Annotated in this window: 100 protein-coding genes and 3 pseudogenes (2 of these 103 only partly in view); 31 read left to right on the top strand and 72 right to left on the bottom strand. The window is 60.4% G+C overall.

Features of this window, described 5'->3' with window-relative positions:
* Positions 1-581, bottom strand: the 5' portion of a protein-coding gene (locus IVA81_RS03825; RefSeq protein ID WP_247312451.1) for a GntR family transcriptional regulator. It extends 322 nt beyond the left edge of the window; the window shows 581 of its 903 coding nt (coding positions 1-581); it begins with the start codon at positions 579-581; the stop codon falls past the left edge of the window.
* Positions 582-926: 345 nt separating this feature from the next.
* Here IVA81_RS03825 and IVA81_RS03820 point away from each other — a divergent pair, with 345 nt between their 5' ends.
* Positions 927-1,871: a dihydrodipicolinate synthase family protein gene (locus IVA81_RS03820; protein ID WP_247312448.1), complete on the top strand. Its 945-nt coding sequence runs from the start codon at positions 927-929 to the stop codon at positions 1,869-1,871.
* A 113-nt stretch (positions 1,872-1,984) separates the two neighbouring features.
* Positions 1,985-2,770 (top strand): SDR family oxidoreductase, encoded by a 786-nt coding sequence (locus IVA81_RS03815; RefSeq protein WP_247312445.1) that lies wholly within the window; start codon positions 1,985-1,987, stop codon positions 2,768-2,770.
* A 372-nt stretch (positions 2,771-3,142) separates the two neighbouring features.
* Here IVA81_RS03815 and IVA81_RS03810 read toward each other — a convergent pair whose 3' ends face one another.
* From IVA81_RS03810 to IVA81_RS03790, 6 genes are all read right to left on the bottom strand, one after another.
* Complete coding sequence (locus tag IVA81_RS03810) at positions 3,143-3,934, bottom strand: class II aldolase/adducin family protein (protein WP_247312442.1); 792 nt, start codon at positions 3,932-3,934, stop codon at positions 3,143-3,145.
* Between the two features lie 295 nt (positions 3,935-4,229).
* A complete protein-coding gene (locus IVA81_RS40445) occupies positions 4,230-4,358 on the bottom strand; it encodes a hypothetical protein (protein WP_256469295.1) in 129 nt (42 codons plus the stop codon).
* A gap of 114 nt (positions 4,359-4,472) precedes the next feature.
* Positions 4,473-5,822, bottom strand: a complete 1,350-nt coding sequence (gene fahA / locus IVA81_RS03805; protein ID WP_247312439.1) for a fumarylacetoacetase — start codon at positions 5,820-5,822, stop codon at positions 4,473-4,475.
* A complete protein-coding gene (gene actP / locus IVA81_RS03800) occupies positions 5,819-7,513 on the bottom strand; it encodes a cation/acetate symporter ActP (RefSeq protein ID WP_247313320.1) in 1,695 nt (564 codons plus the stop codon). The genes fahA and actP overlap by 4 nt, the downstream gene beginning before the upstream one ends.
* A 358-nt stretch (positions 7,514-7,871) precedes the next feature.
* Positions 7,872-9,164, bottom strand: a complete 1,293-nt coding sequence (locus IVA81_RS03795) for a CaiB/BaiF CoA-transferase family protein (protein ID WP_247312436.1) — start codon at positions 9,162-9,164, stop codon at positions 7,872-7,874.
* A gap of 11 nt (positions 9,165-9,175) precedes the next feature.
* Complete coding sequence (locus IVA81_RS03790) at positions 9,176-9,952, bottom strand: enoyl-CoA hydratase/isomerase family protein (RefSeq protein WP_247312433.1); 777 nt, start codon at positions 9,950-9,952, stop codon at positions 9,176-9,178.
* Positions 9,953-10,089: 137 nt separating this feature from the next.
* Between IVA81_RS03790 and IVA81_RS03785 the strand changes: the two genes are divergently transcribed.
* A complete protein-coding gene (locus IVA81_RS03785; protein WP_247312430.1) occupies positions 10,090-10,761 on the top strand; it encodes a GntR family transcriptional regulator in 672 nt (223 codons plus the stop codon).
* A 45-nt stretch (positions 10,762-10,806) separates the two neighbouring features.
* Here IVA81_RS03785 and IVA81_RS03780 read toward each other — a convergent pair whose 3' ends face one another.
* Both IVA81_RS03780 and IVA81_RS03775 read right to left on the bottom strand, forming a co-directional pair.
* Positions 10,807-12,369, bottom strand: a complete 1,563-nt coding sequence (locus tag IVA81_RS03780) for a fatty acid--CoA ligase (protein WP_247312426.1) — start codon at positions 12,367-12,369, stop codon at positions 10,807-10,809.
* Between the two features lie 166 nt (positions 12,370-12,535).
* Complete coding sequence (locus IVA81_RS03775) at positions 12,536-13,483, bottom strand: LysR family transcriptional regulator (protein ID WP_247312424.1); 948 nt, start codon at positions 13,481-13,483, stop codon at positions 12,536-12,538.
* A 196-nt stretch (positions 13,484-13,679) separates the two neighbouring features.
* Between IVA81_RS03775 and IVA81_RS03770 the strand changes: the two genes are divergently transcribed.
* The gene (locus IVA81_RS03770) at positions 13,680-14,138 is read left to right on the top strand and encodes a MaoC family dehydratase (RefSeq protein WP_247312421.1); all 459 of its coding nucleotides are present in this window, start codon (positions 13,680-13,682) and stop codon (positions 14,136-14,138) included.
* Between the two features lie 61 nt (positions 14,139-14,199).
* On the opposite strand, the gene IVA81_RS03765 is transcribed toward IVA81_RS03770, so the two are convergent.
* The 8 genes from IVA81_RS03765 to IVA81_RS03730 form a co-directional block, all read right to left on the bottom strand.
* Entirely contained in the window at positions 14,200-14,991 is a 792-nt protein-coding gene (locus tag IVA81_RS03765; protein WP_247312418.1) for an SDR family oxidoreductase, read from the bottom strand.
* 52 nt (positions 14,992-15,043) lie between these two features.
* Positions 15,044-15,835: a crotonase/enoyl-CoA hydratase family protein gene (locus IVA81_RS03760; RefSeq protein WP_247313318.1), complete on the bottom strand. Its 792-nt coding sequence runs from the start codon at positions 15,833-15,835 to the stop codon at positions 15,044-15,046.
* 177 nt (positions 15,836-16,012) lie between these two features.
* Complete coding sequence (locus tag IVA81_RS03755) at positions 16,013-17,113, bottom strand: NADH:flavin oxidoreductase (RefSeq protein ID WP_247312416.1); 1,101 nt, start codon at positions 17,111-17,113, stop codon at positions 16,013-16,015.
* A gap of 69 nt (positions 17,114-17,182) precedes the next feature.
* On the bottom strand, positions 17,183-18,367 hold the full coding sequence (locus tag IVA81_RS03750; RefSeq protein ID WP_247313315.1) for an ABC transporter substrate-binding protein: 1,185 nt from the start codon (positions 18,365-18,367) through the stop codon (positions 17,183-17,185).
* A gap of 108 nt (positions 18,368-18,475) precedes the next feature.
* Positions 18,476-20,071 (bottom strand): AMP-binding protein, encoded by a 1,596-nt coding sequence (locus IVA81_RS03745; RefSeq protein WP_247312413.1) that lies wholly within the window; start codon positions 20,069-20,071, stop codon positions 18,476-18,478.
* Between the two features lie 223 nt (positions 20,072-20,294).
* Complete coding sequence (locus IVA81_RS03740; protein ID WP_247312410.1) at positions 20,295-21,074, bottom strand: SDR family oxidoreductase; 780 nt, start codon at positions 21,072-21,074, stop codon at positions 20,295-20,297.
* 27 nt (positions 21,075-21,101) lie between these two features.
* Complete coding sequence (locus tag IVA81_RS03735; RefSeq protein ID WP_247312407.1) at positions 21,102-22,106, bottom strand: NADP-dependent oxidoreductase; 1,005 nt, start codon at positions 22,104-22,106, stop codon at positions 21,102-21,104.
* Between the two features lie 34 nt (positions 22,107-22,140).
* Positions 22,141-23,004 (bottom strand): alpha/beta hydrolase, encoded by an 864-nt coding sequence (locus IVA81_RS03730; RefSeq protein WP_247312404.1) that lies wholly within the window; start codon positions 23,002-23,004, stop codon positions 22,141-22,143.
* 267 nt (positions 23,005-23,271) lie between these two features.
* Here IVA81_RS03730 and IVA81_RS03725 point away from each other — a divergent pair, with 267 nt between their 5' ends.
* The gene (locus IVA81_RS03725; protein WP_247312402.1) at positions 23,272-23,703 is read left to right on the top strand and encodes a helix-turn-helix domain-containing protein; all 432 of its coding nucleotides are present in this window, start codon (positions 23,272-23,274) and stop codon (positions 23,701-23,703) included.
* A gap of 42 nt (positions 23,704-23,745) precedes the next feature.
* Here the strand turns inward: IVA81_RS03725 and IVA81_RS03720 are convergent, their stop codons facing one another.
* The 4 genes from IVA81_RS03720 to IVA81_RS03705 form a co-directional block, all read right to left on the bottom strand.
* A complete protein-coding gene (locus tag IVA81_RS03720) occupies positions 23,746-24,567 on the bottom strand; it encodes an enoyl-CoA hydratase-related protein (protein WP_247312399.1) in 822 nt (273 codons plus the stop codon).
* Positions 24,568-24,647: 80 nt separating this feature from the next.
* Positions 24,648-25,352 (bottom strand): SDR family NAD(P)-dependent oxidoreductase, encoded by a 705-nt coding sequence (locus tag IVA81_RS03715; RefSeq protein ID WP_247312396.1) that lies wholly within the window; start codon positions 25,350-25,352, stop codon positions 24,648-24,650.
* A 17-nt stretch (positions 25,353-25,369) separates the two neighbouring features.
* Positions 25,370-27,691 carry a molybdopterin-dependent oxidoreductase gene (locus tag IVA81_RS03710; protein ID WP_247312394.1) on the bottom strand — a complete coding sequence of 774 codons (2,322 nt, stop codon included), beginning with the start codon at positions 27,689-27,691 and terminating at the stop codon, positions 25,370-25,372.
* 10 nt (positions 27,692-27,701) lie between these two features.
* Positions 27,702-28,322, bottom strand: a complete 621-nt coding sequence (locus IVA81_RS03705; RefSeq protein ID WP_247312390.1) for a TetR/AcrR family transcriptional regulator — start codon at positions 28,320-28,322, stop codon at positions 27,702-27,704.
* A gap of 168 nt (positions 28,323-28,490) precedes the next feature.
* Between IVA81_RS03705 and IVA81_RS03700 the strand changes: the two are divergent.
* Together IVA81_RS03700 and IVA81_RS03695 are read left to right on the top strand one after the other, a co-directional pair.
* Positions 28,491-29,686: pseudogene (locus IVA81_RS03700) on the top strand (acetyl-CoA C-acyltransferase).
* Between the two features lie 96 nt (positions 29,687-29,782).
* Positions 29,783-30,985 (top strand): multidrug effflux MFS transporter, encoded by a 1,203-nt coding sequence (locus IVA81_RS03695; protein ID WP_247312385.1) that lies wholly within the window; start codon positions 29,783-29,785, stop codon positions 30,983-30,985.
* A gap of 37 nt (positions 30,986-31,022) precedes the next feature.
* Here IVA81_RS03695 and IVA81_RS03690 read toward each other — a convergent pair whose 3' ends face one another.
* From IVA81_RS03690 to IVA81_RS03680, 3 genes are all read right to left on the bottom strand, one after another.
* Positions 31,023-31,676, bottom strand: a complete 654-nt coding sequence (locus IVA81_RS03690) for a flavin reductase family protein (protein ID WP_247313313.1) — start codon at positions 31,674-31,676, stop codon at positions 31,023-31,025.
* A gap of 77 nt (positions 31,677-31,753) precedes the next feature.
* Positions 31,754-32,491, bottom strand: a complete 738-nt coding sequence (locus IVA81_RS03685) for an SDR family oxidoreductase (RefSeq protein WP_247312382.1) — start codon at positions 32,489-32,491, stop codon at positions 31,754-31,756.
* A gap of 18 nt (positions 32,492-32,509) precedes the next feature.
* Positions 32,510-34,114 (bottom strand): AMP-binding protein, encoded by a 1,605-nt coding sequence (locus IVA81_RS03680; protein WP_247312379.1) that lies wholly within the window; start codon positions 34,112-34,114, stop codon positions 32,510-32,512.
* A gap of 231 nt (positions 34,115-34,345) precedes the next feature.
* Between IVA81_RS03680 and IVA81_RS03675 the strand changes: the two genes are divergently transcribed.
* Both IVA81_RS03675 and IVA81_RS03670 read left to right on the top strand, forming a co-directional pair.
* The gene (locus IVA81_RS03675; RefSeq protein WP_247312376.1) at positions 34,346-35,089 is read left to right on the top strand and encodes an SDR family NAD(P)-dependent oxidoreductase; all 744 of its coding nucleotides are present in this window, start codon (positions 34,346-34,348) and stop codon (positions 35,087-35,089) included.
* Between the two features lies 1 nt (position 35,090).
* A complete protein-coding gene (locus IVA81_RS03670) occupies positions 35,091-35,768 on the top strand; it encodes a glutathione S-transferase family protein (RefSeq protein WP_247312373.1) in 678 nt (225 codons plus the stop codon).
* A 26-nt stretch (positions 35,769-35,794) separates the two neighbouring features.
* Here IVA81_RS03670 and IVA81_RS03665 read toward each other — a convergent pair whose 3' ends face one another.
* Positions 35,795-36,994, bottom strand: coding sequence for a CaiB/BaiF CoA-transferase family protein (locus IVA81_RS03665; RefSeq protein ID WP_247312370.1), 1,200 nt, complete (start codon positions 36,992-36,994; stop codon positions 35,795-35,797).
* A gap of 98 nt (positions 36,995-37,092) precedes the next feature.
* On the bottom strand, positions 37,093-37,725 hold the full coding sequence (locus IVA81_RS03660) for a 2-hydroxychromene-2-carboxylate isomerase (protein WP_247312367.1): 633 nt from the start codon (positions 37,723-37,725) through the stop codon (positions 37,093-37,095).
* Positions 37,726-37,959: 234 nt separating this feature from the next.
* Here IVA81_RS03660 and IVA81_RS03655 point away from each other — a divergent pair, with 234 nt between their 5' ends.
* Together IVA81_RS03655 and IVA81_RS40600 are read left to right on the top strand one after the other, a co-directional pair.
* Positions 37,960-38,475, top strand: a complete 516-nt coding sequence (locus IVA81_RS03655; protein ID WP_247312364.1) for a helix-turn-helix domain-containing protein — start codon at positions 37,960-37,962, stop codon at positions 38,473-38,475.
* 596 nt (positions 38,476-39,071) lie between these two features.
* A complete protein-coding gene (locus tag IVA81_RS40600; protein ID WP_346659362.1) occupies positions 39,072-39,179 on the top strand; it encodes a hypothetical protein in 108 nt (35 codons plus the stop codon).
* Positions 39,180-39,545: 366 nt separating this feature from the next.
* Here IVA81_RS40600 and IVA81_RS03650 read toward each other — a convergent pair whose 3' ends face one another.
* The gene (locus tag IVA81_RS03650; protein WP_247312362.1) at positions 39,546-40,040 is read right to left on the bottom strand and encodes a helix-turn-helix domain-containing protein; all 495 of its coding nucleotides are present in this window, start codon (positions 40,038-40,040) and stop codon (positions 39,546-39,548) included.
* 128 nt (positions 40,041-40,168) lie between these two features.
* Here IVA81_RS03650 and IVA81_RS03645 point away from each other — a divergent pair, with 128 nt between their 5' ends.
* From IVA81_RS03645 to IVA81_RS03630, 4 genes are read left to right on the top strand one after another with little or no spacing between them, the layout of a single operon-like run.
* Positions 40,169-40,885: a hypothetical protein gene (locus tag IVA81_RS03645; protein WP_247312359.1), complete on the top strand. Its 717-nt coding sequence runs from the start codon at positions 40,169-40,171 to the stop codon at positions 40,883-40,885.
* 10 nt (positions 40,886-40,895) lie between these two features.
* Positions 40,896-41,387, top strand: a complete 492-nt coding sequence (locus tag IVA81_RS03640) for a (2Fe-2S)-binding protein (RefSeq protein ID WP_247312354.1) — start codon at positions 40,896-40,898, stop codon at positions 41,385-41,387.
* A complete protein-coding gene (locus IVA81_RS03635) occupies positions 41,384-43,756 on the top strand; it encodes a xanthine dehydrogenase family protein molybdopterin-binding subunit (protein WP_247312351.1) in 2,373 nt (790 codons plus the stop codon). Before IVA81_RS03640 ends, IVA81_RS03635 begins: the two co-directional genes overlap by 4 nt.
* Positions 43,753-44,607: a xanthine dehydrogenase family protein subunit M gene (locus tag IVA81_RS03630; RefSeq protein WP_247312349.1), complete on the top strand. Its 855-nt coding sequence runs from the start codon at positions 43,753-43,755 to the stop codon at positions 44,605-44,607. The genes IVA81_RS03635 and IVA81_RS03630 overlap by 4 nt, the downstream gene beginning before the upstream one ends.
* On the opposite strand, the gene IVA81_RS03625 is transcribed toward IVA81_RS03630, so the two are convergent.
* From IVA81_RS03625 to IVA81_RS03525, 21 genes are all read right to left on the bottom strand, one after another.
* Complete coding sequence (locus tag IVA81_RS03625) at positions 44,587-45,090, bottom strand: helix-turn-helix domain-containing protein (protein WP_247312347.1); 504 nt, start codon at positions 45,088-45,090, stop codon at positions 44,587-44,589. The genes IVA81_RS03630 and IVA81_RS03625 overlap by 21 nt on opposite strands.
* A gap of 156 nt (positions 45,091-45,246) precedes the next feature.
* The gene (locus IVA81_RS03620) at positions 45,247-46,347 is read right to left on the bottom strand and encodes a tripartite tricarboxylate transporter substrate binding protein (protein ID WP_247312344.1); all 1,101 of its coding nucleotides are present in this window, start codon (positions 46,345-46,347) and stop codon (positions 45,247-45,249) included.
* 316 nt (positions 46,348-46,663) lie between these two features.
* Positions 46,664-47,899 carry a CoA transferase gene (locus tag IVA81_RS03615; protein WP_247312341.1) on the bottom strand — a complete coding sequence of 412 codons (1,236 nt, stop codon included), beginning with the start codon at positions 47,897-47,899 and terminating at the stop codon, positions 46,664-46,666.
* Position 47,900: 1 nt separating this feature from the next.
* Positions 47,901-48,698 (bottom strand): enoyl-CoA hydratase/isomerase family protein, encoded by a 798-nt coding sequence (locus tag IVA81_RS03610; RefSeq protein ID WP_247312337.1) that lies wholly within the window; start codon positions 48,696-48,698, stop codon positions 47,901-47,903.
* A 103-nt stretch (positions 48,699-48,801) separates the two neighbouring features.
* On the bottom strand, positions 48,802-49,791 hold the full coding sequence (locus IVA81_RS03605) for a fumarylacetoacetate hydrolase family protein (protein WP_247312334.1): 990 nt from the start codon (positions 49,789-49,791) through the stop codon (positions 48,802-48,804).
* Between the two features lie 641 nt (positions 49,792-50,432).
* Positions 50,433-50,672 carry a LysR family transcriptional regulator gene (locus IVA81_RS03600; RefSeq protein ID WP_346659361.1) on the bottom strand — a complete coding sequence of 80 codons (240 nt, stop codon included), beginning with the start codon at positions 50,670-50,672 and terminating at the stop codon, positions 50,433-50,435.
* 361 nt (positions 50,673-51,033) lie between these two features.
* A complete protein-coding gene (locus tag IVA81_RS03595) occupies positions 51,034-51,387 on the bottom strand; it encodes an FAD-linked oxidase C-terminal domain-containing protein (RefSeq protein WP_247312331.1) in 354 nt (117 codons plus the stop codon).
* Positions 51,388-51,625: 238 nt separating this feature from the next.
* Entirely contained in the window at positions 51,626-51,808 is a 183-nt protein-coding gene (locus IVA81_RS03590; RefSeq protein WP_247312329.1) for a hypothetical protein, read from the bottom strand.
* A 52-nt stretch (positions 51,809-51,860) separates the two neighbouring features.
* The gene (locus IVA81_RS03585) at positions 51,861-52,976 is read right to left on the bottom strand and encodes a WD40 repeat domain-containing protein (protein WP_247312326.1); all 1,116 of its coding nucleotides are present in this window, start codon (positions 52,974-52,976) and stop codon (positions 51,861-51,863) included.
* A 25-nt stretch (positions 52,977-53,001) separates the two neighbouring features.
* Positions 53,002-53,310: a hypothetical protein gene (locus IVA81_RS03580; RefSeq protein ID WP_247312323.1), complete on the bottom strand. Its 309-nt coding sequence runs from the start codon at positions 53,308-53,310 to the stop codon at positions 53,002-53,004.
* Entirely contained in the window at positions 53,307-53,753 is a 447-nt protein-coding gene (locus tag IVA81_RS03575; protein WP_247312320.1) for a hypothetical protein, read from the bottom strand. The genes IVA81_RS03580 and IVA81_RS03575 overlap by 4 nt, the downstream gene beginning before the upstream one ends.
* A 14-nt stretch (positions 53,754-53,767) precedes the next feature.
* Positions 53,768-55,810 carry a sigma 54-interacting transcriptional regulator gene (locus tag IVA81_RS03570; RefSeq protein WP_247312317.1) on the bottom strand — a complete coding sequence of 681 codons (2,043 nt, stop codon included), beginning with the start codon at positions 55,808-55,810 and terminating at the stop codon, positions 53,768-53,770.
* A 117-nt stretch (positions 55,811-55,927) separates the two neighbouring features.
* The gene (locus IVA81_RS03565) at positions 55,928-56,422 is read right to left on the bottom strand and encodes a hypothetical protein (protein ID WP_247312314.1); all 495 of its coding nucleotides are present in this window, start codon (positions 56,420-56,422) and stop codon (positions 55,928-55,930) included.
* A gap of 226 nt (positions 56,423-56,648) precedes the next feature.
* Positions 56,649-58,280 carry a molecular chaperone GroEL gene (locus IVA81_RS03560; RefSeq protein WP_247312311.1) on the bottom strand — a complete coding sequence of 544 codons (1,632 nt, stop codon included), beginning with the start codon at positions 58,278-58,280 and terminating at the stop codon, positions 56,649-56,651.
* An 84-nt stretch (positions 58,281-58,364) separates the two neighbouring features.
* A complete protein-coding gene (locus IVA81_RS03555; protein WP_247312308.1) occupies positions 58,365-59,201 on the bottom strand; it encodes an iron-sulfur cluster assembly protein in 837 nt (278 codons plus the stop codon).
* 5 nt (positions 59,202-59,206) lie between these two features.
* Positions 59,207-60,229, bottom strand: coding sequence for an amidohydrolase family protein (locus tag IVA81_RS03550; RefSeq protein ID WP_247312305.1), 1,023 nt, complete (start codon positions 60,227-60,229; stop codon positions 59,207-59,209).
* A gap of 131 nt (positions 60,230-60,360) precedes the next feature.
* Positions 60,361-60,732 (bottom strand): MmoB/DmpM family protein, encoded by a 372-nt coding sequence (locus tag IVA81_RS03545; protein WP_027550986.1) that lies wholly within the window; start codon positions 60,730-60,732, stop codon positions 60,361-60,363.
* Between the two features lie 6 nt (positions 60,733-60,738).
* Positions 60,739-61,809: an aromatic/alkene monooxygenase hydroxylase subunit beta gene (locus IVA81_RS03540; protein ID WP_247312303.1), complete on the bottom strand. Its 1,071-nt coding sequence runs from the start codon at positions 61,807-61,809 to the stop codon at positions 60,739-60,741.
* Positions 61,810-61,865: 56 nt separating this feature from the next.
* Positions 61,866-62,906 carry a 2Fe-2S iron-sulfur cluster-binding protein gene (locus tag IVA81_RS03535; protein WP_247312301.1) on the bottom strand — a complete coding sequence of 347 codons (1,041 nt, stop codon included), beginning with the start codon at positions 62,904-62,906 and terminating at the stop codon, positions 61,866-61,868.
* 83 nt (positions 62,907-62,989) lie between these two features.
* Positions 62,990-64,660: an aromatic/alkene/methane monooxygenase hydroxylase/oxygenase subunit alpha gene (locus IVA81_RS03530; protein WP_247312296.1), complete on the bottom strand. Its 1,671-nt coding sequence runs from the start codon at positions 64,658-64,660 to the stop codon at positions 62,990-62,992.
* A 1,608-nt stretch (positions 64,661-66,268) separates the two neighbouring features.
* Positions 66,269-67,321 (bottom strand): NAD(P)-dependent alcohol dehydrogenase, encoded by a 1,053-nt coding sequence (locus IVA81_RS03525; protein ID WP_247312293.1) that lies wholly within the window; start codon positions 67,319-67,321, stop codon positions 66,269-66,271.
* 878 nt (positions 67,322-68,199) lie between these two features.
* Between IVA81_RS03525 and IVA81_RS40440 the strand changes: the two genes are divergently transcribed.
* Positions 68,200-68,322 carry a hypothetical protein gene (locus IVA81_RS40440; protein ID WP_256469294.1) on the top strand — a complete coding sequence of 41 codons (123 nt, stop codon included), beginning with the start codon at positions 68,200-68,202 and terminating at the stop codon, positions 68,320-68,322.
* Positions 68,323-68,349: 27 nt separating this feature from the next.
* Here the strand turns inward: IVA81_RS40440 and IVA81_RS03520 are convergent, their stop codons facing one another.
* The 10 genes from IVA81_RS03520 to IVA81_RS03475 all read right to left on the bottom strand — a co-directional run bounded on the left by IVA81_RS03520 (position 68,350) and on the right by IVA81_RS03475 (position 77,546).
* On the bottom strand, positions 68,350-69,345 hold the full coding sequence (locus IVA81_RS03520) for a formate dehydrogenase subunit gamma (RefSeq protein WP_247312289.1): 996 nt from the start codon (positions 69,343-69,345) through the stop codon (positions 68,350-68,352).
* A gap of 39 nt (positions 69,346-69,384) precedes the next feature.
* Complete coding sequence (fdh3B, locus tag IVA81_RS03515; protein ID WP_247312286.1) at positions 69,385-69,981, bottom strand: formate dehydrogenase FDH3 subunit beta; 597 nt, start codon at positions 69,979-69,981, stop codon at positions 69,385-69,387.
* 12 nt (positions 69,982-69,993) lie between these two features.
* Positions 69,994-72,939 carry a formate dehydrogenase subunit alpha gene (locus IVA81_RS03510; protein WP_247312283.1) on the bottom strand — a complete coding sequence of 982 codons (2,946 nt, stop codon included), beginning with the start codon at positions 72,937-72,939 and terminating at the stop codon, positions 69,994-69,996.
* 15 nt (positions 72,940-72,954) lie between these two features.
* Positions 72,955-73,170 carry a twin-arginine translocation signal domain-containing protein gene (locus IVA81_RS03505; RefSeq protein ID WP_247312280.1) on the bottom strand — a complete coding sequence of 72 codons (216 nt, stop codon included), beginning with the start codon at positions 73,168-73,170 and terminating at the stop codon, positions 72,955-72,957.
* Between the two features lie 29 nt (positions 73,171-73,199).
* Positions 73,200-73,976, bottom strand: coding sequence for a Cro/CI family transcriptional regulator (locus IVA81_RS03500; RefSeq protein ID WP_247312277.1), 777 nt, complete (start codon positions 73,974-73,976; stop codon positions 73,200-73,202).
* 133 nt (positions 73,977-74,109) lie between these two features.
* On the bottom strand, positions 74,110-74,730 hold the full coding sequence (locus IVA81_RS03495) for a DUF3306 domain-containing protein (protein ID WP_247312274.1): 621 nt from the start codon (positions 74,728-74,730) through the stop codon (positions 74,110-74,112).
* The gene (locus tag IVA81_RS03490) at positions 74,727-75,242 is read right to left on the bottom strand and encodes a DUF3305 domain-containing protein (protein WP_247312271.1); all 516 of its coding nucleotides are present in this window, start codon (positions 75,240-75,242) and stop codon (positions 74,727-74,729) included. Before IVA81_RS03490 ends, IVA81_RS03495 begins: the two co-directional genes overlap by 4 nt.
* Positions 75,239-76,258: a DUF6352 family protein gene (locus IVA81_RS03485; protein WP_247312268.1), complete on the bottom strand. Its 1,020-nt coding sequence runs from the start codon at positions 76,256-76,258 to the stop codon at positions 75,239-75,241. Before IVA81_RS03485 ends, IVA81_RS03490 begins: the two co-directional genes overlap by 4 nt.
* Positions 76,255-76,794, bottom strand: coding sequence for a DUF6505 family protein (locus IVA81_RS03480; RefSeq protein WP_247312265.1), 540 nt, complete (start codon positions 76,792-76,794; stop codon positions 76,255-76,257). Before IVA81_RS03480 ends, IVA81_RS03485 begins: the two co-directional genes overlap by 4 nt.
* Positions 76,791-77,546, bottom strand: coding sequence for a biotin/lipoate--protein ligase family protein (locus tag IVA81_RS03475; RefSeq protein ID WP_247312262.1), 756 nt, complete (start codon positions 77,544-77,546; stop codon positions 76,791-76,793). The genes IVA81_RS03480 and IVA81_RS03475 overlap by 4 nt, the downstream gene beginning before the upstream one ends.
* Before the next feature lie 148 nt (positions 77,547-77,694).
* Between IVA81_RS03475 and IVA81_RS03470 the strand changes: the two genes are divergently transcribed.
* Positions 77,695-79,665, top strand: a complete 1,971-nt coding sequence (locus tag IVA81_RS03470) for a 4Fe-4S binding protein (protein WP_247312260.1) — start codon at positions 77,695-77,697, stop codon at positions 79,663-79,665.
* Between the two features lie 12 nt (positions 79,666-79,677).
* Here IVA81_RS03470 and IVA81_RS03465 read toward each other — a convergent pair whose 3' ends face one another.
* Both IVA81_RS03465 and IVA81_RS03460 read right to left on the bottom strand, forming a co-directional pair.
* Positions 79,678-80,967 carry a c-type cytochrome gene (locus IVA81_RS03465; RefSeq protein WP_247312258.1) on the bottom strand — a complete coding sequence of 430 codons (1,290 nt, stop codon included), beginning with the start codon at positions 80,965-80,967 and terminating at the stop codon, positions 79,678-79,680.
* Positions 80,968-81,039: 72 nt separating this feature from the next.
* A complete protein-coding gene (locus tag IVA81_RS03460; RefSeq protein WP_247312255.1) occupies positions 81,040-81,315 on the bottom strand; it encodes a hypothetical protein in 276 nt (91 codons plus the stop codon).
* Between the two features lie 134 nt (positions 81,316-81,449).
* Between IVA81_RS03460 and IVA81_RS03455 the strand changes: the two genes are divergently transcribed.
* The gene (locus IVA81_RS03455) at positions 81,450-81,698 is read left to right on the top strand and encodes a hypothetical protein (protein WP_247312252.1); all 249 of its coding nucleotides are present in this window, start codon (positions 81,450-81,452) and stop codon (positions 81,696-81,698) included.
* 58 nt (positions 81,699-81,756) lie between these two features.
* Here the strand turns inward: IVA81_RS03455 and IVA81_RS03450 are convergent, their stop codons facing one another.
* Entirely contained in the window at positions 81,757-81,978 is a 222-nt protein-coding gene (locus IVA81_RS03450) for a hypothetical protein (RefSeq protein ID WP_247312249.1), read from the bottom strand.
* Positions 81,979-82,369: 391 nt separating this feature from the next.
* Positions 82,370-86,638: a LuxR C-terminal-related transcriptional regulator gene (locus tag IVA81_RS03445; protein WP_247312246.1), complete on the bottom strand. Its 4,269-nt coding sequence runs from the start codon at positions 86,636-86,638 to the stop codon at positions 82,370-82,372.
* A 151-nt stretch (positions 86,639-86,789) separates the two neighbouring features.
* Here IVA81_RS03445 and IVA81_RS03440 point away from each other — a divergent pair, with 151 nt between their 5' ends.
* Positions 86,790-87,116: a nuclear transport factor 2 family protein gene (locus IVA81_RS03440; RefSeq protein WP_247312243.1), complete on the top strand. Its 327-nt coding sequence runs from the start codon at positions 86,790-86,792 to the stop codon at positions 87,114-87,116.
* Between the two features lie 587 nt (positions 87,117-87,703).
* Complete coding sequence (locus tag IVA81_RS03435) at positions 87,704-88,495, top strand: Crp/Fnr family transcriptional regulator (RefSeq protein WP_247313311.1); 792 nt, start codon at positions 87,704-87,706, stop codon at positions 88,493-88,495.
* Between the two features lie 829 nt (positions 88,496-89,324).
* On the opposite strand, the pseudogene IVA81_RS03430 reads toward IVA81_RS03435, so the two are convergent.
* Together IVA81_RS03430 and IVA81_RS03420 are read right to left on the bottom strand one after the other, a co-directional pair.
* A pseudogene (locus IVA81_RS03430) lies at positions 89,325-89,663 on the bottom strand (hypothetical protein); the annotation flags it as partial.
* Between the two features lie 548 nt (positions 89,664-90,211).
* Positions 90,212-90,901 (bottom strand): response regulator transcription factor, encoded by a 690-nt coding sequence (locus tag IVA81_RS03420; RefSeq protein ID WP_247312240.1) that lies wholly within the window; start codon positions 90,899-90,901, stop codon positions 90,212-90,214.
* A gap of 460 nt (positions 90,902-91,361) precedes the next feature.
* Here IVA81_RS03420 and IVA81_RS03415 point away from each other — a divergent pair, with 460 nt between their 5' ends.
* Positions 91,362-91,532, top strand: coding sequence for a hypothetical protein (locus IVA81_RS03415; RefSeq protein WP_247312239.1), 171 nt, complete (start codon positions 91,362-91,364; stop codon positions 91,530-91,532).
* A gap of 318 nt (positions 91,533-91,850) precedes the next feature.
* Positions 91,851-92,195: an H-NS histone family protein gene (locus tag IVA81_RS03410; RefSeq protein ID WP_247312234.1), complete on the top strand. Its 345-nt coding sequence runs from the start codon at positions 91,851-91,853 to the stop codon at positions 92,193-92,195.
* A 38-nt stretch (positions 92,196-92,233) separates the two neighbouring features.
* Here the strand turns inward: IVA81_RS03410 and IVA81_RS03405 are convergent, their stop codons facing one another.
* Complete coding sequence (locus IVA81_RS03405) at positions 92,234-92,455, bottom strand: hypothetical protein (RefSeq protein WP_247312232.1); 222 nt, start codon at positions 92,453-92,455, stop codon at positions 92,234-92,236.
* A gap of 1,619 nt (positions 92,456-94,074) precedes the next feature.
* On the opposite strand from IVA81_RS03405, the gene IVA81_RS03400 reads away from it, so the two are divergent.
* From IVA81_RS03400 to IVA81_RS03385, 4 genes and pseudogenes are all read left to right on the top strand, one after another.
* Positions 94,075-94,935, top strand: a complete 861-nt coding sequence (locus IVA81_RS03400; RefSeq protein WP_247312229.1) for a YqaJ viral recombinase family protein — start codon at positions 94,075-94,077, stop codon at positions 94,933-94,935.
* A pseudogene (locus tag IVA81_RS03395) lies at positions 94,919-96,078 on the top strand (ERF family protein). The gene IVA81_RS03400 and the pseudogene IVA81_RS03395 overlap by 17 nt, the downstream one beginning before the upstream one ends.
* Before the next feature lie 216 nt (positions 96,079-96,294).
* Positions 96,295-96,648, top strand: a complete 354-nt coding sequence (locus IVA81_RS03390; protein WP_247312226.1) for a hypothetical protein — start codon at positions 96,295-96,297, stop codon at positions 96,646-96,648.
* A gap of 801 nt (positions 96,649-97,449) precedes the next feature.
* Entirely contained in the window at positions 97,450-98,535 is a 1,086-nt protein-coding gene (locus IVA81_RS03385; RefSeq protein WP_247312223.1) for a hypothetical protein, read from the top strand.
* Positions 98,536-98,765: 230 nt separating this feature from the next.
* Here the strand turns inward: IVA81_RS03385 and IVA81_RS03380 are convergent, their stop codons facing one another.
* The gene (locus IVA81_RS03380) at positions 98,766-99,377 is read right to left on the bottom strand and encodes a GNAT family protein (RefSeq protein WP_247312220.1); all 612 of its coding nucleotides are present in this window, start codon (positions 99,375-99,377) and stop codon (positions 98,766-98,768) included.
* A 140-nt stretch (positions 99,378-99,517) separates the two neighbouring features.
* Between IVA81_RS03380 and IVA81_RS03375 the strand changes: the two genes are divergently transcribed.
* The 4 genes from IVA81_RS03375 (at position 99,518) to IVA81_RS03360 (ending at position 107,689) form a co-directional block, all read left to right on the top strand.
* Complete coding sequence (locus IVA81_RS03375; RefSeq protein ID WP_247312217.1) at positions 99,518-101,392, top strand: HAD-IIIC family phosphatase; 1,875 nt, start codon at positions 99,518-99,520, stop codon at positions 101,390-101,392.
* Entirely contained in the window at positions 101,379-101,621 is a 243-nt protein-coding gene (locus IVA81_RS03370) for an acyl carrier protein (RefSeq protein WP_247312214.1), read from the top strand. Before IVA81_RS03375 ends, IVA81_RS03370 begins: the two co-directional genes overlap by 14 nt.
* A gap of 370 nt (positions 101,622-101,991) precedes the next feature.
* Entirely contained in the window at positions 101,992-106,635 is a 4,644-nt protein-coding gene (locus IVA81_RS03365; RefSeq protein WP_247312211.1) for a DUF4082 domain-containing protein, read from the top strand.
* Between the two features lie 73 nt (positions 106,636-106,708).
* Entirely contained in the window at positions 106,709-107,689 is a 981-nt protein-coding gene (locus tag IVA81_RS03360) for a hypothetical protein (RefSeq protein ID WP_247312208.1), read from the top strand.
* Between the two features lie 101 nt (positions 107,690-107,790).
* Here the strand turns inward: IVA81_RS03360 and IVA81_RS03355 are convergent, their stop codons facing one another.
* Both IVA81_RS03355 and IVA81_RS03350 read right to left on the bottom strand, forming a co-directional pair.
* Positions 107,791-108,489: a methyltransferase domain-containing protein gene (locus tag IVA81_RS03355; RefSeq protein ID WP_247312205.1), complete on the bottom strand. Its 699-nt coding sequence runs from the start codon at positions 108,487-108,489 to the stop codon at positions 107,791-107,793.
* Between the two features lie 225 nt (positions 108,490-108,714).
* Entirely contained in the window at positions 108,715-109,323 is a 609-nt protein-coding gene (locus IVA81_RS03350) for a transglutaminase-like cysteine peptidase (protein WP_247312202.1), read from the bottom strand.
* A 340-nt stretch (positions 109,324-109,663) separates the two neighbouring features.
* On the opposite strand from IVA81_RS03350, the gene IVA81_RS03345 reads away from it, so the two are divergent.
* Positions 109,664-110,056 (top strand): hypothetical protein, encoded by a 393-nt coding sequence (locus IVA81_RS03345; RefSeq protein ID WP_247312200.1) that lies wholly within the window; start codon positions 109,664-109,666, stop codon positions 110,054-110,056.
* A gap of 346 nt (positions 110,057-110,402) precedes the next feature.
* On the opposite strand, the gene IVA81_RS03340 is transcribed toward IVA81_RS03345, so the two are convergent.
* From IVA81_RS03340 to IVA81_RS03325, 4 genes are all read right to left on the bottom strand, one after another.
* The gene (locus tag IVA81_RS03340) at positions 110,403-110,999 is read right to left on the bottom strand and encodes a 2OG-Fe(II) oxygenase family protein (protein ID WP_247312198.1); all 597 of its coding nucleotides are present in this window, start codon (positions 110,997-110,999) and stop codon (positions 110,403-110,405) included.
* A 101-nt stretch (positions 111,000-111,100) separates the two neighbouring features.
* A complete protein-coding gene (locus IVA81_RS03335; RefSeq protein ID WP_247312195.1) occupies positions 111,101-112,414 on the bottom strand; it encodes an HlyD family type I secretion periplasmic adaptor subunit in 1,314 nt (437 codons plus the stop codon).
* Positions 112,411-114,114 (bottom strand): type I secretion system permease/ATPase, encoded by a 1,704-nt coding sequence (locus IVA81_RS03330; RefSeq protein ID WP_247312191.1) that lies wholly within the window; start codon positions 114,112-114,114, stop codon positions 112,411-112,413. Before IVA81_RS03330 ends, IVA81_RS03335 begins: the two co-directional genes overlap by 4 nt.
* A gap of 324 nt (positions 114,115-114,438) precedes the next feature.
* Positions 114,439-115,343 carry the end of an Ig-like domain-containing protein gene (locus IVA81_RS03325; RefSeq protein ID WP_247312189.1) on the bottom strand. Its footprint extends 1,501 nt past the window's final position, so the window shows 905 of its 2,406 coding nt (coding positions 1,502-2,406); its start codon lies beyond the right edge, outside the window; it ends in the stop codon at positions 114,439-114,441.

The following is a 115,343-nucleotide window of genomic DNA, read 5'->3' as shown; positions in this document are numbered from 1 at the left end:
GTCTCCAGAAAAAGATGCTGGCGTCGGGCCTTCTCGAGCGCAGCGCTATCGAATTGAAACGTGTCGAGCAGGATTCCAGCGGGTTCAATCGTCTTACGGAAATCGTAGCTATTGCGCAATGCGATCTGGGAATCGATGGCCGGCTGGAAGGTCCAACCTCGACCACTGTTTCGCGACAGCAATCCATCGTTGACCAACTGGGCGAGCGTCTTCTGAAGCAGAACACGATCGACGTCGTATCGCCGTGCGATCTCGGATTGAGTAAAGGTCTCGCCCAGTTTCCCCGAAAGGCGCTCATCGACGATTTTGGTGTAGAGATCCTGTTCCGCCGTGGCCGGGACCTCCATGTCGATTGCATGTAGCTCTTGAGGCCCCGCCTTCAGAAAAAAGCCTTGGTTCTTGCGAGATTCCAGGATCCCTCGCTCTTCCAGCAAGCTGAGTGCCGCACGCGCTGGCGTCCGCGATACGCCGAGCAGTTCGCTGATGTGTTGTTCCCGCAGATGGTGCCCAGGCCCAAAGCGGGCGTCCCGGATGAAATCGAGGATCTGATTGGCGAGCCGATAGCGGCTGGGACGAGACATCAGCTTGAGCCTCGCTTGTACGACTGCAATCGTTCCACACAATTCTCGTCCATACCCTGCTCGCTCGGCGCCCCCCGCTAGGCCTTCGTTTGTCGATCGCTCTCTTGGAAAATGAATCGATCATTTTGCTTGTAAGCCGCTTTTGGCGAAAAAACGAGTGGCACGGAGAGCCTGAACCGAGAAATGTTGAGCAAAGCTCTTCTCGGGATGCCTTTTCACCGCGGGAGCTCCGGGGCAAGACAAACTGATGGTGTCTTGACCACGGCTTAATCTAATTGTACTATTTATATTAATTAAAACAATATCACCGTTGCTTTTGCGCTCGGGATTTTCAGGAGAAATGCAATGAAACTCGAAGTCAGCGCCAAGGGCGTCTATCCGATTGCGCCGACGCCGTTCCACGAGGATGGCCGTATCGACTTCAATTCGATCGATCGGTTAAGCGACTTCTATCTTGAATCCGGTGCAACGGGCATGACAGTGCTTGGCGTGCTCGGCGAGGCACCGAAGCTCGACGCCAAGGAAGCACTGGACGTCGCATCGCGCTTCATCAAACGCGCGCCCAAGCTTCCTGTCATCGTAGGAGTTTCGGCGGCAGGTTTTGCATCTATGCGGACGCTTTCGTCTGCCGCGATGGATGCTGGCGCGGCAGGCGTGATGATCGCGCCGCCGAGTACGCTGCGGACCGATGATCAGATCGTCACTTACTATGCTCAAGCTGCAGAAGCGATTGGCTCCGAAACCCCATTTTGCATCCAGGATTACCCGCTGAATTACTCCGTCGTGATGGCGCCCGGCGTTCTGAAGCGCATCATCACCGACAATCCGTCCTGTGTGATGGTGAAGCACGAGGATTGGCCGGGCCTCGAGAAGATCTCGACGCTGCGCAAATGGGAAGCAGAAGGTTCACTCCGGCACGTTTCCATTCTGTGCGGCAACAACGGGCTTTTTCTCGACTTCGAGACCGAGCGTGGTGCAGACGGTGCCATGACCGGCTATCCCTTCGCCGACATGTTGGTCGAACTCGTCCGGCTTGCACAATCGGGCCAGCGCGACGCCGCGCACGATCTGTTCGATCTTCACTTGCCGCTTTTGCGCTACGAGCAGCAGCCTGGCGTCGGCTTGAGTGCCCGCAAATACATCCTGGCGCGGCGCGGCCTGATCTCCTCGCCTGCTCAACGCAAGCCAGCCGGCGCATTCACGGCCGCGGCCCGCTCCGAGGTCGATTATCTGCTTTCGCGGATCGCGCGGGTCGATCAGCGCGCAGCCTGCAAGCCGCTCGCCGCTTGATCACCGGTGTGGGATGCCAAGCGTCCAGGGGCGGCGGAGGGCCGCGCCCTTGGGCACGAGGCCGGACTCGCACGGTCAGACGGGACGAACTCACCACATAGCAGGACTGAATTATGGACCTTGGAGTTTCCGGAAAGACGGCACTCGTACTTGGCGCCGGAGGCGGACTTGGCAGCGCGATTGCTTCAGCACTGGCGCGCGAGGGCGCACGCATCGCGCTGGGCGATATCGATCCAGCCGCGGTTGACCGTACGGCAGAAGCAATCAGGGGCGGTGGTCACACCGCCCTCCCCTTGGTCTGGGATTTTGCCGATCTCTCGGTCACAGAAGCTCGTGTCGGGCAGATCGAGGCTGAACTCGGCCCGGTCGACATCCTCGTCAACAATACGGGCGGTCCACCGCCAACGCAGGCCTCTGGCCAGCCGAGCGACCTCTGGGCCAAGCACTTCCAGTCGATGGTGCTGTCAGTTATCGCTCTTACGGATCGGGTGCTGCCCGGCATGCGGGCGCGCAAATGGGGGCGGATTATCACCTCGACCTCGTCGGGCGTGGTAGCGCCGATCCCCAATCTAGGCATCTCGAATGCACTCAGACTCTCGCTGGTCGGTTGGTCGAAAACCCTTGCGCGCGAGGTCGGTGGTGACGGCGTGACAACCAACATTGTGCTGCCCGGGCGGATCGCGACGGCACGCATCAGCTTCCTGGACGAGCAAAAGGCCAAGCGCGAAAAACGTAGCGTCGAAGCCGTTGCGGCCGAGAGCACGGGATCTATCCCCCTCGGTCGCTATGGGAGGCCGGAGGAGTACGGAGATGTCGTCGCCTTCCTGGCGAGCGAACGGGCGTCCTACCTCACGGGGAGTGTCATTCGCATCGACGGTGGCTTGATCGCCAGCATTTGACAATCGAGGTGGCGTCGCGAAAATTCTCGACTACGGCCGCGCGCAAGAATGAGTTGGTCTAAGCTTTCACCAATGCACCGCCTCTCCCCAGACGTTCATCGACCTCCACTGCCGTCTCTCCGACAATGGAATTCACTTCCGCGGAGCTGAATCTATCCTGCTTCGCCTATCTCGCATTGTCCGGCTCCACAAATCGAAGGCAACAGAGTCCGCCAAGCAATGCGACACCCGGAGACGTTCCGCCAGGGTGTGAGTTGGCATCGCCCAGAGCCGTCCTCTCGCGCGGGAACTCGCGGGCATGCCGGATGATGACTGTCCGATCTTGCGGTGCGAGAGGCTGGCCGCAGCCAGCGAACCGCGCCGGTACCGCTCTTAGTCCCTGTAACGAGAACCCTTTGCGTCCAATGCGCGCCGATAAGCTTCGAACGAATCTTGCCCAAAGGCGGTCTTTTCGTCGAAGCCCTTTGCAACCTCGCTCTGCATCTGACGCGTCGTACGGCGCAGAATCTCTTCGGGCAAAGGCCGCCAGCCTTTCCCGAACGTTGCAGCTGCGAGCTGCACCTCGCATGCGCGTTGCAAGACCGTCATGCGGAACAGCGCCTCCGCGGCAGTCCTTCCGCAGGTCAGAAGCCCATGATGTCTCAGGATCATGTAGTTCTTGTTGCCGAGCGATTTGACGAGGCGCTCGCGCTCGCCGAGATCCGTCGAAATGCCCTCGAAATCGTGATACGCGATTTGGTCGTAAAGCATCGCGCCGTAGAAGCTGTGATGCGAGAGCCCCTCATCCGTGCAAGCAACGGCCACTCCAGCAGTCGTGTGCGTGTGGGCGATGAAATGGGCGTCATCGCGCGCGGCATGAACCGAAGAGTGGATCGTGAACCCCGGCGCGTTGACGCGACCCGGAACGTCCACAACTTTATTCCCATCAAGATCGATCTTGATGAGATTGGAAGCCGTGACTTCGTTGTACGCCAGCCCGAACGAATTGATCAGAAAGTGCTTCTCGGGACCCGGGACGCGAGCCGTGATGTGATTGTAGATGTGTTCGCACCAGCCTAGATCAAAAAACACATGATACAGCGCAGCGAGGTCCTCACGGACCAGCCGCTCGTCGGCGGCCCGAGCGTTCTGGCTGACTTTTCCAAGGGAAGTTTGGGCGTTCATGCGATACCTCCGAACAAGATTATTGGTTGGCCGGCACCTCAGTTGAGCAGATCCGGCTGTTCTTTTACGATCTTCGAATACAGGGTCTGGAATTGAAACCACCCTGCTTAGGCGGGAAGTTCGTTGACTTACGGGACTATAATCGTCTCGCCGATCCATTCCTGATGGTCGGAATAAACCAGGCAAGCACAGGCTTTGCTTCGGTATCGCCCCGCGGGCCGCAATTTATCCTCCTACACTCGCTCGCCGAGTTTTGCGTGAGCCCCGCGGCGATATCGACCGCATCATGAGGGGCTCAGAAGACAAACGCAGCCAAGCGGCCCACCACGGCGACCGATAAGGCCACGAGAACGACGAGAAGTTGCCCAAACTGGACGTCTTCCATGTCGATGTCCGGCATCGTGATCATGGCGTATGCGATCATGTGGCAATTTTCCATGGCAGTTCCTCTCCTAGCCATTGTTCTGTCGTCCGGGCAGTACCAACCCGCTGAGAGCGGATCGCTCGAGGGCGCGACTCTTCGCTTAACACGCGCGGATCAGGCCGCCCTGCTTTCAAGCGCCGTTTGATGAGGTGCCGCAATCGTCCCGACGCACACTCCGAAGCCGATGGATGCAAAACCCTCACGAGTGCAGCGCCCCTCAAATCGGATCTCGTCACCGTCGTGTAGAAAGCCGCGACGCTCTCCGTTGGGAAGCGTAATGGGGCGGGTTCCGGCAGAAGTGAATTCGAGCATGCTGCTCAATTCAGCGTCGGTGGGTCCGGAGATCGTACCGGTGCCGATCAGGTCCCCCGGTAGAAGGTTGCATCCATTGATCGTGTGGTGCGCAACCATTTGCGCCGGAGTCCAATATAGATACTTGGCGTTCGAACTGAGAATTTCGGCTGGAACGTCCCTTGCGGCCCGCATCTTTTCGGTCGTGAGAAACACTCTCAGACGGATGTCGAGCCCGCCAATTCTTTGATCGTCGTCGTCGAGCAGATATTTCAACGGCTGGGGGTCCCCGTGAGGACGAGCCATCGCCGGAATGCGGAACGGAGCCAATGCGTCCGCGGTGATGACCCACGGCGAGACGGATGTCGCGAAACTCTTGCTGAGGAATGGGCCGAGTGGGTACATCTCCCAGCGCTGGACGTCCCTCGCCGACCAGTCGTTGAGAAGTGAATAGCCGACAATCTGTTCGCTTGCGCGTGCAACCGGGATTGGACTTCCGAGCTCATTGCCGCCGCTGAGGTAGAACCCCATCTCCAATTCGAAATCGAGCCGGTCGCACGGACCAAAGCCAGGACTGCCTCCGTCGACCGATGGCGTCCACTGTCCAACGGGTCGGCGAACAACGCCCTGCCCGACTTGCACCGAAGAAGCCCGTCCGTGATAGGCAATCGGCACCCACTTATAGTTGGCAGGCAGCGGGTTTTCAGGCGTGAGAAGCGCACCCGCCGCCTTCGCGTGATGTATGCCGGCATAAAAATCCGTGTAGTTCGGCACCGCGGTCGGACGATACATCGTGCAGGCGCGCATTGGGGCCAGCAGGTCCGACGCACGGCGGCGCGCAGCCTCACTACTTGAGCTGGCGTCAAGCGCGGCACTGATTGCCTTCCGTAAGGCCCGCAACGAACGAGGCCCCAAGGCAAACAGCGAGTTGAGCGAGGAGTCTGCAACGGTCCACTCGGGAATTTCTGCCGGCAGGAGACCGGCCCTGTGCGCCGCATGAAGATCGAGGATCTGATCGCCGATCCCAATCCCCGCGGATAGTTTTCCGTCCTTGCCACGACTGAAGACGCCGAGCGGCAGATTCTGGATGGGGAAGTCGCCGGAAGGGTCGTTGGCGGCCGATACAAAACTGCGGCGCGCAGGATCGTGGGTCTCGTCGATCGTGGCGCTCATCGTGCAACTCCTGCCAGCGCGTTGTTGCCTTCAGAGAGCCCGATTCCGATCTCCGATTGTACGAACTGAGCATCAAACGCGCGCCGCTCCGCCGTGGCACGGGCCGTTCGGTCACTAAGCGAACCGAGCCAAATCACCAGAAATGCCAGGGGCATCGAGAAGAGCGCCGGATTGTCGTAGGGAAACAACGGCCCCGCAAAATGGAACACCGCGACCCAGACCGTCTTGCTAAGCACGACGAACAGGAGAGAGCTGAACAGGCCGACCAGGCCGCCGGCAACCGCGCCGCGCGTCGTGGTACCGCGCCAAAAGATCGCCATCGCCAGCACCGGAAAATTGCAGCTTGCCGCGACCGAGAGCGCTAGTCCCGCCATGAACGCGACATTCTGGTTCTCGAAGATGATGGCGAGGCCCACCGCGACGATGCCGGTCGCCACCGCGGCAATCTTAGCAACCATCACCTCACGTGCCTCCGGCGCGTTACCCTTCGCAATCACCTGCCCATAAATGTCGTGGCTCACCGCGGAGGCGCCGGCGAGCGTCAATCCGGCCACCACGGCGAGAATGGTGGCAAACGCGACGGCCGAGATAAACCCAAGCAGGATTGGTCCGCCGAGAGCCCCCGCCAGGTGCACCGCCGCCATATTGGGACCGCCGATCAGATCGGTAATCTTGTTGAACTGACCGCCCGCGCCGACGTTGAAGAAACTCGCGTCCGGCATAAGGACCACCATCGCGGCAAAGCCGAACAGCGGGATGACCAGGCAGAAATAGGCCACGCAGGTCGTCGCATAGAAAACCGACTTCCGTGCGCCTGCCGAATCGCTGACGGTGAAGAACCGCATCAGGATATGCGGCAATCCAGCGGTCCCGAACACCAGCGCGAGTCCAAGCGAGATCGCGGAAACCGGCTCAGCGAACAGCCCGCCGGGAGAGAGAATTGCCGCACCCTTGGGGTGGACCCGGCTCGCCTCGGCGAAAAGGTGTCCAAGGCTGAAATCGAAGCGCCACAACACCACCAGAGCCATCAAGGTTCCGCCGATCAGCAGCAGCAATGCCTTGGTGATTTGAACCCAGGTGGTTGCCTGCATGCCGCCGACAGCCACATAGACGATCATCAGAAGTCCGACGCCGGCGACTGCGAACAGATAGTTCACGCCGAACAGAAGCTGAATAACCTTGCCGGCGCCGATCATCTGCGCGATCAGGTAGAACAGCACGACCACGAGACTACCGGTGGCGGCGACCAAACGGACCGAGGTCCGATCAAGGCGAAACGACGCTGCGTCGGCGAACGTGTAACTGCCGAGGTTGCGCAAACGCTCCGACATCATGAACAGCACGATCGGCCAGCCCGTCAAGAAGCCAAGCGCGTAGATGAGGCCATCGAAGCCGGTCGCATAGATCAACGCCGAAATACCGAGGAAAGCCGCGGCGGAAAGAAAATCCCCCGCAATGGCAAGGCCGTTCTGGAGCGGTGTGATCTCATGGCCCGCGGTATAAAAGTCCGCCTTTGATTTGGTTCGACCAGCCGATCGATAGGTGATGAGGAGCGTGACGGCGACGATCAACAGGAACATGCCGATCGCAACCCAGTTGAGATCGCGCCCCGCCACGACAGGCGTCGCCTGCGCATGCGCGGAAAAGGAAACTGTCGCCGCGATGGCCGCCAGTAGAATACGCATGATCATCGGCCACACTCCCGGCGAACGAGCTGCGTCAGGCCGTCGAAGTAGGTGTTCGAACGGCGCACATAGTAACCGGTCAAGGCAACGACCAGGGCGATCATACCAAGCGCGATCGCCATGCCTAACGGAACGGCTCCCCCTGCCATGCTCTTCCCGAGCGCTGAGGACGCCGCCGAGATCAGGCCGATGAAGCCGAAGAACATCAGCAACGTGACGATCGAGAGCCCCCACCGCAACCGCGCCCGTGCGGCGGTCAGCTCCCGAAAAGACGGATTAGACAGAATTTTTTGCGTCTGTTCCGAAGACAGCAACAACGACATGATTTCCCTCCCGCATTTTTGTTTAGTTGGCTTCAACGCAGCTAGGACGCCTGCTTCAGGACATCGTCACTATCGGGCGGCGCGGATGTTTCTGTCGACGGCGAGGGCCGCGGCGGAATGTTCGTCAGCAGCACGCCCGAATTGGTAAGGGCAGCAATCTCCTGATCGGAGTAGCCGTACTCCTTCATCACTTCGACGTTGTGTTCGCCGCGAAAGGCGGCTTCGCGCGCAGCGGCCAGCGGCGTCTTTGAGAAGTGCCAGGGCTTGCCGGGGATCCTGACCGCCTTGCCGCGGCGGTCGGTAACCTCTTCTATCGCGCCCCACCATTTGACCCAGTCCGAACCGGCGAAGTCCTTGACCGAGCGGACCACGCCGAACGCCAGCTTTACTTCGTCGAGCTGGGCATCGAGTTCTCCAGCTGTGGCAAAGGAGAGAATCCACTGCTGGATGATCTGGTAAAGCGCGTTGAGATTCTTCCTGCGCGCCGCCGGCGTGGCGAATCTGGGATCCGAAGCGAGATCGGGGCGGCGCATTGCCGCGATGTAGTTCGGAAACGTCAGACTGCTGACGACACTGGTCGCGATTGTGATGACGTCACCGTAGCTTGTCTTGAAAAACGGCGAGTCAGCAGGTCCGAGCGCCGCCGGTTCGGCGCCGAGATCCGCGTCGGAGAGATCGGCGTGAACCCGCTCATTGACGGCAAGCATGGTGGCGGCCATCGCAATATCGACATATTGGCCCTCGCCTGTCTGGTCGCGGTGATGCAGCGCTGCCAGAATGCCGATGATCGCTTCGAGGCCCGTATAAATATCGGCATGCGAATAGGCATCGTGCCGCTTGACCGTGAGATCCTCGCCGAGATGGTCGATCATCCCGCCGACAAAGCCGGATTCGGCATGGACGGTCGGCGCGTAGGCGCTGCGGTGTGACAGTGCGCTGCCCTGGCCGTAGCCGCTGATCGAAGCGTAGACGACTTTCGGGTTGCGCGCGGCGACGGATTCATAATCGAGGCCGAAGAATTTCAATGTCCCGGCACGAAAATTCTCAACGATGATGTCGGCGCTGTCGCACATCTTGCGCACGACTTCTCTTCCTTCGGGGAAGTTGAGGTCGATGCTGATGTTCCGCTTCCCGACGTTCTGTTGGATATAGTAATAGGACATGCTCGCGGTTTCGTCGCCAGGCAGTGCGTACCGCGAGATGTCTCCGCGCGGCGGCTCGATCTTGATCACGTCGGCGCCGAGATCCGACAGGGCCCTGGTGCAATGGGGACCGGCAAGGACGCGCGAGAAGTCGACGACCTTGATTCCGGCAAGGGGGGCACGATTTTTCATGACAACGTCCCTCAGCGGCCAGAGAAGATGGCGTGTCCAGGCCCGGACTCGCGGAAGGCCTTGAGGCCGACGACGAGATCGTTGCTCTGGAAGATAGGACGCTGCGCGTCGGACATTGCGCGGTCGGCTTTCACGACGCTCTCGTCCATGTATTCGCGGATCAGTCGTTTGGTGGCGCCATGCGCCACTGTCGGGCCCATCGCAAGCTCGAGCGCGAGGATCCGCGTCATTTCTTCAAGCTGGGCTTCGGGCACGACGCGATTGACGATATTCCAGCGCTCCAGCGTCGCCGCATCATAGCGACGGCCGAACAGAGCCATCTCCTTGGCGCGCGCCACGCCGGCGCGCGATGCCACACGTTGTATGGCGCCCATCAGCGGATGCAGGCCCAGCGTCACTTCGACCATGCCGGCCTTGGAGGAGTCCGCGGCAACGATGATGTCGCAGGCCAGCGCCAGCTCGAATCCGCCACCCAGGGCCAATCCGTGCATGCTCGCGATGATCGGCACCGGGACCTGTTCGAGCGCATCCAGGCAGGCGCACACATCAATTTCGGGCAACCGTTCGCCGCGATTGTCGAATAGTTCTATTTCGGCACCAGCTGAGAAGTGCCGCAACCCGCTGCGCAGGATAATGGCGCGCGCGCCTTCCTTATGCGCCTTCTCAACCGCGTCCAGAAGGGCCGTCAGCAACGGCTTTGCCACGAGATTGTAGGGAGCGAAAGTCATCGTCAGGGTAACGAGATCGCCCTCCCGACTGACGGTAACCAACTCGTTTGGTGTGGTCATTGAATTCCTCCGGATTTTTCCGAGTCAGTCGTTTAGTTCAATAATGGAACGGTATCGGAAAATATCGTATGGTCAATAGAAAAAAGATATTTTTGGATCTAACTTGTATTCGTCCGAATCCTTGTGAAAATGGCGGGATGCCCCAGGACGCGACCAGCCTTACCGTTTCAGCCTATGTTCGACTTCGCTCGGACATCTTGGCCGGCCGCTTGCCGGCCGACGGAAAGCTGAAAATTCAAGATCTGGCTCAATATCTTGGGGTCAGCCCGAGCGTTGTACGGGAGGCCCTTTCGCGTCTCTCTGCCGAGGCACTGGTCGTTGCGGAGCCCCAGCGAGGTTTCCGGGTGGCGCCCATCAATGCCGCCGACGTTTCGGACCTGACGGCCGTGAGAATCGACATCGAACTGAAGTGCATGCACCGCGCGATGAAACTCGGCGGCCTCAAATGGGAGGCCGCTATTGTCGCGGCCGATCATGAACTCTCGCATACGCCCCATGACATTCACGACCTCGGCGACGACTGGATGATCGCGCACGCGAAATTCCATGCCGCCGTGGTGGCGGCTTGCGACAGCCCCTGGCTGCTTCGAATCCGCGATCAACTCTTCGTCCAGGGCGAACGCTATCGTCGTATCAATGTGCGAATGTCGCGCGCGGATCGTGATCTGCGCGTCGAACATTCGGCACTGGCACGCGCCATTCTTGGCCGGGACGTAAAACTCGCCACCGATCTGATGACGGAACATCTGCGCTTGACCGAGGTGCTGACGCTGCAGTCGCTCAAGTTGCAGGACGCAGCGGTCGCCTAGCAAAAAACGTCTCCCCGTCCGACACATTCAGCTCGGCCGATGCACTCAGTTGACCCTGCGCTCGTATCCTTCCCAGTAGCGCTCTCGCAGCAGCCGCTTCAGGATTTTCCCGGATGGATTGCGGGGAAGCTCCTCCACGAATTCGATCGACTTCGGGATCTTGAACCCCGCCAGCCTTTCCCGCGCGAAACGCAGTATGCCCGCCGGGTCCGCCGCACGATCCGGCTTCAACACGATGAGGGCCTTGACCGCTTCACCCCACCGGTCGTCAGGCACGCCGATGACGGCGACGTCGGCGATATCCGCGTGCCCGTACAGGGCACTTTCGATCTCGGCGGGGTAGACGTTCTCTCCGCCGGAGACGATCATGTCTTTCAACCGATCATGAATATACAAATAGCCGTTCTCATCCAGAAACCCGGCATCACCGGTATGCAGCCATCCGTTCCTGAGAGTCCTCGCGGTGTCGTCTGTCCGATTCCAGTATCCCTTCATGTTTTGCGATGAGCGGCTTACGACCTCACCCACCTGTCGGGGCGGCAGCGATTTTCCCAAAGCATCGATGATCCGAAGTTCGACGCCTACGATGGGGCGGCCACACGACCTCAAGAGTTCGCCATCGCCAGCGGCGTGATCTGCGTCTCCCAAAACGGTGATGACGCCGGTCGTTTCGGTAAGACCGTAGACCTGGAAAAATCCCGTATGCCTGAACACGCGGAGCGACTTCCTGAGAAGCTCGAGCGGTATCGGCGACGCCCCGTAAAGAATTTGCCTCAGCGAGGAGAGATCGAATGTCTCGACGTTACGTTCGGCCAGCATCGCCAATAACATCGCCGGAACGAGGAACGTGACCGTTGCCCGATCGCGCTCTATCGTTTCGAGCGCCACCGATGGAACGAACTCACGAAGCACGATCGTCTTGAGGCCGGCGACCAGACCGAACACGCCGGTACCGACCCCAGCGATGTGGAACAACGGCATTGCGAGCAGCATAACATCGTCGGACGACCACGCCTTCCAGTCGTCAACCGGGTGTAGCGGAAAATTTGCGTGAGAAAGCTGCACACCTTTCGGATAGCCGGTCGTGCCACTTGTGTAGAGTTGCAGGCAAACGTCATCCGGGCTGACTGGCAGGCTCGGCTCAGTCGGGGGGTGGACATCGCGCCACTTCAGGTAACGCGAGTCCAGCACAATGATTTGGTGAACAGTGTCCAGCTGATCCTGGATTTCGGTGATGAGTTTCTCGAACGATTCACCGACGAAGAGAATCTCGGTTTTGGCATCGTTGATCGCGAAAACGATCTCGGGAGGTGCCAGCCTTGCATTGATGGGAACCAGGACGGCGCGGGCCTTGACCGCTCCAAGTAGCACTTGAAAAAAGAGATCCGAATTCTTGTCCAGAATCGCAATTCGGCTGGCCGGCCGCACGCCCGCAGCCACGAAGCCGTTGGCGACTTGATTGGATAATTCGTCCAGGACCCGATAGCTTGTCTCGCGCCCCTCGAAGCTCACGGCGACTGCGTCGGGAGTGATCGCCGCGTAACGTCGCGGAATTTCCGCGATCGTCTGGATCGGCGTTGACAGCAAGGCCCTTTCCGATTTGAACATCCATCCCTCCCATTATTATGACTTTTGGGATGGAGGATGACCGGCGCGGCGCCCGGCAAGTATCTAAATTCTGAACTACCGCTATTCAGCGCAGAATGACCACGGCCTGTTCGCGCGTCTTTCCGCGATATTTCCAGACACCGCGATGGCAGCCTGTGAAACGGCCTTAAGCCTTCCGCTTGGTCGCTCTCGCATTTCGGCGGCTGCCCGCGAGCCATTCCCTGGAAGCGGCGAATTCTGCTTCCAGGAATCGTCTGACGTCACGAGTCAATTTTCTCAGGTCGCTCTCGCGCCTGCGGAGCAGCCATACGTTCATCGTAACTGTCTCTTGCGGCAAGACCTGAACCAGTCCCTCGGCCTGCGCGAACGGTACAGCAAGAAGCGCAAGTCCGAGACCGCAACCGGCGGCGGCGAAATGGTTTGCCACCGGGTTGACCCGAACAACGCTGCGAATACCCGCCGCTTCCGAGAAATATTCCAACAAGTGCCTCTGATTAGGCCGAACGTTGCGGAACGAGACAAAATCGGCGGTATGGCCGATGATGTCGTGATCCCTCAGCTCTGGCAATGACCGGGGCGCGGAGCGTCCGGCGAGGTATTGCTCGGAGGCGAATATCCCCATCGGTACGTCCGCGACCCGCTTTCCAATGAGATCGTTCTCGCCGGGATCTCCCATCCTGATGACGTAATCCAGATCGCTCGTTGCGAGGCTCTGCTGATTCACCGTGGAGATGATTTCCAGATAGATCCGGCTATCGCGCCGCCGCAGCTCCGCAACCCGCGGAAGCAGCCAGTGCTTGGTCATGCCTTCGGTCGCCGATATCCTGACCACTGACGATCGCTGCCCGACGCGCGAACGCAGATCGCGATGAAACGACTCGAATGCCAGCATCATATCGCCCGCCGAGCGTTGCAGGTCCTCGCCTTCCCGCGTCAGCTTCACCCCGGACGAGGCGCGAAAGAACAGGGGAGCAGCCACGTAGCGCTCCAGCTCCTTCAAACGCCTGCTCAATGTCGGTTGGCTCATACCCAGTTCGTGCGCGGCGCGGTTGACGCTTCCAGTTCTTGCCACCACGGAAAACAAGCGAAACAAATCCCAACTTGCCTCGGTCATGCTCTCGTCCTTCGCGCAAACGCTTTGGGTTCTTGATCGCCGAGTGCGAACGACGTCGCACGACCCGGAAACGCAAACGATAAAGCCATCAAAGTCAGCCGCTATTCAATATTGCGGTCCCCGTTAAACAAAATCGACATGGCCTTCCTCGCAGTTTGGGGAAATATGCCAAACAGTCGAAACAACGGACACGGCGATGGCAAAGATCAAGCTCGAGGCGATCAGGGATTTCGTGGGCCAGAATCTGGGAACATCCGACTGGATCACCATCGACCAGCCCATGATCGACCAGTTCGCGGCCTGTACTGGAGACAAGCAGTGGATTCATGTGGACGCGGACCGCGCGAGCAGGGAAAGTCCCGCGGGCGGCACCATCGCCCACGGTTTCCTGAGCCTGTCGTTGATCGCACCACTCGGCATGGACCTGGGGCTCGCTCCGGTCGACGCATCTGCCGTCTTCAACTATGGCCTGGACAAGGTCAGGTTCCTGACACCGGTAAGATCGGGTAACCGCGTTCGCCTTCAGCTTTCCATGACCAGTGTCGAACCGAAGGACAACGGGCGTTTGTTGATCAAGGGCAACGCGGTCCTTGAGATCGAGAATAGCCAAACACCGGCTCTGGTTGCCGAGACGCTGACGCTGGTGGTCCCCTAGCCCTCCATCCGCCACGAACGGTATCACCGCAGAAAACCGAGGGCGGCGACATAGAGACCATTCAGGAAGACGATAGCACCGAAGTCAGACCGCCATCCACGGCAAGGATCTGTCCGGTAATGTGCTTGCCGGCATCGCTGGCGAAGAGAACCGCGGCGCCTTTCAGATCGTCCTCGTCGCCGATGCGGCGCAGCGGTGCACCGGCCGCGAGTTTCTCGACACCGACAGCTTCGATCGTGCCCTTCGTCATCCTCGATGGGAAAAATCCGGGCGCCAGAGCATTGGCCGTAATTCCGTAGCGCCCCCAACTCCCAGCCAGCGCCCGCGTGAAGTTGACGACCGCGCCTTTGCTCGTATTGTAGGCGACTGTCTGCATATCCCCGAAACTTCCGAACAGGCCTGCGATCGAAGCCAGGTTGATGATACGGCCATACTTGTTCGGAATCATCGAGTGCTTCGCCACCTGCTGGCTGAGCAGGAACAGCGAGCGGATGTTCAGGTTCATCACCTTGTCCCACGCTTCGATCGGATGATCCTCGGTCGGAGCGCCCCAAGTTGCGCCCGCGTTGTTCACCAGTATGTCCACCCGTCCGAGCTTTTTGATCGTTTCGTCGGCGAGCCGCTTGACGTCTTCGTCCCTAGAATTATCCGCTGCTATCCACTCCGCCTTGATACCGAGTCCGGCCAGATGCGCCTGGGCCTTTTCCAGATCCGGTGCCTTGCGAGAGGAGATCACGACCCGTGCCCCTTGCTCACCTAGCGCCTCGGCGATCTGCAACCCAAGGCCACGGGAGCCTCCCGTAACAAGGGCGTTCCTGCCGGTGAGATCGAATGCCTTCTTGATGCTTCCCATGGTCAAATCCTCTGGCTCGTGAGCGACGTCCAACTGTGCGGTCCGCCGGATTCTATTTCCCGCGGAATACCGCCGAGCGACGTTCCACGAAAGACTGGATGCCTTCTTTCATGTCTTCGCTGCTGAAGACGCGATCCTTGATCTTGGGAATGTAGTCGATCGCAGCGCTCTCGCCGGCCTCGATGTATTTCAACGCGGCCTCCTTCGTCACCTGAATGCCGATCGGCGCGTTCTGGGCGATCAGATTCGCAATCTCCATCGCGCGCGCAATCTGCTGGCCGGGTGCAACGACTTCCTGAACGAAGCCGATCTTGTGAGCCCGGGCTGCGCCAAACTCGTCGCACAGGAACAGGTGATACATCGCGTCTCCCCAGCCCGCCCGCGTCAAATACCGAAAATGGGCACCACCAAGGGGCGCGATCCCGCGTTTGGATTCCATCTGACAGAACCGGGCGTCGTCGGCAGCCACGACGATGTCGCCAGCCAGCATCATTTCGATTCCGATCGTGAAGCAGATCCCCTGAACGGCCGTCACAATCGGCTTGCGACACCGGCTCTTCAGCGCGAACGCATCGATGTTGCCGGGCTTGATCTCGGTATTCTCTGCCTTGGGTCCGAAGAACTTCGGCATATCCAACCCGGCTGTGAAATCCGGGCCCTCGGCGCAGAGTACCCCGACCCAGTACTCGTCGGTGCGGTCGAGAAGCGTCATCGCGTCCGACATCTGCGCCATCATCTGCGGACTGAAGGAGTTTTTCTTCGACACGTTGTCGATGATGATCTTGAACACATGCCCGTGCACCTCGGTGCGGATCTGGCCGAGTTGGGTCTTGGTGTCGCTCATTGCTCGTCTCCGAATTTCTTCCAGGCGACTGCGCAACGACGCGCAGGCTCCTCCCGTCAACCGATCATTCTTGCCAGCCAGCTTGGACCGACCACCGAAGCACCGGCCACCGCAAATCTGGATAGCCCTTATTCAGCAGCGATGCGCCCCCTGCCCCAAACCCTTTCATCGCTCAGCCTAGCTCAGCGCCGCAAACGCGGTTCGTTCGAAAGCCATCAGTTCCTCCGTCCGGCCGTCACGGACCTTCAGCAGCCACTGCGGATCCTGAAGCAGCGCCCGACCGACCGCGACAAGATCGAACTCTTCGCGATCGAGGCGGCGGATCAGCTCATCGAGCGACGCGGGGCGGGAGCTCTCTCCGCCGTATGCGGCAATGAATTCGCCGGTCAGACCGACCGACCCGACCGAGACCGTCGGCACTCCCGTCACCTTTTTGGCCCATCCGGCGAAGTTCAAATCGGAACCATCGAACTCCGGCTCCCAGAAGCGTCGTTGCGAGCAATGCAGAATGTCGACCCCCGCGTCGACCAGAGGTTTGAGCCAGGCTTCCAATGCGCGGGGCGTATCAGCCAGCTTCACTTCGTAGTCCTGCTGCTTCCACTGGCTGATGCGGAGCAATATCGGAAAGTCCGGTCCGACGGACTTGCGAACCGCGTGAATGATATCAGCGGCAAACCGCGCCCGACCCGGCAGGTCCTTGCCACCATAAGCATCCTCCCGGCGATTGGTGCCCGCCCAGAAGAATTGATCGATCAGATAGCCGTGGGCGCCGTGCAATTCGACAGCGTCGAATCCCAGCCGCTTGGCCGCAAGCGCCGCATCGGCGAAAGCACGAATGGCGTCGGCGATGTCCTCTTCGCTCATCGGCTCGCCGAGCTTCTTCTCCGGACGTGACAGGCCGGACGGACTGTCGTAAGCACCGGCAGGGGACCAATTCTGGGCGCGCGTGCGAACGGCCCCAACATGCCATAGCTGGGGCGCCATCAGGCCACCCGCGGCGTGCACCTCGTCAACCACACGCCGCCACCCGGCCAGCTCCTTCTCGCCATGAAAGCGGGGAACATTCGGATCGTTCAGGGACGCCGGACGGTCCACGCCCGTACCCTCCGATATGATGAACCCGACCGCTCCTTCGGCACGGCGGCGGTAATATCGCGCAACGTCTTCGGTCGGGATTCCGCCCGGAGAGAATGAGCGCGTCATCGGCGCCATCACGACCCGGTTCGGCAAGTTCAGCCCTTTCAGCTTGAAAGGCCGGAAAAGAACGTCGCTGGACATCCGTGCTCCATGATTCAGTTGGTCGTTTTGCGGGCTTAGATCATCCGCCGCATGTTTAGAAAGTACAATTCACTTTCCGTCGGCGCTGAGTACGTCGCCGAATTGCTCCCACGTGGTCCCGTTCCAGCGCTGAAGCTGTAGCTGTGTGTACGCCATGCTGCCTTCCGGGCCCGTGTTGATCACGACACCCGGTATGGAAGTGGGAAGAGACAGCCCGCGTATGCTCCGCGATTGCTTGACGATGTTCTCGCGCGAGAGATCGTTGCCGCACTGCTTGAGCACCTGCTCCAGGATCTGTCCCTGCTGGGTACCGAACAGATAATTGTTATCGCCGATATCGGCGCCTGGCAGGTATTTGGCAAAAAAGTCACGGTACCACTTAATGCCCGGATCGTCTGCCCACTTCTTGTCGTTCGGATCTTTGGTGATTGTCGCAGCGACTATGCCTACCGCCTTTTCCGGTCCTGCGGGGACGATGGTCGAAGACACCGAGCTCGAAACGAAGTTGATCAGGAACAGCGGCTTCCAACCGATCTCGTCGACTTTCTTGATGGCCTGCGCTGCGAATTTTGGCGTTCCGGCCACCAAAAAGGCCTCTGCGCCAGACGATTTCAACGACACCACGTGAGAATCAATGGTCGGCTCGGTCACCTCATAGGAGGACACGACGACCTTCTTGTCGAAACCGTCCTTCAGGTAGGCCTTGAATGCATTGACGAAGTCCTTACCCAAATCATCGTTCTGATAGAGTATCGCGATCTTCGCGTCCGGCCGGGTCTGGGTGATGTATTTTGCGTAGATTCGTCCTTCGGTGTCGTAGCTCGGCAATCCCGTCGTGGTCATGGGGAATTCAACGAAATTCGTGAACTTGCTAACCCCACTCACGACAAACAGGTGCGGCACTTTCTTCGCGTTGACGTACTTGATGGTGGCGCTGATGCCGGGCGTACCCAACGGGCCAAACAGGAACGCCACCTCGTCGCTCTCGATGAGTTTCCTGGTCTGCTCCACCGTTTTGGGAGGGCTGTAGCCATCGTCATACGTGATGAGGTTGATCTTCCGCCCGTTGATGCCGCCACGCTCGTTGATCGAATTGACGTAGGCGATCATGCCCTTTCCGGTATTGCTGAGCGGCGAAGCGGGGCCGCTAAACGGGAACGTCGCCCCTATCTTCACCTCGGATTCGGTGACGCCCGGCGTCTGCGCATGCGCGGGGGCACCGGCCGCCACTGCCGCGAGCGCGGCTACCAGCATCGCGTTCCTCAACATTGTCATCTCCCTTCGGCGACAGATCCGTCGCTCACCATTCTTGCTTGATCATGCGAGTTCGATTTCGGACGCCTCTGCCGCTCCTCGCGTCCGTCAGCCGACGGCCGCCGCGTTGGACGTCTCTGAGCTCACTCGCTCGTTCGCCATCTCCCGCAATTTGTGCTTCAATATCTTGCCGGTGGAAGCCGCGGGCAAAGCGTCAAGCACGATCAGTTCGGTCGGACGCTTGTACGATGTGAGCAATTGGGCCGTGTACGCCTTGAGGTCCTCGACGCTGACGCGGGCACCGGGAAGAAGCTGAACGAACGCGACGACCTCCTCGTTGCCATCGACCGATCGTCCCACCACAGCCGATTGGACGACCTGGTCGTGCGCGTTCAGCACCGCCTCCACCTCGGCGGGGTAAACGTTGAAGCCGGAACGAATGATCAGCTCCTTGGTGCGGCCGGCGATATAGAGATGCCCCTTGCCGTTCACCCGCGCGAGATCCCCCGTGTTGAACCATCCCCGATCATCGATCGCCGCCGCCGTCAGGTCGGGCGCGCGATAGTAGCCGAGCATGATGTTCGGACCTCGAACGTGCAATTCGCCCACCTCGCCGGTCGCCACCTTCTTTCCTTGTCCGTCCACGATTCGATGCTCGATGCCGGGAAGAAAGGGCCCGACCGATTCATCCGAGACGGGTTGTTCCGAACGGACGCCCGTGAGTCCCGGTGAGCATTCCGTGATGCCGTAATTGTTCAGCAGCGGGATTCCAAACTCGTCCTCGATCCGCTTCTTGAGATCGAGGTCGAGCGGAGCGCCGGCGACCGCCATGATGCGCAACCTGCCCCGTTCGAGCCCTTGGATGCCCTTGACCGCCTTGTGTTCGAGCAGACGCTGATATGTGGCGGGAACGCCGAACAGGCTTGTAATCCCCTCCTCGGCGATGGCATGAGCCAGCGCAGCGGGATCGGCCTTGGCCACGACATGCAACGTGCCGCCGTGCATCAGCGTCGAGATCAGCAAAATCGCATACCCGACGATGTGCGACATCGGCAGCACGCCGTAGATCCGGTCGCCTGGACTGCTTTGGCGAAGGATTCCCGACGTCCTTGCGGTGAAGAGGAGGTTGCGATGGCTCAGCATGACGCCCTTCGGTGCGCCGGTCGTGCCCGAGGTGTATAAAAGGCCTGCGACCTGGTGGGCGCCATCCTTCTCGACGGGCTCCGCTTCGGCATCCGCATTGAGAGGACCGATGCCGATTCCGCCGAACGGCCCCACGGCGCCGATCTTCGCCCCGAGGCGGGCGGCATGATCGGCCGCTTCCTTCGATAGAGCCGAGTTGAACAGCACGCGTCTTGCGCCGCTGTGCGTCCCGATCAGGTCGATCTCTCTTGGCGAAAGGCGGGGATTGACTGGAATACCCCAGGCATCGAGCTTGCTCGCTGCGAAGAGCATCACGCCGAGGGCCACGCTGTTCTCACTGGCAATCATCACACGATCGCCGGGCCTGATGCCCAAACCAGCCAGGTCTTTTGCCGCGGCATCGACAGCATCCGAGAACTGCCGGTAGCTCCAGGAACGCCTGCCTTCCACGAAGGCCGGGTGATCCGGGATGTCCCGCACGAAAGGCGCGTAGACTTCGTGCACCCTGGACGGCAGGCCGTCCAGCAGTTCGGCCGCGGTGAGCTCGTCCACGCTCCTCATGCCATCCTCCCCTGTGCCTTGTTTTCGGCAGCGTTGCGGCTCCTTCAACCGGGAGGTCCGCACCCTTCCTATTGGCCGGAGGAGTAAAGCGTTCTAAAATAGAACTGTCAAGTCGAGCGAATGTCGAGCGAACTTCAAACGACGACATCTTGGCAAAGGCATAGAATTCCAATTTAGAATTGATCGCCTCTGCGCGATCATCGGAGAGATCAGCTAAGCGCGACTACCATTTCTCGACCCACGGCCGCAGCACGACTTCAAAGGCCCAGGTCGACCGATGCTGATGGTGCAGTTGCAGATAGGTTTCCGCGATATGGGCGGGGTCGGCCATATTGTCATCGACAGTCGTTCCCGCCAGCCGGTGCGCGCGGGTCCCGTCCTCCTGAGTCCACCCGATCGCGGCGTCGATCGGCACATTCGCCACGTGGATTCCCTGCGGCATCAATTCTCTCGCCATGCTTTGCGCGAGTCCGGACTTGGCATGGCACGCCATCGCGAATGCGCCGCTTGATGGAAAGCCCTTGAGCGCCGCGCTGGCGTTCGTGAAAATGATCGTTCCTCTCGCACCATTGGCATCAGGCTCGTTTCCGAGCATGAGCCGAGCGGCCTGTTGACCCACCAGAAACGCGCTGAACGCGGAGTTTCGAAGTGTCTCGAGCGCCATGACCGGATCGGCCTCGATAACGTTCTTGCGGAAAATGCCGGGAACGCGACCGTCGATGTTGTGCACGACAAGCCTCGGCGTCCCGATCTCTTGAACGACGTTCGCGAACAATTGCGCCACGGCCGCCGGTTCGCTTGCATCGCAGGTGTATCGCCGCACCCCATGCGTCTTCTCGAGAGTCTCAAGGACCGCTTTTTGGGGATGCCTGGCTGCGACGCCGACACGCATCCCGTTTTCAGCGAACAGCCTGGCGCAACTCGAGCTGATGCCCGGGCCGCCGCCGACAATGAGAGCTACGTCCTGGTTTGAAGGTTGGGTGTCGTGTTCGGATTGAGTCATGTTACCCCCTCGGATGAGTTTGGCGACCTATTGGTTCACTGCAACGACGACCTTGCCCTTTGCGCGCCCGGTCTCGACATAGGCCAGCGCATCCGCGGTCTTCTCAAACGGAAAAACCTTATCCACGACCGGACGGATTACGCCGGATTCGATCAGGGACGTGATTTCGCGTAGCTGCTGTCCTTGCGCTCGCATGAACAGGAATGAGAAGCGCACACCAAGTTTGCTGGCTTTCTTCCGCACACCATGGCTCAGCAAACGCATCACCAGTTTCAGGAAGAGGTTCATGCCCTGCTCCCTGGCGAATTCGGGGTCGGGCGGCCCGGAGATTGAGATGAGCAAGCCGCCCGGCTTGAGCACGCGCAGAGATTTTTCGAGCGCCTTGGCGTCCTGGCTGTGCAGGACCAGATCGTAGCCCGACAAGACCTTCTCGAAATCCTGCGTCTTGTAATCGATGACCAGGTCCGCGCCGAGACTCTTGACCAGCTCGACATTTTTCGCGCTCGTCGTCGTCGCAACGACCGCACCGAGATGCTTGGCGAGCTGGATGGCGAAAGTCCCCACCCCGCCGGAGCCGGCCTGGATGAAGACCTTCTGGCCAGGCTTCAGCTTGCCCACCTCGACCAGCGCCTGCCAAGCGGTCAGCCCCACTAGCGGGATGGAGGCGGCCTCTTCCATGCTGATATTTTTGGGCCTTAGCGCCACGTCCGCTTCATTGATGGCAATGAATTCGGCGAATGTTCCGACCCGATGATCGCGCGGCCGTGCATAGACCTCGTCGCCTGCCTTGAGCCGCCTGACATTGCGGCCAACCCTGACGACTAGCCCGGCAACATCGTGGCCCAGAATGAAAGGCGGACGATACGGCAGGATGAGTTTGAATTCTCCATCCCTGATCTTGGAGTCCAGAACGTTCACAGCAGTTGCATGAACCCGAACCAGGACATCATCGTCCCGCAACTCCGGTTCTGGCATGGTTGCTAGGCGCAGAGCGCCTTTCTTCTTGTATTTGTCGACAACGAATGCCTTCATGATGTCATCTCCAATTTGAAATTTGGTCGCGGCGTCAGGCGTCGAGGAAGGACAGCGCCTTCGGCACGAAATCGGCATGGTTCTGGAAAATCCCGCCATGCCCGGCATCTTCGTAGATGACCAATTGTGCGCCCGGGATACGCCGTGCCATGTCGGTGCTGTTTGCGGTCGGCACCATGATGTCGTTGTCGCCATTCGCGATCAGGACCGGGATGCGGATGCTGCCGAGATCCTGAGGCGCCTGCTGGCCCCAGCTCTTGATGGCCTTGAGTTGCCGCAACAGGGCCTCTGGCGTGGCTCCTTTGTCCCGATCTGCCTTACGCTCCTTCAGCCTTGCCAGAAAGGCCTTTGCGGCCCGGCGGCCATTGGCCGTGGAGGTGAAGAACAGGTAGAATTTCGGGTCTCGCAAGGTCAGCAAGCCCTTGATCATCAGTGGCCAGGACACCGGCCCAACCTTCTCGATACCTTTGCCGCCTGCCGGGCCCGTGCCGGTCAGAATCAGCTTTCGCACGAGATTAGGCGCCTTCAGCGCGATATCCTGGGCCACGAAACCGCCGAGGGAAAAGCCGAGCAGATCGACTTTTTCAAAGCCCAGCGCGGCGATCAGAGCAATCGTATCTTGCGCCATTTCGCCAACCGTAAGAGGCGCTTTCCCGCTAGAAGCGCCGATACCTCGGTAGTCGATCGCGATGACGCGATGCCTGGTGGCGAGCCCATCGACGATCGGTGGATCGAAATTGTCGAGAACCGCGCCCCAATGGTTGAGAAGGATCAACGGCACGCCCGTGCGCGGACCGATATCGCGATAGGCAAAGGTTATTCCTGCAACACTGATCGAAAGATTTGGCGCGTCGACATAGCGCACAACCGATCCCGGGCGGCTGACATAGTTTGACATCACTTGCTCCATAGTTCGTCTGACACCGGAATCGCTGAGATCAGAGGGACATCGGTCGATTTGGCACGGCCATTCCATTGCGCAACCAGAGATGCACGGCTTGCTGCGCCGCCGCTGGCCCCGACACCAACCCAATGCTGGCTCGGGATCGGCGCAATTTCTGCGTTCTGTCTGCTCGGCTCCGGTCTTCTCAATTTGGTCTGGAATACCGACGCTCGATCTGTTACTATTAATTTAGTATTAAGTCACTACTAAAACGAGACTTACATGAAAAAACTTTCGGATCAGCCCTGCATGATCGCCCGGAGCCTGGCGATTGTCGGGGACGCATGGAGCATGCTGATCATGCGCGATGCCCATGGAGGGCTGACCCGCTTCGACGACTTTCGTAAGAGTCTCGGTATCGCGCCGACGATGCTGACGGGTCGGCTTTCAGCCCTGGTTGACGAGGGATTGCTGGAGAAGCGCCGTTATTCAGAACGTCCGGCACGGGATGAATATGTGCTGACGGAAGCCGGGCGCGACTTCTTGCCGGTCCTCTTTGCGATTGGCGCGTGGGGACGCAAGCATCGTGGCGGAGGCAAGATGATCCGCTTCTTCGACGCCGAGAACGGAACGGAGATTGATGCCCTCACCATCGACCGCGCGACCGGCGCTCCGATCGGAACACGTTCCATTCGTATCGCCGAACCCGAATGAGTTATTCCCATTCCGCCTTCAAGGCAATGAACCCGCCGGGTCTCACCCGTAACTGGGAGAACGCTTCTCAATAAAAGCCCGGACGGCTTCGGCGTGCTGCGCAGTGCCCGCCGCAACGACCATCCTCTCGGCCTCCTGATCCATTGACGTCAGGAAGTCAGCCGACAGCGCAAGATCGAGATTATCCTTGATAGAGGCAAACGCGCTCGCCGGACCGTCCGCCAACGTCCTCGCCACTGCAAATGCTTCGTGCTGCAGTTCAGAATCGGACACCACGCGATTTACCAGCCCCAGCGCTTCGCAGCGGCGTGCATCGATACGTTCGGACAAGAACATCAGTTCGCGGGCACGCGCCGTCCCGGCCAGCCGGGTCAACAGCCACGAGACACCGTAATCGCCGGTGAGTGCAATCCTGGCGTAGCCAGTCGTCATGATGGCGGATTCGGCTGCTATACGAAGGTCGCAGGCGAGCGCGATCGCAAGCCCGGCGCCAGCCGCCGGTCCCGGCAAGGCCGCGATGGTGGGCTTCCGCACCGAGACAAGTACGCCGGTCAGGGTTCGCTGACGTTCCCGCAATCGCGCAACCTTGTCGCTGACTGACATGGCCGGCGCGGCAGAGTTGCCGCCCATCCCCTTGACGTCGCCGCCCGAACAGAAAGCAGTGCCTGCACCTGTTATCAGGAGGGCTCCGACTTCAGGATCATCTCCATTCTGCTTGATCATTCGGCGCAACGCCGGCGTAAGCTGATCGGACAATGAATTTCGGGCTTCAGGTCGGTTCAAGGTCATCACCGCGACGCGATCCCGGATCGCGCAAAGCAGTTCGTCCGTCCCCGTATCAACCGAGATTGATCCATCACTCATGGTTCTGACCTTTCAAGTCCCGCGGATAGCTCTCCAAAGTGACCCAGCGCGCCGTGTCCCCGCTTCTTTTCGTTCGAGCATCACCAATTTTCGCGGAATGGCCGCAGTTCCGTAAGGAATGACCAGGCCGACCGGTCCTGACCGTAAAGATGAAGCAATTCGTCGGCGATCGCGGCAGGCTTGATGAAGAATTCATCCGGTTTGTCGCTCATCCGCGCGCGCATCCGAGGCGTATCGATAACGGCGTCGATGAGAACGTAGGAGACGTGCACGCCGAGAGGTCCCATGTCACGTGCGATCGACTCGGCCAAAATACGCTGCGCCGCCTTTGTCGGAGCGAAGCCGGCGAAATTAGCTTTGCCTCGGATCGAAGACGTGTTTCCGGTCACAAGGATTGCACCCCTGCCGCGATCGATCATGTCAGGCGCCACTTCGCGGGCCAAGTACAATAGGCCCATCACGTTGACTTCGAAGTTGCCCTTCAGCATCTTCGGCTCGATCTCGCGAAAATTCCCCCAGCCCCCTCCGACCGCGTTGTGGATGAGAACGTCAACCGGGCCGAAACGCCGCTTTATGTCACTGATTACGGTCCGCACCTGGCTCTCGTCCGAGACGTCACAGGTCAACGCGTGCACGTCAGGAAGCTCTTGCGCAAGGCGATTGATGAGTTCTTTAGAGCGAGCCAGCGCGATGATGCGGAAACCACCGGCAGAGAAGCGCTTGACGATGGCAGCTCCGGTGCCTGGCCCTACCCCGGTCACGATCGCGATTGGCTTCTCGGTCATTTGATGCTTCCTTTGAGCTATTGTCCGGCCGCTCTCTTGTGAATTCGCTCGGATTGCGACTGATAGGCGGCAGCTTCGTGCCCGGACACCAGGGACAAGCGCACCGGGACGTTCTTGTGGTAGGGCGTGCCCGCAATGGGATCGCGGTTGCCGCTCTCGGTGAGCAGATTGATGCGCGGTCCGTTGATCAGGCGCTCTCCATCCGACGTCGGGTATGCCTGGCCGTAACCGTGCGGCAGCGCCAGCTGGCCCTTGCGCATGGCGTCATCGACTTTGGAGCGGACAACGAGCCGCCCGACCGACGACTCGACGGCGATCCAGTCACCATCCTTTGCGCCCAACTCGCTCAGATCGCTCGAATTGATCAACAGGGCGCCGTCCGGGTCCTCGCGACGCCACGCGGGATCGCGAAATATCTGGTTGGCATTGAACATGCGACGGCCACCAGCCGCCAGCATGAACGGGAACTCTTTTGGCGCGCCCGCCGCTTGAGGATCGAGACGGGCGAGCCATTCCAACATCTGTGGCACCACCAGCCGAACTTTGCGATCCGAATGGCTGATCAATGACCAGACCTCGTCATAGTCGTGCCGGGTAACCGCTGTGCCCTGCCGAGCGGCCACGATAGTGTTGAACAGGAGATTTCCGAGCTGCTGGTCCGCCACCTCGTCGGATGCGCCGATCGCCCGCCGCACTGCTCGCGGCGATCGCTTCGCGCAAGCCAATGCCGCACTCCACATAGGCGCCGCGGCCGCCGTACCGTCCGGAAGCGTCTGCCCCAGCGTATGGTAGAGCACCAGGGCAGGCACTGCCGCAGGGTTTTCAGCGATGAAAGCGCGGAAGGCCGCGGCGAATTCAGGTCGCGAGTGCCGTGCAATTTCGCGCAACGGCGCGAGCACATTGTCACCCGGCAGAAGCCCCAAGGCGATGGCAAGCCGCGTGTAGATCTCGGGCTCCGGCAAGGTACCGGCGAGCGGCGGCAAGACACCGGCACGAACTTGAAAATAGTTTGTCGGGAAGTCGTAGTTGAACAGAGTAAACTCGGTCTTCTCGAATTGCGAGGAGGCCGGGAGAACGTAATGCGCGAGCCGTGCGGTCTCGGTCATAGCAACGTCGACCACGACGCACAGGTCCAGCGACTGCAGCGCGCGTTCTACCGCCTCGGTGTTTGCGGCGGTGTTGGCCGGATTGGAGCTGTCGATCCAGGCGCAATGTAACCGATCCGGATGGTCCTTGAGCACCGCTTCGGGGAAGATGTTGGGCGGCAACAAGCCGCCAATAATAGCATCGCCGGTCGGCGCGAATGTCTGGTTCGGAGAATTTCCCCATAGCGGTTGAAGCCAGCTATGCAACTGGTTGGTGCCTTCACGGCCGAAATTGCCGGAAAGCATGATCAAGAGCTTCTCGAGATAGGAGTTCAGAGTCGAGTTGACGCCTTGCTGGATGCCAAGCTCGACCCGAACCACCATGGCCTTCGCGGCCGCGATCATCGCCGCGCAGCGCTCCAGCTCCGCGATCGAGATATCGGCGGCGGCGGCCCATTCCTCAACGGGAATGTTCAATAGCGCTTGCCTCACTTCCGCGAAGCCGATCGTATGCTCCTCAATGAACGCGTGGTCGATCCGGTCGGAATGGACGAGCGTGGCCAGTAGCGCGCCAAGGAGAAATGCATCGGCGCCGGGACGAACCGCAAGATGCAGATCCGCCATCTCTGCGGTTTCGGTTCGCCGGGGGTCGATGACGATCAGCTTGCGTGCGGGATCTTTGCGAATTTGATTGAGATGGTCGCGCGCATTGGGGAAGCCGTGCGCGATCCAGGGATTTGCACCGATGACAAGCAAGAGATCGCAATGATGCACGTCCTCTGTCGTGTGGCAGGTTTGGCTGCCGAACATGTGGCCATTGACCCAGAAGTCGCCGGTTTTCTCCTGCGAAAGGGCGTTGAAGACGCTGCGCGAACCCAGCGCGCGCAACAGTCCGCTGGCGTAGGCGCCGCCAGCGTGGTTGCCCTGCCCACCGCCGCCATAAAGGGCAATGCTCTTCCCGCCATACCTGTCGACGATGTCTCGCAGCCGCTGCGCGATTTCTGCGATCGCCACGTCCCATTCGATCTCGTCAAAGCCGCCATCGGCGCGACGACGTAGCGGACTCGTGAGCCGATCCCCGTGATGCGCATAATAGGGAATACGGCTCGCCTTGTTGCACAGATAGCCCTGCGACTTCGGGTTCGAACGGTCGCCCCGCACTTTCTCAAGGCGCCCGTCACTCACCAAGACCTCGATACCGCAATTTACGTAACACAGGTTGCAGGCTGTCTTGAGCCACTTGCCGGCCGTCATGGTGACCTCCCTATTTGTCGCGGCGTATCGCTTTTTTTGTTCTGCGCCGGGGCTTCTGACTCCGGCGGCCAGCGGTCATACGACCGGCATCGAGAATGCTATCGGAAAGCTTCCCGGCGCCGACAGCGCGCGACAGCACGATCGATCCAACCATGGTTGCAATGGCGCCCGTCGCGATTTGGCGAGCCTGTTGGGGCGCCTCATCGGGAAGCAGCTCGACAAAGACGTCGATCATATTTTCCAGTTTGGAAGCCAAGGCCCGCCGCTCGCCCGGGCTCGATCGAGCAACATCGGCGGCCAAGGCTGGAAGCGCGCAACCTTGTCTAGGATTTTCGCGATGCCGGGGACTAAGATAATCGGCGATTAACGCATCGATGCGATCCCCGTCGACCTTTCCGTTCACCAGTCGTTTCCACCGCTCGACCATCTGGTCCATTGCAAAGGCGATTGCCTCGCCAACAAGCGCGGCACGTGAATCGAAATGGTTATAGAAGCCGCCGTGCGTCAGGCCGGCGAGCTTCATCAATTCGACAACACTGAGCCCTTCGGCACCGTTTTGGCGCAATCCGTAGGAGGCATGTTCGACGATCCGTTCGTGGGTTTGGCGCCTGTGGTCTTCTACGTAACGCATCACCCCTCCGTGCAACCTCATGGGTGGCCGGCTGTACAAGCCGTTCCCATCCCCTCCCTGCAATTCTGGAACCGCGCTTTTGCAGACCACGGCAACATTTCATTGCAATGCCCACTATCTTATATGACTATCGTCATATAACAACAGCGATCAACAGGAGAATTCGCCATGGCCGCCGCTTCCGATCCCGTCGTCATCCTCTCCGCCGCCCGTACGCCACTCGGCCGCTTCATGGGCGAGCTCTCGCCGTTGAGCGCACACAAGCTCGGCTCTCACGTGATTGGAGCAGCTCTGGAACGGGCCAAGCTGGCGCCCGAGCGGATCGACGAGGTGTTCATGGCAACGTGTTGCCGGCCGGACAGGGACAGGCTCCGGCACGCCAGGCCGCTCGCGGCGCCAAATTGCCGGATGCTACCGGCGCCACCACCATCAACAAGGTCTGCGGCTCCGGTATGAAGGCCACCATGCTCGCTCACGACATCATCAATGCGGGCTCCGCCGAGATCATTCTTTCTGGCGGCATGGAGAGTATGAGCAATGCGCCCTATTTGCTGGCCAAGGCGCGTGGCGGCTATCGCGCTGGCCACGACCGCATCATCGACCACATGCTGATGGACGGGCTGGAAGATGCCTACGAGACCGGACGCTCGATGGGCGACTTTGGCGAGGCTACGGCCGAGGCCTATCAATTCACCCGCAAGGACCAGGACCAGTATGCGATCGAGACCTTGACCCGCGCCCGCAAGGCGGTTGAAGGCGGCGCGTTCAAGGCTGAGATTGCTCCGATCACGCTGACCGAGAAAGCCGGGCCCCGGATCATCTCCAATGACGAACATCCGCTCAAAGTCGATCCCGCCAAAATCCCCGGGCTGAAAGCCGCGTTCCGCGCCAACGGCACCATCACGCCGGCGGCCTCGTCCGCCAATGCTGACGGCGCTGCGGCGCTCATCTTGGCGAAACGCTCGCTGGCCGATCGCGACGGCCTCCCGGTGCTCGCCGAGATCAAGGGCCATGCCACCCACAGCCAGGAGCCACAATGGTTCACCACGGCCCCCATCCCGGCTATTCGCAAGCTTTTGGACAAGGTCGGCTGGAGCGTTGGCGACGTGGATCTGTTCGAGATCAATGAGGCATTCGCCGTCGTAGCGATGGCGGCGCAGAAGGATCTCGGCATCCCCAGAGAGAAGCTGAACGTCAACGGCGGCGCCTGCGCGCTGGGTCATCCCATCGGCGCCACCGGCGCGCGGCTGATCGTGACACTGCTGCACGCGCTCGAAGCGCAGAACCTCAGGCGCGGCGTCGCATCGCTCTGCATCGGCGGCGGCGAAGCCACCGCCATAGCGATCGAGCGCGTCGTCCGCTGACACCACGCCTGGGCGGACAAGAGCGGACTGGGCGAGCGGCGCGAACCGCGTCACTCGTCGTCCTAATCTACCTATCCCGATCACGCGAAAGGTCCCATGGCTGACCTGATCAACACCGCGCCGCGGGACGTTCCCACCTCCGGCGCGCTGCCGATCGCGGTCCTTTCCGTCCTGGCCGCGATGGGCACGCTCGCGACCAACATTCTGCTGCCGTCTCTGCCGCAGATTGCGATCTCATTGAATGTCACGAGTGCGGCGGTCACGTCCGCCATCACCGTCTTTCTCGCCGTGTTCGGGTTGGGCCAGCTCCTGGTCGGACCACTGTCCGATCGCTACGGAAGACGTTGGCCGGTCCTGATCGGATTTGCCGTGTTCTTCGCCGGCAGCGTTTGGTGCGGTCTGGCAAACGATCTGCCAAATCTCCTGGTCGGCCGCGTCGTGCAGGCAGCAGGCGCTTGCGCGACTTCGGTGCTGTCTCGCGCCATCGCCCGCGACATGTTCAGCGGCGCGGCTCTGGCACGCGCAATGGCGCTCATCATGATCGTGATGTCCGCAGCTCCCGGGTTCTCGCCGCTGCTGGGCGGCGCACTCGACCACAGCTTCGGCTGGCGCGCCGAATTCGCGCTCGTCGCCGCCTTTGCCGCAATCGGCGCCGTCGCCTACAGCATTGTGCTCGGCGAAACCCACCATTCGATCCGCACGCCGTTCAATCCGATTGTCATCGGCAGGACCTATGCCGGCCTGATTGGCGACCGGCGCTTCGCTATCCCCGCGGCCACCTCGAGCCTCATCATAGGCGGCTTGTTCTCGATGTTTTCGGCTGCACCGCGCTTGTTCATCGAGGCGCTGCACTTCACGCCGGTTCAGCTCGGCCTCTTCTTCGCCGGCACTGTCTTTATCGTATTCGCGGCTGGCATGCTGGCGACGAGATTGGCGCCACGCTACGGGCTCGATGGTCCGATCCGGGCAGCATTGTTGGCGACAGCGGCCAGCAGCCTTGCGGTTCTGCTCATCTCGATGCTCAACCCGACTTTCTTGCCGTTTCTGGGCGCGATGAGCGTCTATCTCTTCGGCATGGGGATTGTCAGTCCCCTGGCCACCGCACGCGCGCTCTCTCCATTCGGCAACAAGGCCGGCGCGGCTTCGGCGCTGCTGGGCTTCTGGCAGATGATGACCGCAGCGATCGGCGTGTGGCTTGCTGCCACGGTGTCGCATGAAGCGATGCTGGCGCTGGGCGTCGTGTTGAGCGCCTTTTCGCTGCTGGCCCTTGGCCTGTACGCGCGGGGCCCCGGGACTTGATCAGCTCGTGACTCCACACGCGCTCTCCGGCACGGCATCAGGCGCCGTGGAATTCCGGCTTGCTGCTTCCCGCTGGGCGCTTCATCTCGAACATGTTCTCGGTCCGGACCTCGAGGTAGTCTCCACCACGGCCGGCGCGCAGAATGGGACGCGCAAGTGCCGTGTTGTAGACGCCGTCCTCGATCAACGATTTGTCGATGTAGACCGCGACGACCTCGCCAAGCACGAACCATCCTTCGACCTTTTCTCCGCGTGCGTTGGCCAGCTGAGAGACCTCGACGACCTTGCATTCCATGGCGGCCCTGCTCTCGCCCACCCGCGGCACGGCAACGTGGCGTCCGGGTATTGGCGTCAGTCCAGCTGCTTCGAACTCGCTCACGCCGTGATCGAGCGGCGTCGCTGTTACGTTCATGCGCTCGCCGAGATCCATGGTGACCAGGTTCCAGACGAATTCGCGGGTCTCGCTGACGTTCTTGACGGTGTCTTTCCACGAAATCGACGAGAACCCGATGATCGGAGGATCGTAGAGGAACGCATTGAAAAAACTGTACGGCGCGAGGTTCAATTGACCGGCCGCATTCCGCGACGAAATCCAGCCAATCGGACGCGGCGCGACAATCGCGTTGAACGGATTATGTCGGAGGCCGTGGCCCTTTGAAGGCTCATAGTAGTGGAAGTTGGACGGATCCATAAAGTCCCTTTCCCAAGGCCGGCGAAACTCGGCCATCGCTCGCTAGTCGAACTCCATCACACCGCAAGCGGCTCCCGCTACCACTTCTCGCCGAAGGGGCGAATCTCCAGCTCGAAGGTCCAGGCGCTTTTGGGCTGCTGATAAAGCAGCCAGTAGGACTCCGCGACCGATGAGGGCGGCATCAGAAGATCCGGGTCATCGAGCGCATTGGGACCAAGCGCCTCGATCCGCCGCTGGCGGACCCATTCGGTATCAACTCCGGAATCGATGATGAGATGGGCGACGTGGATGTTCTTTGGACCCAGTTCGCGCGCGGTCGCTTGCGCAACGGCGCGCAGGCCGAACTTTGCGCTGGCGAAGGCCGCGTATCCGCTTCCGCCGCGAAGGCTCGCGGTCGCACCGGTGAAGAAGATATTGCCCTTGCCGCGGGGCAGCATCAGGCGGGCTGCCTCACGGCCGGCGAGAAAGCCGGAATAGCAGGCCATCTCCCAGACCTTGCGGAATACGCGTTCGGTCGTATCCAGGATGGGAAAATTGACGTTTGCGCCGATGTTGAAGATACAAACCTCGAGCGGCGCGTGCTTGTCCGCATCGCCAAGAAAGGAGATGATCTCCTCTTCCTTGCGCGCATCGAGGGAGCGTGCGTGAATTTCGCCGCCTGCCGCCTCGATTTCCTTGACGAGCGGCTCGAGCTTGGCTCCGTTGCGGCGCCCGGCGAACACGGTGAAGCCCTCCGAAGCGAACTTCTTGGCGATCTCGCCGCCGATATAGTCACCGGCGCCGATCACGGCCACGGTTGCGTTTCTCTTTTGCAAGGTGTCCTCCCGGTAAAGTTAGATATGTTGCCTGCGGAATTCGGGCGTCTGCACCGCAGGGGTTGCACCACCCTCGCGCAAGGACTCCGCTAGCTTGTGCTTGAGTATCTTGCCGGTCGAGGTCGCCGGCAAGGCATCAAGTATGACGATTTCGGACGGCCGCTTGTAGGAAGTCAACTGAGATCGGACGAAACTCATCAGGGCCTCGGCCGTCGTGCGAGATCCCGGCAGCAATTGCACAAAGGCGACAACCTCCTCATTGCCCTCCGCGGCACGACCGACCACGGCGGATTGCACGACGTCCTTGTGTGAACTGAGAACTGCTTCGACCTCCGCGGGATAGACGTTGAAACCGGAACGAATGATCATTTCCTTGGTGCGGCCGACGACGTACAGACAATCGCCGTCGAAACGCGCGAGATCGCCGGTATTGAACCAGCCCTCGCTGTCAATCACCTTCGCGGTGAGTTCGGGGGCACGATAGTACCCCAGCATCACGTTCCGCCCGCGGACGTGCAGCTCACCGACTTCACCTGATGCCGTCGGAAATCCTTCGATGGTTCGCACCCGCGCCTCCACACCGGGCAGCAGCGTGCCAACCGCCTGATCCGAGCGTGGCCTATCGAAACGTACGCCTGATATTCCCGGCGAGCATTCGGTGATGCCGTATCCGTTCAGCAACGGAAGCCCGAGTTCCTTCTCCACTCGCAACTTCAGATTCAAATCCAGCGGCGCGCCGGCGACGGCAATCAAGCGCAACGCGCCCCGGGCGAGCTGTTCCACGCCTGATACGCTCTTGTACTCCAGCAGGCGCTGATAGGTGGCGGGCACGCCATTGAGGATGGTAACGCCCTCCTGCGCGATCGCCTTTGCGGTCGCGGCCGGATCGAATTTGCTGACCATCCGCACCGTACCGCCGACCATCAGCGTCATGATCAGGAGCGAGATGCCGACGATATGCGAGATCGGCAGCACGAGGTAGATCTTGTCGTCCTCGTTCATCCTGCGGAAATAGGCGGTGGTCCTTGCGCTGATGAGCAAATTGTCATGCGAGAGCATCACGCCCTTCGGGGTCCCCGTCGTGCCCGAGGTGTAGATCAACACCGCAACCTGGTTTGCGGGATCCGCCTCAACGGGCTGGACCGTCGCGCTTTCGTTGAGCGGACCGACACCGATGTCCAGCAGTGCGCCGATCCGCCGATTCTCGGCGCCACAGCGCGAGGCATGAGCAGCGGCCTCTTTCGAAACACCTGCCGTGAAGAACATCCGGCGGGCGCCGCTATGGTCGCGGATCTGGTCCAGTTCGCGCGCCGACAAGCGCGGATTGGCGACGATCGCCCAGGCGTCGAGCCGGCTCGCCGCCAGCAGCAAGGCGGCAAGCGCAATACAGTTCTCACTGACAATGATCAGCCGGTCGCCGGCCCTGATCCCGAGCGAGGAAAGAACGCCCGCAACCTCGTTAACGCGCCGCTCGAGGTCTCCGTAAGTCCAGGAAGCTCCGTCTTCAACCAGCGCAATTCGGCTAGGCGCTTTGGCCACCTGGCTTGCCGCTACTTCATGGATGCGGCCCGGCAAGCCGACAGCAATCTCGTCGAGACTGATCGCCTCTGAACGCTCCACCATCGACTGACCTCCCGATCGAACCCTGCCGACGTTCCGATGCGGCGCCTTTAACTTAACGTTCTATTTTAGAACTCGTCAATCGGGAATTCACCGTCGGAGTTCGCTGCGGCGTTCGAATGTGCAATCCGGCTCGGTTCATTTGACCTCTCAGTATGAAAGCCGCCGTTTACAACGCGGTACCCGACAGGCTAGTGTTAGAGTATCAAATAAGAACTACGAGGGAGAACGAATATGGCGGCGAGCCGCGGTGTAGCGATACTTGTGGGCGCAGGCGACGCCATCGGGGCGGCGGTCGCCCGTCGTTTTGCCGAGGGCGGCTATACGGTTTGCATCTGCAGGCGTGATGCATCCAAATCGCAGGGGCTTGTGGGCGAGTTGAGGGCTCAAGGGCATGACATTCACGCGTTCAGCGTCGATGCGCGCCAGGAAGCAGACGTCCAAGGCATATTCGCGCGGGTGGAGAAAGAGCTCGGGCCCATCGAGGTCTGCCTCTACAATGCCGGCTCCAACGTCAACAAGCCTCTGCTCGACACCACGGAGAAGCTGTTCTTCAAAGCCTGGGAACTGGCCTGCTACGGCGGCTTCCTGGTTGGACGCGAGGCTGCCCGCGTGATGCTGCCGCGTGGACGCGGCACCATCTTCTTCACCGGAGCGACCGCCAGTGTGCGCGGCAGCAAGGGATTTGCCGCGTTTTCGTCGGCGAAGTTCGGACTGCGAGCAGTTGCCCAGGCGATGGCGCGCGAGCTTGGACCGAAGAACATTCACGTCGTACACCTCTTGATCGACGCCGGCGTGGATAGCGAGGCGATTCACCAGCGCATGAAGGCAGCGAAAGGAATCGAAGCAAGCGACATTCCGCCGGATAGCCTGACCAAGACGTCCTCCATTGCCGAAGCCTATTGGTTCACCCACCAGCAAAGCAGAGACGGCTGGACCCACGAACTCGATCTACGCCCGTCCGTGGAGAAGTGGTAACATGAGCGCGACACCAAACCTGACGCTGTGGGGCGTTGGAACAAGCCGCACCATTCGTCCGCATTGGGCCATGCACGAGCTGGGCCTGGTCTACGAGACAAAGCCCATTGGGCCGCGAACCGGCGAAACCAAGACCGCAGAATACTCGAAGCTCAATCCGCGCCAGAAGATCCCGCTGCTTCAGGATGGCGACTTCTGCATCGGCGAGAGCGCGGCGATCGTTGCCTACCTGTCGCGAACGTACTCCACGACGGAACGCTCGCTGATTCCGGAAGCCACCCGCGAGTATGCCGCCTGGCTGGAATGGTGTTTCTTTATCGTCGCGGAGCTGGATTCCACCAGCCTCTACGTGATGCGCCGCCATCGGGCCGACGCGCTCGGCCCGATCTACGGCATTGCGCCCGAGGTCGTTGCCCAGGCCGGCGAGTATTTCCGCCAGCAGTTGCGCCATGTCGAAGTCGCGCTCGCAGACGGCCGGCAATTTCTGATGGGCGACCGGTTTACCAGCGCAGACATCCTGCTCACGACCTGCCTTGAGTGGGCCATCGTCTATGGCGTGCCCATTTGCGACAACGCTCAGCCCTATCTCGATCGCATCAGGAGAAGGGAAGCATTTCAGCGAGCCCTCGCGGCGAATGTTGCGATGGCCCCGATCACGCCGGTGCCAGCGAAGGTCTAGAAGACGGCTGCCGACGGGCTTCGCGGTTAGACCGCGACGCGTACGCTGCGCTCGGCGACCATCCTGTCAATGGCGCTGTCGTCGTAACCCAGTTCGTGCAACACGTCGCGGGAGTGCTCGCCGACCCTGGGAGCAGGTCCACCGATCGCGGCCTCGTTGATCGCAAAGCGGGCAGCGGGCTTGGGTTGACGCACCCGGCCGACCTTGGGTTGATCGAACTCCGCGATGATCTCGCGCGCGACCACCTGCTCATTGTGGATGATCTCGCCGCGTCGCAGGATCGGCGAGCAAGGGACGTCGGCGGCATCTAGACGTTCCAGCCATTCAGCGGTGGTGTGCTGGCTGATATACTCCGCCATCTTGTTGATGCGCGCCGTGGCGTTGACCGAGCGCGCCGCCGGCGTCGCAAAGCGGGGATCTTTGGCAAGCTCTGGATCGCCGGAGGCCTGACAAAAACCCTGCCATTCGGAATCGGAAATGGTACCGGCGGTGATGTAGCCGTCGCTGGTCTTGAACACGAGATCGGGCCGATCGTTGGGATCGGCAGCAGCGGCCTCTGCACCCACCACCGTGTACTGCATCATGCCCTCGGGCCACAAGTATGAGATCATCGCATCCAGCATAGCGACCTGAATGTGATCACCCTCCCCTGTCTTCTCGCGGGCGTAGAGCGCCGCTGCCACCGCCTGCGCGGTGAACACGGCGGTGGTCTTGTCACATACGATGGTCCGGATCATCTGCGGACGGTTCGTGACCGGCTGCGACTGGATATCGGCAAAGCCCGATAGGCCCTGAATGATCGGGTCGTAAACGCGCTTTTTCACATAGGGTCCGGTGTCACCAACACCGCTGATGGAAACATAGATCAGGCGCGGATGACGCTGGCGCAACTCTTCGACGCCGAGACCGAGGCGCTCCATGGTCCCCGGCCGGAAATTCTGCACCAGCACATCCGCCTGCGCGACCAATTTGGCAAGAACCTCACGGCCGGTCGCGCTCTTGACATCGATCGACAACGAACGCTTGCCGCGGTTTGACGAAATGAACAGTGCAGAGAACTCGCCATCCTTGTCGATGGTGGCGCGGCTACGCCGGGTAATGTCGCCGCCGATCGGCTCGATCTTCAGGACGTCGGCGCCCTGATCCGCCAGAAACATGGTCGCGAACGGGCCCGACACCACACCTGTCAGATCGAGGACACGGACGCCGTTGAGTGGACCGGGCATGACATTCTCCCTGAATGATTTTATTATGAGCCGACTGAGTTTTCGCGATGCAAGCGCCGGGACATCTGCCCGGCTCTGCAAGGCTTCAGGTTTTGACCTCAGGCCGTCCTTGAAACGGGCCGGCCGATCTGCTCGACGATCGACTCCTCCACATCGCGAAGCTGGTCCTTGCCGAAGAACATTTCACTTCCAACGAAGAAGGTCGGCGAGCCGAATGCGCCGCGGTTGACGGCGTCGGTGGTGCGATCGATCAACCCCTTCTTGACGTCATCCTGCTGCGCACGCGCAAGCAACTGATCGATATCGACGCCTGAGGAGATGAATGCATTCCGGAAGGTTTCGAGGTCATCCATCTTCTTCGGCTCCTCCCACATGTGGTGATAGGCTGCGCGGAAATAGGGCTCGAACACGCCTTCGAACTTCGCTGCGACGGCGCCGCGCATCAACATCAGCGTATTGACCGGAAAAAACGGATTCGACCGGAATTTCGTCGCATGATGGCGGCGAATGAAGCGTTCCGTCTCCAGCGACTGGTATTCCGGCTTGTTCTTGATGCCGTGAAGGGATTCGAACGGGGACATGTTGCCCGTCGCCTTGAAGATGCCGCCGAGCAGGACCGGGACATAGTCGAATTTGACGCCGGTGCGTCGTTCGATTCCGGGAAGGGCGAGCTCCGCGAGGTAAGCGTTCGGGCTGCCGAAATCGAACAGGAATTCAACTTTCAGGGACATGTCAACTACTCCCGCAGAGCGCAGCGATGGTCAGGCCTGGTGATCTTCTATGCCGAAACTGGCTGTTAATCGTTCATACAGTTCTAAAATTGAACTGTCAAATCTCCCCTGAATTCTGTACTTTGGCTTGGCCGCCGGGGTATTTGTTTCAACTTTAGTGCCTATCTAGAATGGCGTGCGGTTTTCCTCATGCTTCGAGCGGAACAGGCGTCGTCGGTCGACCGGAGAGCAGGAATGAAATGGGATGAACTTGAGCAAGAGCCATGTTCGATGGCTCGCACTATCGGGGTGATTGGTGACCGCTGGACGCTTCTTATTCTCCGCGAGTGCTTCCTGCGCACGCGCCGTTTCGAGGGTTTTCAGTCAGCGCTTGGAATCACGCGCCATCTGCTCGCAGAACGGCTGAAAAAGCTGGTTCGGCAGGGCGTCCTGCGCCGCATTCCCTATCAGGAATCGCCCAAACGCCACGAGTATATCCTGACGCAAAAGGGCCTCGACCTCTATCCGATCATGATGGCGCTGGTGCATTGGGGCGACACCCACATGGTCGACGAACGCGGGCGTCCCCTTCTGCATGAGCACCGCAAATGCGGCAAGATGTTCGACCCCGTGATGGTGTGCTCGGAATGCGGCGAGCCGCTTTCAGCCAGGGAAGTTCATGTCCATCCTGGACCAGGCGCCCGCCCGGCTCCGGAGAGAGTTTTGCTCGACAAAAAAGCAAAGCCGAAGCCCCGCAAGAAAGCGGCGTAAGGGCGCCAAGCCGCGTTTCCCACAATGGCCGCAGGCGACTCGCCCCCGAACGTAGTATTCAGCCTGCTCGCGAACTCGACCGTCATAGCCTCGAACATCCAATCAGGATGAAAAAGGTGAGTTGCTGCTTAAGCAGATGCCCGCCCTCATACCCGGTGTCCGCCAGTACGATGGCTTAGCGTGGATTAGCGTCTGAGTTTGCTTTTTGGAACATCCCGCCAAGAAGTCGAATCTTGAGATGACCACCGCCTTTTCTTTTGAGGTACGGACCTTGTCCAGGGGTGACCGTCGTCCTTCGGTGGCGAACGCGAAGTGGCAGGTGTATCTGATGATAATACAACGCGGATTTGCTGCTCGCCGTCGATGACCACTTCCGCTGGCCCCCGAGCCAGTTGATCCGTCGCCGAAGGTCGACCAAGCCATCAACGGCGGATATCCGTGGTTGCAAATCGAATGCTCGCTGCAAGACCCGCCGAGACGTCGATCTGGCGGCGCTACACCGCGTTGGCACGGACCGCCAGCGATGTGGCGTGTCAGCCGCCCACTTCGCTCCCGCTTTCAGAGTAAGCACGGGTACGCCGCCCCATCGGTGATTAATGAGTCAACGTATCGAGCAAAGCAAGGCTCTGCTGATAAACTCAACATCGTCGCTGACGGAAATTGCGATCAAATGCGGCTTCTCCGATCAAAGTCACTTCACCTGAGTATTCTCGGCGGCTGTGGGCACCACACCGGGTCGCTGGCGACTGATCTGGAAGGACTAGCTAAGGTCCATACTCATCAACTCAGCAGATACCTTCGTTGAGCGCACGCGATCTCTTATGGTGTGTCAGGCGATCGAGCAACGCGGTCGTCATCTTCATTGGCATCGTTGGGCAAGCGGCGCGGGCTACGCCCGTTGATGGGTCGAGTGTTCGGCGAGCCTCAGCTCGGTCTCACGAGTGTTTCACACGCTTTGCCGATGCGGTCACAAGCGGCACGCAAGACATCCGTGTCAACCGCGTAGACAATACGCACGTATGGGGACATACCGAATGCGGCCCCGTGAACGACGCCGACACCCGCTTAAATCATCGTTGGTCGAACTTGGTCAGTCGCCACCGCACGAGATCGTCGGCGCCTGGCCCGGCGTGCGGCCGGACGTCTCTCAACCGCACCACCTCCCCCGACTTGTCGTCAATCAATGCGACCTTCACCGGACGTCCGCTGTTCTTGTTGATGAACCTAAGCGGCGGCCCCGCGTCGCCTGCAATGGCCCACTTGTCGCCGACCTGGGCAAGCGCCTGAATCACCAGGGCCATGTCCCAGCCTCTTCGTGTCAGGATGTATTCATAGCGATCGGGGCCCGTCTGGTACTGCCGCCGCTCGATCAACTCGTTTTCTTCCAAATGCCCGAGCCGGTCCGACAGCGTCGCGTGAGTCACCCCGGTTGACTTCCTCAGCTCCTCATATTTGCTCAGCCCCAGCGAGAGATCGCGCAGGATCAGCATGGCCCAGCGGTCGCCGACAGCGTCGAGCACGCCGGCAATCGAGCACGTCATTCCCTCAAAGCTCTTCGACCGCATCGCTTCCTGTCCTCTCAAGCCACTCTGATTATTAGAGTAATTCGATTGCCTGCGCAAATCTCGGGAAAGGGCTTGCCTTCCAATCACTCTTATTATTAGAGTTTATGCAAAGCAACGGAGGAACGGCCATGGCTGATCTGCGGGATCTGGTTCTCGAGGCCCACGGCGCCGGGCAATGGAAGCGGTTTCGTCGCATTGAAGGGGACATGTCGATCGTCGGCGGCCTCTGGGCGCGAAAAGGCTGGCCGGACGCGCTGAAGAACGTTCGGGTCGCCGCCGATATCACCGGACAGCAGCTCAGCTACGAGCCGTTCACGGCCGAGGGCCTGCGCAGCTTCTATCGTCCCGACCTGGTCGCGATCGATGCTTTCGATGGCAAGCGCCTCAAGCAGAGGTCCAATCCTCGCGAGGCATTTTCCAGCCACACGCCGGCGACGCCTTGGGACGATCTCCACCTCGCCTATTTCAGTGGTTATGCGATGTGGAACTACCTGAACACGCCCTTCCTGTTCGCGCGGCCTGGCTTTGCAACCGAGGAGATCGCGCCGTGGATTGAAGGCCGTGAGACGTGGCGCCGGCTCAAGGTCACTTTCCCGGAGTCGGTCGACACACATTCACCCGAGCAAGTGTTCTATGTCGACGACAACGGCTTGATTGCGCGGCTCGATTATTTCGCGAACGTAACCGGCGGCATTCCGACCGCGCACTACACGTCCGGCTATCGCGACTTCGAGGGGATCAAGATTCCCACCAGACGCCGCGCCTATCGCCGAAACACCGACGGAACTCCGATCCAGGACGGGATCGCCGTCGCCATCGACATCAGCAATATAAGTTTTGCGTGAGGGAGGTGTAATGTCTGGCTCTGAAAAGCTTCATGACGTGACGATCGAAGTCAACGGCGTTCGCAAGACGATCGCCGTAGAAGCGCGAAAATTGCTGGTCCATCTGATCAGGGAGGACCTTGGTCTCACCGGCACGCATGTCGGCTGTGATACCTCACAATGCGGCGCCTGCACCGTGGAGATCGACGGACGCGCGGTAAAGTCCTGCACCCTGCTGGCCGTGATGGCAGACGGCGCGTCGATCACGACGATTGAGGGTCTGGCCGGTCCAGGTACCGAACTCAGCCCCATCCAGGCGGCATTCCATGAGCATCACGCGCTCCAATGTGGCTTCTGCACGCCCGGGATGGTGATGAGCGTGCGCCAGCTATTGAAGGATCAGCCGGATCCGAGTGAGCACGAAATCCGCCATGCTCTCGCCGGCAATATCTGCCGCTGCACGGGCTATCACAACATCGTCCGCGCCGTCGAAAGCCTGACATCGAAAGGCGATCAGCCATGAACGATACGACTGCGATCCGCCATATCGGCCAGCCGCTCAGGCGACGGGAAGATATCAAGCTTCTCGCCGGCAGGGGCCGATACGTCGATGACGTCAGATTACCAGGCATGCTGCATATGGCGGTCCTGCGGTCGCCGCACGCCCACGCCGAGATCAGAAGCGTCGATCTGTCCGCGGCTAAAGTCGCACCGGGTGTTCGTCTCGTCCTGTCCGGCAAGGCGCTCGACGGCAAAATAGGCCCGATCGTACCGAACTGGATCATTCCCGGCAGCAAGGTGCCGTTCCGTCCGGTGGTCGCAACCGATCGCGTTCGCTTTGTTGGCGAGTGCGTGGCGCTGGTGGTGGCGGAAACGCTCGCGCAGGCCTATGACGCAATCGGTCTGATCAATGTCGATTATGCGGTGCTGCCCGCCGTGACCGACGAGGAAATCGCCATCAGCGATAGCGGACCGCAGCTCCATGACAACGTTCCGGGCAACATCACCACAATCTACAAGGTGCGCGGAGGCGATTACCAGAAGGCCGCCCGCGAGGCCGATCAGGTCATCGGACTGCGCGTCGTTAATAACCGCTTGATCCCCACCTGCATGGAAACGCGCGCGATCGTTGCCTCGCCAGAACCGGACGGCACGCTGACGGTCTATATCGGAAGCCAGGTCCCCCACATGCACCGTCGCTGGATCGCCGAGACAGTAGGCATTCCCGAGCATCAATTGCGGGTCGTCGCACCTGATATCGGCGGCGGCTTCGGCGCCAAGATGCATTTGTATCCGGAGGACCTGCTCTGTCCCTATCTCGCGCGCGAACTCGACGCACCGGTCAAATGGTGGGAAAGCCGTTCCGAGAGCCATCAGTCGACCAGCCACGGTCGTGCGCATACCGAGAATATCGAGATCGCTTTCAAGAACGACGGCACCATCCTCGGTCTCAAGGTGGCAACGCTCGGCAATGTCGGCGCCTATCTCTCCAACATGGCGAGCGGCGGTCCAACGGTAAACACTATCAATTTCGGTACGGGCACCTACAAGATCGACAATTACGAGGCCATTTCCCGCGTCGTCGTCACCAATACCGTGCCCGTTGATGCCTATCGCGGTTATGGCCGACCCGAAGGCGCCTATATTGCCGAGCGTGCAATCGATGCGGTGGCGCGCCATCTCAAGCTCGACCAAGTCCAGGTGCGGCGTAGGAATTTCGTTCAACCAGCGGAGTTTCCCTATCGGCCCTACGGCAGCATGGGGGTAATGTATGACAGCGGCAACTATCAGGGACTTCTCGACAAGGCGCTCGCGGCTTTCGATTATGACGGACGCCGTAGTGAATGCGAGGCCCTGCGCAGCAGCGGCATCTATCGCGGCGTCGGCGTTGCCGCCTATACTCATATGTGCGGGATGGCACCGTCACGCCGGTTGGCCGTGAGCGGATTTGACCGCGGCGGCTGGGAAAGCGCGCGTGTCAGCATCGATTCCAGCGGGCGAGCCACGATCTATTCGGGTTCGATGAGCCAGGGACAAGGCCACATCACGTCGCTGTCGCAGATCGCGGCAGACGTTCTGCAGATCCCAATTGAAAACATCGACATCGTACAAGGCGACACGCGCCAGGTGCAGGCCGGCCACGGCACGTTCAATTCCCGTTCGATGGCGGTCGGCGGATCCAGCGTGCACGTATCCTCGCAGCGCATCGTCGCCAAGGCCAAGAAGATTGCGGCGGGCATGCTGGAAGTTGACGAAGAGGATATCTCCTATTCGGCGGGCGCGTTCAGCGTGCCCGGGACTGATATTGCGCCGGTAACGTTCTCAACGGTGGCCCGTATGGCCTATGTCGGCCACAAGCTTCCGGACGGTATCGCGCCGGGCCTTGATGAAACGGTGTTCTACGACCCGACCGGCATGGGGTCGCCGTCAGGCATCCATCTCGCCTATGTCGAGGTCGATGCGGAAACGGGGATCGTCGATATCCTCGACTACGTCGCGGTGGATGACGTCGGTACGCTGATCAACCCTCTTCTCGCGGCCGGCCAGATCCATGGCGGCGTCGCGCAGGGCATCGCGCAGGCGCTCTATGAAGAGGTCAGCTACGATCCCGACAATGGGCAACTTCTGACCGGCTCGCTGCTCGACTATGCCGTTCCGCGAGCCGAACATGTGCCGAATATCCGATCACTATTCCAGGAAACGCCGTCGCCGACCAATCCGATAGGCGTCAAGGGTATCGGCGAGAGCGGCTCCATAGCCGCCCCACCTTGCATGGTTCACGCCGTGCTCGATGCCTTGTCACCGTTCGGTATCACTCATCTCGACATGCCGCTGACCCCGCCCCGAATCTGGGCGGCGGTACAAAAGGCACGCACCGGAGCCTCCCAATGATCCCCGCAGCCTTCGACTATGTCCGCGCGTCTTCGCTCGCACAGGTGATTGATCTTTTGCACGACGATCCCGACGGAACGAAGCTTGTGGCCGGTGGCCATACCTTGCTGCCGGCACTGAAGCTGCGGCTGGCGTCACCCGCTCTGCTGATCGATATTGGAAGCCTCACCGAGCTCAAGGGAATCGAGATTAGCGAGACCAGCATCAAGATCGGTGCATTGACGACGCATACCGAACTCCTTGCTTCCGAGCTGCTGAGTAAGGAGCTGCCGGTCTTTAGCCAAGCGGCCAGCCTCATTGCCGATCCCCAGGTACGTAACCGCGGCACGATCGGGGGCTCGCTCGCGAACGCCGATCCCGCGGCTGACTGGCCGGCGGTTGTGGTGGCCTTGCAGGCAGAGATCGAGATCGCAGGCACGAATGGCCTGAGAAGGGTGGCGGCAAAGGACTTCTTCGTCGATATCTTTTCGACGGTTCTGGAACCGAACGAAATCCTCGCCAGTATCCATATCCCGCAGCCGAAGGCCGGCATGCGCTTCATCTACCGAAAGATCCGGCACCCCGCGAGCGGCTTTGCCGTGGTGGGAATCGCGGTAGGAGTGCGACTGCAACAAGGAGTGGTCGCCGATATTTCCATCGGCGTCACCGGTGCAGCGAGCCACGCCTTCGCCGGCCAGCAAGCCGCCGATTTCCTGACCGGCAGGACGCTTTCACGGCAAAACATCGATCAGGCAGCAAAATTGCTGAGCGAGACCACCGAGTGTCTCTCGGACCGCTACGCGTCGGCGGAATACCGTGCTAATCTTATCCGGATCGAGACTACGCGGGCACTACTTGCGCTTTCGTCCTGAGACGGGAGCCTTCCGGACAGCCGCCACACGATCAGTGGCATGGCCGCCAAACCGCTTGCGGTTGAACGGAACAGCACCTGCCCCGGGAACGACCTCGACGTCCTCGAGCCTCAGCGGCTTGCCGCCCGTCGTTCGCAGTTCCGGATATTCGATCGGGCGCCCGGCAATGCGGTCGCGGAACACGACCTGCGGCCCGGCCGGCTCCGCCAGCCAGTCGTCACCCCATTTCTTGAGCGCGAGATACGCTGGAAAGAAATCGCGTCCCTTCTCGGTCAGAACGTACTCATATCGACCGGCGTGCTCGGGCAACGGCATCCGCGTCATCATACCGGCATCGACAAACTTCTTCAGCCGGGTGCTCAAAATGTTGGGCGCTACGCCGACGTAGTACTCGAACTCGTCAAAGCGCTTCACTCCGTAATACGCTTCGCGCAGGATAAGCATCGACCAGCGGTCGCCCACGACCTCCATGGCACGTGCCATGGAGCATTCCCTGTTGGCAAGACGGCTTTGCTTGACACTGGACATAATTATCCTTCAGACCCGAGCTCGGCCATACCATATTGGCTCGGGTTCGGATATGTCTAGCCTCGCCTTGGCATCTCGGCCAGCAATAGCCCGCAATGCTCGTGGGCGCGGTCAGCCTCGATCATGGCGCCGAAGCGCTGCCGACGCTCTCTGGGAGTTCGGATCGTTCCATTGCGAGGCACCGCAACAGAGCCGTTTGTCGTCTTGCTTTCGAAGTCGCTGCTCTACTGCGGTAAGAGAGAGCGATCCAAGGACGGTCAGATACTTCTCGCGCTCGCTTTTGAAGAATTTCACTGCTTGAGAAACGTCCATTGTCGCGACTCGCCGCGACGCGCTTGCTTTGACCCTCGCGATATTCTCGTCACTCTCGCTCCAAACGTTTAACGCATCATTCAAACGCGCGACAACATCGTCAGGAGTACCCGGCGGCGCAAACAACGCCGACCAGATACTGTACTCGAAATTACCGACTTTCGCGCTCTCCCCAATAACCGGAACGGTCGGTAAGTCAGGATTGCGCTCCGCGCTGGCGATCGCGATCGCATTGACCTGCCCCGTCTGAATGAGACCTAACGTGCCACTGCCCAACGGCATAAACGCGAGGTCGATATGTCCGCCGAGCATGTCCGCGATCACCGGCGCGGCCCCCCTGTACGGCACCTCCAGAAATCTTGTCCCCGTCCGCTTCTGAAAATCGGCGCCAACGACATGTGGTGAAGATCCGGCGCCCCAATGTGCAAGAATCAGTTCCTTGCTGCCCGGCTTAAGAGCGTAGTCGACTAGCTCGTCGATTGACTTGAACGAATGGGTCTTGCTCGACAACAGGATGAAGTCAGACTCGCCGACGATGCCTATCAGCTTGAATTTCTCAGGTTCATACTTGGCTGACGAAATGGTAGCAGGCGCCGTCATGAAGTCCGAGCCCGTGGTACCGAGCAGCGTATAGCCATCCGCCGGAGCCTTTAGCACGGCCGTTACGGCAATCGAACCGTTAGCGCCAGGGATATTTTCCGTGACTATCGGTTTGCCGAGATGCCGCTCCAGCACCACATTCGCAGCGCGGATCGAAACATCAGCTGGACCGCCAGCCGGAAATGCCACCTTCACACTCAGCGGCTTTGTCGGGTAGCTTTGTGCGATCGACGGTCCTGTCGTCAACAGCAGCGCTTTCCATAGCAATATGGTAGTGGTGATCAAAATACGTATTCTCATGTGTGAGTTACCAGACTTCTCGTCCCGATCCCCGCGAAAATTGCGGACTCATTTTTTGATCCGGCGGGCTATGAAACCGCGATGAAGAATGCAACGAAAGTAATGAGTGTTACGCTCCAGCCGACAATTATGATCCGCCACGATTGCGGCGAGATCTGATTTTGATTCAGCTCTGAGATCTCATCCATCTTCGCTATCTACTCTAGGAATGCTTGTTCAGCTTCCGTAGCGACATCGACAAACGGCTGCTCTTCGAAAGCACCTCGAGGATTACTCCTTCCCGGTGCTGTCCGTTCATATGCTTTCGGCACCGTGGCTACGATGTTTCCGAAGGGAGAGCGGCGCGCCGATGGGAGACAAGGACTCCAGCGCTGCCGAGACGCTTCAGTTCCGCGTCGCTGAGGCCAAGTTCGCTGAAGACCGCGAAGTTATGTTCGCCCTGAAAGGCAGGCGTGCCGATCGGTGCCAACTCTTCTGCCGAAAATCGCCACGGCCGGCCCGGCAGTCGATACTCGCCGCCGCTGCGGTCCGAAACGTGTTGAACGGCCCCCCAATAATCGCTCCACTCCGACGCCGTTAGCTCCTTGATCGACCGGATCTGGCCCATGGCAATCTTGGCCTCGTCAAACTGGGCGTCGAGGGTTGCCATATCTGGAAACGTCAGGATCCAGGACTGGATGATCTGGTGCAGCACGCTGAAATTCAACCGGCGCGCGGCGGCAGTGGAGAACCGCGGATCATCCATGAGATCGACGCGACGCATGGCACGCAGCCAAGACGGAAAGGTCCGGCTGCCTATAATGCTGGTCGCGACCGTGAAATTTTCGCCCTGCGGCCCTGTGAAGAACGAGCAATCCGTGGCGCCGAGGACCGCAGGCTCGGCCCCGATGTCGTCATCGGACAAATCGACATGCGCGCGCTCGTTGACCGCGAGCAGCGTCGCCGCCATTGCAATGTCGATATACTGCCCCTCCCCGGTCCTCTGGCGGCTGTTGAGCGCCGCAAGGATCGCGATCACGGCTTGCAATCCGGCGTAGACGTCCGCGTGTGACAGGCTGTCGGTACGCGGCTCGGTCAGCGCGCTGCCGTAGTGACGAACGCTGTTTTCTGTAAATCCGGCCTCGGCCTGCACGGTTGGCGCATAGGCCATCCGGCTCCGCCACGGACCGCCCTGGCCATAGCCAGTGATCGACGCATAGATCAATCGCGGGTTGCGTTTGGACAGTGTCTCGTAATCAAGGCCGAAGAAACCCAGAGTGCCGGCTCGGAAATTTTCGACGACGATGTCGGCGCTGTCGCAAAGCTTCAGCGCCAGCTCATAGGCGCCCGGCCTATTGAGATCGATGCTGACATTGCGTTTGCCGGCGTTTTGCTGGGCATAGTAGCCCGACATGCCGTCCGTCGACGGAAAGGCGAAGCGCGAAACATCCGGGCTCGGCGGTTCGACCTTGATGACCTCGGCTCCGAGATCCTGCAAGGTCCGAGCGCACAGCGGGCCAGCCAGCACGCGAGAGAAGTCGACGACGCGGATTCCATTCAAGGGGCCCGCCATGTCAGCGCCCCGCGAACTTGGCGAGACCGGGTCCGTTCTTGCGGAACGACGCAAGACCGGTCTTGAGATCTTCCGACGCCCAGATCGGCGCCTGTACTCTTGCCATTGCCTCGTCCGCGGCCACCACGCCTTGACTGACGGCGATATGCGCAAGCTCCTTGGTCGCTGCATGCGCGACCGTCGGCCCCTGCGCGAACTCCTCCGCGACGGCCATGGTGGCCGTCTCCAACGACTCTTCCGGGACAGCGAGATTGATCAATCCCCACTTCTCCAGCGTCGATGCATCGTAGCGACGGGCCAGCATCGACATCTCCTTGGCCCGCTGTGCGCCGATCCGCTGCACCTGCCGCTGGATTCCACCCAACAACGGATGCAGCCCAAGGGTCGCCTCGACCGAACCGATCTTCGCGGAAGAGGCTGCGATGATGTAATCGCACGACAGCGCAAGCTCGAGACCGCCGCCTAGGCAAACGCCGTGAACACTGGCGATTAGCGGAATTGGCAGCAGTTCCATGAAGCGCAGGAATTCGACGCCGTTCAGCCGCCGATTTTCACTCGCCTGATCCGCGCTGCCCCCCTCCACCCGCTTCTCGAAAATATCCAGATCTGCGCCGGCGGAGAAATGCCGCAGTCCGCTACGGATAACAATAGCGCGGCTGCCTGCCCCTCGCGCCGCCTCCACCTGCTCGACAATCGCGTTGAGGAGCTTGGGGCCGAGCAGGTTGTACGGCCGGTAAACCATCGTCAGAACGGAGATATTGCCGCGCTGCTCGCGCGTCACCAATGCGTCCTCGGACAAAGCTTCCTCCTGTTTGTCAGCGGTTCTCGCGACCGCGTCATTCCAGCCAGAATTGCAAGCTACATCATGACTTGCGTTTTGCAAGCTGTAACTTGCTTCTGCGTCAGACGCCTTGGCGTTCGACTCGATTCTTCAGAACGCCGATATTCTCGACTTCCAGCTCAATGCTATCCCCGTGCTCGAGATACCAACCAAGTTCGAGGCCGCAGCCATTGCCCACGGTGCCGCACCCGATGAACTCGCCGGGCATCAACGTCTCGTCCCGGGTGATGTGGGCAATGATTTCCTCGAACGAAAACAGCATGCCTTCGCTCGTGCCCTGTGAACGAACCTCGCCGTTGACGCGGGCTTCCATCTTGAGTTTGTAGGGATCGCCGATTTCGTCGGGCGTCACAATCCACGGCCCGAGCACGTTGCCGCCATCGAAGCTCTTGCCTTTGGCCGGCCCCAATCGCCCCTCCATCTCTATGCGCTGAGCATCCCGGGCCGAAAAGTCATTGAAAATCGTGTAACCGAAAATGTGATTGCGGGCCTTCGCCGCAGGAATGTTCGCGCCCCTATTCCTGGTGACGATTCCGAACTCCAATTCGTAGTCCATTACCTGGCTATAACGCGGCCATTTGACCGTCGTGTTGGGCCCCTTCACGCTAAAGCGGTTGGTAATGTAGTAGATCGGTTGCTTGCGATACACGTCGGGCAGCTCGGGCAGCGGCGCCGCCTGCAGGCGCGCCAGCTCAGCCGTATCGCCGGCCAGTCGCGCCTTTAGTTTGAGATGCCCAATTGGGCCCTGAACGATATGAACCGGAAACGACATGCCATCGCGCATCTGACGCGGCTCCGGCAGCGGGGCAAGAATCTCGGATTCCCCAACCGCAGACCACAAATCCTGATCTTTCCGATAGCGGTCAACCAAGTTGGATGCTTCGTCGAGCGCGGCGTCACCGTGATCCACAAGATCAAGCATCGAGTTGAACGCCGGATTTTGCTTACCGGAACGCTGCGATGCAGAAGCGAGATCGAACAGCAAGTCGCCGTCGGCATTGACTAGCCCGATCTTATTTTGACCGCCTGATCGATAGGTAGCTAGTTTCAAGATGGGCCTCCCAATGAAATGAGTGGTCTTCGAGCGCAGCATAGACAACGGCTTGCAGTTTGCAAGTCATTAGCTCCGAGCCCAGGGCTGAGTTCGGAGACATGTCCGATCACACCGCTGCGGTCGGCCGAGGAGCGCTAGGTGATCTAGGAACCATGAAAGACGGGATGGCTGCTGCCGGGGGCGATCCATCCGGGCCTTTCGGTCGGCAAGCTGATCATATGGAGGTGGCCAAGTTCACCTGACTGTCGTCTGGCGGCGGGAACGCGGACATGATCTTGGATCTGAACATTGGCTTCCATTTTTCTCCGTCGTTACGCGTAGGCGAAGTATGAGCAGAGTCGATCAGGATCGATGCCCACCGCGGCTCGGATCGGACCAGAATGAGAGGCCGCCTCTCATCGAATTGACATAACGCGCCATTCGTACTGAGGGCTGGCTAAAGAGACGAGATCACGCAGTATCACGACAGCCAGCGCGCGACGCCTTGAAGTTGTCTCGTAAACATTCTGGGTGAGGCAATGCTGGAGTCAATTTCCCGACTACATGGTGCCAATCGTCCAGACCAGACCCAACGGCCGCGAGTTCGCGTTCACCCGGTGAGTGCGGCTCCGGATCACCCGGCGCAAAATACAACTCCATCATTGATGCTGCTTTGCAGGCGCAATCGGCAAACGCCCGTTACTTCCCCGTTCAGATGCGGAGAAGTTCGTATCGCGCATGAGGAGCGACACACCCATGACTTCCTCAAGCACCTTGATCTGGCGACTTACAGCACCATGTGTCACACCCAATTCGGCCGCTGCACGGCTAATGCTGCGTTGTCTTGCGGTCGCCTCAAATGCGCGCAAAGCGTTCAAAGAAGGCAAAGGTGCGTGCATCCGTCCCCTCCAGAGTGGAGGTGATACTATCTCATAAGAAGAAACGCCTGTTGTCCTTCAAATTCGTAGTTATTGGGTAAGAAATCGCACGGCGAGGCAAACCGAGATGCAGAAGTCTACGAGGAGTGCAACCCACATTGTCATGGCCTTGCCGACACCTCCGCTACGAAGTCGGAATATCCCGTTATCCTTGCATCTGGGCAGGCCATTCGGGTGACTTTCCCAGTCAGTTCTTCAATCAAACTAAGTTATAGCACCACCGGGCCAACGCCGCTTTTCCTGTCACTTCAGCAGCTGTTCAGATTAGAGATCGATCGTGGCGCTGTTGCACGCGAGCCTCAGCACCATCCGCTCATGACCGTCAAGGGTAGATCTTACCCGGGTTCATGATACCGGCTGGGTCCAACGCCTCCTTCACCGCCTTCATCAGGGCGACGCCCTGCCCGTGCTCGGCGTCCATATGGGCGATCTTGTGCAGTCCGACACCATGTTCGCCCGAACAGGTGCCGCCCATAGCGATGGCTCGACGTGCGGTGCGGAATGCGAGCCCCTCAGCTCGTGCCGTCTCCTCTGCATCCTTGGGATCGAACAGGATGCCGAGATGGAAATTTCCATCGCCGACATGTCCGACGATCGGCGCGGTCAATCCCGAGGCGACGATGTCGGCTTTGGTCTCCAGCAGGCAGGCCGGCAAGGCCAGAGCCAGGAAGCTCAATGCCGAGCACGAATGCGCTAACGAGATGTTCTGGGTCTAGCGTCGGCACGGATGGTCCAACTTCAACGGAGCGTGAACGACCGCATCAAATTGGACAAGCCTTCGGATCGAGCTGACCGGAAGCCGCCAAACAGGACATTGAAGCGCAGAACACCCGCACGAGAAGTTCATCGCCCCTAAAATCATATCGTCCCCATCAATACCCCACCACGAATTTCACCTTCAGCAGAAGCCCGCGTCACTGCGTTGCTGCGCTTCGCTCGAAGGGCTTATTTTCAGCGATGAACCTCGCGGCCAGCACCAAAGCGCCCATCGAAAACTCCTTTCCGTGCGCAGCGATCATGCGCTCCGAAAGTTCCGCCAGTTCCTTGAAGAATTGATCCTTGCTTTCGGCTTCGTTGAGCGATCGGGTAGCGGTCATAACGTGTCTCCTGATGATACTGGCAGAGCTCTCCGGCTTGGTACCGGGTCAACTATTTGAAAACGTAAGCGGGAAACGTCACGATCGCCGCTTCCCCGTCGCTTGTTCCGAATGCAAGATGTTGGCCATCGCCGGACCAACGCAGGGTCTGGACGGCGCCTCGACCAGGCGACCTGACGACCAGTTCGTCGGACTGTCCGAGCCTTGCGACCGCGACCATGCCGTCGGCATAACCTGCCGCAACCAGGCGACGCTCTGGGTGAATATCTACCGCCTCGACGAGGACGAACCGGGCGCGACCCGTAGCGAGATTCGTCGGCTGATCGCTTTCGCCATCAAGGCTGGAAACGTCCCATGCGATCATCCGATAGGCCCCACTCGTAACAAGGACGCGGGAGTCCGCGCTCCACGAAAGAGAGGCAACGGTTGCGGGATAGGTCGGAATCCGGACGGTTCGCGCATCGGCAAGACGCACCAGAACAATGCCTGTCTTCCCGGCTGACACGGCCAACCAGCTCCCATCAGGGCTCCACGACAAGGCCGAGACTGAGCCCAACTCAAAAGAGGCGGAGGGCTCGGGTCGTGGCCCGAAGCTCCGGACGAGCAGACGACCGTCGGCTGCAATCGCAAAACGCCGGCCATCCGGCGATACAGCCATTGCCGACGCTTGCCCTCCGACCCGCTCTTGCAGCCAGGCGACTTCGCCGTTGGAATCGTAAGACATGATTGACCCGCCCGAAGCTGTCAGGATGCCTCCCGCCGGTACAGAAGCAATGAGATCGATAGGCGCCTCGTGGCTCGACACCACCCGGGTGACGCCGGACGCCGACACACGAAGCAGTCGGCCGTGATCCGTGGCAACAAAGTCCGAGGTCCCGAGTGCAGTGAGATGGGGCGAGGCATCGCTGATTATCACTTTCGTCAATGGCGGCACCGGCTTCCGTCGCGGTGAAATCGTCGTCCGGCCGTCGTCGAGCGCCGCGCGACAGCGATCTTGCACCGGCTCGACGTCAGTTAGCGGAGCCATCGCCAACGCGCCATCGGCGAGCGCGAACGCAACTCCCTGTCCCGCAGGATCGAAGACCGTATTTGTAACGGCCGTACCCACCGTCCAATGCCGCCCAAGCAATTCATAGAGCGTCGCGCTCTCTGCTTCCATCGTATCCATCGGTTCGCCTCACGTTCTGGTCGTCTCATCTATCGGCGGCAATCCGCCTGTCTAGTTCTTCAAGGCGTTGCTCCAGCGCGGCGCATTGAGCATCACATTCTGCTATTCCGGCATTTGCCATCTGCAAGCGCTCAAGCGCATCGGCGAGCGCCTTGGCCAGTTCAGGCGAGCCGCCGATGGCCGCAATCTCTTGCTCGATGCCCTGAATCTCAAATTCCGCGCCGCCGCTAAGCTGACAATTGAGCAGATTGCGCGATTGAACGGCCGATATCTCCTGAACGACCTGCAGCCGCCGGGTCAGCATTTCGACTACGGTCAGGGGACCGGCACTCATGCACCGCTCTCGACCTGGAGCAGGATCCGCTGCAAGCCACCCACGCCCGATACAAAGTGTCGCTGCGCATCATTGATGTGGCATTGCAGCGAGTCCCATAGATCGACCCTCAACAACCGCGATGGATCGCCGGCCATGGTCTCGAGCGCCTGCAGACCGAACTGATGCCGCAAACCGATACCCTGCAAGACAAAGTCCGTCAGTTCGCGTGCATGCGTTTCGATGAAAGGACGCAATAGCGGATGCACGCCATAGCTGATGCCGCGCTTCGCAAGTTCGGTCTCGATGAACACTACAAAGTGCCTGACCAGCAGACTTTGGCTTTCGCCAACCAGGTGCACAATGAAGGTTACGTCGCGGTCCGCACGCGAAAGGATCTGTGACGCGAGCGCCGCCGCAGCAGGCTCCTCAGCCCCCTTCTGCCCGTCCCAGAGCGTCGCCATGCCAGATCCCGTCCTCAGCTCCGCGAACGATACTGATGCAATTTGCGATACAGAGTGGCACGCGAAAGCCCCAGCTTCTCGGCGGCGGCCGCAATGTTGCCGCCAGCGTTTGCCACGGCCCTCTCGATGGCGCGACGCTCCATGTCGTCGAAGCGCGCGATCTCGTCACCTTCCAGCGTTGAGCCATGCCCCGTCGGCAAGGGCATCGAGGGTGGCGGAACCGCCACTTCCACGAAATCCTCGGGCAAGTCCCTGGGCGTAACCACGCCGGTGAGCGTCATCAGCACGAGGTTCTCGATCAGGTTGCGCAGTTCGCGGACGTTCCCGGGCCAGCTATAGCGCCGCAACAATTCCATCGTAGCTGCCTCGAAGCGCAGCGGTTGGGTGCTATAGGTGTCCGCGAATTGTCGATTGAAGTGGTCGATCAGGATTTCGACGTCGCCCAGGCGCTCCCGGAGCGGCGGAATGGTGATCTTGACGACGCCGATCCGGAAATAGAGGTCCTTCCGGAAACGTCCCTCCACCACTTCCTGCTTTAGATTCCGATTGGTCGACGCCACGAGCCGGACGTCTACTGGACGCGGTTTGTTGTCGCCGAGGCGGTACACCGCACGCTCTTCCAGCACGCGGAGCAGGTACGGCTGAAGATCCAGCGGCATCTCGCCGATCTCGTCGAGGCTGAGCACGCCACCATTGGCAAATTCAAAGCGGCCGGGCTTCCCCTCTCGTGTGGCGCCGGTATAGGCGCCCGGCGCATGTCCAAACAGCTCACCGCCAAGAAGCTCTTTCGAGACCGCACCACAATTGAAGGCGACGAAAGGCTCCTTGCCGGTCTTCTGGCTGGCGGCATGAACGAGACGAGCAAACAGCTCCTTGCCAACTCCCGTCTCGCCCTCGAGCAGAATAGCCGTCCGCCCGAGTGCCGCCCGTTCAACCTTTTCAACCACATCCTGCAATGCTTCGCTGCATCCGACAATCGCTTCCTTTGCCGACATGAGGGCCGCGCGCGCTATCGGCGAAACTTGAGACGCGGCAGAATTCATCCGCGGCCTCGATGCGAGCACGAGCATTGCCCCCTTCACGATACCGTCGACGAGCAATGGCTCAATCCGCTGTTCTCGCAGTTCCTCCGGCAGCCCATTGGTCAGGTCTTGAGCTAAACGACCATCGCTGCTCGGTAGAATCCGATTTCCGATGCTCAAGTCGCCGGACTGCGCGATGCGTCGCCAGCGAACTGACGCCATGTCATTGTGATGAACGACCCTGCCGAACCGGTCGAGAATCACGACTCCGTCGCTGCTGCCCATCCCCGGCATCCGCGAAATGCTAGCCTCGAGCAGCCGTATTCTTTCAAGGCGGATCTTTTCCGAGAGCGCGAGCTCGATGTGATTGGCCGCAATCACCGCCAGTGCGACGTTGTGCCGGTGAAAGATCGCCTGAGGTCCAGAAAAGTCAATGATGCCGATGATGCTGCCGTCGATGGGGCTTCGAATGGGGCTACCGACGCAAGTCCAGGCTTTGATGCCTTCGGAAAAATGCTCGGCAGCATGGACATGGACCGGTTTTCCCGTGATGAGCGCAGTGCCGATGCCGTTAGTGCCGGTCACCGTCTCACCCCAGGCAGCGCCGACCTCGAGGCGAATATCGTGCCCTGCATCAATCGTCCGCTGATCGCCGCCCACATCGAGCACGACGCCGTTCCTGTCGGTGATGACCAGCATGGTCGCGGCGTCGCCGAGCACTTCCGCGACGCGGCGAAAGGTCTGAGCGCTCGAACCCAGCAAGTCATCGTTCTTCAGACGCAACTCGTAGAGATCGTCCGGCGAGGCCACGAGATTGCTGCCCTTGCAATGCGCATTGACCCCGGATTTGACGCTGCGCTGCCATGATTCCTCAATGACACCGCGCACCAGCGCGTTCTCGCGCCTGAGGTCGCCGGACGTCAAAAAGTTTTCCCAGGCGCTGTTGGTCTCTCGCTCATCGTATGGCTGCCCCTGCTCGACATCCGTGACGCCCGGAACCTTGCAGCCTTCCAGGGAAAACGGCGGCTTAGCCATGAGCGTTTCCGTCAGCATTGGAGCACCATACGTAAGTTGGCAAACAACCCGATCGGCAGAAGCGACCTGAACCGGACCTGATCGGGATCGTCACCCCACAGGCCCGGTTCGCGGAGATCATTCGGTGCTCTTGGCGACGGCATCCAATCCGAGACGGCCCGAGATGATTTGCTCCAGGCGCTGCTCGGATGACTCGTCGGGCACGATCACGCCCTCAAGATCGGCGAGAACTTTCCGAATCTCCTCGTCCAGCGGATCGAAGAGCCCGTTCTCCCGCGTGGCCAGGGCGAAGTATCGCGATTGGCCCTTTCCACGCATTTCGCCGACAAAATGGAGTTGTCGTCCCGACGCGAGATCTGCGATCACGATACGGCCGTTGAGGCTGATCCGCACATAGGGTTCCGCCTCTCGCGGACGGCCCGGCGGCGTGTACCACAGCTTGCCTGATGGCTGGGGCTGAGGAGGAGGCGTGGGATTGCGCAACTCCTGCCAGCGCCCACCGGTCAGATGATTGGCGACCGCGTCGATCTTCGTGCGGTTCTTCTGAATGAAGTCCTTCGCCGCGGCCTCCTCGCGGTACGGGCCGTCGCGCTTTGAAATGATGTGGACCATGGTCTCCTCCTCACCCGATCAGTCGGATGGCCGTGGAGGCTTGTTGTACCGCCTCCTTCGGCGCATGCCGGAGCTTTCAAGATTGTAGCCCGTTCTAGATCATTGTCACCGTCCAATCACGCGATTGCGGAGTTCAAGCTGTCGCCACCAACTCGCGCGTCACGCCGGCCACGGCATCCCGCTCGCCGGATCCGGCGCGGCGGAATACGGACCGCATACACATGCCTCATGCACGCCCAAGCTTCTCCGCCCCGCCGCCCAATGCTGGTCCCTGTGTCGGATCGATGTACTCCGGCACGTCTGCAACCAGCGTGTTTGTAGTCAGGACCAGGGTGGCGACGGAAGCTGCGTTCCGAAGCGCCGTATATGTCACTCGGACCGGGTCGACGATCCCGGCCGAGACCATGTCGAGGAACTTGCCATTGGCAGCGTCGAAGCCGACGCCCGCCGGCGCGCACTGCAAGTCGGCCACGACCTTTGCCGCATCGTGGCCCGCGTTCCGGGCAATAAACGCGGCAGGACGGGACAGTGTCTCGCGCACCAGCTTGATGCCCTCGCCCAGGTCGCCATTGATGTTGCCGAGCGTGCGGGCGACCACCGGCGCGCATTGTGCCAATGCGGTGCCACCACCCGGCACGATGCCCTCCTCGGCTGCAGCACGCGCTGCACTGAGTGCGTCGTCGATCAACTGGATTGTACGCTTTTGCTCGACCGGAGTGACGCCCCCCACGAAGATCACGGCAGTGCCACCTGAGAGCTTTGCCAGCCGCTCCTTGAGCTTGTCCTGTTCGATGTTCGGTGGTGCCAGATCGTATTGCTTGGCGACCTGCTGGCGCCGCGCGGCGATCGCCGCATTGTCGCCGCCGCCGCGGATGATCACCGTTTCGCGGGCACTGGCCCGAACCTGGCGGGCGGTGCCGAGATCGGCGAGGCCGGCTTCCTCCAGCCTGCCGCCAAGCTCGCGGGCGATCACTCGCCCCCCCGTTATGATGGCGAGGTCGTCCATCATGGCCTTGCGCCAGTGACCATAGTCGGGCGGATTGACGACCAGAACCCTGCCGCGGTTGCCGTCGCCAAGCAGCGTCGGCACGACTTCTGGCGCAATCTCTTCAGCCACAATAACAAGCGGCCGTCCGGTCGACGCGACTGCGGCCCGCACCGTCGAAAGCTCGCCCGGCGTCTTGATCTTCAGATCGGTCAAAAGAATGTAGGGTTGGTCCAGCACCACTTCCATCTTCTCGACATCGGTCACCATGTGGTGCGAAATGTAACCACGGTCGAACGACATGCCTTCGACGACCTCGAGCGTCGTGTTCGTCGTCAGCCCGTAATCGGAACTGATGATGCCATCCTTGCCGACGCGCTCCACGGCCTCCGCAATCAGCCCGCCTAGATGTGCATCGGTCGACGCAATTGTCGCCACCGCCTGGAGTGTCTTGCGGTCTGAGACGGCAATTGCCGAGTTCTTCAGGGTCTCGACAACGACCTCGACGGCCCGGTCAATACCCTTGCAGAGATCTACAGCCTTGGCGCCGCGCTCCAGGGCAACAACCCCTCCTTGAATGAGACCATTTGCAAGCACCATCGCCGTCGTCGTACCGTCCCCGGCGACTTCGTTGGTCTGCATCGAGACCTCGCGCACCACCTGGGCGCCCATGTTCTCGAAACGATCGGGCAACTCGATTTCGGACGCGATGGTGACGCCATCGCGTGACACGATCGGCGTACCGATTGGCCTGTCGACCATCGCGTTCATGCCCTTGGGCCCGAGCGTCGATTCGACGGCAGCGGCGAGCTTCTGGACTCCACGCGCAAGGGCGCGACGAGCCTCTATGTCATGCAGCAGAACTTTTGGCATTGCGTTCACTCCCCACGTGGTCTCGTGTTTGTCAGGTCGGGCGGACTTGCTGACCGCTCCGTTATCGGCAGTCGCAGATGCGTCTCACGCGGGCGCGACGGCATGTTTTTCGGCGGCGGCCGCCAGTTTGATGGTCGAGCCGGCACAACCACTGCCACACGCGCCGCACGTGGATGCCCGTTCCGGACCGCCACCATCGACTTCGCGATAGCGGGCGGCTAGAAGGCCCCTGCAAAGCGAGCTGTTGAACTCCATATTGATCCGCACCCCCCTCAACCGCTGCAGATACGAGACCAGCTCGTGACGCCTGATGGCGAAGCCCTCGTAAGTGACGAAGGCGTGGTCGTCGGGGAGATGGGCCAGATGCCGTTCAACCAGGAGCTCACGATAACGCAGCTTCTGGCGCGCGACTTCTCCCGGCCCGAAGTCGACTTCGTCGTAAGCGCCCAGAGTCATTCGGCAGATCGCCGAATCCTCATAACCCAGGCCGCGCAACGCCAGCATCATGAACTCCTGGCGCCGCTCGAACGCCTTCCGGCGGAATTTCTCGCGCAAATCGTCAAGAGATCCTCCAGGCGCAAAGTCCTTGAGTGCTTCGGCGAATGACTTGCCCTCGCTGACGCCACGATTGATCTCCTGGGCGACCATATGATCCCGGAGTAGCGGTCGCGCTTCGCGAACCCACGGCAACGCTGACACCGCATGACGCATGTCGTCAGCCATGAGGAACGCGAAGTTCGCAGAACACCAGTAGGTCGGCAGGCGAAAAACGATGTCGACTCCGCCATCGTCATGGACAGTGACGAGCTCAACGAACCCGAGGTCGGTCACGGACTCGTCCAGTTCAGGATCCGTGACCGTTGCGAGGCGCGTCCACACCTCGCTGGTTCGTTGGTCACTATGTGGAAGGACCTCGTCCATCCTCGTCACTCCGCCGCGACTGCGTGAGCTTTTGTCCCAAGCTTCGCCTTCTGCTCTTCGACGTCGACCCCATAGAGGCGCGCGGCGTTGAGGCCCAGGATCTTCTTTTTCGCCTGCGGGGTGAGATCGACGCCGTGCTCCTGCTTGAGATCTTCCGGAAGCTCGAAGTTCCAGAACTTTTCGACCAGCCAGCGGGGCGTCCAGATCGCGTAGTCGCTGCCGAACAGAAGCTTGTCTTCGCCGACCCAGAACAGGAGCTCGCTGATCACTTCAGCGAAATAGCGCGGGCGCCCGTGGATGAAGGGCAGCGCCACCGCGAGGCCGCCATAGACGTTGGTCTCCTGCACTGCGATCCAGCAGAAGTCATCCAGTCGCGGCAGCCCACAATGCTCGATGATGAAATTGAGGCCCTGAAAGTCGGTCGCGGCATGATCCACGTCGTGAACGTCGAATGCGTCCTTGTCCAGCGGGATGATCGTCGGTCCCTTGTGGACGTGGACGTTAGTGATTCCGAGCTTCTGGCAGAGCTCGAAGCAGCGGTAGGCGTTGGGGTCTGTGAGCTTCCACCCGCGCGAGTCCCCCTTCCACTCGGCCGTATAGAGCTTGACGCCCTTGATGCCGAACGTCTCCTTCATATAGTGGATATACTCGAGCGCCTTCTCACCGTCCCGCGGATCAAAGGCGCCGTTGACGATGAAGCGATCCTTGTACTTCTTTGCCATCTCGGCATTGCGATCGATGGTGTTGAACCCGTTCTTGTAGAACTCTGTCAGATAGGTCGACTGAACGACGGCCATATCGTCCGGACCGTCGACGAACAGGTCGTTGTACATCTGGTCGGCGCTGTATTTCTCGAACTTCTCCTTCGGCCAGAGCTTGTCCTTCGGACTCAACGAGGTGTGATAGGCATAGAAGCAGTCGATGAATTGCTTGCCGTGGACGTTGAGCTGGTTTGCCGGACTGCCATCCCAGAAATGGGTGTGACCGTCGATAACGAAAACTTCCTCGCCGCTGGGAGTTATGAACATGATAGTCTCCAGGAATTCTTGGTTAGCTCTATTCGATCAATCCGCGCTGTGATCGCGCGAGAACACTTCGAGAAGCGGCGGGGCACAATCGCTGTGGATGCAGCCCCGCCCAGTCAGGGAGACAATGGAGCTCACTCGATGTATTCGAAGACCTCGTCCATGTTGCCGAACAGCGTCACCGTGTTGTCGTCGATGCGCACCATCCGGCCGTAGTGGGTCGAGGTGTTCACCTCAAAGATCTCGGCCGTCATTTCCTTCCCGAGGATTTCGCTGATCTCATCCATCTTGAAGATCAACTTGCCCTCGCCGTCGATACGGATCAGGGCCGGTTGATAGGTCACGGTCACGTTCGGTTTCTTCCCCATGAATTCGGCGATGGCGCGCGCTTCGACGCTGTCGTTCATCGTCACACCGCACTGATGAGAGATCGTCTGTTCGAAACGAAGGTCTCCCATCTTCTGGAAGATGTTCTGGTTGGTGGCAGATCTGGAAGCAACGGACATTGCAATTTACTCCTTGGGAAGGGTGAGGCCGAGTTCGCCGAGAATCTTCTTGACGCGTTCAACCGACTGCGCGCGGGCATCGGCGTACTGCACCGGCTTCGAATGCGGCTGCGACCAGATCGGCTGCAGACCTGCTGCCGCCTTGTTGGCGAGCGCCACGTGCTTGTTCACCCAGCCCTGGAACAGCTTCTTGTTGTGAGCTGCGTGCTGATTGTCGGTGGCCAGAAGATGCATCAGGTCGATCGTGTTTGCGAGATTGCGTTCATAGTCGGCCTCCGCCGCCGAGATGACGGGCGGCGTGATGAAGTCGCCATTCGACGAGGCCGTCTGCATGAGGAAGCCACTACGGAACAGTTCGCCGACGAGCGGCTCGAACACGATGTTCGTGGCGAAATACTGCTCAAGATAGTCGGCCGATCCCATGATCGACTCGATCGCTTCCCGGGTGCCTTGCCAGCCCTTGTCCTCAAGCCAGACGCGCTTGCCCGCAGCATCGTCGAAGCCCTGAACGTCCATTCCGATCTCGGCGAGATAGAGCGTGATATCCTGGGCCAGGCGAAGCTTGTAGGACGAATTGGTCAGCGTCGCGTTGTTGATCATCTGGGTATAGCCGTAGCGCTGGGCTTGCATCAGCGACGTGCCAAGCCCGAACTCGACGTGCTTCCACGCACCGAGATGATTTTGCAGGATCTTGATCCATGCTTTGTCGAACGACTTCGGGGCGCCTGACTTGCGGCCATTGGCGATCACCGCCTGAACCATCGCCTCGATCTTGGACTGGCGCTGGTAGTGCGTGCGCTCCCATTCCTGGTCCGGAGCACGGAAGGCATGCCAGTTCGCGCTCAGCGCCGCCGTGTTGTCCTTGGTATAGGCGCCCTTCCCGTTCGGGAAAGAAATGATCCAGTCCTGCAGCAGATAGCGCTCCGGATCAGGCTGCACGTCAACGGTCACGTCCTCGTAGTGCGTGGCCCGCTTGCTACGTGGCTCGAAATACCGGTACTTTCGGCTGTCCGAGTCGGGAAATATTGCAGCACCGGCTGCGCCGGATCCGACTGAAACATTTGGAACGGCAGTCATAGTCTCTCTCCTCCCATTGGTGGCTCTATACTCATTAGGTCGACACGAAGAACGTCTCAGTTGGTGGCCGGTGTAAACTTGTCGAAGAAGACGCGCTCCGATTCGACATCATTCATCTGCAAAACTGGCGTCAGTGCCTCGATCATCGGCGATGGCCCGCAGGCATAAACGTCGACGTCTTCGCCATAGCCCGAGCTGCGCAGGTGTGCTCCGACCGCCTCGTGCACGAAGCCTTTTTCGCCGTGCCAGGTCGCGTCGTCGGTCGAATGAGAAAGTACCGGTACGAACCTGAACTCCGGATGCTTCTCGGACAGTCCGGCGAAGCGATCGAGATAGAACAGGTCGTTTTGCGTGCGGGCCCCGTAGAAGAAATGTACGGGGCGCACTTCGCCGGAGTTGAGGTGATCGTGCAGGATCGACCACAGCGGCGACATTCCCGAGCCGCCGCCAACCAGGATCATGGCTCCGGTTTTGTTTTCTCGTCTGAAGCAGGTGCCGTAAGGTCCCTTGATCTCGACCCTGGTTCCGATGGCGAGGTCTCCGTCGAGCCGGGAGGAGAAGCGTCCGTTCGGGTACTTCTTGATGATGAATGCGAGTTTTTGGCTTTCGCCCGGCGAATTTGCCATGGAAAACGAGCGCGTAATCGTCTCTGCCCCCGAGAGCGTGATGTCGACATATTGACCCGCCCAGAACTTCAGAGGTTGCTCCAGCGAGATCTCGAGGTGCCTGATATCGTGGGTCAGCGCGGAGACGCCCGTCACTGTGCCCGTGAACTCCTTGACCGGAATCGATTTGGACAACACCTCCTCGTCGTAGTTGAGGAGCTCCACCTCAAGATCCGAATAGGCCAAGGTTCGGCACAACAGGATATAGTCCTGACCGCGCTCCATTTCGTTGAGCGCAAAGGTCGAGTATTTCTTCAGCTCTACATCACCGCCAGTGAGCACGCATTTGCACGCCGAGCATTGCCCCTCTTTGCAACCGTGCGGCAACGCGATGCCCTGGCGGAACGCGGCGTCGAGAACGGTTTCGTTCTCCTCGACCTCGAATTCTATGCCCACGGGTTGCAGGCGTACGACATTAGCGGGCGCGCCCATAGGGGCCTCCTCAAACCAAGGCTTGCAGATTTTGTTCAGGGTGGCGGGAAGGAGCCAGCCAGGGCCGGCTCCTTCCGCTTCGCTTAGTTGCAGGGATTGATGGTGAATCCCTTGCGATAGTCGGCGAGATGCGCCTCTCGGTCGGCCGGGCTCATCTCTCGCAGGGTGAGCAGCGGGCTCTTAAGAATGTGGCCGCGGACATCGTCGAGCGTCCACATCTCCTTCTCGTCGAAGCGCAGGTGCGGCTGGGCGACCAGGGTCTTGCCGTCCGTACGCACGAAGCCAAGATCCTTGATTGCGTCGGCGATATCCACATTGTGATAGACGCTTTCCCACTCGCGACGGCCGCTGAACCGTCCCATCGCCGGGGTCGGACGCCCCTGATATTCGCCGGCGAAAGCTTCGACCGCCGTCCAGCGATCGATCTCATGGGCGAACGTGTAGAGCTTGCCGTCGATCTCATCTGTGACGATATCCTCTCGGATCAGGCAAGGCACCAGGCACGACCAGCAACGATGCGGATAGACATAGCCGACATCGCTGTTGAAGAGGATGTTGGTCTGGCCGCGATGCGACAGCTTCTCGTACCACTTCCAGAACTCTCCGAATTGAGCATACCAGCCCGGGTACTTGTGCTCGAACCACTCGAAGTCCTTGTCGGTCTGGGCCTCAATGCGCCAGAAGTTCGCCGACCAGCCGACCGCGAAGAACTGCGCGACTCTGTGGACGTAGTGCTTCTCGGTCAGCCGTTTCCAGGCGGTCTGCACGTCGTCATGATGGATCTTGATGCCGTACTTTTCGAGCGGCAGCATGTAGGTCCGATAATAGTCCTCGAAGATCCAGCGGTGCCACATCTCCGCGTAGGATTCCTTGTTCTTGTCGCGGTTCGTGGTACCGTATTCGATGAACGTCCCGATCGCCGCGTCGACGATGGCGTGGTTCTGCCAGAACGCATAACGCATGTCGCGCTCGAGCAGCAGATGGTTCTCCAGCTCCTTCAGCATCGACATCAGCATCGAGTGACCGTTGCCGATATGGCGGCTCTCGTCCGACTGAACCGAGAGGAAGACGGTTGGCAGCGCATAGTCGCCGTTGCGGGCGGCTTCTGACGGCATCGCGACGAACAGCGTATTGGTGAACGCGGTCTCGGCAACGACGGTCAGGTAAACGTTCGCTGACGTGATCGCGTCACCGGTGATGAAGCCTTCACCGAACTGACGGCCGATGGTGGTGGCGTAGCACTTGCCGAACGCTTCTTCGGTGATGTCGAACCCGGCCGGGTCGATGTAGTTCTCCATGTACCATTTCTTCAGGTTCATCTGGATCGTCGAGTGACGAAACTCGTCGACCATCTGCATAGTGAAGCCAGTGCGGAGATCTTCGCCGGGCGCAAGACGTCCGACCATGGCCATGGACCGTGCAGCGGAGATTTCGGGGAACGGGATGATCGCCAGGAACAGCTTCATCCACTCGACCCATCGGGGCTCGACGTTGCGGAACATGTCGCCGCGCAGGGCGGCATCGAGCGCGCCATAGACGCGGTTGTCCTTTTCTTCCTGCATCGGGAAGTAAGAGCGAAGGACCTGCTTCATCGGATCCTTCGGCGCCTTCGCGATTTTGTAGTCCGTGGGGAAGGTCATCGCTTCCTGGACGTAGGAAGGATTCCACCCGAGGTCTGCAATCTTCTTTGCAGCCTCACCGACTGAAATGCCGCGCTGGGCGGTGATCTTGTTGAGTGTTAACGTTCCAGACATCTCGTCTATCCTCCTGATCGGGTCAGAGACCACTTCGATATTCCGCCTGCCCAGGACCTCGACGGGCCGGGCAGTGCTTACCCGTGCGTTACGGGCCACCTCGCGGTCGCTCGCACGACCGGACGTTTGATATCGGCAAGGGTCTAGGATGACTGGGGAGCACTCCGGGGATGATCAGGGACGATCTTCGGACCCAGCGGCCCCCGATCGCAATTGTCCCATCCCGCATGAAGCGCGCCTTCAGCTGAGCATCCCCTTCCCTCGTTCTTTTCGCGGCTCGCCCCAGACGGAGCAGTCGGCGTTGTTGTGTCCAGGAGCTTTGCAATGGGCGTGCCAGCGCGTCTTGGGGCCAAGCCAAGTGATTTCTGATTGGGTAAGTCGGAAAATGAGCGAAGGCAGAGACGTCGCAATGCTTGGGTCGCAACTGACTGAGATGCAATTTGCGACACGAATTGCAAAATGAGAATCTCAGCGACGCGCAGCCGTCGATTCTGCACCGCAATATTTGCGTCGCAATATCGATCAGTCGGCTTGCTTGGATGCTGCAATTTCTTTTCGACGTTGATCTATGCCGCGCGTTGAGAGAACCAGAGAGAGTTTCTAACGGTCCGCTCTCAGCCGGCCAGCGAGCACTTGTCGGCAATTGACGAAGATCGAAACCGGTTTGAACTAGCGATAGTCGTCCACAACGGCTGAGTTCTTTGATTGCCCAACTCTCGACATCCAGCGGCCGGAATAAAGGGCATAGCAATCATGATCGCAAAAGGGCAGTCCGGTACTAAATTCTCTCAGATAGCTTGCGTGAATTGGCTCACAGCAAAACATGCAGAACGTTTTTTGACATGGCGTCCTGCCGTTCACCAGAATGAACCTCACGTGGCGCCTCCCAATGCGAAGCATGACAATGCCACCATGTCATCGTTGAACACCTAAACGGCCCGCAACCAGCGGAGCCATCTATGGTCGGCCTCCCTACGTACTCTGAACCGGTCGACGCACTTACTGGAGCAAAGCGCCGTCCGCCAGCAGTAGTAACGGATAAGGCCAAACTTTCCGCCGCAGACGGCGCAGCAACTCGCTGAACCGTAGTGAGAATTCTTGGAGCTCTTGCCCATTCTGGCCTCCTGTCGATATCGCGTGAATAATTCTCCAAGCTTTCACACAGCACCGCGATCACACGCGAAGTGCGGCGTCGACGATGGTGCTGGCTTGCCATGTCTCGCGGCGGATACGGACGCCAGGCGCAAGAGTTTGCCTCTGATGTGCGCCTGAAGGCGAAGCGGCTCGTTCTTGGCCGTATCGGTGTGCTTCGCCGGCGAGTACCTGCACAGGAGATTGCAACGGCCGTGCCAGATCGTTGGAGGGTCTCTTTCGGATCGTCTCCCGAGCAGCGGAAGACGGAGCTGGGCAACATTGGGATATCGCCCTGAGACCGGTCGCGTTGCAAATTGCGACGACGACGCAAAATGAGACCCCGTGCGAGTATTCGTCTAGCCCCGCAGGGTTTGCGCCGCAACATGAGCGGTCTGCACGGATACCCCGACAGACGGAGGGAGGTCAAATCCATCGCGAGGAACGCATTCTCGCGATGGATGACGCCGTCCTGAATCAAGGAATTAAAACAGCACGTCCATGAATCTTGCCGGCGTTGAGATCGTGCAACGCCTTGTTTGCATCGGCCAGGCGATATTCGGCGGTCGCTAGTTCCACCAGGCCTCGATCCGCGAGTGCCATCAACTCCGTTAGCTCGGACCATGTGCCGACCAGATTTCCGATGATGTTCTTCTCGGTAATCACCATGTCGACGGTCGGAACACGGATATCCTCACCATAGCCAACAACGTAATAGCTACCCATCGGACGGGTCATCGCCAGGCCTTTGGATGTCGTGCCCTTCTCGCCGACGAAGTCGATCACCGCTTCCGCACCGTTTCCGGCAGTCAGAGCCAGCACCGCTGCCACTTCGTTGCCGTCAGCTTTCACCAGATGATCGGCACCCGACTTTTCGGCCAATTTCAGCGACGCTTCGGACTTGTCGACCACGATAACGTCAGCCGCACACATCGCCTTGAGACACTGGATTCCGATGTGGCCCAACCCACCAGCTCCGATAACGACGCAGGATTCGCCTGGCAGAAGGTGACGCGTGGCCTTCTTGATTGCGCGATAGGCCGTAAGGCCCGCATCCGCGTACGGCGCCACATCCTTCGGAGCAAGCGTCCGCGGCAGCGGCACGATGTTGCGTTCCGAGGTGCAAAGAAATTCTGCGTAGCCACCGTTGCAGTCGAGACCCGGAAAAGTGCCGGGACCGTGCATGTCGAAGCCACGGCGACAGGCGAGACACGTGCCGCCGGTTATCTTCGGATGAACGATGACCGGGTCACCTTTCTTCAGGCCGTCAACTTCCTTGCCAACCTCTTCGATCCAGCCTGCATTTTCGTGTCCCATGATAATGGGTAACAGTTTGTCTCCGGTCGGATCCATGTGCGGCTTCCAGACGCCTTCGATGATATGAAGATCGGTCCTGCATACGCCCGCACCGCCGATACGGACGATGACGTCCGTCGATTTTGTCAGCCGTGGATCAGGCACTTCTTCCTCGCTGACCCACTGGTCGATGGACAGCTTTTCGTCATACGCTCTCAATACTTGGGCTCTCATGTTGTCCTCCGTCTGCCCAGCGAACTTTGCGCTCGCCATCGCCGAGGCGCCTCAGCATTTTTCGTGCCAGCGGATTCGTTATTGCAGCGCAAACGACCGTTCCAACCTCGACAAGCCGCTTGAAGCGGTTTGACCGCATTGAGTGGGTCTAATCAAGAGATCGCGCGCGGATGATGATTCTTGCCAGTAGGCATCTGGGCTAGCGTCTCATGGTCGATCGTCGCCTATGTGACTGGCCACGAAGCTCAAGTTGGGAAGGTCTCTATTGGCGAACGCTATGCCGCATGCCGACTTGCTCCGATCCAGTTGATAGACTCGAAAGCACAGCGACTACGAAGATCTCACAAAGTACACTTCTGGTTGGAGACAGAACTCCTCTGCAGATCACGTCTGGGGCGCGACACTCCTCAGTTTGCCCTCTATAGATTTGTCTGTATCTCCCGGTGCACACGTCGTGCACACGCCGCCCTCTAATGGCTTGAAAAACTTGAACTCTCGCTCCGCTATGTGACTGGACCGATTGAGCAATTTGGTTTGACCAAGATTCCGCTGTTTGGCTCTTCTAGGAGGATATATGCATGGGTTGGAAGCCGAAATCACCGTTTCGGATTCTCAGTGCACACGTCGCGCGCACGAGAGCAGAAGTGCACAGGCAGCACCCGGAGCGCTCAGAACATCTTTAAGCATTCGGGTCATTAGGCGCCTCGGTTATACTCATCTCGCAATGCGAGTATAACTCACGCCTGCCGTCCACTGATCGGCGCCGGTGGTTGGCTGCTGCGACCGCCCGCAGATTGTCACATCTCCTGTCGTGCGCGAGGCCCGCGCGCGACGTGCTAAGGGTCGCGTGCACCATACAGAATTTTTGGAGGATTCGGATGAAAGCTTTCTTGCTCGCCTGCGTGGCGGCTGTCGTGATCGCCGCAGCCTCGGCTGCGATGCTTAGCGGCATTCAGGAGCCCGTCGCACAGGCCTTTGCGACAATCGGCGTGCGTCTCTAGGGAGCGGCCAGGGGCCGCTCTCCGCCGCTACTCCGCCGCAGAGGCCGCGTGGCGCGGCTGCCTTGTGCGCGCCGTCTCCTCGTCCAGCCATAGGCTGTGATGCTCGCGCGCCCAATTGACGTCAACTTCGCCTGATCCCATCGCCTCGAACGCGCCTTCCATACCGATCGTGCCGATGTAGATGTGCGCGAGCATCGCCGCGACGAACAACACCGCAACGATGGAGTGAACGATCTGGGCCATCTGCATGCCCTCAATCCCCGTGGTGTAGAACGGGAACATGAGGAGATAGCCGGTCGCAGCGACGAGACCGCCGCCAATCACGACGATCCAGTAGATCCCCTTTTGGCCCGCGTTGAAGCGACGGGCCGGCGGGTGATCATGCCCGATCAGACCGCCTCCCCGCTTGATCCACTCCACATCGAGCTTGCTCGGGATATTGCCGCCAAGCCACATCAGAAGGATCAGCACGACTCCGATGGTGAACGGGAAGCTCAAATAAATGTGGGCATACTTCGCCCATTGCGACCATTCCGAAAACGCCTCGAATCCGATCAGCGGCAGCAGTAGCGGCCGTCCGAAGGTGATGTTCAGTCCGGAGATCGCCAGAATGATGAAGCAGGTCGCGGTCATCCAGTGCACGAACCGCTCAAACATGTTGAAGCGCACGATGGTGCGTCCCGATCGGCCGCTTTCCAGGCGGACCATGCCGCGCGTGAGGTAAAAGATCACGAGCAGCGCCAGCATACCGATGATCGCCACGCCACCAATCCACCGTAGCGTGACATTGCGGAACTCACGCCATTCGCGCCCCTGCGGCTGCTCGAGAACACCGGACCGCTGATCCGGGATACTGACGCGGCCCTGGATCCGGTTCAGCTCCTGCAGAAGCTGCTGTTCCTTGACCGAGCTCGCGGTTGGATTGACCTGCTGGGCGCTCGACGGTGCCGGCGCCACGATGACCAGCAGAAGCAGTGCCCACGCGCCGACGCCTAAACGAATGAACCTTCCAAACGACGCCATGAGCTCCTCCCGGTCTTGCGCGCGTCACCGCAGCTTGCGTCAGGACTCGATCGTCTCGCGATAGGCCGTCTTCCAGCCCCATGCACCCGAGCCGTAGCCGCGCTTCATCACACGCTCCTTGTAGATTTGCGCGATGATCTCGCCGTCGCCGGCCAATAGCGACTTGGTCGAGCACATCTCGGCGCACAGCGGCAGTTTGCCTTCGGCAAGACGGTTCGCACCGTATTTCTCATATTCCGCCTTGCTGCCGTCGGCCTCGGGGCCGCCGGCGCAGAAGGTGCATTTGTCCATCTTGCCGCGCGAGCCGAAGTTGCCGACCTTCGGATATTGCGGCGCCCCGAACGGACAGGCGTAGAAGCAATAGCCGCAGCCGATGCAGAGGTCCTTGGAGTGCAGCACAACACCATCGGCGGTGGTGTAGAAGCAGTTCACCGGACACACCGCCGCGCAGGGAGCATCGGTGCAGTGCATGCAGGCCATCGAAACCGAACGCTCGCCGGGCTTGCCGTCGTTGATGGTGACCACACGGCGCCGGTTGATGCCCCAGGGGACCTCGTGCTCGTTCTTGCACGCGGTCACGCAGGCGTTGCACTCGATGCAACGGTCGGCGTCGCAGAGGAATTTCATACGGGCCATCGTCGTTGCTCCTTATGCCGCAGCAATCTGGCAGAGGGTGACCTTGGGCTCCTGCATGCCCGTGGCGGGATCGTAGCCATAGGTGGTGATGGTGTTCGCGCTTTCGCCGAGCACAATGGGATCGGTGCCCTTCGGGTAGGCGCTGCGCAGATCTTTGCCCCCGAGCCAGCCGCCGAAGTGGAACGGCATCCAGGCAACGCCCTTGCCGACCCGCTCCGTCACCAGCGCTTTCATTCTCGCCTTGGAGCTACTCTCGGCGCCGGTGACCCAGACCCAGCCGCCGTCCTTGATACCGCGATCGGCGGCATCGGCAGGACTGATCTCGATGAACATGTCCTGCTGCAGTTCGGCAAGCCACGGATTGGTACGGGTCTCCTCACCGCCGCCCTCATATTCAACCAGACGGCCCGACGACAGAATGAGCGGAAACTGTTTTGCGATTCCCTTCTCCACCGCAGCTTTCTGGATGGAGAAACCGATATTGGGCATGCGGAACTGCTTGGCATCGGGCAACGTCGGATATTTTGCGACGAGGTCGACGCGCGGCGTGTAGATCGGCTCGCGATGCACCGGAATCGGATCCGGCAGGCCGAACGCGTTCATGCGCGCCTTGCCGTTGCCGTAGGGCACACAGCCGTGCTTGAGCGCAACCCGCTGGATGCCGCCGGAGAGATCGAGCGACCACGACACGGCATCGGGGGCGGCGGGATTGATCTTGTTGATCGTGGCCATCTCCGCTTCGGTGAGATCGGTATCCCAGCCGAGCTTCTTCAGGCTCGCCAATGTGAATTCGGGATAACCGTCCTGGATCTCCGAGTCCTTGGAGGAGGACTTGTCCGCCAGCAGGCTGACCTTCCGCGTGGTCCCGTCCGGCAGCTTCTCCTCGCGCTCGACGCCGAAGCGCGGCCGGAAAGTTCCGCCACCATCCATCACGTGGAGATTGGTGTTGTAGAGCAGCGGCGTGCCCGGATGCCTGACTTCCGGCGAGCCCCAGCACGGCCACGGCAGACCATAATAGTCGCCACCGATTTCCGGCTCGTCTTTCGCCGCGCGCATGGTCAGCATGTCGAACTTGGCCTGGTTCTTCATGTGCGCCTTGAGCCGCTCGGGCGATTGGCCGCAATAGCCGGTCGACCAGCTGCCGCGGTTCATCTCGCGCAGGACATCCTCGGCCTCGGGCAGATTGTTCTCGACCTTGATGTTCTTGAACATCTTGTCGGCGAAGCCGAGCTTCTTGGCCATCAGGTAGATGACTTCGAGATCGTCCTTGGATTCGAACACCGGCTTGACGATTTGCTCGCCCCACTGCAGCGACCGGTTCGAAGCGACACGCGAGCCCTTGCACTCGAATTGCGTGGCGACCGGAAGGATGTAGACCCCATCCTTGCGTCCCGCTTCGACCGAGAGCGAGGCCCAGGTCGTCGGATGCGGGTCGGCGATGACAAGCAGCTCGAGCGCCTTCAGGCCTTTGAGAGATTCCGGAATGCGGGTGATGCTGTTGCTGGCGTGTCCCTGAACGAACACCGCCCGCACATTGTCTTTCTGCGCGACCTGATCTTTCGGCAGCGTCACCGCGTCGAACCAACGGGTGAGCGGAATGCCGGGGGTTTCCATGATCTGCTTGGTGTCGAAGCGTGACTTCAAGTATTCGTAGTCGACCTCCCAGACCCGCGACCAGTGCTTCCACGCGCCTTCGGCGAGGCCGTAGTAGAATGGCAGCGTGACGATATCCAGCCCGACGTCGGTCGCTCCCTGCACGTTGTCGTGGCCGCGGAAAATGTTGGCGCCCATGCCCTGTCCGCCGACATTGCCGGTCATCAGAAGCAGGATGCAGCTCGCGCGCACGTTGGCGGTGCCGACGGTCTTCTGCGTCTGGCCCATGGCCCAGATCAGTGTTGACGGCTTCTCCGTGGCAAACATCTTGGCTACGCGCTTGAGCTGTTCGCCGGGAATGCCACTGACGCGCTCCACTTCCTCCGGATTCCACTTCTCCACTTCCTTGCGCAGATCGTCGAAACCGTAGACGCGCTGCTGGATGAATTCCTTGTCCTCCCAGCCGTTCTGGAGGATGTGCCACATCATGCCGTAGAGCACGGGTATGTCGGTGCCCGGCCGCATCCGCACATATTCGGTCGCATGCGCCGCGGTCCGCGTCATCCGGGGATCGATGACGATGAAGTTGGCCTTTTGCAGCTCCTTGCCCTCGAGCAGATGCTGCAGCGACACGGGATGCGCCTCCGCCGGATTGCCGCCCAGCACGACCTGGGTCTTGGCGTTGCGAATGTCGTTATAGCTGTTGGTCATCGCGCCGTAGCCCCAGGTGTTGGCCACGCCGGTGACGGTCGTCGAATGGCAGATCCGCGCCTGATGATCGGTGTTGTTGGTTCCCCAGAACGCGCCAAGCTTGCGGAACAGATAGGCGCCTTCATTGGTCATCTTGGCCGATCCCAGCCAATAGACGGAATCCGGCCCCGACTTCTCGCGAATGCCCTGGCACTTGTCGCCGATCTCATTGATCGCGGTCTCCCAGGAGACACGCGTCCACTGCCCGCCCACGAGCTTCATCGGATAGCGCAGTCGCCGGTCGCTGTGCACGAGCTCGCGTACGGATGCGCCCTTGGCACAATGCGATCCGCGATTGATCGGCGATTCCCAGCTCGGCTCCTGGCCGATCCAGACCTCGTTCAGCACCTCCGCCGTCACGGTGCATCCGACCGAGCAATGCGTGCAGATGCTCTTGCGGACGGTGGCGCCCGCGGCGAGCGGACCCGCGGTGGCCGCTTCCGCCTTGCGCACGCTGCCGATAGGGATGGTGCCGAGCGCGGCGAGCGCGCCGCCCGCAAGACCAGATTTGCGCAGGAAGCTGCGGCGATCAAGACCACCGGATTGACGAGCAAGGCCTTCCGCGACGGAGCCGCGATGGTCGGAGCCGGAACGCTGTGTTCTCTTGATAAGCACGGCTGCCTCCCTGTCTCAACTGGGATAGCGATTGACGCGATAGTACGTCTTCACATGGTCGGATTCCGTGTAGCGCGCCTTGCGCTTCTCATCGTTGTTCTCGCTATCGGCCTGCGCAGGTCCGACCAGCGGGGTCGCGAGCGTCGCACCGGCACTGAGCGTGCCGATGCCGATCTTGCGGAGGACATCGCGGCGCCCGACAGCGACTTTCTTTTCCTTTTCGTCCCTCATCGCTTTCCTCCCGGACCAGCGCACGCTGGTCAGTTGGCGAACGTGAATGCATCAGTCTCAATCTCGATGAACAGGCGACCGAGTACCCCGACCGCGCGATAGAATTCGGCGCCCTCTGCTCTCTCCATGTCGGCGAACAGCCGGCCCATCCAGGACACGACGTGCGTCTCGAAGAAGGCGCGCTGCGTATCCGCGGTCGCCTCGAACTGCCCGCTTGCGAAGCCAGACATGATCTCGCACAGGATCGCTGCGTGATCCTCGGGCTCGAAATTGTTTTCGACGCGCTCGATCCCGAGCGCCGCGAGGTCAGCGCGCAGGCGCGACAGCGGCCGCTCGTTGAGAAACCCGGTCAGGTAATAGGACGCATAGGGCAGCAGTTCGCCACGGCCGAGGCCCACGAACAGATCGAAATATTCGCGTTCGATCTGGGCCGGGACCGCGTGAGCGGCGGCGTCCGCGAGCACTGCGTGCGCGCGTCCGAGCGGCGTCGTATCGGCGTTCAATGCGGCGAGTTGATCGAGCAGCTGCTTTGATGGAGCTGCGGACAGAAGCGTGGCAAGTAAGGCGTATTCCTGAGCGCGTGCCGCATCGATGGGGTCGATCGGTTCGGACAAGGATCTCTCGCGGTAGAGATCCGGCCGCAACTGATTGCGCGACACGCCGGTTGCGGCTTCGACTGCAATCACCCGCTGCGAAGGCACCTTGACCCAGTTCGAAACGGAAGGCTGGCTGATACCAATTTTGCGCGCAAGCTGGGCAACGCCGCCTACGGCGTCAATGGCGCGATCAAGCCCTTCATCACGCACGTGGACCTCCCATCCAGAGTCCTCGCCTGCCTGATTATTGCTTTTGTTACAAAGAACTAGCGAATCGTAGTCCTGGTTCCGTGGGTGGTCAACGTTTGCCTATAGCCTGACACTATAGCCTTTGGTTGGGCATCTAGGACGGCAGCGCGCCGCCATGCGTGCGGCGCCTCACGGGAGCGGTGTCACGCGCGACGTCCTCAGCCAACGTCGGTTGCGATGCAACAGCAGCGGGCGCGGACTCCGTCGCCGCAGATCTGTCTTCCGCATCTGCAATCATCGAAGTTTCCGCCTGCTGCAATTCCGGTGCAGAATCCTTGGGTTCGACATCCGGGAGGGATTGAGCCGCCTTGCGCACGCCGCCAAGGATGCGGTCAACCAGTGCGGCCAGTTCTTCTTCGGAACAGTCCAGCGGTCCAAAGCCGGGCATCGCGTTCGGATCGTTGAAGTCCCAGGCGTTCTCGGCGAGTCCGACGAAGTCACGAATGGCCGGATCGGCGCTCCAGGCGCGACGAAGCGCCGCACGCGTCAATTCCTGCGGAATCCCCTTGCGCAGGAAGGCGGTGATGTCAGTTGCCGATGTGATCTGGTCGATCGAGGGCAGGCTCGACAGATCAAGGTCGGGATCATCTTCTGTGGCCGCCAGCGGCGGCGTCGCTTGCACGTCGTTAGGCATTGCCGTCTCGGGAGGCGCGGCGATTGCCTTTGCCTCCTGCTTGCGGCGGGACCAGCGCTCCAGAAATCGGTCCTCGCTCATTCGTGCCCGCCTTCATGCTGACGGCGCGCCAACGCCTCGGGATCAGCCTGCCGTCGCTTGCGCTTGAAGAACTCGCGCTCGACGTGGTGCTCGGCGATGAAACTGTCAATCGCCTCGCGCAGCATCTCGGGCATGGGTACCGCTTCGACCAGATTGGCGCCGGCCTCGGTGAACGCCTCGCCTTCCGCGGGATCCGCAGTGGCGGTGGCCACCGTATAGGGCCAGGCGCCCTCCGCGGGCGCCAGAACGATCCAGATGCACGGACTGCCTGATGCGAGATTGTCGTGATAGCGCGCCGTCTCGGATGGATAGAGATCGACCGTGGCACTGCCCGCGTAGAACAAGGTCGTCCCCTCCTCCTCGCGCAGGACTGTCCAGGATCTTGTCTCCGGCTCGTCCGGCAGCACGGCCACGCCGCGCCAGACAAAGTCGACCCATGGCGAGTCCGCCTTGCGCCGCTCGACGACGATGCCAACGGGAATGCGCACCAATGGCAGTGCGGCGGCGCTCACGTCACCATCTCCAGATGTTTGATCGGCAAGCCGGTCAGCAGATTCTGCGGCTTCATGCGGAGCTTCCGGTCATTGGTCATCGCCAGCATGAGATAGACCGGCTCGCCGCGCACGTCTGCCATCGCCTGGCTGGCGTCCCCAAACGTCAGCCGGAACAGCGCGAGCACGCGGCCTGCGCTGCGCTCGTCAAGTTCCTCGCCATGCCAGAGACGGTCGCCGAGCCCCGTGGCATCGGCATCGAGCCCGACATACCAGGTGAGGTGCGCATCGTTTATCGCGCGCAAGGGTTCGATGGCGACGTCGATCCCGAGCAGATGGGAGATCCAGCGCGTCATGACCTGCGCCACCGCAGGCGGTCCGCGGCCGCCCGCGGTGAGGTCGAATGCCATGTCGAACCGGTCGCTGCGCTGCCAATAGCCTTCGGTGGTCTCCTCGGTCATGACATCGACCTCGGCATCATGCATTGCGCCCAGCATCGACATCAGCGAGAGCACCGGCGTCGGGTTTCGTCCGCCGACGACCTCGTCATCGCCGAGCAGCAGGGCCTGCTCGTGCGGCAGAATCCGCTGCGGGCGGAAGAACAGTTCCGCGGCGCGCAACACGAAGGGGTCCTCACAGCCATCGAGCGCGTTGCGCAGGATCACGTGCACGAGCTGGTTGACGAACAATGGCGGCAGGTCGCTCATGCCTGAGCGGACACTTGCGAGATAGGCCGCTTCCAGCGTCGGATACCGCAACAGGAGATCGCGAAAGGCCAGCACGAACTGCCAGTTCTCCCGGGCGTCCGCGTCGGTGATCCCGGCAACGTCCTCTGCGCCCACCGGCAAGCGCGGATTTACAAGCAGCTCGCGGTGCAGCCGGCGCTCGACGGGACAGGCATCGTCCGGCGGCATCAGTTCCGGGCGGGCAAAATAGGCCTTCAGAAATTCGTCGGTGACGCATAGCCCGCCGCTCTCGTCGCGATCGAGCAAATGGTGGCCACATGCCATCCAGAAATCGCTCGTTGAATCGTTCATGGGCGTCGCAGCTCCCGGCCCAGCTCCGCGAGATTGAGACCGCCGTCGGGCTCGGTGTCATCCTCGACTTCCATGAAGGAGAATGCCTTGCCGTGTCCCTGCCCTTCCCGCAATTGCAGCCTCCGGAAGGACTCGCGGATCTCGCCGTCATCAGCGGTGCGGTGCACGGCAATGAGCGAGCTGATCGGATGCGTGCAGAGCGATTGCGTGAAAGCAACCTCCTCTTCCGCTGATGTCCGCGCGGTTGCCGTGTCCGGGGCGCCGAAGCGGTCGACCAGTTGCCTGGCAAGGAAATCGATCAGCGTCCGGCAATCAGCCTCTGTCGCCGGCACGATCTGCACCAGCGTCGACCAGCCCCAGGATTGCACGCCGAGAAAGCCGCTGCGGAAGGCCGTGCGCGCCTTGCCGCTGAGCGCCGCCGGATCCTGGTCGCAGAAGCGGAAGGCGCCGGAGACGGCCCACTCGCCCGGCTCGGCCGCCACGTCGAACACGAACGTGTCGGACGGATCGAGCGCAATGGTCCGCAGCAGCTTCACAGGCGCGGCCCTCCGAGCTTCAGATCGAACCAGCCGGGCTTGCCTAGCGCCTTCACGAGCCCCCTTCGCTCAGTCCGGTCCGCACCGACGCGGCGCGTCAGGAGATCTCCGTGATCGTCGATCCGCAGAAGCCTCTGCCGCTCGCGTGGCACCCGGCCAAGATAGTCGCGCGCGATGCGCTCAAAGCCGTCGACCTGCCAGCAGTCGAGCGCCCGCATCAAATGGCGCGCAAAGCTCTCCATCACCTGCACGGCACCCGCCTCGCCAAAACCCTCCTGATCCAGTGCTGAAACCAGCGGGTGAACGCCGGGCCCCTGGTCGGTCATTGCGACGGTGCGGATCATGGCGCCGAACACAAGCCATGCGGGCAGCTCGTCCTCGCGGGCGGACGACGGCCATCCCATCCGCCCACCGCCCACCAGCCCGCCGTCAATCCTGACCGCATCAGGCCAGTCGATCGTCACTATCTTGTTGGGCGGCGCGTAGGCGCGCAGGGCGTCGGTGAGCGCGACCATGCCGGCATAGAAGGCGCGCCGCGCGCTGCGCAGGGGTTCCCCCGGTTCGAGCACCACGGCGAACTCGGCAAAGTCGAACCGTCCGACGTAAACCAGCGTGCCAGCGCCGCCCTCGGGTGCAATGCGGCAAGCTTGGGCAAAGGCATCTCCGCGCTCGCGCAGCCGGACGAGCGTGAACGGCGGCGGCAACTGGATAGGTTCCGCCAGGGAAACGTGGGTGGTCGAGGTCGACGGCATGGGCCGTCCTCCACTTCCTTTTTTTACCCGTGGACAATGCTATATGAGGTAATGGGTCGGCGCGAGTCCGTCCTCCGCGCCGCACCGACGGAGGCTTAACCTGGTGCAACCAGCGAAGACCGTCCTGATCTGCTCGTGCGAAGACACGATGCGTCTCGACACGGCCGCGATCCGGCGTGGATGCCCCAACTGCAACATCAAAAGCTTTCACCATCTCTGCGGCGCGGAGATCGATCACTTCCGCAGCGCCGCAGAGGCAAGTGGTCCGCTGACCGTGGCCTGCACGCAGCAGGCGGCGCAGTTCACCGACGAGGCCGGCGAGCGGCCTGACGGGATCACCTTCACCAACATCCGTGAAACAGCAGGCTGGTCGCGCGACGGCGCGCAAGCGGGTGCAAAGATGGCGGCGCTGCTTGCGGCAGCCTCCGTCGCCGTCCCGGACTATCCGCTCGTCACGCTGTCGAGCGACGGCGTCATCCTGATCTATGGGCGCGATGAGGCGGCAATCGAGGCGGGCCGGCTGCTCGCCGACCATCTCGACGTGACGATCATGCTGAAGCAGCCGCAGGACATCACGCCACCCGCGGCGACGGCCTTTCCGATCGTGAAGGGAACGATCGGCAACGCGACGGGCCATTTCGGCGCGTTCGAACTCGTGATCGACGACTACGCCCGGCCGCGCCCTTCCTCACGCGATCGCTTCGTGTTCGAAGCGCCACGCAACGGCGCGATCTCGCGCTGCGATCTCATGCTGGATCTATCCGGCGGCGCGCCGCTATTTCCTGCCCACGATCTGCGGGAGGGCTACCTGCGCGCCGATCCCGCCGATCCGGCTGCGATGCTTCGCGCGGTGCTGAAGGCGCGTGATCTCGTTGGAAGCTTTGACAAGCCGAAATACGTCAACTTCACTGCCGTGCTCTGTGCGCATTCGCGTTCGAACCGCACCGGCTGCCACCGCTGCCTGGATTTGTGCCCCACGAGTGCGATCACGCCGGCCGGCGATCATGTCAGCGTGAATGCGGAAGTCTGCGCCGGATGCGGCCAGTGCGCTGCGGCCTGCCCGACCGGCGCGGCCTCTTATGTCCTGCCGCCTGCCGACACGCAGCTGCACCGGCTCCGCGCGATGCTGCTGACCTATCGCGAGGCCGGCGGCGACCGGCCCGTGCTGTTGTTTCATGACAGCCAGCACGGCAGCTCGCTGATCGATGCGCTGGCCCGCCATGGCGACGGTCTGCCGGCGAATGCGCTGCCTTTCACCGTCAACGAAGTGACGCAGCTCGGCCTCGAAGCCGTCGTGGCCGCGTTTGCCCATGGCGCGTCCGCCGTGCGTTTCCTGCTGCGGGCGAAGCCCCTGCATGATTTGGCCGGGCTGTCGCAGACCATCGCCATGGCGGACGCCATTCTCGCCGGCCTCGGATTTTCCGGTCGTCGGGTCGCGACGATAGAGACGGACGACCCCGATAAGCTGAGCGAAGCGTTGCAGGCGATCGAACCGCTCGCGACCGTCAGTCAGCCTGCAACATTCAGGACCGTGGGCAAGCGGCGCGATCTGCTCCGATTCGCCCTGAGCGAGCTGCACCGTGTGGCCCCGAGCCCGACCGACGTGGTTGCACTGCCCGAGGGCGCGCCGCTCGGCGCCATCAGCGTCAACACCGAGGGCTGCACGCTGTGCCTGTCCTGCGTCTCGGTCTGTCCGACTGGCGCCTTGCGCGATGATCCGGAACGTCCGATGCTCAAATTCCTGGAGGATGCCTGCGTGCAGTGCGGCTTGTGCCAAAGCACCTGCCCCGAAAAGGTGATCAAACTGACGCCGCAGATCGATTTCCGCGCCTCCCGCGCTCCCGCGCTGGTGATCAAGGAGGAAGAGCCTGCCCTATGCGTCCGTTGCGGCAAGCCGTTTGGCGTCAAGAGCACGATCGATCGCATCGCGGCAAAGCTCGAAGGCCGACACTGGATGTATCCAGCCGGCGACAAGCGCGTTGACGCGCTCAGGATGTGCGCCGACTGCCGTGTCATCACCATGAGCGAGCAGCAGTTCGATCCGTTCGCCGGCGTCCCCGAACGCGCCCCGCCGCGCACGACGGACGACTATTTGCGCGAAAGAGATAACAAGAACTAGAGCGTTGTTCGTCTATTTCGCGGTCGCGCGCCCCAGGAAATCGGTGAGTGCCCGGCGATCTTCCGCCGAGCCGATGCGCTGCTCGGGCATCTTGGTGCCGGGCGTGTAGGCGTTTGGACCGATCTCGAACAGTTTTGCGACCGTGTCGGGCGTCCAGACGATGTCCATTGTCTTGAGTGCATCCGAAAAGCGATAACTGGGCAGCGACGCGATCTTCCGGCCGTATAGTCCCGCCAATGTCGGGCCCGCGCGCTGTGTGTCCTTCTCCGACAGCGTGTGACAGGCCACGCAGGCGCGAAACACTTCCGCGCCGGGATCGCCGGCATAGGCCGCCAGCGGATCGGTTGGCGTGCCCAGCAGATTGGAGCCGATGGGTTCGCCGGTGCGCGCATTCCAGCGCCGGATCCTTCCGTCGGCGCCGCCGGTCAGCAGGATCTCGCTATCGGGCAGGAACGCAACCGACCAGACCGGCACCGCCGATCTCACCAGCGTGCGCAACACAGCACGCGTCTTGCGATCGACGATTGTCACCACGCCATCCACACAAGCAGCCGCGATCAGTGCGCCATCGCCCGATATGGCGAGAGCCACGACCGGCGCGGTGCCGGCGGCAACCTCGCCGCGATCCTTGCCGCCGGCATTCAAGAGGTGCAGCTTACCGTCCGCCGCCCCGGTGACGATTTCACCGTCACTGGCGATGACGACGGCATTCAGGGGAGCCGGCAGTACGATCGTTTCGCCACTCGCATCGGGCAAATGCCAGATCCGCAGCGCGAGGTCGTAGCCCACGCTGACGAGCGACTTGCCGTCCGGCGCGAAAGCAACGCCGTTGACGTTCTGCGAATGACCTTCAAGCACCCGCTGCGCGCCGTCGATGAGTGACCAAAGCCGCACCGAGTGATCCCAGGATGCAGAGGCGATCATCGCGCCGTCGGGCGAGACCGCGAACGCGACGACGGGCGCGTCATGTCCCAGCAACACCGTGTCCGGCTGCAGCCGGCCGGCTGTCCAGATCGCGATGCGCGCGTCCGCCCCCGCGGTCACCATCCGCCGGTCGGGAAGGAATCCGACCGCGTTCACCGCGTCAGAATGAAACCGCAACACCTGTTCCGCAGATTCGCTTGCGAGGGACCATCTGATGGCGGCGGTGTCGAACCCGCCGGACAGCAGGCTCTTCCCATCGGCCGAAACAGCCATCGCCCGTACCGCCCCGCCGTGGTCCATCATTTGCGCGCGAGCTGTCTGCACCGGGATGACGAGCGAGGCGATCAGAGTGAGCGAGGCGAGAAGGAAGGAATTCATCAGCGAATCCGAGGCAGCGCCCGACCCACGCCACGTCCCATTCTGCCTGAATTTGCGCTTCGCACAAACGCGTCATTTGTCCGGCGCGACGACGGTCTTGCTCGATCCCTCCGGAGCAGCTTGCATGCCGGGCGGGCTCTGGCCTTGCGGGCTTTCGGCGGGCGCGCCACCCGATCGCGTCTCGACCGGACCGGTCCAGCCTTGCGGCTGCAGCTGGCCCTTATCCTCAGGAGCAGTTTGCCCGGTGCCAACAGTGCCCGGCTTCTCGGTGCGTTGATCCGTTTGCGCGAGCGCCAACCCGCAGCTGGACCACGCCGCTACGCAGACGATGATCGCGAATCGACGCATGAGGGACCTCGATTGCATTTGATCCAGCTCAACGAATAGCGCTCTACCCCGTTCCATGGGGCACATTGACACGCCAGATTGAACGGCGGCGGACCAAGCTCTAGATTGCATTTGAGGCTGCGAGGGCCTTGGTCATGCAAATACGATCCAAAACGTATCTGCTGATGGTTTCGCATCTGCGAGGTCTGCGTGCCTTGCTTTCGTCGGCCCACGATCCGGCGGTCAAGACGAGCAAGGAAGCTTCATCCCTGCTCATCTTTGTCGCGGTCGTGCTGACCCTGCTGCTGGCGATACTGGAAGTCGACGAGCACCGCGCAATGCTCAAGTCCCTGGGGCTGCTGGGCGACCTCTCCAGCATGCAGCCCAACCTGATGGGCCCTTGACGGGTCAAGGATACTGCCCCTTCAGCCGATCGACGCCCACGCGGGCATGCCAGCACGCCTATTGCTGCGGCTTTGTCTCACGCGGAAACACCAGCGATCGATCTTCGAAGTCCTGGACCGGAAGTTTGTCTGCCTGCCCGCCGCTTTGAGACTCCGGCACCCCGGCGATTCGGACCGCTCCGACCGTCCCGATGATCGGCCATTTGTGTGATTGCAGCACAGTCGTTGCGGCAGCGAACGACGCAACAGCGATCAGTCCGCAAATTGTCAGACGTTTCACGGGAATCTCCGTTGTTTGCGAAAGCTGAAGGCCTGACTAGCGCTTCATCCGAGTTCCGGATGTGTGCGGCTTCACATCTCTCGTAACGGTGATCGGAGGTCCGCCCCTTTCGGCTCACCTAAGAATTTGAGCGCCGCCTCGGACGTTGCAGTCGATGCAGCGCCACCAACCTTTGCCGCGAGACTTCGTCGTTCTCAAGTTGGACGAGAGGAGCTGCGGCTGCGCAGTGAAAGCGTCACGTTCGCCGCCTCCAAGAAGCGAGGCTCCTCGTCCGTCACTCGCGTATCCTTCCTCCCTCCCTTTCTGCCGTTCGCGTTGTCCGACCTGCCCGCCTCACTCTGGAGCCCTCGCTGTCGCGCTCCTGCTCATCTTCAGTCAACGATGGAACGCTTCAAATCAGCAACTCATGAGGCGCGGGTACAATGGCGTGATGCGGAACGTTATGAACGGGGTCGACCGCGTGTTCGTTCAGTGCATTAGGAATCAATTTGCTGATGTCGAGGTCCTTTTCCTGACCGAGCGAAACGTGCGGATTATCCTCAACTACCGCGACGAATGTGGGAGGAGTTGCATAGCTATCGAAGCGAAACGCCAGTTCAGCGCCGCCAATCTCGGAGACAACTTTAGCCGGCTGTACGGATTCCAAGGCGGTTGCAGCAGATCGCGCAGCCTGCGGCCAGTTTCCGGCGCTACTGCCATTTGCGATGCTCGGTTCGACCATCTCGGCTGCTTCCGGTGCGCCTTCAGACCAGTGTGAATCGTGCCCGGAGCTGCCGTGCTCCACGACGGTCGGCTCTTCCCCGGCTGACGCTCCCGCAACATCCAAAATCGCAGCGTGATGCTCGGCGCCATTTCCCGGTGCGAAGCCAGCTCCAGTCAACTCTGTGGCTGCCGCCTTTGGAGGCCCTGGCTCTGAAACGTACTGTGAGCCACCGCGGCCCGTGCTGCCAGCCGCTGCGATGCTCGGCTCAGCGAGGTCAGCTGCTTCAAGTGCGTTTGCAAATGTTGAGTGCCCCGAATTGCCGCGTTCCACGCCATCTACTTCTGCCGTCTTCGCTGAACCTGGCGAAGCGTCCGAAGCCGGGGGATGATGCTCGTCGTCGTTGCCGAAACTGTGCCCTTGCATAAAACCAGCTTCAGCCACCCCCGTGACTGCCGCCTCTGCAGACCCTGGCTCCGAATTGTGCTGTGAGTTACCGCGGCCCGGGCTACCGAGGCCTGACTTACCAGGGTCGGCTGCTTCCGGCGGTTTTGCAGAGGTTGAGTGCCCCGAATTGCCATGTTCCACACCATCTGCTTCTGCCGTCTTCGCTAACCCGGGCGAAGCATCCGAAGCAGGGGGATGATGCTCGTTGTCTTTGCCGACGCCATTCCCCGGTATGAAGCCAGGTTCAGTCAACTCCGCTGGCGGCTTCGCAGACCCCGTCTCTGAAGCGTGCTGTGAGTTACCACCGCCCCCGCCACCGGCCTTTGCGACGCCCGGTTCACCAGGTTCGGCTGCTTCCGGTGCGTTTGCAGAGGTCGAGTGTCCCGAATTGCCGTGGTCCACGCCCTCTGCTTCTGCCGTCTTCCCTGACCCTCGCGAAGCGTCCGAAGCGGGGGGCTGATGCTCGTCGTTATTGCCGACGCCGTTCCCCGGTATGAAGCCAGCTTCAGTCAACGCCGCTGCCGCCTTTGCAGACCCTGGCTCCGAAGCGTGCTGGGAGTTACCGCGGCCCGGGCGACCGAGGCCTGGCTCACCAAGGTCGGCTGCTTCCGGTGCGTTTGCAGAGGTTGAGTGCCCCGAATTGCCGTGTTCTACGCCCTCTGCTTCTGCCGTCTTCGCTGATCCTCGCGAAGCGTCCGAAGCGGGGGGATGATGCTCGTTGTCATTGCCGACGCCATTCCCCCGTTTGAAGCCAGCTTCAGTCAACTCATCTGCCGCCTTTGCAGACCCTGGCTCCGAAGCGTGCTGGGAGTCACCGCGGCCCGGGCGACCGAGGCCTGGCTCACCAGGGTCGGCTGCTTCCGATGCGTTTGCAGAGGTTGAGTGTCCCGAATTGCCGTGTTCCACGCCCTCTGCTTCTGCCGTCTTCGCTGATCCTCGCGAAGCGTCCGAAGCGGGGGGATGATGCTCGTTGTCATTGCCGACGCCATTCCCCCGTTTGAAGCCAGCTTCAGTCAACTCATCTGCCGCCTTCGCAGACCCTGGCTCCGAAGCGTGCTGGGAGTTACCGCCGCCGGCGCCACCGGCCTTTGCGACGCCTGGTTCACCAGGCTTGGCTGCTTCCGCTGCGCTTGCAGAGGTTGAGTGCCCCGAATTGCCGTGTTCCACGCCATCTGCTTCTGCCCTCTTCGCCGACCCCCGCGAAGTGTCCGAAGCGGGGGGGTAATGCTCGTTGTCACTGCCGACGCCATTCCCCCGTATGACGCCAGCTTCAGTCAACTCCGCTGCAGACCCTGCCTCCGGAGCGTGCTGTGAGTTACCGCCCGCTGAGAGGCTAGAGCCAGCCCCCTCATTGATGGGCTCATCCTCCGATGTGAGACTTTCAGCTGCCGTCGCGCTATGAACTAGCACGATCGGTGAAACATGAGGCGACCCACCGGACCCATCAGCGCTCACATCAGTTGTACCCGCCGAATCGCTGCTGAAGGTTCTGAACCTGGTCGCCCCCCCGAAGCCGGTCCGAGCCTGCCCGAATTCGAAACCCAAGCCGTCGTGGGCCAGAATGTTCCAAACTCCAGCGATCCCGAGTGTGCTCTCGCTCGTCCCGATTACTGTATGGGCATTGTCCGTACTCAGAATAGTCTCATCGCTTGCGGTCGCCGAGATCAGCGCTTCTTCGAGCTGCTCCAAGGTGATCGCGACAGCCGCGCCTTCCGGCTGGCCAACGAAATCCGACTCCGCAATGGAGACAATCCCTTGCAGATGGATTTCGAGCAGGGCTCTGTCCCCGACATCAAGACTCCGATCGGTCGGGTTCACGTAGACGATCGTTTCGTTGGTTGCGGGATTGTAGATCCAAGCGAGGGTATGCGGCGGTATAGACTTGCTTGCCGCTGTCATATGGAGCCAGGCAAGCGCTCCGAAAGCCGCAAGATTGATCCTGCTCGATCCAGATGCGAAATCGAAGCCAGAGTGGGAAGAGCTCGAATTAGAATCGATCGGGGAGCGATAAACAACGTTTTCGCCAACGTTGCCGCCCATCAGTTGATCGCGGCCATCTCCGCCAGTACCAGCATCGTGAGCAGAGTCCCGTGAGCCAAAAGGTCCTTGCAGGTTGTCATCCGCAGCGCCATGACTCATTTGGCTCGAAACGCCTTCTCCAGCAACGCGGTCGTTGCCGGTGGTCACAAGCGCGGCAGGCAGGCGCAAATCGTGCAAGGGGAAAGCCGGGGGCGAGCCGTCTACATCATTGGTATCAGCATCGGTTATCGCGGCCAGTTTTGTGGTCGCATTCTCGGCGGTGACCACCACGAAGCTGTCGATCGGCGCTTTGCCCGGGTCATGCGATTGCACGGCAAGATGGGGATCATTCAGTGCGTAGATCAACGCACCGGTCAAAGTGGCGAAGGTGCCATACCCTCCGTGAATCAACGTCGAAGTGGAAGTAAGCCGCGGGAATTGATGTTCCGCGGTCGGGTCACCACCGATCTGCGGGTCGCTGGCTCCCCGCAGTAATGGCGTAGGAAGATTGGGCGTGCTCGATCCAACTGGACCGTAGTCTTTCCACGCTTTCGAGCCTACGGATTGCTCAGCCGGCCGCAGCGCTTCTACTGCCGCCGCCGGGTTCGTGGCTAGGCTCGCCTTGGCAAAGAAGTCCCTGTGGGTGAGCGGGGGCGTCTCGCCGGATTCCTCGACCATGAGGTATCGGAGAATAGCTCTTTTCCAAGGCTCATATTCGGCATGCTCTCCCGGGCGACCGACGCTGTCGTCATCCGGATCCACGTCGTTTGCTTCCGACGCCTTGAGTTCGTCCGCAATTGCGAACGCGAGGAACGCCAGCGCAAGATGGCCGAAGCCGGACGGGCGCTGCAACAACGCGAGGGTAGCGAGCACGGTTCTGTTGGTAATTTCAAGCTTCTGAAATATGTTGTACAGGTGTACTTTGACTGTCCCTGGGGAAACGTTTAGCTGGCGCGCGATCTCCTTGTTCGACATTCCTTCTGAGACTAGTCGTACAATTTGACGCTCCCGGTGCGTCAACAGCTCCAGCATCGTTTCAACTTTGCCGCCGCCGTCAGCTCCCTCGCCGGCTGGCAAGAGATCGGATTGCTCGGGCGACACGCTGCGCTTTGTCATCAGTCGCAGTAATCGCAGCATAGTGTCGGAGGAAGCATGCTTCGAGATTACGCTTGAGGCGCCAGCAGCAATAGCTGCGGTTAGATCGTGATCTGCTTCGGACTCGGTAAACAACACCAAGCGGGTGGAGAGATTCTCAGCTTTCGCAATCGCGAGGATCTCGGATACCGTCAGATCTGGCAGGTTGTCAGCAACAAGCGTGACGTCGGGTGTCAAATTCCGAATTGCTTCGAGACAGCCTGTTCCATCGCTGCATGATGCGACGACGTCGAAGTCCTGTTGCGCTCCGAGTACCGACTTCAGCCCCTGTAGAACGATCGGTTGTCGATCTACGATCAGAAGCCGGATCCGTCTCTGCTTCACAGACACGTCTAACATGGACTCTGCCTCGGCCCAGCCATCTATGTACTTCGGCATATGGCCGGGGCCAAGCAGATTATTAAAATACAATTAATCGCGTAGGGAAAGAGGCTTAGGGGGCCAAAAACGACCTAAAATCACAAGCTTACACGGCATGTAGGCGAGAAATATGTCATTTGACCCGATGGTCATTGCGATTGACTGGCTCGATGCTTACCGCGCGGGCGACATCGAGGCGATCTTAGAAATGTATGCCGAAGATGCCGTGGTTCACTGCGGCTGCGGAGGCGCCAAAACCATTACCAGCCACGAGGCACTTCGTGCCTATTTAATTGATCGCCTCCGAGAATATCCGGCGGGCACGTTGAACGACCTCAATCCCTCGCACGAGGGGCCCATTATCTCGTACGTCAACAATAGTGGCGTCATGAGTGCGCTATTCTCGTTTGACGTTACCGGGAGGATCAAGGAGCTAGACTGCAGTCCCTCACATTAGACCTGCGGCGCGATCCAAGGCCGGCGTTGGGTCACATGCGGGCGTTGCGGTGCAAGGCCGGCGTCCCCGTGCGAACGCGTCGTTGCGAGCACATCGCGGACTATTCGTTAGCGAAAGCATGTCGAAGGGCGATACGCCTCCAGCAGAGCGAGACTGCTTGAGGCCTCCCAGCGACTGCACGGCCAATGCGGCGCGAGCGTGTGAAGACGCTCGAGCCTCGGCTTCAACTTAAAGCAACGCCCGAACTGGTCTTCAACGAGGATATTAGCGGGCCAGATGACGAGAGCACCTATCGCCAGTGCGTGTCGAGGCACGGGCGGTCGCCGTGGCTTCCTTGCACACGCTAAACTATCGTTCGTCATGCGATCAATTGTGATGTCCGCGGCAGTCCTGCCTGGCACCAGCTTGAGCCAGAGGCACAGGATCTCCGCCGCGGCATACGATCGTCGGGCCACGCATGCTCGCCATTGACTATGGGAACCATATCTCTGGTGGTCGGTTGGCTTGCTGTCGAGCTGGCACTCCGCAGAGCAGCTCGACACATCGGCATGAGTTCTGATGCCGAGCATCCGTCGGGAGCCAATCCCATGATGGACCACGCGACCAGAGTTGGTAATCGTTTGTTAGCAGCGTTGCCACCAGCGGATTTTGCTTTGCTTGCGCCTCATCTGCGGAAAGTCGTGATCGAACGCGATTCCGTGCTCGTCCGATCGGGCGAACAGATTGAACATCTTCTCTTCCCCCTCAGTGGCGCGATCGCGGCGATCACGGGGCTGCCGAACGGGCAGACAGTTGCTACGGCGATAATCGGGCACGAGGGCGCCGTGGGTTTGACGTCAGCGTTTGGCGCATCCGCCGCGCCCGCGACGGCGGTCGTCCGCATATCCGGGGCCGCGCTGCAGATCTCGCCTGCGCAATTCCTGACAGCACAACATCGCAGCCCCGCAATCGCATCCATGGTGCAGGTCTTCACGATGTCGTTGTTGACGCAACTCCAGTACGTGGCGGCCTGCAATGCACTGCATTCCGTCGAAGCCCGCCTGGCGCGCTGGCTTCTTCACATCCACGATCGTGCGAATGGAGGTGATCTGCTCCCGCTGACGCAAGAAACATTGTCGGAATTGCTGGGCGTCCGCCGCACCACTGTCACGCATGTCGTGTGCACAATGCGCGCGTCAAGGGCGTTGAAATCCAATCGGCGCGGCCAGCTCGAGATTGATCGGCCGCGGCTCGAAGCCGTGGCATGCGAGTGCTACAAGATCATGAGCCGCAGAATCGATCAGATAGTCTCGCGCGGCGCGGTCGGGCTCGTCCATGGGGCTCTCGCGCGGCCCCCCTCCCGCTCGCCCGGTAGCCGAATAGCCGGGACAGGCTCGTAGAACCGATTCGCTTCGCGAACCACTCGCACATGCACCCTCGCGATTCAGCAAAAGGTGCACCGAGACTCGGTCGTTACAAATCGCCCAATCCCGAGCGAGCTCAAGAACTTTGCAGCGATGACTGGCTCCCGGCTGAAGCTGACCAGACAATAAGGTTCGGTCATCCATTCGCCTTGGGACGCTGGTCACAACGACGCGACCTAATACAACCAAACAGCACGGGCATGAGCTTCGCCTGTGCGAAGCTGGAATGACTGCCCGTCCGAGCCGGGATGGGGGACTGTCCGCCTTGCGCAGCTTGCGCTGACGATTCTCTTCTCGACCTACGCGGTCTCTGAGCTTCTCAAGTTCTGCGAGCTGGGCGCCAAGCGCTTCGAGACGCTCTCGAAGAAGAGCCGCAGGATTCTCCGCTCGAACGCGGGTATTCATTACACCCTCCTGATCGAGTCCCCGGGAGAATTCGCCCACTCTCGAGACCGGGAAAAATATGCAATCACATGACAAGCGCACTAACATCTGATAATGCTGCGCCCGCAAAAGCGTTGCGGGGGTGAATCGAGGCGGCTCGGCTGGCCAGATGTGCTTCCGGCCTCGCGTTTGGCCTGTCGGAGCACCCAACCTGGGTTGCCCGCACAGCAGCCCATAAGGGCTCCTTCATGGGCCGAAAAGATTACCGGCTGGATTCGGTTGCGCTGGAAATCCGGGTACTGGCTCCGGGGCAATCGGCCTTGCGCTTTTCCTCGTTCTCTTCGTCTGCGCAATCGACCCCACCATTTGCGCTTGGAATTCCAGAGCTGCCGCCGGTTGCGAAGGGCCCCTTGGCACTGCCTCCGCCAGCACCGGACCCGCCGCCACCGCCGGATCCGCCGCCGGATGCCCTTGCGGCACGAGAAGATCCAGCAGGGCCACCGCCAGGTGCTCCCCCACCCCCTGATGATCCACCGCTGGAGCTCCCCGGCCCTGCCGCAGATGACCGATTATTGTCGAAGAATGACTGGCCGCTGTCGCTATGCCTCGCCGCGTGCAGGCCGCCCGAACGTGAAATGGCTTTTGAGGTCAGGGAGGTGGACAGAAGCAGCGTCATGACAGGGGGCGTCACGGCTGCAAATCTTCCGCAGTTTTTCAAAAACGCCCGCCGGTCGTCGTCTTCCTTGCCGTCTCGGGTCACGACGCGCCTCCTCGATTTAAAATATTATTTACATTATTATATATTAAATGAATTCTCAACCACTAATTTTCTTGGCCTAGTGGGAGGTTGCTGAACGTGCGTGCCCCCCGGGGGCGAACGCCGGCAATTTTCGTTGTCCTCCCCGTTTCCCCAACCCTGACGACGCGCAAATTTGAGTTGCGCCCAGGCATTTAATTTGGTTAATTTCATTTTAACTAACCATCCGCGGGTTCGGCTACAATGGATCATGCGATGCCACTGCAATTCTATCGGTCCGTCCGGGACATGGAGATCTGGAGTGCGAGCAGCCACGGCTTCTCGTTCGTGATCAGTTTCGGAAGTCCGGGAGGTCCCGGCTTTCACGGACGCTCTGGCTACCTGGCGAGTTGGCGTCCGCTCCACAACAACCAAGCCGCAATCAAGATTGGCGGCTCGCCCTTTCGAACGTTGGCCGAGGCCGAAGGGGCCTGCCGCAACATGATTGAGCATCTGGCAACGCGATAGACCGCCCCTCGGCGCACACTCCCGAAGACGCCAGACTTACCCTATCAATTCGCGCTGGCCGGATCCTGACGCAAGAGATCAAGGGAATCCAACTCACCTGGCGCTGCATGCAGCTCGTTTCGCGAAATCGCCAATGCCGCGAGAACTGTACGATTGCTGATATCCAGCTTCTGAAAGATATGATGAAGATGGACCTTGATCGTACCGTCGGCAAGATTCAACCGACGCCCAATCTCCTTGTTCGATAGCCCCTCCGATACCAGCCGCATGATCTGCCGCTCCCGGTCAGTTAGCTGTGTCAGGGGCTTCTCACCGGCGCGAGGCTCCTCGCTGACGTGGCCGGTTCTCGGCGAGGCCGCTGCTTGGCCCTGGGCAGCTTTCCGCAGGGTTGCGACCAGCATCTCCACATCCGAATCCTTCGAGAGGACGATGCAGGCGCCGTCCGAGGCCAGCCTTTGTAACTCACTGTCGCCCTTAATACCGGTGAAGAAGATTATCGGAGCACTTGGGCCGACGGCCTTTGTAGGAGCGAGTATCCGCTGTCGACTGAAGTCGGGCAGTGCAGCATCGACAAGAGCGACGTCCGGCGCAAGAAATCGAATTGCCTCGATACAGCTGGCGCCATCGCTGCAAGAAGCAACGACCGCAAAATCACGCTGCGCCGCAAGAACGCTCCTAATCCCTTGCAAGACGATCGGGTGTCGATCGGCGATGACAATTCTGGTACGGCGCATGCTTCCCCTGCCTGTTGCTAACAACCCCCCTTGCGGCCGTTTAATCCCACCCTCCTTTTCAGACGCGCGAGTTATAACCAGTCAGCCCCCGTCATAACGTCGCATCTTAGGTCTGAGACAGCACCTCGCGGCAACGCTCGATGGCCACGCTACCGTAGCTCGCCCAGAGAATGCGTGCAGCACCGTAAGAATGCGGTGCTCAACGCAAAACTCGAAACCGCGAATTCCACGAGTATATTGACGTTTCATCTACAATTTTTGATAGCCCCGACCTGAAAATTCACTCCAAGAATGTCATCGGCGTATTGATCGGAGGGGTTACTATTATGGTCAACATCCAACTAACTTGGTTAGAGCCGGATATTACGAACGATATATAGGGACATTCACGATTCAAATCTAACATGCGACGAAGTTTCACTGAAGCGAGGCGTTCGTGAAGCCCGCTCCGGGAAGAGAGGTGAAAAAGTATTACTATTCATCAAAGCAACGGCAGGCAATCAAGGACAGAACAAGGCTGCGGTTGATCGTAGCCCGTGTAGGACCGATGAAGCCCCAGTACCGCGCTTTGAAGCTGAATTTCGTCAATTCAGCAACTTCGCTGATCGGCATGGGTCGTCGTTGGCAATGAGTAGGTGGTCACATGTATTCTTCGGCAGTATTGCGTCAAACACATAAGACCCTCATCGTTCAATTCACCGAATTGCAGAACTTACGTAATCGCGTGTTGAAAGCAGAGCAACGGTTGATCGAGCCCAAGCGACGAGCCCCCCGACGGAGGGCGCTTGGGAAGCGACCGCGCGGTCGGGGACACAGTCTCAGCCGCTAGCACCAAGTACTGCACTGCACACGAGCGCCGCCGCGCGCCCGGATCGCGCTTGCCCAACCCTGGTATGACCTGATAATCCCCCCTCCTGTTTCGATTCGGAAGTAGCTGGGGACGGCTTCCATGGAGAAGGGTGACTGGGCCAACTTGACCACAGCCGAGCTGTGGCGGCTTTACGATGAGGTCACGACCGTTCTCAGTCGCAGGATGACCGCGGAAAAGGCAAAGCTCGAAGAGCGGCTGCGGAAGATTGAGGGGACCGCCGATTCGTCCCCGAAGGGGGAACGTCCGCGCCGCCCCTACCCCCCGGTGCTGCCGAAATACCAGAACCCGAAGAACCCGTCCGAAACCTGGTCCGGCCGCGGCAAACAGCCCCGCTGGCTGAAAGCGCAGCTGCGCGCCGGCAAGAAGCTGAACGATCTCCTGATCAACCGCTCATCCGCACAAAGACGCCGCCGGACCGGCTGAGCGCCGGCGCGCTGCGGCGACCCATTGGACCGCAGAATTTACCGATCGCTGTCCGATTTTCCGTTAGGACTGCCGTCACCGCCGCCATTGCCGAAGCCATTGTTGCCACGCACAATGTGCCCCCCCGAACTGGCTATCGCGGCCGAGGTCAAAGAGGTGGAGAGCAACAGCGTCACTGTCGGAGGGGTAACAGCGGCGAATTTTCCGCAAGCCTTCAAGAATTCGCGACGATCATCGCCTTCCGAATCGAGTTGGGTCATCGGCTCGTCCTACAATCCAGCCCGCTTCCAACATAGACTTCAATTATCTCCCCTCAAGTTAAATATGTTAGTTTAACCATTTTAATTGCCACCTTCCGCATCGGTCCACGCAACTAGCGTTGCGTTTGCGAAAAGTACGTGACCCAAATTCCCTGCGAACAGGGAATTCTACAGGGAAATCCCATGTCGCGGGGGGCTATTTGGCCAAGGAAATGTACGAAAACGCCGCTACGGCCAAGTTATTGCGGCACTGGATGCGCAAATCCATAACAGGGAAATTTCTGATGTGACCAGGGAATGGACGCGCACGCTGAACAGGGACCCGCCGCAGCATATGGCTTTGGAGAGGGTAGCACGATGTACGACAACGTACTCGTTCTGGGGCGCGTCAAGGTCGGACGAAATACCTGGATTGGACCAGGATGTATTCTGGACGGTTCAGGTGGAGATTTGCAGATCGGGGATTGCTGCTCCATCTCCGTCGGCGTTCGCGGCACCGGCGTACGTTGGCATTGCGACCAAGTGTTTGCAACGGAGGAACGCGCTTCCACTCTGCCGATAACGCGTCGCGCGCGCTCAATGGGGCGATTCCCGATCCCGCTGCCGATGTTAGAGGCGGTGTCAATTCAGACGCCCTGCTTGGCGATCTGGATCAGTACGACGACTCCGACCTGCTGTTCTCAGCCGCCCCCGAGCCGGGGCCAATAAACTGTGATCGGCAAGGCGATGACGGCTCTGTTTGGGCGCCGCATCATGGGTGCTGTCATCGCACGCGCTAGGCGGGAGAGGGCCGCACCAGAAATTGCAGCTGTGTAAGTCCGATGTCAGGCATGCATTGCTTTTTAGAAAGAACAACTCCGAGCACTTGTGACGAGGCGAGCCAACCCTGCTTCGGGTTTTGGAACGTGCCAAGAAAGGTGCAGTCGCAATCATCAATCGAGTTTCCTCTAGTCATCGCATTTGTCACGAGGCAACAAACGCGACGATCAGCTAGATAGCATCACTCGGCGCTTGCACGTAGCGCCTCATGCTATGCTTACAGCTTTAATTAGTACGTAGGAGGCCTTCTGGCAAAAGCCTGGCGCGAGCCGGAAATTTCGGAACGAAGCCAATTTGCTCGCGTGCCCTCTCACTCGCTTGGTCAAAGGGCCCGAGTGCGCGCTTGTGTGTCGCCAATGCCGCCCGCTCATAGCCCTCGAGATTATTAAGGCGTTTCACGCCGGCCGGGACCGGCCAGTTCAATCAGCGTGGCTAACAGGTCGTGGCGGAGGCTGCGGATGCGCAGCAGCGCGCAAGCGCCATCGCCACATCGGGCGTGACCTGATCCTGAGTCCCGCGTTGGCGCGATTGGCTTCGATTTGTCGAATTGACGTCATGTCGAAGCTCCTCGTCCGGAGCCGGTTGCGGCACCCGAAAGCTTGCTACAACATCCTGAACCATCAAGGTTTTTCCCGCCGAACGAACCACAAATTCGCTGCAGAAAGGACTGGCATTCCCGCGCAAAAGGAGCGTTACTGATGGGACCGGGCCTTGGCCGTTGGCCCCGGTCTCTCTCCTCGCCGATGCGGGGCTTTTGGTGGTGCGGCGGCAAGCCGCGTTTGCCAAACCAGGAGAGAGCGGTGACGCCTATTTCAGCCGACGGCGCCGCGGCGCCCCGTTCCGTACTCACGTTCAACCGCCACGACCGCCGCGCCTTTATCGGCGGCTCCGACGCCCGCATCATCATGGGCGACGACCAGGACGCGCTCAGGCGCCTATGGCAGGAAAAACGCGGCGAGATCGCGCCGCAAGATTTGTCGCGCAACCTGATCGTTCAGCTCGGCATCGCCACCGAAGACCTCAACCGCAACTGGTACCAGCGCGCCACCGGGCACGCGATCACCGACATCCAGAAGCGGGTGCGGCACCCCGTCCATGCCTGGATGGCGGCGACGCTGGACGGCATCGTCGCGCCGACCGGCGCAGTGTTCGAGGCCAAGTTCATGCTGCCCTGGGCTTTTAGCGAAGAGGCGGCGGCCGAGAAGCACATGGCGCAGCTGCAGCATAACATGTGGGTGGTCGCGGCGCGCGCGGCCGTGCTCTCGATCATCACCGGCGGCGGCAAATGGGTCGAGATCACCGTGCATGCCGACCCGCTCTACCAACACCTGCTGCTGACCGCGGAGAAAAAGTTTTGGCGCTGCGTGCAGAGCGGCGAGCCGCCGCTGCTGTTCGGGGTTGAGACGCCACGCCCGCGGCTCGCCGCCGTCAAGGTCGTCGACATGACCGCATCCAATCTGTGGGCCGCATGCGCGGCGACCTATTTGCGCACCCGCGAGGCCCATGGCGAGCACGAGCTGGCCAAGACCGAGCTCAAGAAGCTGCTGCCTGAGGATGCCAAGGAAGCGTTCGGCCACGGCATTCGCGCCAAGCGCTCCAAGGCCGGTGCGATCAGCTTTGATGCGGTTGAGATGGAGGCTGTCCATGCACCAGGCCAGTGAGCATATTGGAGCGATCGCAGCGGCGCTGGCCCGCGCGCAAGCCGAACTAACCAATCCGGAAAAAACGCTGACCGCTCAGATCCGCTCGCCGTTCCTGCGCGATGACGACCGCACCTTTCGTTACGCCTCGCTGGCGAGCGGCCTCGACATCGTGCGCAAGACCTTGAGCCAGCAGGAGATCGCCACCATCCAGACCACCCGGGTCGAGGAATCGACCGGCCACGTCCATCTCACCACCCTGCTCGCCCATTCCTCCGGCGAGTGGATTTCCTCGGACTGGCCGGTCTGCGCCGCCAGGGACGTCGAGGCGCCGCACCGGATGGGCGCGGCGCTGACCTACGCCCGACGCTACGCCCTGTTCGCGCTGGTCGGGATTGCGGGCGAGGATGATCTGGACGCCCCGGACGCGGTGGCCAGCCCGCCGGCCGCGGGGCCGCAGGCGACCGCGAGCGCGAGAGCCAAGCCCGCCAAGGGCGTCCTCAATCGCGCGCCGGTGCTGGCGCCGCCAGACTCCGCCGCACTCCGCGAGCAGCTGTTGCGCCAGCTCGCAGCCTTGAGCGGGAGCGAGGACCTGCTCGCCTGGGCCAAGGCCAGCCTGCCCCTGAAAAACACCCTGCTGGAAGCTGACGCCCAGGTGATTGAGGCCGCCTATGAAGACAAGCTTGAGGACGCCACGCGTCCCGCGGCTGGCCAGGCCCGCCAGTCGGCCGCCCTGGATTGTGCGCCAAGCCTGTCAGCAGCGCCGCTTTCTGCCGAATCCGAGGCGGCTCTGCAGCCAACGCTGCCCGAGACCGGGATCGCTCATCCCAAGGAGCCGCCCCGCAAGCGCAACAAAGCCCACCTGCTGTTTGTCCGGGAGCAGCCCTGCCTCCTGTGCCGGCGAACGCCGTGCGATGCTCATCATCTTAAATTCGCCCAGCCTCGAGCGCTCGGCCGCAAGGTCAGCGATGAGTTCGCGGTGCCGTTGTGCCGCGCCCATCATGAGGAGCTGCATCGGCACGGAATGAACGGGCGTGGTGGGCGAACCTGCAGATCGCGCCCTTAGCGGTCGCCCAGGACCTGTGGGCGGCGAGCCCGATCCACGGCCCGGCCGCCAAGACCGCGCCGCTGTCCGCCAACCCTGGTTTGGAGGTGTCCCGATGAACGGCCTGTTCCCAACCGAGCGCGCGCTAGCCATAACGTTGCCGCTTGAATTTGAGGCGTTGGCGCCGCCGCCGCTGCTGCTGCCCCTGGGAAAATCTCGAACGCTACCAGGCGCTCCGGCAGGCGATCTTCGCAGATCTTGCCCCACGGTCCGCCATCGAATGGCTGCTTGCGATCGATGTCGCTGAGCTGTCCTGGGAAATCCAGCGCTACCGCATGTTGCGGCACAAATTGCTTGAGACCTATCGCCGAAAGGCAATTGAAGCGGCGCTCCGCCGCATCGACATGGTCGGGATCGATCCCGACTTCGAAGACCGGGCCGCGTACTACACGCAGCAAAATGCCCTGAGCTGGCGGATTGACCCGGTCGCTGCGACGGAGATCGACGCCCGCCTTGCTGCCTATGGCTTCGATCAAGACGCCATCACCACCGAAGTCTACGTCCAGGCGCGTGAGGTCCTGGCCCTGTTCGAGGGCCTGCTCAATGCTGCTCAGACCAAACGAATGTTGCTGCTTCGTGAGATCAGGAATCAGCGCTTCTTAGGTGGATCGATGCGCGGGCCGCGCTAGATTTGGTTCATCGTCTCCCGATCCGGTACGGGTCACGCATAAGAACCGCGCCCCCTAGGACGGCCCTCAAAAAGCGCAGGACTTGCGCGTATTACTTCAGGCTCTCGAATGGCACATAACTTGAACGCTCTAAGAATCCAGCCAAAACCGGGTCGGCCGCGGCAAGCAGCCGATGGCGGAAGGTACAGTTTCGCGCCGGCAAGAAGCTAAATGACCTGTTTATCAACCGCTCATCCGGGCAAAAGCGCCGCCAGACTGGCTAGCGCATGGGTGCGGGCGCTGGCCGGCGGTCGCCTATAGCCGTCAGCGCCACTTTCAGCGGTCCTCCTTGCCGTTCGGACCACCGTCCCCGCCGCCGCTGCACTTGCCATTCTTGCCTTGCACAATCCGCTCGCACCAACGTCATCACCGGCGGGCTCACGCCGGCAACTCTTCCACAGCTTTCGAGAACTAACGCCGGTCTTCACCGTCGGTATCGAGGCAACTCATCGGTGTGATCCTGCAATCATTGCTCAATGAAAATTACCTACCCGTGCAAGTTGCATTCGCGGGCGGCATGCACGGAGACACGATGCGCGCCAAGGTCCGCGACCGTGTCCCATGAAGGAGAATCAATACAGCTAGGTGAGTGCACGTTTGACATTCTAAATTTAAATCTGGTATAATTTTAAACTACAATATTAATTAGCTTGGAATCATCTAGATCATAACCCTGTTCAGCGCGTAACGAGCCCAAGGCAGCCACACATACCGCGCACCAAAGCACCGCTCTTTCCAAATAGCGGAAGCGAAAGGCAATTTATGACCGAGATCAAGGCTGGAGCAGCATCCAGGCAATTCCGGTCTGGCTTCAATGCGGCCTTGCGCCCAGGATTCTCGCTGCCGCGTCTGGGAGCCCTGATGAGCCGGGCCCTCGCGGAGACTCTCCTGGACCTTTCCGAACTAACAGTTCTCACCGAGGCTGCAACCGGTGCGTACGCCGTGACGGCCGTCCTCGCAGCAATGGCGGGGGCCAAACACGTCTATGCTTTCACCAGACCTACACGGCACGGCACACCAGCTGAAGCCAGACAACAGACTCTGGAGCTTGCGGGTTCGGTCGGCGTTGCCGATAGCATCGACGTCGTGGAGCAGATCACTCCGAACGTCCTCCATCAAACGGATATCGTCACCAATAGCGGTCATCTTCGGCCTCTGACCGCCGCCCTCATTGATAAGCTCCCAAGGCAGGCCGTGATCGCCTTGATGTTCGAGGCTTGGGAATTTCGCCCCAAGGACCTCGATATGGGAGCATGCTTGCGGCGCGGAATTCCGATTGTCGGCGTAAACGAACGCCACCCGTCGGTCGATGTCTTCTCGTTTCTCGGTCCGCTGTGCGTGAAGCAACTCCATGATAGCGGCTTATCCGTTTACAAGAACCGCATTGCCGTGCTGTGCGACAATGAATTTGTCGGCTCGCTTCGCGCCGGTCTCGCGAGCTCTGGAGCGAGCGTGGACACCTTCGACAACCTCCAAGACTTGTATCGCGACCAGTGGGACGCGATCGTCGTCGCGCTGCGCCCGGCGGCTGAGCCTCGTATCGGTTCGCCCGAAGCAATGCACCTCGCGGCTTGCGCGCCCGCCGGGGCCACCATCGTTCAGTTTTGGGGTGATATGGACCGAACAGCACTGTCAGAAAATGGATTGGGCGTTTGGCCAACCGCGCCGCCGGCGCTGGGGCACATGGGCATTCTCCTGTCGGAGATCGGGCCCGATCCGATCGTGAGGCTTCAGGCAGGTGGACTTCGGGCTGCCGAGTGGGTTCGGCGCAACAAAACTGTTTCGGCTGACGGATTCGCCCAGATCGTTTCTCGCTGCCCCGATCCGGCTTTCGCCAATTCAGATTAACGCAGCGATGACCTCGATGACCGTGGCCTCGCCGATGCCAGAACGACGACTGGGCATTGTGCACGGGCAGGCTAGAGACGCGGCGTTCGCCTGAATTGAACCCGAACCCGCTAGGGTCCTCGACACGGGTACTTCAGGCCATTAGCCAACTATTGCGCGCCCCGACAGCTCCGCCATGATCTTTGCTCTCAAAAGCACGATGCGCTGCTCTGGCTGGAAGCCAAAAACACTCAGCCTTCCCGCGCGTCAAGCAGCAGCGCCGACCAAGCCTGCTTCAATCGCGGATAATCCTCGCGCGACATCCGAAACGTAATCACGTCGTCGCCGTTCCACCAAGCGTTCGGCGCAATACTTTCGATTTCGAAACCAAGGCGAATATGGAAGCTCTTCGAGGCCACGTTCCTGTTTTGCACCTTCGCTACGACCACCGAGAGCCCCAGTTGCACGAACGCGAACGCGAAAAGCAGGTCGAAGATCTCAACCAGGAAAAGGCGCGCGCCCGGATCAACGATCAACCGCGCGACCTCGCCGTGCCTTGCCGCGAGGTCCACGTTCGCGAGGGCGATCGTGCCAGCCGGTTTTCTCGAGCGCTTGAACTCGGCAATGAAATAGTAATCGTTCGTTCTGGTTTGATAGTTTCGGAAAAACTCTTCCTGCTGGACCAAGGTCAGCTTTTCCCGCGTCATGAACTTGCCGAGAACGGGATCGTTTCGCCAAGCGATGATTTGCAGGGAGTCTTCCAGTCGGACCTCCCGGAGCGCCAAGTTATTTCCTTCCGGAAGCGCCCTGAGAATCTCGGCCTTTGTTGAAAGCGTCCCCATGCTCGGCATTTCCAGCTTCATAAGATCGCCATGCATTAATTTCACCCTAATTTAATATTTTAAATAATTGACCGCAGTGTTATCATTATTTAATGTGATTTTCAATAAAATGCTGCCGCTTCGATTGATGGAGGCTCGCTATTCTCGCCGCTGTACCAGTCTTGCCGGACCGGCCCATCGATGATGCCGAACTCAAGTCCTTAGCTTTGTCCGGAGATGCCGCGTTCTGGGGACATCTCGCCGCCCGTTCGCGGCAAGCGGCGACTTTTTCAGAGCTGTTCTTTCTGTCGACGCTTCGAAAGAAAGCGAAGCTACATGCGAGCGAAAGTGTCCGGCCAAAACTCCGCCTCGCGTTGATCGGTGGCTACAACCTTTATCCGCTGCACGAGCTGGTTGAACATCTCCTGGCCATTCGGGGATTCGAGTGCGAACGCTTCCTGGGCGACTACGATAATTTCGTGTCGGAGATACTCGACGGCTCGAGCCCATTGTACGCCTTTAAGCCGGATCTCGCCTTCATTCTACCGAACGCGAACCATTGCCGGTTTTCCGGCTCGCTCCTCGATGCCGTGGAACAACAGCGGGAAGCCGCAATTGGCGCCGCGGACCACCTCCTCAACCTCGCGCGGACTTTCGTCGCGCGCTCAGGCGCGTCCGTGATCCTTGCCAATCTCGCCCTGCCCGGCGATCTCGATCTCGGCTCGTTTCGTTCGCGCACGCTCGGCGCCGATTGGAGTTTCCGCAAGGCGGTAAACTTCGAGCTCGGGCTCCGGGCTCCCGCTGAGGTACAGATCTGCGACGTCGAGTTTCTCTCTGCGCGCCGGGGGATCACTGCCGCGCAGGATGCGCGAGCGTGGTATGAATCGAAGCAGCTCGGCTCACCTGATTTTCTGGTGGACGTCGCGCAAGAGCTAAGCCATCTGATTGCTGCCCGGAAGCAAGGCCCCAAGAAGGTGCTGGCACTCGATCTCGATCACACGCTATGGGGCGGCGTGATTGCGGAGGACGGTGTCGAGGGGATCGAACTCGGCGACTCCTCTCCGCGCGGCGAGGCTTTCAAGGCATTCCAGAAATACCTCCTCGGCCTTTCCCAACGCGGCGTCCTGCTGGCGGTATGCAGCAAGAACGATCATGCGCGCGCAATTGAGTTATTCGAGAAGCATCCCGAGATGGTTCTGCGCCTGGAACACTTCGCGGCCTTCAAGGCCAATTGGGACCCGAAGTCCGACAACCTGCAGCGGATCGCAGATGAACTCCGCCTCGGCCTGGACAGCTTCGTCTTCGCCGACGACAACCCTGCGGAGATCGAGATCGTGCGCCAGTTTCAGCCCCAAGTCGAAGGCGTGCTCCTCGGGCCGGATCCCGCCGAATTCATCGGTCGCCTCCAGGCCGGACGCCATTTCGAGCCGCGGAACGTCACCGAGGAGGATCTTGAGCGTACGGCGCAGTATAGGCAGGAACGGCGACGCACGGAGTTCGCGGCGAGCATAACCGACATGCCAGCCTACCTCGCCTCGCTTAAGATGCGAGGCACGATCAAGGAGTTCGACCCGCTCGATGTCCCCCGCATTTCCCAGCTGATCGCGCGCAGCAATCAGTTCAACCTGACGACCGTCCGTCGACCGGAAACGGACATCCAGGGTCTCTTAAAGAGACCGGGCTATTCCTGCTTCACGATGCGGCTTGAGGATCGGTTCGGCGATTCCGGGCTCATCTCTGTGGTCATTGCAAAGGTCGAAGGCGACGTCTTCGTGCTGGATACGTGGCTCATGAGCTGCCGCGTGCTTAAGCGCCAGGTCGAGGACGAGATCATGAACGAGATCTTTCGGCTTGCGAACGCCGCAAGTTGCACAAAAGTGCGCGGCATTTATCTTCCGACGCCGAAAAACGGGATCGTCGCCGGAATCTACGAGGAGTTTGGCTTCGTGCGTACGGTAGACTTCACTGCTCGGAAAGAGTTCGAGCTCGAGGTCGAGAAGTATCAGATGCGCTCGACCAAGATCCACATAACCCGGAGGGCCTATGAAGCAAGCTGAAGTACTGGCGAAGTTGCAAGAGGTCTTCGACGGCATCTTCCTTCAGAAGGTTGCGGCCAAGCCCGAACTGTCGGCGGCCGACGTCGAGGAATGGGACTCGCTCATGCAGATCTCGCTCGTCATCGCGATCGAGCAGAAGTTTCGGGTGCGATTCCGCCTAGGCGAAGTGGAGGCGGCCCGGAACCTGGGCGAATTCGCCGATCTGATCGCGAAACGGATGGAGTCCTAACAGCTGGACATCGCTGAGGAAAGCCGGGATACCCGGCCCGGCCGCCTGCCGGTGTCGCACCCAGCCCTATTGGCTTGACGCGGCCCTGCTCCACAAGAGGCCGTCCGAACTTTCGTCTGACAGCGCTTAAACCAAGCGAAGCCGAATTTGGGCGGCGTCAATGCGGCGTAGCCGCCAAGCAGCTGTTCGTGACCGGCGATTAACCGGGCCACGCCTTCTCAAGAGAAATTGAAATACCTGCACGTGCCGCTTGCTTCACAAGCGCGAAAAAATAGAATTAATTTGCAAAATATTGTTTAATAGATTTAATCTCGGGATTTTAACTTAAATCCTTGTCCGAGTAAAGAGATCGACTGCGCGGGAGAACAACATGACAAGTCTGTTCACCACCCAGGTCCCCGTTCTGACCAACAACACCGATGGAGCAGGAGCGGATTACGAGCTGGGCATGACCTTCACCAGCGACAGCTCCGGCGTGATCCAGGCGATCCGATACTACAAGGCCTCGAACGAGACCGGCACTCATGTCGGGCACATTTGGTCGACCACCGGCCAGGAGCTGGCGACGGTCACCTTCACCAATGAAGGCGCATCGGGCTGGCAGCAGCAGGCCCTCGCCACGCCGCTCACCATCACCGCCGGCACGACCTACGTGGTCTCGGTCAATATCAACAGCTATTACGTCTCCACCACCCAAGGCTTCGCATCCGGCATCAGCAACGGTGGCCTGACCGCCCCGGCCGGTGCCGGCGTCTTCGACTACAACGCGGGCGTCTTTCCGACTAACGTCTATCAGAACGCAAACTACTTCCGCGACGTCGTCTTCGCTGCGAGTTCGAAAAACCCCAATAATCATCCCGGCGCGGTGAGCGTCAGCGGGACGCCGACGCAGAACCAGACGTTGACCGCGACGGTGAGCGATACGGACGGAGTGCCCGGGACGGTCTCCTATCAGTGGCAGCAGAGCACGAACGGCAGCACGTGGACCAACATTAGCGGCGCGACCGCGAAAACGCTGACGCTGGGCCAGGCCCAGGTCGGCAACTTCATACGCGCCATGGCTTTCTACACGGACCTGCTGGGCAGCAGCGAGAGCCCGGTGAGCTCCGCGACCGCCACGACGGTAGCCAATGTCAACGACGTCGGCGCCATCACGATCAGCGGCACCGCGGCCCAGAATCAAACGCTGACGGCCAACGTCACGGATCCCGACGGCGTCCCAGCGAGCATCACATATCACTGGCAAAGCAGCCCGGACGGAACCACCTGGACGAATCTCGCCGCCACGACCTCGAGCCTCACTCTCGACAGCAGCCTGGTCGGAAAGCGGATCCGGGTGAATGCCACCTACACCGACCTGCGCGGCACCGGCGAGAACGCGACCAGCGCGGCGACGGCCACGGTTGCAGCTGCGAGTGCAACCACCACTCTGTTCACCACACAGGCGCCTGCCATCACCAATGCCAGCGACGGGATAGGGGCGGATTACGAACTGGGCATGCGCTTCACCAGCGACACGTCCGGCGTGATCCAGGCGATACGGTACTACAAGGCCTCGAACGAGACCGGCACCCATGTCGGCCACATCTGGTCATCCACCGGCCAGGAACTGGCGACGGTCACCTTCACCAATGAAGGCGCATCGGGCTGGCAGCAGCAGGCCCTTGCCACCCCGCTCAGCATCACCGCCGGCACGACCTACGTGGTCTCGGTCAATATCAACAGCTACTATGTCTCCACCACCCAAGGCTTCGCATCCGGCATCAGCAATGGTGGCCTGAACGCTCCCGCCGGCGCCGGCATCTACGACTTGACAAAAGGCATTTTCCCGACCGCCATCTATCAGAATACCAACTACTTCCGCGACGTGGTGTTTGCCGCGGGCTCGTCAAGTCCCAGCAATCACCCCGGCTCGGTGAGCATCAGCGGGACGCCGACGCAGAACCAGACGTTGACCGCGACGGTGAGCGATACGGACGGAGTGCCCGGTACGATCTCATATCAGTGGCAACAGAGCACGAACGGCAGCACGTGGACCAACTTCACCGGCGCGACCGCGAAAACGTTGACCCTGGGTCAGGCCCAGGTCGGCAACTTCATACGTGCCACCGCCTTCTATACGGACCTGCTGGGCAGCAGCGAGAGCCCGGTGAGCTCCGCGACCGCCACGATGGTAGCCAATGTGAACGACGTCGGCGCCGTGACGATCAGTGGTACCGCGACCCAGAATCAAACGCTGACGGCCAACGTCACGGATCCCGACGGCGTGCCTGCGAGCATCACATATCACTGGCAAAGCAGCCCGGACGGTATCACCTGGACGAATCTCGCCGCAACCACCTCGAGCCTCACTCTCGACAGCAGCCTGGTCGGCAAGCGGATCCGGGTGAATACGACCTACACCGACCTGCTCGGCACCAGCGAGAACGTGACCAGCGCGGCGACCGCTGGGGTTACAACTGCGAGTTCCGGTACTATTCTATTCACCACCCAAACGCCTGCCATCACCAATGCCAGCGACGGGATAGGGGCGGATTACGAGCTGGGCATGCGCTTCACCAGCGACACGTCCGGCGTGATCCAGGCGATACGGTACTACAAGGCCTCGAACGAGACCGGCACTCATGTCGGCCACATCTGGTCATCCACCGGCCAGCAACTGGCGACGGTCACCTTCACCAATGAAGGCGCATCGGGCTGGCAGCAGCAGGCGCTCGCCACGCCACTTACCATCGCGGCGGGCACGACCTACGTGGTTTCGGTCAATATCAACAGCTACTACGTCTCCACCACCCAAGGCTTCGCATCCGGCATCAGCAATGGTGGCTTGAATGCTCCGGCCGGCGCCGGCGTCTTCGACTACACCGCGGGCGTCTTCCCCACCAACGTTTATCAGAACGCAAACTACTTCCGCGATGTCGTCTTCGCCCAGCCCAACGTCATCGCACTCCTCAACAGTTCCACAGTCTACGTCAGTGAAGCGGGGGGCACAGCCACCATCACCGTCGTACGCTCTGGCGATCTCCAGTCTCAAACGACCGTCGAGTACACGACGAATGAAATCGGCACGGCTGGGACGGCGACGGCTGGATTGGACTACATTCAGCCCACGTTCAATGGTCGGGCGAACACCGGTCAGATCGTCTTCGCACCCGGAGAGAGCACCAAGAGCTTCACCATCTCGATTGTGAACGATCAGCTCACCGAGGGAACTGAAACGTTTGCCGTCGGGCTTCAGAATCCCAGCTCCGGCTCCCTTGGAGCCCCGCGCACCGTGCTCGTATCCATCGTCGACGACGACTCGCCCACCGCCATCGCAATGGCGGACGCCGCCGTCACCGTTACCGAGGGCACACCGACAGCGACGATCACGCTGCTGCGCAGCGGCAGTGCCACTCAGGCTGCCACGGTCGGCTTCACAACCAGCAACGGCAGCGCGGTCTCGGGATTGGACTACACGACCACGTCCAGCACAGTGACCTTCGCTGCCGGCCAGGTGACTCAGACCATCACCATCCCGATCATCAACGATACGACACCGGAGAGCGACGAGACTTTCACCGTCAACTTGACCACCCCGACGGGCGCCACCCTGGGCGCGCAGGCGACGACAACAGTGAAGATCCTGGATAATGACAACCCCGACCTCGGCAATCTGGTGGGCCAGACGGCCGTAACAGGCCTGAACGAACCAACGGCGATCGATTGGAGTCCCGACGGCCGCTACATGCTCGTCGCGCAGAAGGACGGTGTGGTGCGCGTGGTGGACAACGGCACGCTGCGATCGACGCCGCTGATCGACCTGTCCAGCGAGGTCAACGATGTCAGCGATCGCGGACTTCTGGGGATCGCGGTTAACCCAAATTTCTTTGCAGGCAGCCCCTATGTCTACCTGCTCTACACCTACGATCCGCCCGAGACCGCGGGCCAGACGGGACTCGCAGGACCCGATCAGGCCGGAAATCGACCGTCTCGTCTGGTGAGGGTGACTGTGAACCCAAGCACCATGGTCGCCGATCCCGCGAGCGAGTTCGTACTCGTCGGCAAGAATAGCACTTGGGCGTATACGAGCCGTCCGGACCTGGACAGCAACGGCGATCCCAGCATTCCTCCATCAGGTATCGTCAACGGCACCACCATAACGGCTCCGGCCAGCCAGATAGACACTGGAGCTCAGGACAACGATCCGAACTCGCCAGGGATTCAGAATCAGAACATTCGCGATTATCTGGCGACGGACGGGGACTCGCATTCCATCGGTGCCGTTCATTTTGGTCCCGACGGCTATCTCTATCTCACCGTGGGCGACGGCACGTCATACAATTTCGCGGACCCTCGTGCAGTGCGGGTCCAGGACATCCAAAATCTCTCCGGCAAGCTGTTGCGGATCGACCCGACTACGGGTGCAGGAGCGCCCGGAAATCCATTCTATCAGGCCGGCGATCCCAACAGCAATCAGTCGAAGGTCTTCTACTACGGCGTTCGCAACTCTTATCGCTTCAGCTTCGATCCCGTCACCAATCTGCCGGTGCTCGGAGATGTGGGTTGGGACAGCTGGGAGGAGTTGGACACCGGTCCGGCGGGATCGAATTTCGGCTGGCCCTATCTCGAGGGTCCGAACAAAACCGCCAGCTACCAGGACCTCGCCCAGGCAATCACCTTCTACAACAATGGCAACCGCAACAATACGTCGGACCCGCCTGCAGTATTTCCCATCTTGGCCGAGAGCCACGGTGCCCCGGACAATTTCCACGTGATCACCGCGGGAGATTTCTACAACCAGAACATCATGTTCTTCGACGATGTCTACAATGGAACGATCTTCGCTGCGACCTTGAACGCAAACCGCCAGATCGCCAGCGTTCAGTTGGTGGACAACAACGCACAAGGCATCGTCGACCTGCAGAAGGGCCCCGACGGGTGGCTCTACGGAGCCGACATATTTGATGGCACGATCCGACGTTGGGTGGACCCTTCAGCCACACCCGCTGTGGGGCTCACAGTGGGGTCCTGACCGGTGCGGGCCATAGTAAGCGTCGAACTGCGACCGTTCGGGGATAGCGATCGTTCATCCCGCGAGAAACGGCATGGATATGGACGTCTCGGAAGATCGAGGCCGTTTAGGGGGATTAATGAGAGCTGCAATAATATTGACCTCTATCGCGATGATCTCTTTAAGTCTGGGGATCGGAGCAACGTCGCCGACCCTGGCGGGTCAAGAGCAGAACTCATTTGGATCTTCAGCATCATCCATGCCGCCGCAGTCCAAGCCTGGGCAGCGCATCGATGCCTGGCGCCAGATGGACGATAAGCTCGTCAATCCGACGAGCGCGAACGGCTATGTCCGGTGGCGTCTCGCTTACGATGGCGGCGTTGATGGTTCTAACGGCAAAGACAGACCCGCCGCGCCACCTGCTCCTGCACCCGCTCCGTCATCGATACCTTTGAGTGGACCGCCGCTTTCCTTTAACGATGCGCGATTTACCAGTGCTGTCTCCTACAGCCGACTGGACAATGGCGTACCGGATGGAGGATCACTCACAGATCGAAGTTATATCTATTACGAAGTCGGCGATAACACGGTTGGTTGCTGGGGTAGCTGCACACTAACGAGGCTCCGAATCCAGTCCCGCGAATGTATCCGGGCGATCAAAGGCAATATCGTAATCTCGGACTCTTATCTCGAGGCGATAGGACAAGACGATGACCATGCCGATGTGATCCAGGCCTATGGCCCCGGCAATCACGGAACGATCACTCTGCGAAATACGTCCATTGTCGCGCACAACACTTCGGCGACCGCCGGGATATTCGTCGCCGACAGCTGGAAGCCCGATCTGGTTGATCTGGAAAACGTCATGTTCCAGGGCGGACCTTTTGGCCTGCGTCTTCACGCCGATGGTTACACCAACGCACATTTGCGAATGAAAAACGTGTGCTTTGTCGGACCGTTCCGCTTCCGCAAGTTTTTCATCACCGAATTCATCATCGACGAGTGGACGAACGTGAATGACTGCGTCATTCAGAATGGCCAGCTTGTTGTCGTGAGACCCATCCGACGCCCCTGACAGCGCGTCCAGTAATGATGGCCAAAAGCCAGGGCGGCGCATATCGGCCCGCCCTGCTCACGTGGGTCATGTGCTGCTTCGATCAGCGTGCAAATTTAAACTTAGATGCCTGGCGCGATCCCAGGGGTTTTCCGAACTGCCATAAGCGACTTGGTCATTCCGAGATACTTTTCCGGGATGACGTCCGCGTCGGGAAAAAGCGCCGAAAACATGCGCCTGTCGAGCAAGGTCGAAGATTGAACGGTCCTCATCGCCTCATCGACGGTAGCCGCTTTGGACCAATAAGGACCCAACTTGCGGGCCATGACCAGCCGGAACTTAAGGGACTCGGGAAGCCAATGCAGGAGTGGCGTTCTCGCGTGGGGCTCGATCGGAAACCAGAAATAGGGTGTTTGCACAAAGTAGTTTGGAGCGATTCTGCGGATCTCCTTCGCCATTGACATCATGTCCGACCATTGGCCTACATGTTCGATGACGGAGTTCGAGTGGATCACGTCGAAGCTGTTATCGGCGAATTCAGGCATGTGACAGGCGTTCCCGTGCAGGAATGTAAATCCCGGCTGGGCTGCAGGCTGCGCGTCGTCCAAGTTGACCAGCGTTATTTCGACAGGCCTGCCTATCAGTTTTCTCTTATCCTTCCAGTAGGCTTCAACTCCGCCAACGTCGAGAATCCGCAGAGAACGCCCCATCGTCGGAATCGAATTGATGAGGTCGAGAAATATGGAAAATCGGGCCAGCCTGAAACTGCTCGACGCTGCCCTCTCGTAACCACCAACTTCGATCGCCGGGGAAGTCGCCATTTCAATCTTCCTCGATGGTGAGCTTGAATTCGACTATATACGGCACATTTAAATTCGCTTCAAATAAAATAACAACGATATTATTCTTCGGGCCATGTCGAATCGAACGAGCAAGCCTGAAGGCTTACTCGCACAGACCGAATCTGAACCCAGACAGAGCACCCGGAAAGGTGGAGAGATTTCCAGGGAACAGCGCAAGGCCTTCGCCACATCAGCCAATCATGCTCATGGTCGCCTGATCGTCGCCCACAGGCGATGATTGCCGGGTATCTGTACGCGAACCCAGCGATAGGGCATCAGCGACCACGGCTTGATCTGCGGCGTGAGATTGTCGAGAACGAAGTCGCCGCTGCGGGTGCGCACGAGAAGCACCAAATGGTGTTCTCCAGAACCCAGGACGACTTCGCCCAATAACAGCACTCGTGCCGGCCAGCCAAGCTGAAGCAACTCGTGGCGCTTGCTCACCGCGTAGTCATTGCAATCACCGTGATTGGGATTGATGACCCACTCCTCGCCGGCAAGGCCGAGCTCATTGCGAGCCGGCATAATGGCGAGGTTGACTGCTCGATTGACCTCTTGCAGAGCCGCCCATCGGTCCTCGGTCAGCCGGATCGGCCCACCACGAAACGATCGCCGCTGCAGACATTCCGCCTCATAACGCAGGCAGAACGCGGTGTACGCAAGGGGCGGCAGCGTCGGGCTTCCCAGCTCGATGCGCGGATTGATTGCCCTCAGCGTCGCCGGCGGGGCCGTGCGCCCGGCGCGCGCCCATTCAGTTCCACCGATCATTACAGCAAGCGCCGCCGCGACAACCGAGCCGCACGCACGATTCATCCGCCGATCCCTCGTAAACGCCAGATTGAGGCTCGGATCCACTGGCAGTGCGGAGACATCCTATTTAAAATGGATTATTAATTCAAATAAAATAAATATTAAATTTTGGGACGGATTGTATCATTGCGGCTTGATGTCGGCCCCGCGCATGGGCGCACATCGACCATTTTGGCAATGGAGCGCTCCATCGCTTCTGCGAGCCGTTGGGCTTCGCAGAGCCGCGGACCCGCGCAATTAGGGCAACAATTTAACAAACTCGCGAGTTTAATTATTGATTAATCTCCGCCGCTGGGCAAAGCGTCTCCCGAACGGCTCTCCTGCCTCAGGATCGGGATTGCACATGACGGAAGAACTGCTCGTCATTCTGGGGGCTGAAGCCATTCTGCTAGCCTTCGTCACAGCGATGACTCTGCACCACAAGCAAATGGATGTGCTGAGCGGGCTGCAGCGCCGCGCGTATCGCAGGTTCGCCCGCCGGCAAGACAGGCCTTTGCTGCGCTCGGTCCGTACTCGCGCATGGGCTTTGCTGTCACAGGCGAAGACGTGGATCGGGATTGGAAGGCTCACCCCAGCCAATCTCTGGCGGCTGCTCGGAAGCGCCCAATCGGGCCTGATGCAGGCGGGAAAGCTGTCCACCATTGTGCCTTATCTTGGGCGGCCTGGGACCCCTCGAGCCACGGCTTCCGGCACCAGACGTATTGCAGAGGCTGGGCGTCAGCTCGGTGCTCGTTGAATGCGGAGCCCGAGTGGCACTCGGGCCCGCGTCATTCCACGTCTGGCAATGGCTCAGCGTTCCTTGAATGCCCGTTCCACCTAAGCCTGCGGCGGCTTGAGAGGGCAGGACAGCGCAGTGCGACGTGCCATGCTTACGAAAGCCTGGCCGACCCGAGTTTCCCCAGCTCCTTCGGCTTCAGGATGATGCAATCGCTGTGTTGGCTGCTACCGGCACGCTGTTCGCGCCGAACAAACTTGACCTCGGGGCCTTCGGATGCAACCCGACGAGCGGCAAACCATCTGTGCGAGTAGTTCTTGTCGCTAATCGCCCAACTCACGGCGCCTCTGCGAGCTCTGCGTCATGTTCAGTTGGACTTCTTTTTCGTCTTGAACATCAACGTTATCCGCAGCAATGGACAAACTCGCGAGATTCCTCTTGCGGCGTGCGGAACATTCCCCTGGAAGAGCACCAGACGGTTTGGACGTGGCAGTACGGCTGCAACGATATCTGCCGGTGGTTGTTGGGTCAGGAAAACGGTCTCACCCGCCCAATTAGGATCCCAAGTTGGATTAGAATAGAAGACTGCCGTGTAGTCATTGGGATCAGCTGAATCCAAATGAGCTGAGCCTTCGCATCCGTACGGATAACCGTTTGCATAGCACCTCATCAGTGTGTGATCCTTGAAGATCGACCGCTCCAAGAGACTCCACATTTTCCAGATGACCGGAGCTTCGTTCTCCAAGACACCTGAACAATCTGACGTGTCAGCTTCGTCGTATCCGCCGGCAAAATGCTTGTACCAATAGCGATAACTGCCGGGTGCCTTGAATGATACTGCTCCAAATTTCCATGATGTATTTTGCAGATAGTCTTGGACATTCGCCAATAATTGCTGTTCTAAGACATCATCATAAACACGAATGACCGGGCTTTGTGAGAGTATGATGGACTGCGATGTCATCTGTCCAATAGCTCCTTGATCGCGAGCTCGATGCTCGTTGACGCGCGACCCCGAGCGCTGGTGTACTCTCGGGGCTGTATCATTTCGTGTCCAGCAAAGCTTCAGCGCTCCTTGAACGCCCGCTCCGCCTGATCGTGCAGCGGCTTGAGCAGGTAGGATAGCGCGGTCCGACCTCCCGTCTTGATGAAGACCTCGACGGGCATGCCGGGCAACAGCTTGGCCGACCCGAGTTTCGCCAGCTCTTCCGGCTTCAGCAGAACGCGACCCGTGTAGTAACTCGTGCCGGCGCGCTGATCCTGCGTGATATCTGCCGAGACCATGCTGACCTCTCCGTCGATCTCCGGAGTGGTCTTCTGGTTAAACGCCGCGAAACGCATTGTCGCGGTCTGCCCCACATAGACCTGGTCGATGTCGCGCGGTGCGATCTTGACCTCGACGGCAAGCGAGTCCGCGTCAGGCACGATCAGCATGATTTGCTCACCGGGTGAGATGACCCCGCCGACCGTGTGGACGCTAAGCTCGTGGACGCGGCCGGTCTGTGGCGCCCTGATATCGATCCGATGCAATTGATCGACCGCCGCAGTCTTGCGCTCGCCCAGTTCGGAGAGTTTTGAGCGCGTTTCGATCAGGTCCTTGCCGACTTCCGTCCGCAGGTCCTGGTCGATCTGAATGATCTGGAGGCCGATTTCGGAGATCTTGCCTTTCGATTGCGCAATCATGCCGGCCAACTGGCTGCGCTCGCCTTCGATGCGCGCGGAGTCGCGCTCGAGGGAATTGAGCCGCGTGATCGGCACCAGATTCTTCTGCCAAAGGCTGCGCACGCCCTCCAGCTCCTGGCGGATGAATTCGACTTCCTTCTGCTTGGCCTCGGTCTGCCCCGTATAGCCCTTGATCTCGTTCTCCAGCTGCGCGCTTTTCTCCTGCAACTGCGCTTTTTGGCCGCTCCTTGCCTGACGGCGAAGGTCGAACAGCTTCCGCTCCGCAGTGATTGCACGGCTCGCCTCGGAGTTGCTCTCCTTGGCTCGGTCGAGCAGCACCTTGGGAAACACGAATTGCTCGGCACCATCGCGCTCGGCCTCGAGACGAGCCTGGCGCGCGAGCAGCTCATCGATGCTGTTCGTGACGATCGTCGCATTGGCGAGCGTCTGAGTCTCGTCGAGGCGGATCAAAACGTCGCCTGCATTGACCCGATCGCCCTGGCGCACGCGCAACTCACCCACGATCCCACCGGTGGCGTGCTGAACCTTCTTGACGCTCGAATCCACCACGACCACGCCCTGGGCGATCACCGCGCCCGACAACTGGCTCGTTGTCGCCCAACCGCCGACCCCAAATGTCACCAGACCGAACATGATCATACCGACGATCATGTAACGCTGGATGGACTGCATCGCCGGCGCCACCTGGCTGTTCATCGGTTGCCTCCTTGAGCTTCCGCGACCACCTTGAGCGGCACGGGATTTCGCAAGACCTTCTTCAGGACCTCCTCTCTCTTGCCGAAGGACTGAACTCTGCCTTCCCCGAGGCACAGGACATGGTCCACGGCCTCCAGCGCCTTCGGCCGATGCGCGATAACCGCAACAATCCCACCCCGGCGGCGAACGTTCAGAATCGCCTCGGTCAAGGCTTCCTCGCCCTCGGCGTCGAGATTGGAAGACGGCTCATCAAGCACGACCAGGAACGGTTTGCCGTAGAAGGCGCGTGCGAGCCCGATACGCTGCCGCTGCCCCGCCGACAGCGCTAGCCCTCCCTCGCCGATCTTCGTGCTGTACCCGTCCGGAAGGGAGAGGATGAGGTCGTGCGCCCCCGCGGCATGCGAGGCCTCCAGAACAGCGGCGGCCGTTGCCTGCGGGTCGAACCGTGCAATGTTCATCGCAATGCTGCCGTCGAACAATTCGACATCCTGAGGCAGATAACCGATGTGCTTGCCGAGAGCGTCCGAAGACCAATGATCGAGCGCGGCCTTGTCGAGCCGGATCCTGCCTCGAATGCACGGCCAGACGCCGACCAGCGCACGTGCCAACGTCGATTTGCCGGATCCGCTCGGACCAATGATTCCGACCGCCTGCCCCCTTCGCAGCTGGAACGACACTTCACTGACGGTGGGCCGCTCCGAGTTCGGGGCGCCAATATAGAGATGCTCGACGGTGAGAGTTTCAACAGGAGGAGGTAATGCCAGCCGCTCCTCCTCGCCGGGGAGAAGTTTTAGCAAAGCATCGAGCCGTCGTCCGGATTGCCGCGCAGCGACGAACCCTTTCCAGTTCGCAATGGCCATTTCGACGGGCGCCAACGCCCGCGCGGTGAGGATCGATCCGGCAATGATGATGCCGGCGGTCGATTCCTGGTTGATGACGAGGACCGCGCCGACGGCAAGAACCAGCGATTGCAGAATCGCTCGAAAGATCTTGGAGGCGCCCCCCAGCCCGTTAACGACGTCGCTGGCCCGCTCATGGGCAGCGAGGTACTTCGCGTTGACATCCTGCCAACGGAACGCCGCCTGCTGCCGCATGCCCATGGCCTGCAGGACCTCGGCATTTCGCCGCCCCTCGAGCGCCAGTGCCGTTCGCGAGACTGCGAGACGCGAGGACGCCTTTGCCGGCCCTCGCGTGCGCGTTTCGGTGAGCATAGTAATGCCGACCAGCACCAGCGCGCCGGCCAGCGCAGTGACGCCAATCCAGAAGTGGAAGAGGAAGCAGACACCGAGATAGATCGGCATCCAGGGCAGATCGAACAGCGCGGTCGGCCCTCCGCTCGACAGGAAGCCGCGGACCTGATCAAGATCCCGCACCGGCTGCAAGCCGTCGCCATCGGCCCTGGTCTTCAAAGGCAGACGAACAAGCGCGTCGAATATGCGAATGCCGAGCCTTTCATCGAAATAGCGGCCGACCCGCGCGCTGATCCTGCTCCTGACGAAGTCGAGCCCACCCTGAAACAGGTAGAGCACCGTGGCCAGAACCATCAAGGCGATCAGCGTCGGTATGCTGCGCCCGGGCAGCACCCGATCATAGACTTGCAGCATGAAAAACGAACCAGTGAGCATGAGGAGATTGCTCATCCCGCTGAAGGCCGCGAGCGCCCAGAAAATCCGGCGGCAAGACCGCAGGAAAGCCGACATCTCTGATTGCGGCTCGTCATAATCCTTCGCCGGCCCGGATCGACCAGCGAATATCCGTTGCCGCAGGACTTCGACCGAGCGCTTTGCCCAGCCGACTAGTCGCGGCGTCCGCAGTTCGGCGTCATCCGCCGACTGTCCTCCGCCAGCCCATAGTCCGGATATGTGCAGAAGTGGAATACGAAAAAGATTCGCAGGCGGGGGGATCACCCCCCGCCGTCTAAAGTCCATCATGACAGCCGCCCTTTAGTCATGCCTTGTCGGAGGATCCCCAAGAGATCCCCCGAGGCCGTTGTTGAGTACTAGTCTGTGTGGTTACGCGGTCCCCTACGCGAAATGGAAGTCGTGGCTGTTCAGCTTGTCGAGCTGCGTGTTCTTCAGCGTGAGGGTGTCGCCGCTCCCCGCCGCGATCACGACGTCGCCGCCTGACTGGGCCGCGTGGGAGAGAACGCTCGCGAAACTGTCGAACACGGACTTGCTGAACTCGACCGTATCGTGGGCAGCTCCGCCGGCAACGAAGCCCTTGATGACGTCGTTGCCGAAGTTCGCGGCAAACGAGAAAGTGTCTGCCTTGCTGGTGCCAACGAAGACCTCATTGCCTGAAGTGCTCGTCTGTACGTTGCTGCCTGTCGAGCTCGAAGTAGCAACGACCTGACTGGTGCTCGTGGACGACGTAGCTAGGCTGGAAGCACCGATCTGTCCGTCACCGTTGAGATCCTGATGGAAGCTCGTCTCAAGCGACTTGAGGCCGGCATTCGAACCCGACACGTAGCCACCCGACGTGGAGCCGGTCAGGGTGCTGACGTGGGAAACGTAGTTACCGTTGCTGTCGGTGTTCCAGGCCGTATAGAGTCCGGAGCCCTCCTTCCAGACAACCTGATAGCCCGTCGCGGTCTTCTCCGCAGCAATCGGTGCCCAAGTGCCATCCGACCCGTCCACAAAATCCACTCCCTTATTCTTCAGTGTGGGGCCCGATCCGGCGCTGTCGTTGAGGTAATATTTGCCGCTGCTCTCAACGAGAGTAGTCGCACCAGCCGACTCGATTTTCGTACCAGAAGTTGGCGATGTCGGTGTGGTTGGGGACGTCGGGGTGGTTGCAGTGGAAGTACCGATCTGACCGTCACCGTTGAGATCCTGATGGAAGCTCGTCTCAAGCGACTTGAGGCTGGCATTCGAACCCGACACGTAGCCACCCGACGTGGAGCCGGTCAGGGTGCTGACATGGGAAACGT

It is taken from the genome of Bradyrhizobium sp. 141, assembly GCF_023074055.1.
Lineage (GTDB): Bacteria > Pseudomonadota > Alphaproteobacteria > Rhizobiales > Xanthobacteraceae > Bradyrhizobium.
This window is presented reverse-complemented; position numbering and strand designations above follow the sequence as displayed.

Excerpts from the sequence above, each read along its gene's own strand:
- IVA81_RS03740 (WP_247312410.1), bottom strand. The coding sequence starts at position 21,074 with ATGACTCAATCCGAACACGACACCCAACCTTCAAACCAGGACGTAGCT.
- IVA81_RS03620 (WP_247312344.1), bottom strand. The coding sequence starts at position 46,347 with ATGAGAATACGTATTTTGATCACCACTACCATATTGCTATGGAAAGCG.
- IVA81_RS03680 (WP_247312379.1), bottom strand. The coding sequence starts at position 34,114 with ATGGTGGAGCGTTCAGAGGCGATCAGTCTCGACGAGATTGCTGTCGGC.
- IVA81_RS03745 (WP_247312413.1), bottom strand. The coding sequence starts at position 20,071 with ATGAGGAGCGTGGACGAGCTCACCGCGGCCGAACTGCTGGACGGCCTG.
- IVA81_RS03460 (WP_247312255.1), bottom strand. The coding sequence starts at position 81,315 with ATGCGTCGATTCGCGATCATCGTCTGCGTAGCGGCGTGGTCCAGCTGC.
- IVA81_RS40600 (WP_346659362.1), top strand. The coding sequence starts at position 39,072 with ATGAGTCAACGTATCGAGCAAAGCAAGGCTCTGCTGATAAACTCAACA.
- IVA81_RS03365 (WP_247312211.1), top strand. The coding sequence starts at position 101,992 with ATGACAAGTCTGTTCACCACCCAGGTCCCCGTTCTGACCAACAACACC.
- IVA81_RS03715 (WP_247312396.1), bottom strand. The coding sequence starts at position 25,352 with ATGACCGAGAAGCCAATCGCGATCGTGACCGGGGTAGGGCCAGGCACC.
- IVA81_RS03520 (WP_247312289.1), bottom strand. The coding sequence starts at position 69,345 with ATGGCGTCGTTTGGAAGGTTCATTCGTTTAGGCGTCGGCGCGTGGGCA.
- IVA81_RS03420 (WP_247312240.1), bottom strand. The coding sequence starts at position 90,901 with ATGCGCCGTACCAGAATTGTCATCGCCGATCGACACCCGATCGTCTTG.
- IVA81_RS03345 (WP_247312200.1), top strand. The coding sequence starts at position 109,664 with ATGACGGAAGAACTGCTCGTCATTCTGGGGGCTGAAGCCATTCTGCTA.
- IVA81_RS03360 (WP_247312208.1), top strand. The coding sequence starts at position 106,709 with ATGGATATGGACGTCTCGGAAGATCGAGGCCGTTTAGGGGGATTAATG.
- IVA81_RS03645 (WP_247312359.1), top strand. The coding sequence starts at position 40,169 with ATGGCTGATCTGCGGGATCTGGTTCTCGAGGCCCACGGCGCCGGGCAA.
- IVA81_RS03390 (WP_247312226.1), top strand. The coding sequence starts at position 96,295 with ATGTTGCGGCACAAATTGCTTGAGACCTATCGCCGAAAGGCAATTGAA.
- IVA81_RS03775 (WP_247312424.1), bottom strand. The coding sequence starts at position 13,483 with ATGACCGAGGCAAGTTGGGATTTGTTTCGCTTGTTTTCCGTGGTGGCA.
- IVA81_RS03530 (WP_247312296.1), bottom strand. The coding sequence starts at position 64,660 with ATGTCTGGAACGTTAACACTCAACAAGATCACCGCCCAGCGCGGCATT.
- IVA81_RS03455 (WP_247312252.1), top strand. The coding sequence starts at position 81,450 with ATGCAAATACGATCCAAAACGTATCTGCTGATGGTTTCGCATCTGCGA.
- IVA81_RS03635 (WP_247312351.1), top strand. The coding sequence starts at position 41,384 with ATGAACGATACGACTGCGATCCGCCATATCGGCCAGCCGCTCAGGCGA.
- IVA81_RS03330 (WP_247312191.1), bottom strand. The coding sequence starts at position 114,114 with ATGTCGGCTTTCCTGCGGTCTTGCCGCCGGATTTTCTGGGCGCTCGCG.
- IVA81_RS03590 (WP_247312329.1), bottom strand. The coding sequence starts at position 51,808 with ATGACCGCTACCCGATCGCTCAACGAAGCCGAAAGCAAGGATCAATTC.
- IVA81_RS03660 (WP_247312367.1), bottom strand. The coding sequence starts at position 37,725 with ATGTCCCTGAAAGTTGAATTCCTGTTCGATTTCGGCAGCCCGAACGCT.
- IVA81_RS03710 (WP_247312394.1), bottom strand. The coding sequence starts at position 27,691 with ATGACGGCCGGCAAGTGGCTCAAGACAGCCTGCAACCTGTGTTACGTA.
- IVA81_RS03650 (WP_247312362.1), bottom strand. The coding sequence starts at position 40,040 with ATGCGGTCGAAGAGCTTTGAGGGAATGACGTGCTCGATTGCCGGCGTG.
- IVA81_RS03720 (WP_247312399.1), bottom strand. The coding sequence starts at position 24,567 with ATGAGTGATGGATCAATCTCGGTTGATACGGGGACGGACGAACTGCTT.
- IVA81_RS03725 (WP_247312402.1), top strand. The coding sequence starts at position 23,272 with ATGAAAAAACTTTCGGATCAGCCCTGCATGATCGCCCGGAGCCTGGCG.
- IVA81_RS03615 (WP_247312341.1), bottom strand. The coding sequence starts at position 47,899 with ATGGCGGGCCCCTTGAATGGAATCCGCGTCGTCGACTTCTCTCGCGTG.
- IVA81_RS03640 (WP_247312354.1), top strand. The coding sequence starts at position 40,896 with ATGTCTGGCTCTGAAAAGCTTCATGACGTGACGATCGAAGTCAACGGC.
- IVA81_RS03370 (WP_247312214.1), top strand. The coding sequence starts at position 101,379 with ATGAAGCAAGCTGAAGTACTGGCGAAGTTGCAAGAGGTCTTCGACGGC.
- IVA81_RS03485 (WP_247312268.1), bottom strand. The coding sequence starts at position 76,258 with ATGAACGATTCAACGAGCGATTTCTGGATGGCATGTGGCCACCATTTG.
- IVA81_RS03385 (WP_247312223.1), top strand. The coding sequence starts at position 97,450 with ATGACCGAGATCAAGGCTGGAGCAGCATCCAGGCAATTCCGGTCTGGC.
- IVA81_RS03435 (WP_247313311.1), top strand. The coding sequence starts at position 87,704 with ATGATGGACCACGCGACCAGAGTTGGTAATCGTTTGTTAGCAGCGTTG.
- IVA81_RS03525 (WP_247312293.1), bottom strand. The coding sequence starts at position 67,321 with ATGAGAGCCCAAGTATTGAGAGCGTATGACGAAAAGCTGTCCATCGAC.
- IVA81_RS03550 (WP_247312305.1), bottom strand. The coding sequence starts at position 60,229 with ATGTTCATAACTCCCAGCGGCGAGGAAGTTTTCGTTATCGACGGTCAC.
- IVA81_RS03760 (WP_247313318.1), bottom strand. The coding sequence starts at position 15,835 with ATGAGCGACACCAAGACCCAACTCGGCCAGATCCGCACCGAGGTGCAC.
- IVA81_RS03575 (WP_247312320.1), bottom strand. The coding sequence starts at position 53,753 with ATGGCGACGCTCTGGGACGGGCAGAAGGGGGCTGAGGAGCCTGCTGCG.
- IVA81_RS03785 (WP_247312430.1), top strand. The coding sequence starts at position 10,090 with ATGCCCCAGGACGCGACCAGCCTTACCGTTTCAGCCTATGTTCGACTT.
- IVA81_RS40440 (WP_256469294.1), top strand. The coding sequence starts at position 68,200 with ATGAAAGCTTTCTTGCTCGCCTGCGTGGCGGCTGTCGTGATCGCCGCA.
- IVA81_RS03795 (WP_247312436.1), bottom strand. The coding sequence starts at position 9,164 with ATGAAAAATCGTGCCCCCCTTGCCGGAATCAAGGTCGTCGACTTCTCG.
- IVA81_RS03545 (WP_027550986.1), bottom strand. The coding sequence starts at position 60,732 with ATGTCCGTTGCTTCCAGATCTGCCACCAACCAGAACATCTTCCAGAAG.
- IVA81_RS03335 (WP_247312195.1), bottom strand. The coding sequence starts at position 112,414 with ATGAACAGCCAGGTGGCGCCGGCGATGCAGTCCATCCAGCGTTACATG.
- IVA81_RS03655 (WP_247312364.1), top strand. The coding sequence starts at position 37,960 with ATGAAATGGGATGAACTTGAGCAAGAGCCATGTTCGATGGCTCGCACT.
- IVA81_RS03815 (WP_247312445.1), top strand. The coding sequence starts at position 1,985 with ATGGACCTTGGAGTTTCCGGAAAGACGGCACTCGTACTTGGCGCCGGA.
- IVA81_RS03705 (WP_247312390.1), bottom strand. The coding sequence starts at position 28,322 with ATGCGTTACGTAGAAGACCACAGGCGCCAAACCCACGAACGGATCGTC.
- IVA81_RS03600 (WP_346659361.1), bottom strand. The coding sequence starts at position 50,672 with ATGCACGCACCTTTGCCTTCTTTGAACGCTTTGCGCGCATTTGAGGCG.
- IVA81_RS40445 (WP_256469295.1), bottom strand. The coding sequence starts at position 4,358 with ATGATCGCATACGCCATGATCACGATGCCGGACATCGACATGGAAGAC.
- IVA81_RS03690 (WP_247313313.1), bottom strand. The coding sequence starts at position 31,676 with ATGGATCCGTCCAACTTCCACTACTATGAGCCTTCAAAGGGCCACGGC.
- IVA81_RS03565 (WP_247312314.1), bottom strand. The coding sequence starts at position 56,422 with ATGGTCCACATCATTTCAAAGCGCGACGGCCCGTACCGCGAGGAGGCC.
- IVA81_RS03440 (WP_247312243.1), top strand. The coding sequence starts at position 86,790 with ATGTCATTTGACCCGATGGTCATTGCGATTGACTGGCTCGATGCTTAC.
- IVA81_RS03350 (WP_247312202.1), bottom strand. The coding sequence starts at position 109,323 with ATGAATCGTGCGTGCGGCTCGGTTGTCGCGGCGGCGCTTGCTGTAATG.
- IVA81_RS03475 (WP_247312262.1), bottom strand. The coding sequence starts at position 77,546 with ATGCCGTCGACCTCGACCACCCACGTTTCCCTGGCGGAACCTATCCAG.
- IVA81_RS03585 (WP_247312326.1), bottom strand. The coding sequence starts at position 52,976 with ATGGATACGATGGAAGCAGAGAGCGCGACGCTCTATGAATTGCTTGGG.
- IVA81_RS03445 (WP_247312246.1), bottom strand. The coding sequence starts at position 86,638 with ATGTTAGACGTGTCTGTGAAGCAGAGACGGATCCGGCTTCTGATCGTA.
- IVA81_RS03790 (WP_247312433.1), bottom strand. The coding sequence starts at position 9,952 with ATGACCACACCAAACGAGTTGGTTACCGTCAGTCGGGAGGGCGATCTC.
- IVA81_RS03755 (WP_247312416.1), bottom strand. The coding sequence starts at position 17,113 with ATGTCCAGCGACGTTCTTTTCCGGCCTTTCAAGCTGAAAGGGCTGAAC.
- IVA81_RS03780 (WP_247312426.1), bottom strand. The coding sequence starts at position 12,369 with ATGTTCAAATCGGAAAGGGCCTTGCTGTCAACGCCGATCCAGACGATC.
- IVA81_RS03750 (WP_247313315.1), bottom strand. The coding sequence starts at position 18,367 with ATGCTGGTAGCCGCGCTCGCGGCAGTGGCGGCCGGTGCCCCCGCGCAT.
- IVA81_RS03465 (WP_247312258.1), bottom strand. The coding sequence starts at position 80,967 with ATGAATTCCTTCCTTCTCGCCTCGCTCACTCTGATCGCCTCGCTCGTC.
- IVA81_RS03495 (WP_247312274.1), bottom strand. The coding sequence starts at position 74,730 with ATGAGCGAGGACCGATTTCTGGAGCGCTGGTCCCGCCGCAAGCAGGAG.
- fahA (WP_247312439.1), bottom strand. The coding sequence starts at position 5,822 with ATGAGCGCCACGATCGACGAGACCCACGATCCTGCGCGCCGCAGTTTT.
- IVA81_RS03470 (WP_247312260.1), top strand. The coding sequence starts at position 77,695 with ATGCGTCTCGACACGGCCGCGATCCGGCGTGGATGCCCCAACTGCAAC.
- IVA81_RS03695 (WP_247312385.1), top strand. The coding sequence starts at position 29,783 with ATGGCTGACCTGATCAACACCGCGCCGCGGGACGTTCCCACCTCCGGC.
- IVA81_RS03765 (WP_247312418.1), bottom strand. The coding sequence starts at position 14,991 with ATGGGAAGCATCAAGAAGGCATTCGATCTCACCGGCAGGAACGCCCTT.
- IVA81_RS03355 (WP_247312205.1), bottom strand. The coding sequence starts at position 108,489 with ATGGCGACTTCCCCGGCGATCGAAGTTGGTGGTTACGAGAGGGCAGCG.
- IVA81_RS03675 (WP_247312376.1), top strand. The coding sequence starts at position 34,346 with ATGGCGGCGAGCCGCGGTGTAGCGATACTTGTGGGCGCAGGCGACGCC.
- IVA81_RS03405 (WP_247312232.1), bottom strand. The coding sequence starts at position 92,455 with ATGACCCAACTCGATTCGGAAGGCGATGATCGTCGCGAATTCTTGAAG.
- IVA81_RS03580 (WP_247312323.1), bottom strand. The coding sequence starts at position 53,310 with ATGAGTGCCGGTCCCCTGACCGTAGTCGAAATGCTGACCCGGCGGCTG.
- IVA81_RS03560 (WP_247312311.1), bottom strand. The coding sequence starts at position 58,280 with ATGCCAAAAGTTCTGCTGCATGACATAGAGGCTCGTCGCGCCCTTGCG.
- IVA81_RS03570 (WP_247312317.1), bottom strand. The coding sequence starts at position 55,810 with ATGGCTAAGCCGCCGTTTTCCCTGGAAGGCTGCAAGGTTCCGGGCGTC.
- IVA81_RS03380 (WP_247312220.1), bottom strand. The coding sequence starts at position 99,377 with ATGAAGCTGGAAATGCCGAGCATGGGGACGCTTTCAACAAAGGCCGAG.
- IVA81_RS03540 (WP_247312303.1), bottom strand. The coding sequence starts at position 61,809 with ATGACTGCCGTTCCAAATGTTTCAGTCGGATCCGGCGCAGCCGGTGCT.
- IVA81_RS03340 (WP_247312198.1), bottom strand. The coding sequence starts at position 110,999 with ATGACATCGCAGTCCATCATACTCTCACAAAGCCCGGTCATTCGTGTT.
- IVA81_RS03505 (WP_247312280.1), bottom strand. The coding sequence starts at position 73,170 with ATGAGGGACGAAAAGGAAAAGAAAGTCGCTGTCGGGCGCCGCGATGTC.
- IVA81_RS03555 (WP_247312308.1), bottom strand. The coding sequence starts at position 59,201 with ATGGACGAGGTCCTTCCACATAGTGACCAACGAACCAGCGAGGTGTGG.
- IVA81_RS03535 (WP_247312301.1), bottom strand. The coding sequence starts at position 62,906 with ATGGGCGCGCCCGCTAATGTCGTACGCCTGCAACCCGTGGGCATAGAA.
- actP (WP_247313320.1), bottom strand. The coding sequence starts at position 7,513 with ATGATCATGCGTATTCTACTGGCGGCCATCGCGGCGACAGTTTCCTTT.
- IVA81_RS03410 (WP_247312234.1), top strand. The coding sequence starts at position 91,851 with ATGGAGAAGGGTGACTGGGCCAACTTGACCACAGCCGAGCTGTGGCGG.
- IVA81_RS03735 (WP_247312407.1), bottom strand. The coding sequence starts at position 22,106 with ATGAAGGCATTCGTTGTCGACAAATACAAGAAGAAAGGCGCTCTGCGC.
- fdh3B (WP_247312286.1), bottom strand. The coding sequence starts at position 69,981 with ATGGCCCGTATGAAATTCCTCTGCGACGCCGACCGTTGCATCGAGTGC.
- IVA81_RS03665 (WP_247312370.1), bottom strand. The coding sequence starts at position 36,994 with ATGCCCGGTCCACTCAACGGCGTCCGTGTCCTCGATCTGACAGGTGTG.
- IVA81_RS03670 (WP_247312373.1), top strand. The coding sequence starts at position 35,091 with ATGAGCGCGACACCAAACCTGACGCTGTGGGGCGTTGGAACAAGCCGC.
- IVA81_RS03730 (WP_247312404.1), bottom strand. The coding sequence starts at position 23,004 with ATGTCAAACTATGTCAGCCGCCCGGGATCGGTTGTGCGCTATGTCGAC.
- IVA81_RS03630 (WP_247312349.1), top strand. The coding sequence starts at position 43,753 with ATGATCCCCGCAGCCTTCGACTATGTCCGCGCGTCTTCGCTCGCACAG.
- IVA81_RS03625 (WP_247312347.1), bottom strand. The coding sequence starts at position 45,090 with ATGGCACGTGCCATGGAGGTCGTGGGCGACCGCTGGTCGATGCTTATC.
- IVA81_RS03770 (WP_247312421.1), top strand. The coding sequence starts at position 13,680 with ATGGCAAAGATCAAGCTCGAGGCGATCAGGGATTTCGTGGGCCAGAAT.
- IVA81_RS03820 (WP_247312448.1), top strand. The coding sequence starts at position 927 with ATGAAACTCGAAGTCAGCGCCAAGGGCGTCTATCCGATTGCGCCGACG.
- IVA81_RS03810 (WP_247312442.1), bottom strand. The coding sequence starts at position 3,934 with ATGAACGCCCAAACTTCCCTTGGAAAAGTCAGCCAGAACGCTCGGGCC.